Genomic DNA, 114337 nt, shown 5'->3' on the forward strand with positions numbered 1-114337 from the left:
AGGTCCTTGGCCCTGCTCTCGCCCACCGCGCGGGTCAGCCGGGCGGCGGCGGACGGATCGGGTGACCGGCCGCCCAGGATCTCCGTCGACCCGAACTTCGCGTTGTCCCCGCTGACCCGCCAGTCCGCGGCGAGCGCCAATGTCAGGCCACTGCCCAGCGCATAGCCGGTGATCGCGGCGACCGTCGGCTTCGGCAGCGCGGCCAGCGCGTCGATGGCCTCCCGGGCGGTGCGGGCGGCCGCGGCGGCCTCGTCCGGGTCGAGGGTGCGCAGTTCGGGGATGTCGTCCCCGGCGCAGAAGATCTCGTGGCCGCCGAAGACGATGACCGCGAGCACGTCGTCGCGGGCGCCTGCGTCGGCCGCCGCGGCAGCGATCTCCCGGTACATCTGCCGGGTCAGTGCGTTGGTCGGTGGCCGGGACAGCCACAGCGTCGCGACGCCCGGCCGGTCGTCAGCCGGGCCGTTCTCCGGGCCACTGAGGACGACGTCGACGAACTCCCCCATGTTCAGTCGCCGCTGTAGCCCTGCGGGGCACGGTGGTCCCGGGCGGCGTTGTAGCGGTCGCTGTCGAAGAACTCGATCTCCCAGTTGCCGTCGCGGGCGGCCAGGTGCGGCTCGACGGCCTCGATCCTGCGCTCCACCGCCAGCACCTCGGCGACGGTGTGGCCGGCCAGCGAGTCGAGCTGCGTCCACGTCGGCGGCAGCAGGAACGTGCGCCCTGCGGCGAAGTCGTCCAGCGCCTCGGCGGGGGTGATCCAGCCGGCCTGGTCGGTCTCGGTGTTGTCGCCGTCGGCGCGCTGACCCTGCGGGATCGCGCCCACGAAGAAGTAGGTGTCGTAGCGGCGGGTGCGCTCCTCCTTCGGCGTCACCCAGTTCGCCCACGGGCGCAGCAGGTCGGCCCGCAGCACGAGCTTCTCGGACTTCAGGAATTCGGCGAAGGACAGCGATCTGTCGACCAGCGCCTGCCGCTGCGCCCGGTACACCGAGGCGTCGTCGACCAGCACATCGGGATCGTCGGCGGCGCCCGCGAACAGCACGCCGGACTCCTCGAACGTCTCGCGGGCCGCGGCGCACACCAGCGCTCCGGCCAGGTCGGTGTCCACGCCGAGCCGGCCGGCCCACCAGGCCGGCTCGGGGCCGGCCCAGGCGATGTCGGCATTGCGGTCACGCTCGTCGACGCCACCGCCGGGGAACACCATCACCCCGGCCACGAAGTCCATCGCCGAGTGCCTGCGCATCAGGAACACCTCGATGGGTTCGCCCTGGCGCCCGTCACGGATCAGCATCACTGTCGCCGCGGGGCGCGGCACCAGCGGATCGGGGGACCCCTCGGTCATGCACGCCTCCTGTGTGCCGCACGACTGCGGGTCCGCCGCGCGAAGTAGCGGCCGTCGACGTTCTCCAGAGCGATCGACTGGCCGAACGCCGTCGACAGATTCTCGGCGGTGAGCACGTCGGTCAACAGGCCCGAGGCGACCACGCGGCCCTCCGACAGGATCAGGCCATGGCTGAACCCGCGGGGCACCTCCTCGACATGGTGGGTGACCAGCACCATGGCTGGGGCGTCGGAGTCGGCGGCGAGATCCTCCAGCCGCGCCACCAGTTCCTCGCGCCCGCCGAGGTCCAACCCGGCCGCCGGCTCGTCGAGCAGCAGCAGTTCGGGGTCGGTCATCATCGATCGCGCGATGAGCACCCGCTTGCGCTCCCCTTCGGACAGCGTTCCGTAGAGGCGTTCGGCGAGATGCTCGGCGCCGACGCTCTCCAGCATGTCGACCGCTTGGGCATAGTCGACGTCCTCGTAGCGCTCTCGCCAGCGCCCCAGCACCGCGTAACCGGCCGACACCACCAGGTCGCGAACCACCTCGTCATCCGGAACCCGTTGCGACAGTGCTGAACTGCTCAATCCGACCCGTGAGCGCAGCTCGGCCATGTCGGCCCGGCCGAGCCGTTCGCCCAGCACGAAGGCGGTGCCGCTCGAGGGATACTCCATGGCGGCCGCGATCCGCAGCAGCGACGTCTTGCCTGCACCGTTCGGCCCGATGACGACCCAGCGTTCATCGAGTTCCACCGCCCAGGTGACGGGTCCGACGAGCGTCCGGCCGCCGCGCCGCAGCGTCACCCGGGCGAAATCGATCAGCAGGTCGGGGTCGGCCGTGTCAGCTGCGGTGTCTTCTTCCGGCACTCGCCCATCGTAGTGTTGCGCCGCCGCTGCAACGCCGGCCGCCTCGCGGCGATTCGCCCGTCGGAATCATCGGCGACGACCACCGGAGCCCAGCCGCTGACGGCGAGGAGCCGTTTCGGCGTCAGCCACACGAACATCTGCACCAGCGGCCCGATGCCGAACGCATAGACGACGGTGCCGACACCGACGGTGCCGCCGAGCAGCCAGCCGACCGTCAGCACCGTGATCTCGATCGCGGTGCGGACCAGGCGTACGGACCGGCCGGTGCGCGCGACCAGCCCGGTCATCAGCCCGTCCCGGGGTCCCGCTCCGAGACCTGCACCGACGTAGAGGACCGTGCTGAACGCGTTGAACACGACGGCGGTCACCATCCAGCCGATCCGGACCGGCATCGACACCGGCGCAGGCAGGACGGCGAGGGCCGCGTCGACGGTGACCGCGATGACGATCACGTTGGCCACGGTGCCCACGCCCGGGCGGTTGCGCAGCGGGATCCAGGCCAGCAGCACGGCCACGCCGACCACCGCGGTGGCGAGGCCGAACGACATCCCGGTGTGGCCGGCCAGGCCCTGGTGGAACACGTCCCACGGATCGAGGCCGAGGCCGGCCCGCACCATCAGGGCCATCGAGAACCCGTAACCCAGCAGCCCGGCGAGGAGTGCGGCGCCGCGCAGCGACGCCGTGCGGACTCGCGTCATGCGTGGTCGGGAAAGCGGATGCGGATGGCGTCCAGTTCGCTGCGCATGCGTCGAAGATCTGAGTCCAGTTCGGCCGAGGTGGACCCCACTGGCCGGTATGAGAACAGATCTGAGAGGCGATACGCCAGTTTTGATATCCAGTTCGAAGCCATACGTCGATAGTGGCCTCGAGTGGCTTGCTATCCAATAGCCAGTTGGGCCATACTGGCTGCAAATGAGCATCGATACGGTGTCCCGCGCGCTCGACGAGGAGCTACTGGCCCGCGAGTTGGGCAACTGGCGTACGTCGAGCCGCAGCGGACCGGCGTACCAGGGTCTGGCCGACGGGATCCGGATGCTCATCGTCGACGGCAGGCTGCCCGTCGGCGCCCGGCTGCCGAGCGAGCGGGCGCTGGCCGACGCGCTGCGGGTCTCGCGCACCACCGTCACCGCCGCCTACGCCCAACTCCGCGACGATGACTACCTCGTCGCCCGCCGCGGCGCGCGCAGCACCACGGCGCTCCCGGTCTCCGCCACCCCCGTGCCCACCGCGGTGGAGGCGTTCACGACGCCAGGGGGCTCGGTGAACCTCGCCAACGCCGCCCTTGCCGCTCCCGCGACGGCGGTGCTCGACGCGTTCACCGCCGCTACCCGGCAGATCACGCCCTATCTGGATGACATCGGCATCGAACTGACCGGTGTGCTGTCCCTGCGCGAGGCGATCGCCGAACGCTACTGCGCCCGGGGGCTGCCCACCGAGCCCGACGAGATCATGGTCACGACGGGAACGCTGCACGCGTTCGGGCTGATACTGGCGACCTACACCCAACCGGGCGACCGCGTGCTGGTGGACCAGCCGACCTATCACGGCGCGATCGCGGCGATCACCACCGCGGGCGGCCGCCCCGTGCCGGTGTCCCTCACCGAGGACGGCTGGGATCTCGGAGCGATGCACGCGGCGATCCGGCAGCTGGCGCCGAGCCTGGCCTACCTGGTGCCCGACAACCACAACCCGACCGGGCTCACCATGCCGGCCGCCCATCGCCGTGAGCTCGCCGACCTGATCGCCGACGCCCGGACCCGCACCGTCATCGACGAGACGATGACGGAGGTGTGGATCGACGAGCCCGTCCCCGCTCCTGTCGCGAGCCATCTGAACCGGCGGCGCGATCTGGTGTTGACCCTCGGTTCGATGTCGAAGTCGTTCTGGGGCGGCCTGCGCATCGGCTGGATCCGCGCCGAGCGCAGCACCCTGGCCACCGTCGCGGCGCTGCGGCCGTCGATCGACATGGGCACGCCGATCTTCGAACAACTGGCCGCGGCGGAGCTGCTCCGGGTGGCCGACGACGTGCTGCCGGAACGGCGCGAGCTGCTGCGCACCCGGCGGGCGCTGATGTTGTCGCTGCTCGAGGAGCACCTACCGGATTGGCGGCCGTGCCAGGGCGGTGGCGGCCTGGCGCTGTGGGTGCGGCTGCCCGCCCCCATGAGTTCGGCCCTGTCGGCGGCCGCATCTCGGATGGGGCTCGACGTGCCGCCCGGACCGCGGTTCGGTGTCGACGGCACCCTGGAGCGGTTCGTCCGGATCCCCTACACACTGCCGCCGGATCAGATGGCCGACGCGGTGCGCCTGCTCGCCAGGGCCTGGCGCAGCGTCACCGGCTCCACCGGACCCGAACCCCAGGCCCTGGTGGTCTAGTCGTCGAGGATCTCCACGCGGCGGACCATGCCGTCGACCGCGTCGGCGGCCTCGATCTCGCCGCGGGTGACGCCCAGGATGAAGAGCACGGTGTCCAGGTAGGGATGGCTCAGCGACGCGTCGGCGACCTCGCGGAGCGCGGGTTTGGCGTTGAACGCCACGCCAAGGCCCGCAGCGGCGAGCATGTCGATGTCGTTGGCGCCGTCGCCCACGGCCACCGTCTGCTCCATCGGAACACCGACCTGCTGCGCGAAATCTCTTAGGGCTCTTGCCTTTCCGGGCCGGTCGACGACCTGGCCGACGACCCGGCCGGTCAGCTTGCCGTCGACGATCTCCAGTTCGTTGGCCGCGACGTAGTCGAGCATCAATTCGTGCGCCAGCGGTTCGATCACCTGGCGGAAACCGCCCGACACCACACCGCAGTGGTAGCCGAGCCGGCGCAGCGTGCGGATCGTAGTGCGGGCGCCCGGGGTGAGCTCCAGCTGTTCGGCGACCTCGTCGAGCACCTCGGCGGGCAGACCGGCCAGCGTCGCCACCCGGCGGTGCAGCGACTCCGCGAAGTCCAGTTCGCCCCGCATCGCCGCCTCGGTGACCTCGGCGACGGCGGCCAGCGCGCCGGCCCGGTCGGCGAGCATCTCGATGACCTCACCCTGGATGAGCGTCGAGTCGACGTCGAACACGATCAGCCGCTTGGCGCGCCGGGAGATGCTGTAGTCCTCCAGCGCGAGGTCGACCTGCTCGTCGGCGGACACCCGCGCCAGCGCCGACTGCACGTGCTTGGCGAGCACCGCCGAAGGTACCGACACCCCCAGCTCGAGCCCGGTGACCGGGTAGTCCGAGATGCCGCGGATGAAGTCGATGTTCACCCCGAGGAACGCCAGCTCGCGGGCCAGCGCGTTGAACGCACCGGCGGTGAACGGCCGTCCCAGGGCGACGATGGTGTGCGTCGACAGGTGCCGCATCACCGGCGACTTCCCACTGGGTTCGACGGTCACCTCGAGACCCAGCCGGTGGATCACCTCGGTCACCTCGGCGCGCAGCGCGTCGCCGCCGCCGACGGCCGGGGGCGCCGACAGGAGCACACCGAGGGTGAGCCTGCCGCTGATGACCACCTGTTCGACGTTGAGCAATTCGACGTTGTGCCGCGAGAGCACCTCGAACAACGCCGACGTGACGCCCGGCTGATCCACTCCGGTGACGGTGATCAGCACCGACACCTTGTCTGCTGCGTTCATCCCCTGATGTCGCAGCAGTCCATCAACTGGACGCGTCGATCGGTGTGGGCTCGTCTGCGTGGTGGTCGCGGCCGACGTGCGCCTCGGCACGCATCCGCTCGACCATGTGCGGGTAGTGCAGCTCGAACGCCGGGCGCTCGGACCGGATCCGGGGCAGCTCGGTGAAGTTGTGCCGCGGCGGCGGGCAGCTCGTCGCCCACTCCAGCGAGTTGCCGTAACCCCAGGGGTCGTCGACGGTCACCGGTTCGCCGTAGCGCCAGCTCTTGAAGACGTTCCAGACGAACGGCAGCGTCGAGATGCCGAGGATGAACGCCCCGATGGTCGACACGATGTTGAGCGTGGTGAAGCCGTCCGACGGCAGGTAGTCGGCGTAGCGGCGCGGCATGCCCTCGTCGCCCACCCAGTGCTGCACCAGGAAGGTGGCGTGGAAGCCGATGAAGGTCAGCCAGAAGTGCAGCTTGCCCAGCCGTTCGTCGAGCAGCCGGCCCGTCATCTTCGGGAACCAGAAGTAGATGCCGGCATACGTGGCGAACACGATGGTGCCGAACAGCACGTAGTGGAAGTGCGCGATGACGAAGTAGCTGTCGGTGACGTGGAAGTCGATGGGCGGGCTGGCCAGCAGCACGCCGGACAGGCCACCCAGCAGGAACGTCACCAGGAAGCCGACCGAGAACAACATCGGTGTCTCGAACGTCAACTGGCCTTTCCACATCGTGCCTATCCAGTTGAAGAACTTGATACCGGTGGGCACGGCTATGAGGAAGGTCATGAAGGAGAAGAACGGCAGCAGCACCGCGCCGGTGGCGTACATGTGGTGCGCCCACACCGCGACCGAGAGCGCGGCGATGGCCAGCGTCGCGTAGATCAGCGTGGTGTAGCCGAAGATCGGCTTACGGGAGAACACCGGGAAGATCTCGGTCACGATCCCGAAGAACGGCAGCGCGATGATGTACACCTCGGGGTGACCGAAGAACCAGAAGAGGTGTTGCCACAGCAGCACGCCACCGTTGGCCGGGTCGTAGACGTGGGCGCCGAGGTGACGGTCGGCGGCCAGGCCGAACAGCGCCGCGGTGAGCAGCGGGAAGGCCAGCAGCACCAGGATCGACGTCACCAGGATGTTCCAGGTGAAGATCGGCATCCGGAACATGGTCATGCCGGGGGCGCGCATGCAGACCACCGTGGTGATCATGTTGACGCCGCCGAGGATGGTGCCCAGACCGCCGACGGCCAGGCCCATGATCCAGAGGTCGCCGCCCGCGCCCGGTGAGTGGATGGCGTCGGTCAGCGGCGAGTACGCGGTCCAGCCGAAGTCGGCCGCGCCGCCGGGGGTGATGAAGCCGGCGATCGCGATCAGCGCGCCGAACAGGAACAGCCAGAACGAGAAGGCGTTGAGCCGCGGGAACGCCACGTCGGGCGCGCCGATCTGCAGCGGCAGCACCAGGTTGGCGAAGCCGAACACGATGGGCGTGGCGTAGAACAGCAGCATCACCGTGCCGTGCATGGTGAACAGCTGGTTGTACTGCTCGTTGGACAGGAACTGCAGGCCCGGGACCGCGAGTTCGGTGCGCATGAACAGCGCCATCAACCCGCCGATGAAGAAGAACACGAAGCAGGCGACGCAGTACATGATGCCGATCAGCTTGTGATCGGTGGTGGTGATCAGCTTGTAGATCAGGTTGCCCTTGGGGCCCAGCCGCTCCGGGAAGGGGCGCCGAGCCTCGAGTTCTCCGATTGGGGGCGCTTCGGCTACCAAGAGATCCTCCAAAGGTCCTGCGCGGGGCGGGCCCCGCGTGTTTCGTTCTGAATCTTATCGCTCCGCGGGGGCCGGGTCAGCCTGGGTCCTACAAACTGTCGTAATTCGGCCTGGATCGGTGGTCCGACCGCTGGACGGGCGGTTCTCCGGCTGGATGTTACCGTCGGCCACGTGCTGATCAGCGGACCGCGGATGCGCTTGTGCGCCGCGGCATCGGCCGTGGTCACGGCGGTCGCGGTGACCTCGTGCGGGGCTTCGGGCGATCCGGGCGGCGCCCCGCAGGCGGCGTCGTCGGTGGTGACCAGCACGACGAGCATCGCCGGCGCCGGTGTCCTGGGAAACGAACGCAGGCCCGACGAGTCCTGTGCCGCCGAACCGGCGCGGCTCGACCCGGGGCCGCGCGAGCGCCCCGTCCGTCACGCCGTCGGCGAGACGCAGGTGCCCGCGGACCCGCAACGCATCGTGGTGCTCTCCGGTGACCAGCTCGACGCGCTGTGCGCGCTCGGGCTGCAGGGCCGCATCGTCGCCGCCGCATTGCCGGACGGTTCGTCAGACCAGCCGTCCTACCTGGGCCGCGTGGTGCACGAGGTGCCGAAGGCCGGCAGCCGCAGCGATCCCGACCTGGCGGCGATCGAAGCAGCCCGCCCCGACCTCATCCTCGGTTCGCAGGCCCTCACCCCGCAGGCCTACCCCGCGCTGGCAGCCATCGCACCCACCGTGTTCACCGGTCCGCCCGGTGTGGACTGGAAGGCCAACCTGCGCACGGTCGGCGCGGCCACCGGCCGCTTCGACGCCTCGGGGGGCCTGATCGACGGCTTCGACGAGGCCGCCCGCAGGACCGGAGCCGAGAACGACGCCGCACACTTCCAGGCCTCGGTCGCGCAGCTGACCGACACCACGCTGCGTGTCTACGGCGTGGACGACTTCGCGGGCAGCGTGCTCGCCGAGGTGGGGCTCGATCGCCCTGCCGCACAGCGCTTCACCGACAGGCCCTATGTCGAGGTGGGCACCGACGACTCCCCCGACTACGCCGCCGCCGACGGTGACATCGTCTACCTGTCCTTCGCGTCGGCCGGCGCGCGTGAGCGTGCCGCCGAGGTGCTCGACAGTGACGCCTGGCGCGCGCTGTCGGCCACCAGGGACCATCGCGTGTTCACGGTCAACAACGAGATCTGGCACACCGGGCAGGGCATCGTCGCGGCGCGCGGCATCCTGGCCGACCTGCGCCAGGTGAACGCTCCGATCAACTGACCCCGCGCGCGATCAGGCTGTCGAGTTCGCTTGCGGCGGAATCGTTCTCGGCGTCGACGCGGTCCCGGTTGCGTCGGATGTCGGCTTCCAGGGTGGCGGCCCGGTCCTGTAGCGCCACCAGCTGATCGACGGTGCGGGCGCGCACCTCGCCCTCCGGGCCCGCGTCGCGCAGCACTTCGAGTTGCTCGGCGATGCGGGCCTGGCCGGCGAAGGCCTCGTCGCGCTCTTCGACCATCCGCTCACGCTCGCCCTCCAGCCGGCGGGCCGTCTCCCAGTGCCCCAGCACCCCGCTGAGCTCCCGGAACGTCGACTCGTCGAGCAGCCTGCGCGACAGCCATTCGCCGAGCTGGTCGGGCGAGAGCCGGTCGTAGCCGGCGCTGACCTCTGTCCGGTAGGACTCGAGCACCGTCAGTTCCGCATGCCCGTGCGCGGGCACGTCGATCCTGAACCGGTGGTGGGTGGCGGTCTGCTCGACCGGCGTGACCGCGCCGTCCAGTTGGTATCCGGTGCGTCGGCGCAGCTCGACCCACAGCTCGACCGCGGTGTCGCCGTCGTTGTCGGCGCGCCACACGTGCTGCTCGTCACGACGCTGCTCCTCGATCAGCCCCTCCCGGCCGAGCCGCACCTTCGTCGTCACCGTCCGGTAGCTGGTGGACTTCGCGCAACGCACCGCGAGGTCCTTGGCGAACGTCAGCCGCAGCTGGGCGCCGCGGGCGGTGTAGGGCAGCATCGCCTCCCCGGCGTAACTGCCGTCGTCGTACACCACGGCGGCGCCCTCCTCGAGCACCACTCCGGTGGTGTTGGTGAACACCAGCACGATGTCGGGCGCCGAGCCCGACCCGTCGCGCCAGACCCGCTCCCGGCGGGCGTCCTCGAGCCGGGTGGTCACCATCGGGACCATCGCCGACCCGCCGCGCGCCAACGTGACCGGCGCGGTCAGCCGGTACTCGAAATGCTCACCGCGGTCGCCGGTTTCGGAGTAGTCGGCGTCCTCGGCCCCGTCGGCATAGGCCATCTCCCGCGCCATCATGGCCCTCACGGGCATCGGAGCGCCGCTCGGCGCGGGCGCTGAGGCGAGGCGATCCTCCTCCTCGACCACCGTCCGCCGCACCCACTTGCCGTGGTAGAGGTCGATGTCGAAGGACACCGGCTGGCCGGTGGTGAGGGTCAGTGCCACGTCGGTCAGTTCCTCGTCGACGGGGTTGTGCACGATCGCCAGCCCGAGCAGCGTGACCGCCGCACCGTCGCACATCAATCGGTAGGACACCCGCCACACCGGTGCCGGCACCACGTAGGAGACCCGCACGTCGTCGGCGGCGCCGTCGAGGCGGACCGCCACGGTGCGCTGCTCTCCGGCCGTCGCGGCGCGCGACCGCTCCACCAGGTAGCCCAGGTCGTCTCGGGAGGGTTCCTCGACCAGGTCGATGCCGCGGACCCCGGTGAGGTCGACCAGGCGCAACGCGCCCTCACCGGTCCGCAGCACCAGCAGTCGCTGCGGCGGGGCGGTGCCGCCGTCGGTCTCGTCCACGCCGATCACCTCGCCCCGGTGCGCGCCGCCCTCCGCGGTCACCTCGACGGTGCGGCCGCGCACGGCCTCGAGCAGGCCGGACAACGCCGCACCGGGCGTGAGCAGCAGGTTGCGGTCGGCCAGCAACGCGTCGGCATCGCTGGGCGTCTCGAATCCGACACCCCCGAAGGCGGCCGTCCCGCCGGCGACGCCGACCGCCAACGACTTCAGCACGTCGTTCATGTCGCCCCGGCGGAACGACAGCTCGAACGATCCGGCGGCCGGGCCGCTGCGCTCCAGGTAGGCCACGCCGTGCTTGTACATCACCAGGCGGGTGACCCGCGGTCGCTGATTCACCAGCCGATTCTACCGAAATACGTTGGCTGACATGGCTTTATCGCGAAGTGAAGAGATCGAGTAGTGTCGTCGGCGTGTTTCACGTCCTCACGTCGACCTACCTGCAGCCTCTCGACGTCATCGACAAGACCAGACCCGCGCACCTCGCATGGCTCGAAGCGGAGGTCGGGGCCGGCCGCCTGGTGCTGGCGGGCCGGCAGGAATCGCAGGCGGGCGGGGTGCTCATCACCGGCGACATCAGCCACCAGGAGGCCGAGGCCGTGATGGCCGACGACCCCTATCTGCAGGCCGGCGTGGTGTCGTACACGCGGCTGTCGTTCAACGGCGCCTACCGCGCACCCGGCCTGTAGGGGATATCTCACATCCAGGCCGGGAGTAATCGATCCGCAGGCCTTCGTTGTTCCCGATTGCATTCAAAAATCGACGAGCACTGAAGAGGACTGCATGACCACCGTCTCTGCCTACGCCGCGACCTCGGCCACCGAGCCGCTGACCAGGACCACCGTCACCCGCCGGCCGGTCGGACCGCACGACGTCGCGTTCGACATCCACTTCGCCGGCATCTGTCACTCCGACATCCACACCGTGCGCGCCGAATGGGGCAGCGTGAAGTATCCGATCGTGCCCGGCCACGAGATCGCCGGTGTGGTCACCGAGGTGGGGTCCGAGGTGACGAAGTACCAGGTCGGCGACCGCGTTGGTGTCGGCTGCTTCGTCGACTCCTGCCGCGAATGCCCCGAGTGCCGCGCCGGCGACGAGCAGTACTGCACGGGCGGCGGCATGGTCGGCACCTACAACGGTGTGGGCCGCGACGGCGAGCCGACGCAGGGCGGGTACAGCGGTGCGATCGTCGTCGACGAGAACTACGTGCTGCGCATCCCCGAGAACATCGCTCTGGACGAGGCGGCGCCGCTGCTGTGCGCCGGGATCACCACCTACTCCCCGCTGCGGCACTGGGGCGCCGGGCCGGGCAAGTCCGTCGCGGTCATCGGCCTCGGCGGCCTGGGGCACCTGGCGGTGAAGCTGGCCGTCGCGATGGGCGCCGAGGTGACGGTGCTGAGCCAGTCGCTGAAGAAGATGGAGGACGGGCTGCGCCTCGGCGCGCGCGACTACCGGGCGACCAGCGACCGCAACACGTTCAAGGAGCTGGCGGGATCGTTCGACCTGATCATCAACACCGTATCGGCGAACCTGAACCTGGCCGACTACCTCAAACTGCTCAAGCTCGACGGCACCCTGGTCGAGCTCGGGATGCCGGAGAACCCGATGGCGGTTCCGGCGGGTGCGCTGATCTTCGGGCGGCGCAGCATCTCCGGTTCGCTGATCGGCGGGATCCGCGAGACCCAGGAGATGCTCGACTTCTGCGCCGAGCACGACGTGCGCCCCGAGATCGAGGTGGTCGCGCCGGAGTACGTCAACGAGGCCTACGAGCGGGTGCTGGCCAGCGACGTGCGGTACCGGTTCGTCATCGACACCTCGTCACTGCGTTAGACGACCGACGACAACGGCCGGAGCGGATGTCCGCTCCGGCCGTTGCCGTGTCTTCGAGGGGTCAGACGCCCAGCGTGCGCTGGATGTCGCCCTTCATCGCATTGAGCTGCGAACCCCAGTAGCCCCAGCCGTGCGTGCCGTTGGCCGGGAAGTTGAAGGTCGCGTTGCTGCCACCGTCAGCCGTATAGGCCTCCTGGAACGCCCGGTTGCTGTCCTGGGTGATGCTCTCCAGCAGCTGACCGGGGATGTCACCGCCGCCACCGAGGTCACCCGGCCTGCCGTTGCCGGTGTACACCCAGATCCGGGTGCCGTTGGCCGCCAGCCGGCCCGCCTGCAGCGTCGGGTCGTTGCGCTGCCAGGCCGGCCCGCCGCCCGGTCCCCACATCGCCGTGGCGTCGAAGCCGCCGGCGTCACGCATCGAGAAACCGACCAGCGTCGGCCAGATGCCCTGGGACAGGTTGAGGAATCCCGAGAGCGAACCCGCGTACGAGAACTGACCCGGGTGGTAGGCGGCCAGGATCAGCGCCGAGCTACCCGACATCGACAGCCCGACCACGGCATTGCCGCTGGGCGAGATGCCCTTGTTGGCCGAGAGGTAAGCGGGCAGTTCGGACGTCAGGAACGTCTCCCACTGGTAGCTCTGTGTCCTGCCGTTGCCGACGGCCGGGCTCTGCCAGTTGGTGTAGAAGCTCGACATGCCGCCGACCGGCATGACCACCGACAGGCCGGACTGGTAGTAGTTCTCGAACGCGGCGGTCTCGATGTCCCAGCCGCTGTTGTCGTCGCGGGCACGCAGCCCGTCGAGCAGATAGACCGCCTTGGACCCGCCGCCCTGGAACTTCACCGGGATGTCGCGGCCCATGGCCGCAGACGGCACCATCAGCGTCTCGACCGGCAGACCCGGCCTCGAGTAGGCCGCCGCAGTGGCCGCTCCGCCGGCGACGGCGACCAGTCCCGGCAGCATGAGCGCCGCCAGTACGCCCGCCGCGAGGCGGCGGACCGATCGGGGTAGTGATGTCATCTCTCATCGCTCCATCTGAATTTGTGCCGCGGTGCGCGGCATGTCACAGGAACCCGCGGACCCGGACCGCAGAAGGCGTACCCGGGTCGAGATGCCGCTGCTTGGCATCCCCCGCGTTCTGAAAGTCCAGCAACCGAGGTTTCGGCGCTGACATGGACTTTGTCGCCCTGCGGTACCCCGCTGTTACGGCGCCAACCCTGATCGGGGGCCCGACGTCACCGATACGTCACCGGCGGGCACCGCCGTGATGGAGCTACTTCTTGCGCTGACTCTCGGCGTACTCCTCGGGCCGGTTCTTCTTCATCCACGCCCGCATCGGCCAGAACAGCAGCCACAGCACCGGATAGACCGTGACGTAGAAGAGGCCGTAGCACGCGAGCCCGAACAGCACGCCGACCACCCAGGCCGGGTAGACGATCACCAAACAGAACTGGATGAACTGCTTGAGCACCACCGGGTACCCGTCGGCCGAGCTCCACACCGCTTTCGGACTCATGGCGTGCACCATCTCCCGCCAGGTCGACTTCTTGTCCTCGGCGGCCGCGGCCTGCACCGGCTGACCGGGTTCCTGGGGTGTGGCCAACGGGTCGATGCTCATGGTCACCGTCTTCCTGTGAGGTACCTGCGAACGCAGCTGTACGGCAGAGCCGTTGCATTCGCGGTGCGCAAACTAGTCTTCACATGTTGGAGTTCGATTGGACGACTTCCGGGGAGCTCGCGTCGGACTCCCCCGGCCGCGAACGGACGGTGTCGCTTGGACTTCCTGCTGCTGGGGCCGCTGACCGTGCTGCGCGACGGCGAACCCCGGCCTCTGGGCGGCCTGCGGCAGCGAGCGGTTCTGGCCGCGTTGCTCCTCAATGCCGGCCGCGAGGTCGAGATCGACCGGCTGATCGACCATGTCTGGCATGACGCCGCGCCACGGAAACCGGTGCTGTCGCTCCGTGCCTACATCGCCAACCTGCGCCGGATCCTCGGCGCGGACCTCGGCCTGAGCACCGGCACCAGCGCCTACTGCCTCCACGTCGGAGATCACCGGATCGATGCCAGGGACTTCGAGAGCCTGATCGAGCGGGGGCGGCGCCAACTCGACAGCGGAGACGCCGCGGGCTCGGCGCGGACGCTGGAGCAGGCACTCGGGCTCTGGCGGGGCACGCCCCTGTCGGATCTGCGCAACGAGGTCTTCGTGCAGCAGGAGGTGCACCGCCTCGAGACGCTGCGGGCCGACGCCGTGGAGGCCCGGTTCGAGGCGGAGCTCCGACTCGGTCACGCCGAGGCATCGATCGCGGGCCTGGCACTCGAAGTCGCCGCGAATCCCATGCGGGAGTCCCTCTCGGGTCTGCTGATGGTGGCGCTGTACCGCGTCGGCAGGCGTTCGGAAGCACTTCGCGCCTACGCGCAGTTGACCGACGTACTCCGCGAGGAGCTCGGCGTCCGGCCGGGCCTGCCGCTGCAGCGCCTCGCCCAGCAGATCCGCGACGAGTCCCCCGAGCTCGACTGGCGGCCCGCCGGTGCCGCCCGGGTGCCTGCGCCGGCGAGCGACGCCGGCGAGGGCGCGCTGCACGGACGCTCCGCGGAACTCGGTCGTCTTCGCGCCGCGCTGACCGCCGCGGCCGCGGGCCGGGGCAGCATCGCCGTGCTCACCGGCGACAGCGGTGTCGGCAAGACGGCCTTGGCGACCGAACTCGCCAGTGCCGCAGACGAACTCGGAATGTCGGTGACATGGGCCGGACATGCGGGCGATGTGGTGCGGCCGCCGATGTGGGCATGGAACGAGGTGATCGGGCAGTCGAGTGCGGCTCCGGACGACTCCGGCGCACACGTCGAATACGACCTCGCGCAGGCCACCGCGAAGGCCGTTGCCGTGCAGTCGAAGACATCGCCCGCCATCGTCGTGCTCGACGACCTGCACAGGGCCGACGGGCTCACCTGCGACGTGCTCGAGCTGCTGTCCGATGGCGTGCACCGGCTGCCCCTGCTGATCGTCGCCACCTGGCAGGCCGGTGGCGACGAGCGCCCGCTGCGCGCAGACGCCTTCGACCGGCTGTTGAGCCGGGCCCACATCACCACGCTCACCTTGCGCGGCATCGACGTCGAGGCGACCGGCGCGCTGATCAACGAGCTGTCGGGAATCCAGCCGACCCCCGAGTTCACCGCGGCGGTGTGCAGCCGCACCGGCGGAAATCCGTTCTACATCGGTGAGCTGATCCGGCTGCTTGACGACAGCGGGCGCCTACACGCCTCCACCCGGGCGATCGACGGTGACGACGTCCCCGGCGCCGTCTCCGGCATCGTCCGCAGGCGGATGGCCGACCTGCCCGCCGCCACCCGCACGGTGCTCACCGCGGCGGCCGTCACGGGGATGGAGTTCCCGGTCGCCCGGTTGGCGTCGGCCCTGCACGTGGACGCGCATGCTGCGGCGGCCGACCTCGAGCCGGCACTGGCCGCCGGTCTGCTGCAGGATTCCGCCGACCAGTTCGGTTCCTACCGCTTCAGCCACGGGCTGGTGCGCGACGCGATCGCGTCGCAGATCGCCGGGGTGGCCCGCGCCCGACTCCACGCCGACCTGGCACGGGCCTACTCGGCGACGTCGGCCGGCCTCACGCCGCAGGAAACGGCGGACGGCGCGCTGCACGCCTGGCGTGCGGGTGACGCGCTCGACCCGCACATCGCGCTCACGCTGATCGACGCGGCGCGGCGCGATGCGTGGACGAGGTCGACGTATGCCGAAGTGGCCGAACTGGACCGGCGGGCCCTGGCGGTGTGCGGCCGGCTGCCCGCCGATCCGCGACGCACCGCCCGCGAGACCGATCTGCGGATGCAGCTGGCCTCTGTCGAGGCCGTGGTGAACGGTCAGAGTTCGATGGGGGTGCTCGAGGAGTTGCGACGCTCGTCGGAGACGGACGCCGACGCCGAGCAGTTCACCGTGGCGGTGGCGATGGGCTGCCTGGAGGCGTGCGGGTCCGGGCGCTATCACGAGGCGCGGGTGCTCTCCGACGGGCTGATCGCCTATCACGGCTCGACCGGTGACGGGCTGGCCGCATCGGCCGGGTATTACACCCGGGCACTCGCCCAGTTCATGCGCGGGCAGCTCGACTCCTGCGTGGACACCTTGGAACGGCTGCGCGAGCAGTCGACCGACTGGGAACGGTACGGGGCGCTGGCCTCGTTCGACGTCATCGCCTACGGCGTCGGGTGCCACGCCTACGCGCTGCGCGGCGACCTGGATGCGGCCGAGTCGGCGATCGCGCACGGGGTGGCATTGGGCAGCGCGCGCAACGACGGCTTCGGCACGGTGGTCGTCCGCACCGCGGCGGTCCAGCTGTCCGCGATGCTCGGCGATGCCGACGGGCTGGCGCAGCGCGCGGACCGGGTTCTCGGCGAACTCACCGATCTCGGTGTCGAGCAGTTCATTCCGGGCGCCCGACTCATCCGCGGGTGGGCACTCGCGACGGGCCCGGACGGCGTCGACACCACCGACGACATGCGCGACGCGATCGCCGCGCATGCACAGGGCGGCCGGCGGATCTTCTCGCCGCTGTACTACGCACTGCTCTCCGACGTCGAGGCCGTGTACCGGGATCGCGCGAGCGCGGTGGCCGCGCTGGATGCGGCGGAACGCATCTCGACGGCCACCGGTGAGCGGGTGTGGGACGCGATGCTGTCCGCGCGCCGCCTCACGCTGCGCGCCACCGTCTAGCGCCTCTCGGCTCGGTCGACTGCACGCCCCCTTGACTCGACGCCCGGTCGCTGCCAGAGTTCCTGATCGATCGATCAGTTTTTCGTCGCTCGCAGAACTGCGGCGGCGCCAACCGGAGGTGAAGACATGGGTGACCGCGTAGCAGGCAAGGTCGCATTCGTCACGGGAGCGGCCCGGGGCCAGGGCCGCAGCCACGCCCTGAGACTCGCCCAGGAAGGCGCCGACATCATCGCGGTCGACGTCTGCGGGCCGGTCAGCAGCAACAGCGTGATCCCGCCGTCCACACCGGACGACCTGGCCGAGACCGCCGATCTGATCAAGGGGCAGAACCGCCGCATCGTCACCGCCGAGGTCGACGTCCGCGACTACGACGCCCTGAAGGCCGCCGTGGACAGCGGTGTCGAACAACTCGGGCGCCTGGACATCATCGTCGCCAACGCAGGCATCGGCAACGGCGGCCAGACGCTGGACAAGACCAGCGAGCGGGACTGGCAGGACATGATCGACGTCAACCTGTCGGGGGTGTGGAAGACGGTCAAGGCCGGTGTCCCGCACATCCTCTCGGGTGGGCGCGGCGGCTCGATCGTGCTCACCAGCTCGGTCGGTGGCCTCAAGGCCTATCCGCACACCGGCCACTACATCGCCGCGAAACACGGTGTGGTCGGCCTGATGCGCACCTTCGCGGTCGAGTTGGGCGAGCATTCGATCCGGGTCAACTCCGTGCACCCGACCAACGTCAACACCCCGATGTTCATGAACGAGGGAACGATGCGGCTCTTCCGCCCCGACCTCGCAGATCCCGGCCCGGACGACATGGCTGTCGTCGCCAGGATGATGCACGTGCTGCCCGTCGGATGGGTCGAGCCCGAGGACATCAGCAACGCCGTGCTGTTCCTCGCCTCCGACGAGGCGCGTTACGTGACCGGGCTTCCCGTGACGGTGGACGCGGGCAGCATGCTGAAGTGACGTGTCACCGGGTCCTCTTGACCGACGGAGCGTCCGCGTCGTACCGGACGAGAAAGCGCTCGAGGAACGCGCGCATCTGATCGTGCCCGTCGGTGACACCGATGGCGGTCTCGTTGCACAGGCTGCGCGCCATCTGCGCCACCAACATCGAGACGACGACCGGCGGATAGTCGTCGAGGTCCACGCCGTGCGTGCGCAATGCGACGGTCACCGCCGCGGTCTCGATGTCGCGCACGCGCTCGGCATAGGCCTTCAGTTCGGCGCCGATCACCTTGCGGTGGTTGGCCATCGCCATGAACTCGGTGTTGAGCCCGGTGCGGCGGGGATCGGAGTTGATCGCCCACAGCGCTCGCAGGGGGTTGTCTTCGGTGAGCGCCTTGCGCATCTCCGCCAGGGACATCTCGGCTCCGGCCCGCAACACCGCCAGGAACAGATCGTCCATCGTGTCGAAGTAGTAGTAGACCAGCGCCGGCTTCACACCGGCCACGGCGGCGACCCGCCGCGAGGTCGCCGCGGCATAGCCCTCGTCGCGCATGATTTGAGCGGCGGCGTCGATCAGGCGCAGCCGCGCGCCGGCGTCCTTCGCCTTCGGCTTCCTCGGGGCAGCCATCTCAGCAGTCTCCACGATCCGTTGTCGCCTCGGGCGATTCGCCGTCGGCGGCCCGTGTCTTGACCACCGTAATCGACGCGTGGTATCCATGACCAGTCACTGAATTTGATCGATCGATCAGTTTTTGGAGGGCATCGCCGATGTCTGCGTCACTCCGACGTGTCCGCGTCGACCCACGGCTGTGCGAGGGGCACGCGCTCTGCATCGACCTCGCACCCGAGGTGTTCGACCTCGGCGACGACGAGGTCGCCCGCTGCGACGACCGGCCGGCGGACTCGTCGTGGGCCACGGTGCAGGCCGCGGTGGATGCCTGTCCGCGTGGCGCGATCAGCGTTGTGTACGAGCAGCATTCATCGAGCGACCCGACCGGAAGGACGGCGACGGCATGACCGATCTGGCTTCAGTGGACTACTTCACCGATCCGGCGACCGCCCAGGATCCCTACGGCTATCTGGAGTGGCTGCGCAGCCATGGTCCGGTGTACCGGGAACCGCACCACGGTGTGGTCGCCGTGACGGGGTACGCGGAGGTGATGGCGGCGTTCAAGGACTTCGATTCCTTCTCCGCGGTCAATGCGATCGGCGGCCCGTTTCCGCCGCTGCCGTTCGAGCCCGAGGGTGACGACATCACCGAACAGATCGAGGCGCACCGCCACGAGTTCCCGATCTTCGAACACATGGTGGTGATGGACCCGCCCGCACACGAACGGGCCCGGTCGCTGCTGAGCAGGCTGCTGACACCGCGGCGACTCCAAGAGAACGAGGAGTTCATGTGGCGGTTGGTCGACGACCAGCTCGACGAGTTCATCGCCAACGGCCGATGCGAGTTCCTCTCCGAATACGCCCGCCCCTTCGCGACTCTCGCGATCACGGACCTGCTCGGCGTGCCGGCCGAGGACCGCGCCGAGTTCCGCCGCGCGCTGGGCGCCGAGAAGCCGGCTGGTAACCGGGTGGGTGCGCTCGACGGTGAGCCGGTGGGCCTGAATCCGCTGGAGTACCTCGACGACAAGTTCTGCGGATACATCTCCGAGCGGCGGCGCGAACCCCGCGGAGACGTGCTCAGCGGCATGGCGTGTGCGACCTACCCCGACGGATCGGTTCCGGAAGTGCTCGAGGTCGCGAAACCGGCCACCTTCCTGTTCGCGGCAGGCCAGGAGACCGTCACGAAGTTGTTGAGCGCGGCCGTGCAGACCCTCGGAGATCGCCCGGAGTTCCAGCAGATCCTGCGCGAGCACCGTGAGTTGATACCGGCGTTCGTCGAGGAGTCCCTTCGCCTGGAGAGTCCGACCAAGGTGGACTTCCGGCTGGCCCGTAAGACGACGACGTTGGCGGGGGTGCACATCCCGGCCGGCACCGTGCTGATGCTCTGCCTCGGCGCGGCGAACCGGGATCCACGGAAGTTCGACGAGCCGCACGAATTCCGGCTGGACCGCAGGAACGTTCGCGAACACATCGCGTTCGGACGGGGGATCCACACCTGCGCAGGCGCTCCCCTGGCCCGCGTCGAGGGACGCATCACCGTGCACCGGCTCCTCGACCGGATGCGGGACATCACCATCAGCGAGTCCGACCACGGTCCCGCCGACGGCCGTCGCTACGGCTACGAGCCGACGTTCCTGCTGCGCGGGCTCACCGAACTGCACATCGAGTTCAGCCAGGCGACCTGATCAGTGCCGGTCGCCGATCGCGAACGCGCGTCGCAACACCTCGAGCTGGCTGAGGTGGAAGCGTTGCGCCACTGACGTCTTCGGTGCCACCGCATCGAATCCGTGGAACGCGCCGGGCACCACTTCCAATTCGCACCGCACGCCGGCACGCCGCAACCGGCTCGCGTACCGCACGGCTTCGTCGTGCAGGATGTCCAACGTCCCCACGCCGATCCACGCCGGCGGCAGGCCGGTGAGGTCGTCGCGGCGGGCCGGTACGGCGGTGACCGGGTCGGCGTCGCCCAGATAAGACTGCCAGCCGAACAGGTTGCTCTGGCGGCTCCACATCCGCCGGTGTCTGCGGTGCGGATCCGGCCGCCGAGCGCTGCGGTCGTCCAGCATGGGATAGCGCAGGATCTGAGCCGCCAGCGCGATCTCCGCACGATCATGGGCCAGCTGCGCGAGCGCCGCGGCCAGGCCGCCTCCGGCACTCGCACCGGCGACGGCGATGCGCGTGCGGTCGACCGCGTGGTGCCCGGCCAGCCAGGCCAGCGCCGCGTAACAGTCGGTCAGCGGGACGGGGTACGGGTGTTCCGGTGCGAGCCGGTAACCGACGGCCGCGACCGTGGCACCGAGTTCGCGGGACAGCCGCCGGCACAGTCCGTCGTCCATTCCCGGGTGACCGAGCACGAATCCGCCGCCGTGGATCCAGAGCAGTCCGGGAGTGCCACGTCCCGGCGGGTCACCCGGGGGCCGGTGAACGCGGACGCTGATGCCGGACGGCAACCGCACGGTCTGCACCCCGTCAGCACCGGACGACCGGCGGCTTCCCGGCATCCGGCGGAACACCCTGGCCGTCAACGGGGTCACCAGCGTGCGCGGCAGAAGCCGTGCGACGCGGCGTAACTCGGGATGAAACGGGTCGGCTCCGGCCACCCTCAACCCATGCCGATACGGATGTTCTTCACCTGCATGAACTCGTGGAGGCCGTCGACGCCACCGGTGCGGCCGAACCCGCTCTTCTTGTAGCCGCCATAGGGCCCCTGCGGGGAGATGATGCTCAGCTGATTGATCCACACCGATCCCGCCTCCAGCCGCCGTGCGACGCGATGGGCGCGGGCGAGGTCACGGGTGTGGACGAACGCATTCAGCCCGTACGGGGTGTCGTTGGCGAGGTGCAGCGCCTCGGCTTCGTCGTGGAATCGGATGACCGACACCACCGGACCGAACGTCTCGGTCTGTGCGAGTGCCGAGGAGTTGTCGACGGCGCCGAAGACGGTCGGTTCGATGTAGTAACCCGGCGCGAGGCCGCCACCGAGCCGGCTGCCGCCGAGCAGCAGCTCCCCCGACTTCTGCGCCACCGCATCGCCGATGACGCCGAGGATGCGGTCGGCTGAGCCGGCGCTGATCACCGGGCCGAAGAACACCGTCGGGTCCATCGGGTCGCCGATCTTGGCCGCGGCGACCGTGGCGAGAAACCTCTCGAGGAACGCGTCGTACACCGCGTCGTGGACCAGCACGCGGCTCGCGCACGCACAGCTCTGGCCGGACTGCATCAGCGGTCCCTGATGGGCCGCCATCGCCGCGGCCTGATCGAGGTCGGCGTCATCGAACACCAAGTTCGCCGACTTCCCTCCCAGTTCGGCCACCACCGGTGTCAGGTTCGCCGCGGCGGCGACCAGCACCCGGCGTGCCGTGGCGTCGCCTCCGGTGAAATGCACCTTGCGAATGCCGGGATGGCGGACGAGTGCCTCCCCACCCTCGGCACCGGCCGGGACGACGTTGACCAGACCCGGCGGCAGGCCCGCCTCGATGCACAGTTCGCCGAACCGCAACGCGGCCATCGGTGCGAGCTCGGAAGGCTTGAGCACCACGGCGTTTCCTGCGGCCAGTGCGGGCGCCACACACGACGCGGCGACCGCCAGCGCACCGTTCCACGGGGTGATCACCGCGACGACGCCGTAGGGCTCCCGCTCGATGAGATTGACATCGAACGACCCGTTGACCGGCGAACTGGTGCCGTGCGGCTTGTCGGCGTAGCCGGCGAAGTGACGGATGAACCACTCGAGCATCACCGCGGTGCCGGCGAAGGAGACCGGCACCGCATAGTCGTGCACGTTGAGCAGTGCGAGTTCCTCGAGGTGGTCGCGCACGACGTCGGCCAGGTCGACCATGACGTCGCGGCGCCGGTCCACGGTCAACGACATCCAGGCTCGGTGCGCCTCCCAGGCGGAGGCGACGGCGCGGTCCATCTCGGCCGCGCCGGCAAGGGTGATGGTGGCATTGGGCGCACCGGTGGCGGGGTAGATGTGCTCGTGGCGGCCGCCGGAGGACGCCGTGACGGGTTCGCCGTCGATCAGCAGCCCGCTGGGCAGCGACAGTGCGGTGCTCACTGCTGCACGCTCCCTTCAGTCCGCCACTCCTCGAGCACCCGCTCCTTCTGTCGTCCGATCTCGTCGTTGAGTTGGGAGGCCTTCGCCCAGCCGTAGTACGCGGCGAAATGGAGTGCCAATTCATCCATTTCGGTGAACGAGATGTCTCGGCTCTTCAAAGCGGCGTAGACGTGGCTGAGGATCGGATACGGCGCGTCCTGGAACGCCACACAGGCGACGGTGACGAAGCGACGTTCCCTCATGCCCAGTCCCGGGCGCTGCCACATCTCGCCGAACACGAAGTTGAGGATGCCCGCGCCGGAGTACGGGTTGTCACGCGTGGGCACATAAGGCACACAGTTGACGTCGCGGAAGGCCTGTTCACCGCTCGCGAGGCGGTCCTCCGGGTCGCTCGGTGTCACCAGCGGCAGCAGCGGGTCCGATTCCGGCGTCTGCAGTCCGCGCTCGCGGTGGATGCGTTCCCACTGCTCGTCGACGATCATGTTGAACCGCGAGGCCTTCGGCCAGCCGCTGTAGACGGCGAAATGCAGCACGGTCTCCCGCATCTCGGTGATCGTCAGATCACCGCTGTTGAGCGCGGCGTAGACGTGGTCGCGTAACGGGCCCTCGGCGTCGGCGGCGGCGACGCAGGGCAGCGTGACGAACCGCCGGTTGCGGCGGCTGAGTCCCGGCCGGTCCCAGACTTCGCCGAAGACGAAGTCGACCAGGCCGATGGATGCGGGCGTCATGTCCTCGGGGGCGCTGAAGGTCATCACGTCGGAGAACGCATGCCGCCCGCGGGTCGAGCGCTCGGTGCCCGTCGTCGTCATCAGATGTCTCCACTCATCGCAGGGTGACGCCCGCGTCGACCTTGAACTCGAGGCCGGTCACGTAGCGGGATTCGTCGGAAGCCAGGAACAGCACCGCGTTGCTGATGTCGATCGCCTCGGCCATCACGATCGGCATGGCGTTGAGGAAGATCGGCACGAGATCGGGCCGCGCCTCGGCGAGCAGGCCGTGCAGCGACGCAGGCTGCATGCCCGTCTCCACTCCGGTCGGGTGCACGGTGTTCACCCGGATGTTCTGTGCGGCAAGCTCGTTGGCGAGCGCTCGGCTCAATCCCACCACGCCGTGCTTGGACGCCGTGTACGGCGTGTGCAGCGGCGTGCCCTTCAGCCCAGCCGCCGAGCTGATGTTGATCAGGCTGCCGCCACGGTCGATCAGATGCGGCAGCGCGGCAGCACACGTGTTCCACGTTCCGATCAGATTCACGTCGACGACGGTGCGCCACTGCTCGGGCGTGGTGGTGTCCCAGGTGCCCACGGTCAGCACGCCCGCGTTGGCCACCGATGCGTCCAGTCCGCCGAGTTCGGTGACGCCGTCCGCCACAGCGGCAGCCAGGGCAGCGGCGTCGCGCACGTCGACGACGTGGGTCACCGCACGCCTACCGTGCTTTCCGACCAGTCGCGCGGTCTCCTCGAGGTCGTCGCGGGTCGCCAGCGGATATTCGACGTCGGGCAGCGACGCGCAGATGTCGACGAGGATGAGGTCGGCGCCTTCCTCGGCCAGTCGCACCGCGTGGCTGCGGCCCATGCCGCGGGCCGCGCCGGTGACCAGGACCCGCTTGCCCGCGACCCGTCCGGGTGATGACGTCATCCCGGCCTACAGCTTGTTGCAGAAGCCGGCGTCCACGGGGAACGTGACCCCGGTGACGTACTTGGCCGCATCCGACACCAGATAGGCGATCGCCGCGCTGATGTCCTCGGGTTCGAGCAGTCCGACCGGCATCGGGTTCTGCAGGTGCGGGCCCCCTCCCGGATAGTTCTCCAGGAACGACGTCATCGCCGGGTTCACGGCCATCATCGTGTTCACCGCAGTCGGATGCACTGTGTTGACCCGGATGCTCTCGGCGGCAAGCGCATTGGACAGCGTTCGCATCAGTCCCACGATCCCGTGCTTCGATGCGGCGTACGCCAGGCCGCCGCCCTGCAGACCGCCGAAGCCGCGAAGGCCCGCGGTGGAACTGGTGAACACGATCGCCCCGCCCCGGCCGCCGGCGATCAGATGCGGAATCGCCGCTTTCGCGGTGTGGAAGGCGCCCACCAGGTTGACGTCGAGCACATCGGTCCACTGCTCGAGTTCTTCCTCGATGGTCAGTTCCCGGAACGCCATCGTGGCGATACCCGCGTTGGCGCAGACGATGTCGAGGCGACCGAAATGCTGCACGCCGGCGGAGAGCGCGGCGTCGACGGCGGCGTAGTCCCGGACGTCGGCGACCGACCCGAGCATCTTGCCCCCGGCACGCTCGACGAGCGCGATGGTCTCGTCGAGTTCTTCGCGGCTGGCCATGGGGTAGCCGTTCGACGCGATGTCGGCGCAGATGTCGACACCGATGATGTCGGCGCCGTCGGCCGCGAGGCGCACAGCGTGACTGCGCCCTTGACCACGGGCGACTCCGGTGATGAATGCGACCTTGCCGTCCAGAGAACCCATGTATCCGCTCCATTGCGCCGGTCACATGCCGACGGCGATGTGACGTGAGTAACCGTGTTACACCGGGTACAGTAACGCGGTTACTCGCGGACGGCAAGGGAGGTGTTCATCAGATGGCCAGCGCGGAACGAACCGACGGCGGACGCGCCGGGAGCAGGGACGCCATTCTCGACACCGTCGCCGAACTGCTCGAGACCGAAGGCTATGACGCGGTTCAGTTGCGTGAGGTGGCCCGCCGCAGCCGGACGTCTCTGGCCACCATCTACAAGCGCTACCCGAACCGGGACGAACTGATCATCGCGGCGCTGCACTCATGGATGGACGAGCACCGGTACTCGGGCCTGGTGCATCAGACCCACGCCTCCGACGAGTCGGTCTACGACGGGATGATGCGGGTGCTGCGCACCATCTTCGAGCCGTGGGAACACCATCCGGCGATGCTCACCGCGTTCTTCCGCGCCCGTGCCGCGCCGCGCGGGCAGCAGATCTTCCGTCGCGGTCTCGACATCACCGTTCCGTCGTTCATGCAGGTGCTCGAGGGCGTCGACGACGCGTTCGTCCGCGATCTCGAAACCATTCTGTCCACCGTGATCTACGGGCTCCTCGGCCGGTTCGCGGCGGGCGAGATCGCGATCACCGACATCCTGCCCAGTCTCGACCGCACCGTGTACTGGCTGACGGCCGGCTATCAGGCGACCGGGCGGGCGGCGGTCAGATCTGACGCATCTCCGTCTCGTTGATCGTGAACCCGTGCTTGTAAAAGTCGTTGACGATGAAGGTCTTGAACGGGTCGTTGCGAATCGTCCAGCCGTTGGCGCGGTAGGTCTCGCCGGGGCCCAGCACGACGTCGCCGTCCGCGGGGGGAAGCGTCCCGCTGAACCAGAACATCTCGCCGGTCCCGCGCACCACGGCGAGGCTCGGCTGCGGTGAGTAGGGGGCGACCGACGGGGACGTGCCGAACGGCTTGCCGTTCGACATCCCGCACACCGCCATCGGCCCGCCACCGCGTGGGACGTCATCGGTGCTGATGAGGCACCGCACGTTCCCGTCCTGGACACGAACCACCTGGTCGCCCTCGGCGGCGACCGCCTGCGCGGCGAACGGAGACGCGGTCACGGCGATCACTGCCGCCGACGCCAGAACGAGTGCTCCAAGCATGGCCATCCCGATTCGAGTCGACATCCTTGTCGAGTCGTGATGCTTCCACTTTCCGAGGCTCCGGATGGCCGATTTCGGGCGAATGGTTCGTTTGCCAGCGCGACGCCGCCCGGCGCGCTATAGAGCGTGGCCTAGAAGTCCCAGTCCTCGTCGGTGGTGACGACGGCCTTGCCGATGACGTAGCTGGACCCGGAGCCGGAGAAGAAGTCGTGGTTCTCGTCGGCGTTGGGTGACAGCGCCGACAGGATCGCCGGGTTCACGTCGGTCTCGTCGCGCGGGAACAGCGCTTCGTAGCCGAGGTTCATCAAAGCCTTGTTGGCGTTGTAGCGCAGGAACTTCTTGACGTCCTCGGTCAGCCCCACCTCGTCGTAGAGGTCCTGGGTGTATTCGACCTCGTTGTCGTAGAGCTCGAACAGCAGCTCGTAGGTGTAGTCCTTGAGTTCGGCCTTGGTCGCCTCGTCGTGCAGGGCCAGGCCGCGCTGGAACTTGTAGCCGATGTAGTAACCGTGCACGGCCTCGTCGCGGATGATCAGCCGGATCATGTCGGCGGTGTTGGTCAGCTTGGCCCGGCTCGACCAGTACATCGGGAGATAGAAGCCGGAGTAGAAGAGGAAGCTCTCGAGCAGCGTGGAGGCCACCTTGCGCTTGAGCGGCTCGTCGCCCTTGTAGTACTGCATGACGATCTCGGCTTTGCGCTGCAGGTTCGGGTTCTCCTCCGACCACCGGAACGCGTCGTCGATGTCGGCCGTCGAGCACAGCGTCGAGAAGATGTTGCTGTAGCTGCGCGCGTGCACCGACTCCATGAACGCGATGTTGGTGTACACCGCCTCTTCGTGCGGGGTGAGCGCGTCGGGGATCAGGCTGACCGCGCCGACGGTGCCCTGGATGGTGTCGAGCAGGGTCAGGCCGGTGAAGACCCGCATCGTCAACTGCTTCTCGTGGGCGTTGAGCGTGTTCCAGGACGGGATGTCGTTGGACACCGGAACCTTCTCCGGCAGCCAGAAATTACCGGTCAACCGGTCCCAGACCTCGGCGTCCTTCTCGTCCTGCACCCGGTTCCAGTTGATCGCCGAGACGCGGTCGATCAACTTCATGCCATCGCTCACCAGAACCCCACTTCACCAGGCTTTTCATGTCTTGTCTGCAGCCGCCCCGCAGCAATCACGACACTACTCGTAGTAGCCGACACGTCCGGTCAACCCAAGATATTGGGTTTGCGGCGTGTCGAAGTCAGGCGGCATGCGCCGCCGTCATCGTCGGGCTACGGGCCGGGACCGCCGGTGTAGCACCCACACCGTGGCAACGATGGAGACGAGGGCGGACAGGGCGAGCATGGCCAGACTGCCACCGGTGCCGCCGTCGAACGTCTCACGATAGGCAGACATGGCGGGCAGCGTCGTGGTGTACCCGTCCAGGCCCAGGTCGTGCCCCATCGCCTCGAAGGCATGGCGATTGGACAGCCCGACGCTGAGCACTCGGCCCGGGGTCGCCATGTCGGCGACGGGAACGATGGCGCCCCCGAAGAGGACCTGGGGGAAACAGAGCATAGGCAGGGCGAGGGCGGCCTGAGCGGCGTTGGTCACCGCGGCCGACGCCAGCAGGCCCAGCGCGAGCGCCGCCGTCGCCTCGATCATGATCGTCAGGAACACCAGCGCGTACACGTGCCATTCCAGCGCGGGCAGCCGACCCAGCGCCCTCAGTGCCACCAGCAGGACCGCGCTGACCATGGCGAGCATCGGAAGCAGTGCGGCGACCTTCGATGCCACATATGCGGTGACGCTGAGCCCCGCGAGACGCTCCCGCCGGAACACAGCCATCTCCCCGACGATCTGTAGCAGCCCATACGTGAGCCCGAAGAAGAAGCCGTCGAACGCGATCCAGAACACGATCTGCGCGGGGCCGCCGTCCGCAGGACCTCCGACATCGAACGCGCCGCGTGGGAACAGCGTCGCCATCATCACCGTCACCAACACCGGCGAACCCAGCAGGATGGCGACGGTCAGCCGGTTACGGAACAACACGTCGAGATTGCGACGGGTGAGCAGCCACCACTGCCGAATCACCGCCGTGGGTGGGACATGCGACGGCGTGGCGGCGGTGGGCGACGAAGCCGACGGCGGCGATGAAGTCGGGGCGTGGCGGCGATCGGCGAACCGCTGCGCCCAGACCACGGGGGTGTCTTCGCCGGCCAGCCGCTCGTAGACCCGCGTCAGATCCGGCACACCGAAGTGACCCCGCGCCTCGGCCGGGGTGCCCGCGAACGCCAGGTGGCCCTCACGGGCGAGGAACACCACCCGGTCACAGACCTCGATCCCGGCCGGCTCGTGCGTGGTGAGGACAACGGTGACTCCCCGCTCGGTGAGTCGGCGCAGGAGTCGCATCACGTGGGCCGCTGTCGCAGGATCGAGGCCGGAGGTGGGCTCATCGAGGAAGAAGAGGCGCGGTCGGGTGAGGAGCTCCACGGCGATACTGGCACGCTTGCGCTGGCCGCCGGACAGTGCACGGATCGGCACGTCAGCTCGATCCGCCAGATCGAGATCCTGCATGGTTTCCTCGACGGCCCGGTCCGCCTCGGCAGCCGAGGTGCCCGCAGGCAGCCGTAGCCGCGCGGCGTAACGCAGCGTACGGCGCAGCGGCATCTCCAGGTGGATGATGTCGTCCTGCGGCACGAAACCGATGCGGGCACCGACATCGCCGATCGCGCCGTCGTGTCGGATTTCGCCGGTGGACGGCGGTCGCAGTCCCGCGAGGATCTCCAGCAGTGTGGTCTTTCCCGCCCCGCTCCCCCCGGCGATGGCGACCAGTTCGCCGGGTCCGATCGACAGCGACAACGGCGCCAGGATCTGCCGCGAGGCCACCCGAAGGCCGATGTCGATCGCATCGACCCGCCCTCCGGCTCGGATGTGCACGGGCTCGAATATGGTTGCAGAGGCAGTTGTTTCGGACATGGCCACTTCCCTCGGTCAAAGGTGAATTCCTGCTGTCCAGGATCAGACCGCCACGGCGGTGGCACATGGGGCAAGCGCCTCAAATCCGGCGTGACGATTCGGCGCGGGCCTCGGGGACAGGCTCGTCAGGACCGCGCGGCCACATCGACCGGGAAACCCAGCAGGCCGCGATCGATGGCCGCGAGACTGGCCTGCGTGCGGTTGTTGACGCCCAACTTCGCATACACCCGCTCGACATGATTGCGCGCCGTCTTCTCGGCGATGAACAGTTCCGCGGCGACCTGACGGTTCGACCGGCCCTGGGCGACGAGACGCAACACCTCGAGCTCACGGGCGGTCAAGCCCGACGCCCAGGACGCCGTGCGAGTCACCCGATGGCCGGCGGTGCCCAGCACCGCCTCCACCGCGGTCGCGTCGAATCGGCCCGCGCGAACCAGATGTCGCAACTCACCGGCGGCGGCAGCGGGAGCGAGTGCCGGCCGGTCTGGGCGCCGCTCGAGCAGTTGGCAGTACGCGACGGCTGCGGCCAGAAGCCGGTCCTGCCCGGACAATTCGGCCCCCGCGAGGCCACGCGGAAAGCCCGACCCGTCGATCCGCTCCTCGTGCTTGGTCGCTACGGACACGACGGACTCCAAGCCGCCGACCCGGCTGAGGATCCGCCCGGTGAGATACGGGTACATGCGCAGCCGCTCCCATTCGGCGGTGCTGAGCGGGGCCTTCTTCTCCCAGATCTGGTTGGAGACTCCCAACCTGCCGAGGCCGTGGACCAGGCCTGCGCGATAGAGGTGGGAGATGTCCGCGGCCGGCATCCGCTGGTCACGAGCGGCGGCGGCCACCAGGTCCGCGACCCCGCGCGAGTACCCCGGCGAACTCGGGCACTTGAGGTCGACGAAATCCGCGACCGCTCGGAGCAACTCGTCGACCTCGTCGCCCTCCAGGATGACGTCGCGGTCAGGCGCGTGCGCCAATGCCGCCGTCCACACGTCCACCTCCAGCAGCCCGTCGGCGATCGCGGCGGCGTCATGGACGAACACCTCCGCCACCGCCGGACTGAATTGAGTGCCACTGCGGGACCGGATGGTTTCGACGGCGGACTCCAGACCGCGCGTACGCAGATGCACCTCCGCCACGTCGGCGACGTGGACGATGTGGATCTCGACCGGGATCTGTTCCCCGCTCAGACCGTTGGGCATTCCCCGTCCATCCCAGCGCTCGAAGGCGTGAGCCAGCACCTCGCCGACCCGTCCTTCCACGCCGATCCGGTCGGAGAGCACGCCCGCCGAGGTGCAGTGCGAGCTGATCAGCTCAGCGACTCGGTTTCGCGCGGTGAACAGAAAGGCGGCCGACCGGAGCACGCGTTCCCGGCCCGGCAGGCCCCGCCCGACATGACTGAGCATCAGCCGAAGGAACGGCAACCCCGCCATGTCCACGCCGTAGGTGTCTGCGCGGAAGGCGATGTCGTCGTCGAAGAGTTCCGCGAGCTCATGAGAGTCCGCGTGACATCCGATCCAGCCGACCAGGTTGGCGTAATACACGGTCGCCTTCTGCTGGGGGTCGAGGCCCATCCGTTCCGCCATTCGGGCGGAGAGCAGCGCCGACCGGAGCATGTGCTCCATCGGCTGACCCAGTCCGAGATCGATCGCCAGCGATATGGCCGCCAGGAGTTCGGCTCGGCGCAGGCCGCGTCTCGAGCCGTCCGGCCGCCCGGTGGCCTCCATGATTCCCAGTCTGCACGCAACCATGGCGCAGTCGGCGCGAACGGCCGCAGAACCGCGCGTTCGCACGTCACCGCGATGTTGAGGCGAATGCCCCATGTGCGCGATGGCGATGCACGTCGATGATCTCATTCATGGCCATCGTCGACACCAATGCTCAGAGGACCGCCGGTGATCCCTGGCACAGAGTGCTCACCGAGGGGCACGCGTCCCTGGTGCGGGCGCGCCGCGTGTTCCGCTATCTGCCGTCGGAGCCGCGGTGCAAGGTCTGCAGCAACCCGTTCGGTGGCCCGGCCGGGCGGGTCCTCGCCGCGGCCGGCTTCACGCCGTCACGCAAGAACCCCAATCTGTGCAGCCGGTGCTGTGACGCGCTTCCCCCAGGCGGGGCGGAGGTGGACGTGGCCGTGCTTTTCGCCGACGTCCGCGGTTCGACGGCGCTGGGTCAGCGCGGCCCCGCGACGGATTTCGCGGCGCTGCTCAATCGGTTCTACTCCTCGGCGACGCAGACTCTGCTGCGGCATGACGCGGTGATCGACAAGCTCATCGGAGACGAGGTCATGGCGTTCTTCATTCGCGGCGTCAGCGGCCCGCAGTACCGCCGCAACGCCGTTCTCGCCGGGCTGGATCTGCTCAAGGCGGTCGGTTACGGCACCGATGAGGGCCCGTGGATCGAGGTGGGCGCGGCGGTCAACGCCGGCGTCGCCTACGTCGGCAACGTCGGTGGCTCGGTCGTCGACTTCACCGCCCTCGGCGACCCGGTCAACGTCGCGGCTCGCATGCAGGCGCATGCCCGCGGCGGCGAATTACTCGTCGCCGCCGGAGTGGCCGACGAACTCGCCGAGCGCTCACCGCGGCGCGAGATCAACCTGCGGGGACATGACCGGCCCGTCCAGGCCGGGGTGCTCGGCGTCTGATGTCGAGTTACTGTCCGGGTCCCCCGGCGTCAGGCGACGTTTTCGCGGCGCCGGACACCCTCGTGCAGTGGCAGGTCAGGGTCGAGCTTGATGCCGAGCAGGTCGCAGGTGCCGCCGATCGCACCGACCATGATCGTGGTCAGATGCGCGACGAAGTCGTCGGTCGACATCCGGCGCGGGGTCTCGACGCCCAAACCGAGCCACCAGTCGGTGGCCGAGGCGATCGAGCCGAAGGCGGCGTACGCGGCCAGTTCCAGCCCGTCGGCGTCGAGTTCGATCTCGCGCAGTTCCTTGTCGAACATGCTGGCCATCGCCAGGGTGATCTCGCGGCTCTCGTTGAGCGCGCGCATAGTCGATTCGCTCTGCTCGGCGAAGCGGCCCTGGATCAGGAAGCGGATGACGTTGGGGTGCTCGTCGACCAATCGCACGTACTGCTCGACGCTGCGCCGGATGATCTCGCGGCCCGGGTCGGTGGTCAGGTCGATCGACGGGAAGATGGCCGCCCACAACATGTCCCGCAGCCGCTGGCCGATCGCCTGGAACAGGTCGGACTTGTCGGCGAAGTGGCGGTAGATCTTGGGCTTGGCGGTGCCGGCTTCCTCGGCGATCTCGCGAAGGCTCAGATCGGGACCCAACCGGTCGATCGCCCGGAAGGCGGCGTCGACGATCTCCGACCGCACTTTCTTGCGGTGTTCGCGCCAGCGTTCGCTGCGGGCGTCCACCTTGGCGCCCGTTTCGTCACCGGTGCGTGACCTCGACCCTCGTCGCACGGGCTCACTGTACCCGGCCCGTAGCCGCTGACCTGCTCATAGCCGACGTGTGACGCATTCCTTACCGCCGCTGGCCTGCGGTTCGCCCACGCAGAGGGGATCCGCCGACTTGGGTACTATCTCTGCGACAGCTCAATCGACGAGACGAGAAGTATGACGCAGCGATACGACCTGGTGATCGCGGGCGGTGGACCGTCCGGTTCGGCCGCCGCATGGCAGGCCGCCCAGACCGGCGCGAAGGTCGTGGTTCTGGACAAGGCCGAGTTCCCGCGCGACAAGCCGTGCGGCGACGGTCTGACCGCCCGCGCGGTGAGCTACCTGCAGAAGATGGGCCTGGCCGACGAGGTGGCCACCTACCACCGGGTCAACCGGGTCACGGTGTTCAGCCCCAGCCAGTGGGAACTGTCGTTCCCGACCCGGCCCGGCATGCCCGACCACGGCCACACGGTCAGCCGCACCCACCTCGACACGGTGTTGCTCAAGCACGCCGAGTCGGCCGGCGCCGAGGTCCGTCAGGGCGCCGAGGTCACCGGACCCGAGGTCGATGCCAACGGCCGGGTGATCGGCGTGGTGCTCAAGGGTGGCGAGAAGGTCTACGGCGACGCGGTGATCGCCGCCGACGGCGCCTACTCCCCCATCAAGCGGGCGTTGAAGATCGACTCGCAGTACAACGGCTATCAGGCCATCGCGATCCGGTCGGAGATGCATGCCAACCGGCCGGACTCCGATTCGCTCGACATCTACCTCAAGCTGGCGTTCCAGGGCGACCAGTTGCCGGGGTACGGCTGGGTGTTCCCGATGGGCGACGGCATCTTCAACATCGGGTTGGGCTACGTCAACAGCTACAAGAACTGGCAGTCGATCAACGCCACCCAGTTCCTCGGCGAGTTCCTCCGCACGCTGCCGCGCGAGTGGGAGCTGCCGCCGATCGAGGAGCTCAAGAAGAACAAGAGCGTCCGGGCATGGCGACTGCCGATGGGCTTCACCGCGTGGCCGCCGTGGCGCCCGGGCGTGCTGTTCACCGGCGACTCGCTGGGTGCGGGCAAGCCGGCGTCTGGCGCAGGCATCTCCAAGGCGCTGGAGTCAGGGCTGGCCGCGGGCGAATGCGCGATCGCCGCGCTGACCAACGGCGGCCCCGACGACTTCACCAACTACGCCAACCGGATGGAAGCGGCGTGGGGCCGGGAGTACAAGCGCGGCCGGTACTTCCACAAGTTGGCCGGCATCCCCGCCGTCGCGAACAACGGCATCAAGCTGATCGACAACGCGCTGTTCCGGGACCGGATGCTGAAGTCGCTGTACAAGAAGGCACAGGGTCCGCAGCACAAGTACTGACCCCGAAGTTCCGCCCCGCCGATTCATCGGCGCCGCCGAGTGTGGACCCAGGCACGGTCTCGTGCGTCAGGTCCACACTCGGCGTTCTTCGTGTCGGACCTCTTCGGTAGACCTTCTTCCGTGACCGCAGCACATCTGACCGCCTTCATCTGCTACCGCGACCCGGACGCGATGGTCGACTGGATCACCCGGATTCTCGGCTTCGACGTCGTGCGCAGCTTCCGCGACGGCGACCACCTCGCCCACGCCGAGGTGAGGCGTGGCGAAGCGGTGGTGTGCATCCAGCGTGACGACCGCGGATACGACGTCCCCGCCGTGAAGGGCGACTGCGTCGGCGCAGGGCTCTACGTCGTGGTCGACGCCGCCGACGTGGACGCGATCCACGACCGCGCGGCGGCCGCTGGGACGACGGTGCTGATCGCGCCGGAGACCACGCCATGGGGCAACCACCGCGTCGAACTGCTCGATTCGGAGGGCAGGCAGTGGTCGATCGGCTCCTACCTACCGGGGCAGCCGGACGACGGCTGGTGAGCGGCTAACGTGCCGGGCATGCGACTCACCAACGACTGTTACCTCGTCACGCTGCGTTTCGGTTCCGGTGTGGAGCACTACTTCCGCGACGGCGAGCGGTGGACCAAGGTGACGGCCCGTGGCCGCCGGATGCCTGCGACCGCCGAACAGGTGATGAACCACCTGCTGCCCGCGCTCGCGGGCGTCAAGCCGGGCATCACGGTCGAGGTGCGGCACCGCGATGTCGACGACGATGCGGGAGCGCTCCTGGACAGCCTGCGGAAAGGTGACGCCGCAGCCGCGTCGACTGCGTAGGAAGTCGTCGAGTCCGTGGCGTCGAGTCGACGACACCCCGCACGGTCGCAGCGGATCTCAGTGCGGTGTGAGCCCGTAGACGTAGTAGCACGGCCAGTTCTGCTCGCCCGGAGCGCTGACCAGTGCTGGCGACCACATGGTCGGCACACCGCGGACCACCCAGCAGTTCTTGTCGGCGAGGTCGACGCCGTTGGGGTTGTCCGGCGCTGCCTGCGGCGCCTGCTGCGGGTTGTTCTGAGGCAGGTCGGGAAGCTGGGGCATCCCCTGCTGCTGCTTTGCCTGCCGCTCGTCGCAAATCTGTTGATGCGAGGGAGTCCGTGGCGACTCGTCGGGCTCCAGCGGGCCGCAGTCGATCGCGGGCTCGAAGGGCTGCGCACTCGCCATCGGCGCGCCGACCATGATGGCGCCCGCAGCAGCGGCCGCCGCCACGAGACCCCGTACAGCAAATCCCCGGCACGATGGCATGGGCTCCCCTCCCTGTGGAAAGAACAGTAGACACCGAATTGAGCCAAGATCGATACCGGTGAGTGCAGTCCACGCGCAAGACATTTCCGTATGCAAGTATTTCCCCGGTCGCGAGGGGCGCAAGTGCCGAAGGGGTGGCTGCACACTGGCGTCCCGCAGTCCTCACGGACGCCTCTAGTGTTTCTGCACATGGCCATCGCATTCGAAGACGAGCGTGCGCGTCACAACGGTGGGGCGCTGTACGCGCTGCTGTTGATGATCGAGGGTGCGCTGAGTTGACCGCAGCGGCTCGCCTGGCCGCCGCGGGCGTGGCGGCCGTCGAACAGGGCCTGACAGACGCCGAACTCACGGACGTCGAGCAGGAGTTGGGCTTCACCTTCGCCGACGACCACCGGGCCTTCCTCGCCGCAGGGCTGCCGGTGGGCCCGTCGTGGCCGGACTGGCGCAGCGAGGGACGCCGCAGTCTCAGCAAGCGGCTGCGACTGCCGCTCGACGGGATCCTGTTCGCGGTGGAGTGGAGTGCGTTCTGGCCGCCGGCGTGGGGGCCGCGGCCCGCAAGCATGAAACATGCTCTGCGAACGGCGAATTACGAGCTGGCGCGCGCGCCTCGGTTGCTGCCGCTGCATGCGAACCACTACCTGCCCGCAGGTGCCGGCTCGTCCGGCGCGCCGGTCCTGTCGGTGGTCCAGACCGACGTCGCCGTCGCGGGACGCGACATCTCGCAGTACATCGAAATACTCGTTGGCGCCGATGCCGGACAGCCGGTGGTCGCCGCACGCCATGTCGAGTTCTGGTCGGACCTGCTCGTCTGACGCGGTCCCGAGTCGGGGACCTCAGCGTCGACCGCGCGCGGCCCGGCCCGGCTTGCGGGCGACCTTCCCGGCAGCGGCGCGGGCTGCCTGTTTTGCGAGGGTCTTCTCCCGTGCGGTGCGTTTCGGCGCCGGCTGCGCTTGTGTCCGCGACGAACCGGGCTTGCGGCCTCGCACGATCCCGATGAAGTCCTCGACCAGCACGTGCTGCGGCCCTTCCGGTACGGCGAGCGCCACCGGACAGGTGGGTGCGTCGGTGATCGGGCGGTAGGTGAGGTCCTTGCGGTGGTGAAGCCGAGCAAGCGACTGGGGAACCAGCAGTGTGCCGACTCCCGCGGAGACGAGTTCCACTGCCTCCTCGGTGGTCTCGGGCCGGTGGTCGACGGGCACGCCGGGAGCGCCCGCCCAGTGCAGGACGTCATCGCGTGGGAGCACCCTCGGCTCACCGTCGAGATCCACGGCGGTGATCTCGTCAGCGGCCGTGAGCACGTGATCAGTCGGTACTACGGCGACCGTGATCTCTTCGTAGAGCGGGATGACGGCCAGCCCGGACGTCTCGGCCGGCAGCCGGAGCACCGCCACGTCGATGGCGCCGTCCCTGACTTCGGCGGCCGCGTCCGCCGCGGCGACGATGCGCAACTGCAGCGGGACGTCGGGGTGGCGCTCGGCCCAGATCCGCGCCCACTTCGCGGGCGTCCCACCGGGGACGTAACCGACGGTCAGCGAGGCCGGGTGCACCGCATCAGGCTACCGCTGGCCCCATCGATAGGCTTGAGCCATGAGCAGGGCGAACGCGCAGTCCATGAAACCCGCCACGGCGGCGAGGAAGCTGGACGTGTACCTCCCCGCGACGCCCGCGGAGTTTCAGGCGAACCCAATCACTCGCGCCGAAATCGCCGCGCTGCAGGCGGACCCGCCGCAGTGGCTCAAGGACCTCCGCAAGAACGGGCCGCACCCGAAGAATCTCGTGGCAGCCAAGCTCGGCGTCTCGATCGCCGGCCTCGCCCGCGGCGGCATCACCGAAGCGCTGACCACCGAGCAGATCACTGCGCTGCTCGAGGAGAAGCCCGAGTGGTTGGTGGCCGAACGCGAGAGCTATCAGAACGTGCTGCGCGAGGAGCGACGCATCAAGGCGCTGCACGAGGACCAGGCGCGCGAAAGCTGAGCGACGCCGCGGTCATCCACTAGCGGAAAAACATGTCGCTGAGCCGGTCGAAGAAACGATCGACGCCGCGCTCCAGCCGACTGCCCCCGGCACACTTCTCCCAGGCGTAGATCCCGGCGAACAACGCGACGACGATCCCGAGGACCAGGACGGTGACCAGAACGGCCTCGACTGTCGTCGACATCGACACATCCTCGCGCACCACGCCCTGCTGTCAGCGACCAGCCGTACACCGAACATGCCAGGCCGGTAGCCGAGGGTACTGATGTCATCACGGGGCGGTGCGGCTCGCCAGGCCGGGGTCATGGCGACGGTGTCGGGATACCGGTTTACGATCCCGCGCATGGGCATCGTGAAAACCTCGTCTACCCGCATCTTGGCCCCGTATGAGAGCGCGTACCCCGCGGTGCTCGCCGCGTTCCACGCCGCCGGGGTCGACGTGCCCGTCGGCGGCAACCCGATCGTCGGCGAGGTGAAAAGGTCTTTGCGGAAGAACCGCTGGGCCGCCACGGTGACGGCAGCTCTTCGTCCGGAGACCTCCACTACGACCATGGTGGAGTGGTCCGTGGACATGCTGGGCGACAAGCATGGAGAGCTGCGAAAGGAAATCCTCGACGCCCTTCAAGCCCCGGTCGACGCCATCGGAGTGCCGGTCGACGACCACGGCGTGGCGGACGCGCTCAGCCGGCTGGGGAAGATGGGTCGGTTCTTCGGAGCCCTCGAGGCGAGCGCCCTGTCCGACTTCCTGCACCCAGACGAGCGAGTCGTGGAACTCGCCCAGGGCCTCTACGGCAAGAACCAGGGGATGCTGGTGCTGACCACGCAGCGGCTGTTCTTCTTCGACGTGGGCCTCATGAGCGCGAAGGTCGAAAAGTTCGACTTCAAGGCAATCGGCTCCCTGGGGTTTTCGACCAAGCTCTCTGGCGAGACGATCGACATCTCGATCTCGGGGCGCTCCGCGGAGATCAAGCAGATCGCACACGGCCGCGGCGCGGCATTGGTCGCGGCGTTTCGGCGGGTGCGGTCCGAGGCCGCGGCGCCAGCGCAGCCTACGGCACCTGCACAGGACTTGGCGGATCAGATCCGCAAGTTGGGCGAGCTGCTGGATGCAGGCATCCTCACCGACGAGGAGTTCAACGCGAAGAAGACGGATTTGTTGTCACGTATGTGACCACGAGCCAGCGAAATGCCCGGGCCGGGGTCAGCGGACACGGGCACGGTCGCTGTTGTACTCGTTCATCTGTCGCACCACGTCGGCACCCGCAGGATCGCCTTCACGTCGTCAGGCTGAAGCGATGTTGAGCTGACCCGCGATCGCCGCGTTTCACTGTGGTGCACAACGGATTCACTTGCCGGCGGCCACATGGCTTCGTGCGCCTAGACCAGCGCGTCGAGCGCATCAGCAGGTTAGCCGGCCCCCGAACAGAGAAGCAGGCCAGGGGACGTATCCCCTGGCCTGCAACCTAGCTACGTGAGCGTCATAACATGCAGCTGACGCAATTTTCCACCTCAGTGCCCGCCAGCGCCATCTGGCGCAGCCGGATGTAGTACAGCGTCTTGATGCCCTTGCGCCAGGCGTAGATCTGCGCCTTGTTCACGTCGCGGGTGGTGGCCGTGTCCTTGAAGAACAGCGTCAGGCTCAGCCCCTGATCCACGTGCTGGGTCGCAGCGGCGTAGGTGTCGATGATCTTCTCGTAACCGATCTCGTACGCATCCTGGTAGTACTCCAGGTTGTCGTTGGTCAGGTACGGCGCCGGGTAGTAGGCGCGACCGATCTTGCCTTCCTTGCGGATCTCGATCTTCGACGCGACCGGGTGGATCGAGGACGTCGAGTGGTTGATGTAGGAGATCGACCCCGTCGGCGGGACGGCCTGCAGGTTCTGGTTGTAGATGCCGTGCTTCTGCACCGACTCCTTCAACCGCTTCCAGTCGTCCTGGTTGGGGATGCGGATGTCGGCGTCGGCGAACAACTGACGCACCCGCTCCGTGGCCGGCTCCCACACCTGGTCGGTGTACTTGTCGAAGAACTCCCCCGACGCGTACTTCGACTTCTCGAACCCGCCGAACGTCGTACCGCGTTCGATCGCAATGCGATTCGACGCCCGCAGCGCGTGATAGAGCACCGTGTAGAAATACATGTTGGTGAAGTCGACGCCCTCTTCGGAGCCGTAGTGGATCCGCTCCCGGGCCAGGTAGCCGTGCAGGTTCATCTGCCCGAGACCGATCGCGTGGGACTCGTTGTTGCCCTGCTCGATCGACGGCACCGACGTGATCGACGTCTGGTCGGATACGGCGGTGAGCCCGCGGATCGCCACCTCGATGGTCTGCGCGAAGTCCGGTGAGTCCATCGCCTTGGCGATGTTCAGGGACCCGAGATTGCACGAGATGTCCTTGCCGACCTTCTTGTAGGACAGGTCGTCGTTGAACTCCGACGGCGTGGACACCTGCAGGATCTCCGAGCACAGGTTGCTGTGGGTGATCTTGCCCTCGATCGGGTTGGCCCGGTTCACAGTGTCCTCGTACATGATGTACGGGTAGCCGGACTCGAACTGCAGCTCCGCCAGGGTCTGGAAGAACTCGCGGGCCTTGATCTTGGTCTTACGGATCCGCGCGTCGTCGACCATCTCGTAGTACTTCTCGGTGATCGAGATGTCGGCGAACGGCACGCCGTAGACACGTTCCACGTCGTACGGCGAGAACAGATACATGTCCTCGTTCTTCTTGGCCAGCTCGAACGTGATGTCCGGGATCACCACACCGAGTGACAGCGTCTTGATCCGGATCTTCTCGTCGGCGTTCTCGCGTTTGGTGTCCAGGAAGCGGTAGATGTCGGGGTGGTGGGCCTGCAGGTACACCGCGCCCGCACCCTGCCGCGCACCGAGCTGGTTGGCATAGGAGAACGAGTCCTCGAGCAGCTTCATGATCGGGATGACGCCCGAGCTCTGGTTCTCGATGTTCTTGATCGGGGCACCGTGCTCGCGGATGTTGCTCAGCAGCAGTGCGACTCCGCCACCGCGCTTGGACAGCTGCAGCGCCGAGTTGATGGAGCGCCCGATGGACTCCATGTTGTCCTCGATGCGCAGCAGGAAGCAGGACACCGGCTCGCCGCGCTGCTTCTTGCCCGAGTTGAGGAACGTCGGGGTGGCCGGCTGGAAACGGCCGTCGATGATCTCGTCGACGAGCTTCTCCGCCAGCGCGGTGTCACCGGCGGCCAGCGTCAGCGACACCATCACCACCCGGTCCTCGAACCGCTCCAGGTAGCGCTTCCCGTCGAAGGTCTTCAGCGTGTAGGAGGTGTAGTACTTGAACGCGCCGAGGAACGTCGGGAAGCGGAACTTCTTCGCGTAGGCGCGATCCAGCAGCGTCTTGACGAAGTTGCGCGAGTACTGGTCGAGCACCTCGCGCTCGTAGTAGTCCTTCTGAACCAGATAGTCGAGCTTCTCGTCCTGATTGTGGAAGAAGACCGTGTTCTGGTTGACGTGCTGCAGGAAGTACTGGTTCGCGGCTTCCCGGTCCTTGTCGAACTGGATCTTGCCGTCCTTGTCGTACAGGTTCAGCATCGCGTTGAGCGCGTGATAGTCCGTCTCGCCCGGGAGCGTGTGCACGCCGGTGGTTACAGGTTCTGCAGTGACGGTTGGTGACACGTCTGGTCCTTCCAGAAGTCTTCCAGGCCCGCACGGACGGCGAAGACGTCGTCCGTGGTGCCCATCAGTTCGAAGCGGTAGAGGTACGGGACGCCGCACTTGCGGGAGACGACGACCCCCGCGTAGCCGAACTCGGCGCCGAAGTTGGTGTTGCCCGCGGCGATGACGCCGCGGATCAACGACCGGTTGTGTTCGTTGTTGAGGAAGGCGATCACCTGCTTGGGGACATAGCCCCCGTGATCGGGATCCGGACCGTTGGCGTGCCCGCCGCCGTAGGTCGGCAGCACCAGGACGTAGGGCTCGTCGACCTCGATGCGCTCACGCAGCGGGATGCGCGTGGCAGGCAGGCCGAGCTTCTCGACGAACCGGTGGGTGTTCTCCGAGACGCTGGAGAAGTACACGATGTTTCCGGTCATGATCGAGTTCGCCCTCCTTCCTGCCTCGCGGATACCCGGTCAGGCAGTCGCCGCGACCGCTCCGCCGAGGGCCTTGATGCGATCGGGGCGGAAGCCCGACCAGTGATCGTTGCCGACCACCACGACGGGCGCCTGCAGGTAGCCCAGGGCCATGACGTAGTCGCGGGCCTCACTGTCGAGGCTGATGTCGACCGTCTCGTAGGCGATGCCCTGCTTGTCCAGCGCCTTGTAGGTGGCGTTGCACTGCACGCAAGCCGGCTTGGTGTAAACGGTGACGGTCATTGACGGCTCCTCGGGCGTGTGACGGTGGTGGCGAGAACGGGACTGGCAACGGAACGGAGACTGCATATCGCTCTAGTTCAGCGACCCGCAGACTCACAAAATTCCTCGCCGCCCGGGGTGCTCGACCGGTGGTGCCGAAATGCTCTGACCACTGGATTCTGCGCTCCGGCCGACCTCTGAACCGTGGGGGTCTGTCGGTGTGCAAGACACTACACCTGGTGTCCGACAAAGCCAGGGGATACCAGATGTTCTGAATAACATTTCTGGAATTCCCAGGTCGTAAGCCCGTGCACAGCGGGACTCCCGGCGTGTCGCGCCCGATGACGCGCCGCGTGTCGCAAGATGGGAGTTGTCTACCACCGGGCACCGACATCGGCCCGGCACCGGGGCAACGCCCGAGGCGCTCCAGCAAACGCCGGCGTGGCGGCCCGCATTGGTGATCGGCCACGTCCGCCGAACCGCTTAGGTTGGACCCGTGAGTTGGGACGTGTTCGTCATGCGGTTCCCGGAGAACGTCACGACGGTCGAGGAGATACCGGCGGACTGGCATCCGGAGCACATCGGGACGGCCGGGGAGGTCCGCGCCGCGATCGACGCCCTGGTCACCGACATGGCCTGGGGTTCGGACGGCTGGGGGCAGGGCACCGGCGACGGCTTCTCCGTCGAGACCTCGCTACGGGAGGCCGACGACGCACCCGTCAACGGCTTCACTCTGATGTTCCGCGGCGGCGGCGACGCGGCGAACCTCGCGATGGCCCTGGCGGCGCGCTTCGACGCCCGCGCCCTGGGTGGGGGCGTGTTCCTCGAACCCGACTCAGCAGGCGAGGCGTTCGAGAGCTGGCAGCGCTACCGCGACCATGTGCTGCGCCCTGAGGCCTGGGATTAGCCCGGCGTAGTAGGCACTAGACCATGGTCGCGGCGACGTCGGTGTGCCCTTCGAAACCGGACGCTACGGCCACCTCCCGGTAGCGGGCCGTCAACCGCCGGCACCCGGATTCGTCGCCTTCGGCTCTCGCGGCGAGAGCACGCAAGCGCAGCAGCGGTACCTCATACAGAATGAAACCCGCGTCGGTGGCCACCGACGCGAGGCGATCCATCGCCGCACGTGCCGCGCGCACCTCGCGACGTTCGAGCAGTGCTTCCACCAGCACGGTGGTGGCCGGACCGCGCCAGAGCATGGCGCCGGAGTCGAAGAGTTCCTCGATCACACCGGCGGACAGTCCGATGGCGCCGTCGATGTCCCCCAGTTCGGCGAGACGCATCGCGAGGTGGATATCTGCGATCTGCATCAGCGACGCGTTGGCGTGCCCGTCGACGGCCGCCTGACGGGCCCGGCGAAGATGCTCCCAACCGAATTCCCGCTCATCGCCTGCTCCGGCGGCGACCAGGGTGATGCCGCGCGCCAGGAGCGCGTGGGACACGAGGAAATCCTCGCCGGAGCGTTCGGCCAGGGACAGCGATTCAGCAGTGGCCCGCAGCGCCGAGGCGTCGGCCCGCACCGCTCCGAGACCGATCTGGGCGTACTTGTGGAGGCTGACCACGACACGGGTCAGGGGGTCGAGCGTCTGTGCCGCCGCGATGGCGTCATCGAGATCGTCCTTCCACCCGGCACGCCCAAGGCACATATGGGCAACCCCACGCAGGGCAGTGCTCAGCACCAGCGGTGAGCCGAAGAACAGATTGCCCCTCGTCGGATCGCGCCCTGCGGCGTCGATCACGGTCTGCGCCAGCCTCGCCAACTCGAGTACCTCGCCCGTCTCCCATTTGGCCGCCAGGGCGGAGAACAACAAGGCCGTCGTCAGCTCGCTGTCACCGATGTCTTCGAGGAGCACGCTCAACTCGGTGCCCAGCACAGAGGCTTCGCGGGGACGATTGCAGAACGCCAACGCCATCACCATGCCCGACATTCCCACTGCCGCTGAGCGGTCGTCCCCGATTTGTGCGCAGAGTCGGCGCAATTCGTCGTAACCCGTTTCGGCCGCGTCGATCCCCGCCCGCCACGCGCTTCCACACAGCAGCGTGGCGGCCTCGACGCTCATTCGCACGCGTTCTGTGTCGTCGGCGGGCAGCCGTTCGGCCACCTGTCGCGCGCGTTCCCAACTCGCTCGCGCCGCTGTCATGTCGCGCGGTGACAACCAGGTTCCGGCTCTGATGTGCCATCCGAAAGCCGCCCGGAGATCGCCTGCCGCCTCCACATGCATCGCGATCAGCGCGGCGTTCTCGTCCAACAAGCCGGGTTCGCCTTGCTGCAGGGCCGATGCCAGGCGCCGGTGCAACTCCGCGCGGGCGACGTGCAGCTGAGATTCGTAGGCGACCGACCGGATGAGTGGGTGGCGGAAGCCGTACTCGGCCGGAGGCGCCGGCACCACCTCGTCGATGAGTTCTGCATCCAGCAATTCCGCGATGCGAATCTGGTCGACGACGCAGGCCAACTGAGCCTCGGTGAATCGTGCCCCGATCACGGCGGCGGCGTTCAAGGTGCGCTTGGCATCTCCGCCGAGCCGGTCGATGCGTGCGGCGATCGTCGCCTGCAGTGTGGCGGGCACATGAGTGTGCGCCCCACCGCCCCGCCACACGTAAGCGCCGGGACCGCCTTCGAGAACGCCGCGCTCGGCCAAGTCACGCACCATCTCCTCGACGAAGAAGGGATTGCCGCCCGCCCGGTGGGCGACCTCGGCGCAGATCGCGGTCATCGACGGGTGGTCGCCCAACAGTTCCGCGATCAGCGCGGTGGACTGCCGGTGATCGAGAGCCGCGGGCGCAATGGTGTGTACCGCCTGGCGGGCGAGTCTGCCTCGGTACTCGGGCCGGTAGGTGACCAGACCGAGTGCGGGCGTCCGGCACGCCTGAGACAAGAAGTCCGCGATGAGCGCCTCGCTGGCGTCGTCGATCCAGTGCGCGTCTTCGATGACGTACATGACCGGCGCGCACCGCGTCGACGACGCGGTGCCGAGCACGGCGGTCAACCGGCGTCGGCGGGCGTCCGAGCTGACCATCGGGAGGTCGATGTCGGGGGCGCCGATCGACAGGAGGTCGTCGACGAGGAGGAGATCTTCCGAGTCGGCACCGGGGAACTGTGCCCGCACCTTGTCGCGGGCCTGCTCGCCCTGTGATTCCGCCACACCGATCACTTCGCGGAACAGCCGGCCGGCCGCGAAGAAAGGAACCTCCCGTGCGTGCGCTTCGCAGAACGCGCAGAAGGCGGAGACACCGCGTTCGGCGCCGAGATCGACCACCTCGGCAACCAGGCGGCTCTTCCCGATGCCCGGCGCCCCGACCACGCCCACGACCTCGCCGTCACCGCGCAACGTGGCGTCCAGGTGGACACACAGCGACTCCACATCGTGGTCGCGGCCGACGAGCGTCGAGTGTCGTCGAATTCGGCGCTTGCTCGACCTCACCGACACCAGTCGCCGCGCGGGGACGGCATCTTCGACGTTCTTGATCCGCACCATCTCGAGATCGCCCATGCCGACCAGGCTTTCGACGAGGCGGGCGGTCGTGGCGCTCAGCATCACCCCGCCGGGTGCGGCGACCGATTCCATCCGCTGCGCCATTCCCACGTGCGCCCCTATGGCCGTGTAGCTCCCAGGCCCCATTTCCCCGGCGATCACCTCGCCGGAGTTGAGTCCGACCCGCAGCTGCAGCGGGACGCCATCGCGCCGGAGAACCTCCACGGCGAGTAACCGTGCCTGCTCCTGCAGTTCGAACGCCGCGAGACAGCCGCGGTGGGCATGATCCTCGAGCGCGATCGGCGCACCGAAGATGGCCATGATGCCGTCGCCGGTGAAGTCGACTGTCCCGCCGTAGCGCGTGACAACCGTCCGGCACCGCATCAGCAAGTCGGCCATCACCTCGCGTAAGCGTTCGGTACCGAGCATCGAAGCGATCTCCATCGAACGAACGACATCGGCGAACAACACCGTCACCTGTTTGAACTCCGGAGGCCGTACCGACTGCGAGATCGGCGTTCCGCACGCGTCACAGAATCTGGCCCCGTCGCGTGGTGCGGCGCCGCACTTCATGCAGACGACGGGCATCGTCAGACTCCCGCGGCGGGTCCGCACCCGAGCAGACGCCGCTCCAGCAGATCAGCGCCGCGGGCGACACCACCGGCAGCGGCGTAACCCGCCGCCACTCGGCTCGCCCCCTCGCCCATCCCCATCGCCTCCGCGATCTTCGACTCGAGTCGGCGACGGGTCAGCCTCCGGCTCGGCAACCGGGTGCCGCACCGCGCGACCTCCACTCGCCGGGCGACCTCGAACTGGTCACGTCCGAACGGGACCACACACACGGGCACTCCACGGTTGAGCGCTTTCTGGGTGACGCCCATCCCGCCGTGGGTGACGGCGCACACCGCACGGTCCAGAACGGCGCCGTGCGGGACATGGTCGCGGACGGTCGTGTTGCGGTGCACCGTCATTCCTTCGGGAGCGCCGCACGGAAAGGTGGCCACGATGTGAACCGAACGATCCCGCATCGCGGCCATCACGGCGGACGGCAGATGGTGGTCCGCCTGCCGCTCCGAGGACGTCGTCACCAGGATGATCGGGCGGTCGATGGCGTCGAGCCAATCGCTGCCGTCTGCGGCCGGGGGCTCGAACTCGCATGGTCCGATCAGCTGCACACGGTCGTCCCAGTCGGGATGCGGATACTCGAAGGGCTCGGCCGTCGCCACCAGGATGAGAGGTGCGCGCTTCACCAGGTCATCGCCGGACAGCGGAGGTCTCGCGCCGGCGGCGCTGCAGATGCGGGTGAGCGGCTCGTGAAGTGCGCGATCCACGGTACCGGTGACCATCGTGCGCATCACCTCGTCTCGGACTCGGCCGGCCAGGCCGGGCCACGGGCGAAGACCCGGCCCGAACGGTGGCGCACTACGGGATCTCAGCACCAGTGGATACGGCCAGAAGGACAGCCAGGGCGATGCTGCGGCGTCGACCACCGCGGGTGCGCCCCAGCAGTTGGCGTCGATGATCGTCACGTCCGGCCGCACCTGTTCGATCGATGCGCGCAGGTCGTCGACCTCGTATGCCGCCCTCTCTGCGAAGGCGCCGAATGCCGAGCGCAGGGCGGCCCGCGGGTTGGGTGCCAGCCAGTCGGTCATCGGGACCGCCTCGATCCGCGGATCGATCGCCGTGGTCTCGATCTGCACCGCCGCGCCGACGCACACATCACTTGCCTTGGTGCGGAGTGTTATTCGATGACCACGGGCTCGCAGTTCCACGAGCAACGCGAGCATCGGGTACAGGTTGCCGGTCGCCGGAGAGGTGTACGCCAAGATCGCGGCCATCGGTTCACCAACCTCAGTACCGGCCGGATCGGCTCGAAGCGGCCTCAGAGCTGGGAGTTTATCGACGCCGCTGCTCGCTCAGGGCGCATTCGACAGCGTGGCCGGTTCTCAAATCTGAGAGGCCGCCCTGAGGGCTAGAGGAAGGCCTCAGCCGACTTCGGCGACCAGCTTGCCGACGATGTCGCGCAGGTTCGCCGCGACCTCGGCGTTCTCCCGCGGGTGCCTGCCGTCGAGGGACTTCGCCGGGATCGACAGCTTGAGGTCCTCCACCACCCGAGGCCCGGCGATGCCGAAGCTCTTGCGGGTCTCGTCATGCGCCCACACGCCGCCGTACTGCCCGAGCGCGGAGCCGACGACGGCGAGCGGCTTGCCCTTGAGCGCGCTGTTGCCGAACGGCCGCGACAGCCAGTCGATCGCGTTCTTCAGCACCCCCGGGATGCTCCCGTTGTATTCGGGGGTGACGACGAGCGCCGCGTCGGCCTCGGCCGCCGCCCGCCGCAGCGCCACCACCGCTTCGGCGACGTCGTCGTTGTCGATGTCCTCGTTGTAGAACGGCAGCTCGCCCAGCCGGTCGAACAGCTCGAGCGTGACCCCTTCCGGCGCCGCCTCCACGGCGAGCTCGGCCAGCTGGCGGTTGATCGACGCCGCGCGCAGACTTCCCAGCAGAACGATCACCTTGACATCGGACATGTGCACCCCTTCGGTCATCCGGACAGATCTTCACACAGTTGAACCGGACTACGGTCCGATTTCATCCCGCTGATTTAAAGTGAGGACATGCCCGCTACGCAACCCCCGTTACCGTTGCCGCAGCAGGCGCCACAGGAGCGCGGCGATGCCGCCCGCAATCGTGCCCTGCTGCTCGACGCCGCGCGCGACCTCATCGCCGAACGCGGCGCGGACGCCGTGAGCATGGACGACGTGGCGGCGGCCGCGGGCGTGGGCAAGGGCACGCTGTTCCGTCGGTTCGGCAGTCGGGCCGGCCTGATGATCGTGCTGCTGGACGAGGACGAGAAGATCGAACAGCAGGCCTTCCTGTTCGGCCCGCCGCCGCTGGGTCCCGGGGCGCCGCCACTCGAGCGGTTGCTGGCCTACGGCCGCAGCAGGCTGCGCTTCGTGCACACCCACCACGCGCTGCTGTCCGACGCGGCCCGGGACCCGCAGACCCGGTTCAACGCGCCGGCCACCCTGCACCGGACCCACGTGCGCATGCTGCTCGAGGCGGCAGGCACCACCGGCGACCTCAACGCCCAGACCGATGCCCTGCTCGGCCTCCTCGACGCCGACTACGTCGAACATCAGCTCGCCGACCTCGGCCACACCCTCGACACGCTCGGCGACGCGTGGGAGGCCGTGGCGCGCAAGCTGTGCGGCACCTGATGCACTGGGTGCTGCACGTCGACCTCGACCAGTTCCAGGCCGCCGTCGAGATCCGCCGCAATCCCGCCCTGACCGGCCTGCCGCTGATCGTCGGCGGCAACGGCGACCCGACCGAGGCGCGCAAGGTCGTCACATGCGCGTCGTATCCCGCGCGCGCGTTCGGGATCCGTGCCGGTATGCCGCTGCGCGCAGCGGCCCGCAAGTGCCCGGAGGCGGTGTTCGTACCACTCGACACCGACGCCTACGACGCGGCGTCCGACGAGGTGATGAACCTGCTGCGCGACTTCGGCCACCCGGTCGAGGTGTGGGGTTGGGACGAGGCCTATGTCGGCGTCGACGACCCCGACGGCACACTCGACCCCGAAGAGCTGGCACAACGGATCCGCACCGGCATCGCCGCACAGACCGGGCTGGCCTGTTCGGTGGGTATCAGCGACAACAAGCAGCGCGCGAAGGTGGCCACCGGCTTCGGCAAGCCCGGCGGAGTGTTCACCCTCACCGACGCCAACTGGATGGCGGTGATGGGCGACCGCGCTGTCGACGCGCTGTGGGGCGTCGGGCCGAAGACCGCCAAGAAGCTGCTCGGGATGGGCATCGAAACCGTCGCCGACCTGGCCGCCACCGACGCGACGGCGCTCACCGCCGCATTCGGGCCGACGACCGGACTGTGGATCCTTTTGCTGGCCAAGGGCGGCGGTGACACGACGGTGACCGCCGAACCGTGGGTGGCGCGCTCACGCAGCCACGTCGTCACATTCGCCGACGATCTCACCGACCGCGCCGAGATCGAGTCGGCCGTCGTCGATCTCGCCCGCCGCACCCTCGACGAGGTGACCGCACAGGGCCGGGTGGTGACGCGGGTGGCGGTCACGGTGCGCACCAGCACGTTCTACACCCGCACCAAGATCCGCAAGCTCGCCGCGGCGGGCAACGATCCGGCCCCCATCACACAGACGGCTCTTGAGCTGCTCGGACAGTTCGAGCTGGACCGGCCCGTGCGGTTGCTCGGGGTTCGGCTGGAGCTGGCGATGCCCTCCGCGGTGACGGCGGGTGTCGGAGTCAGCCCATAGCGTGCACACCATGCTGACGACGGTCGCGGTGCGCGGATACCGGTCGCTGCGCGACGTCGTCCTGCCGCTGTCCGCCCTGACCGTCATCACCGGCGCCAACGGCAGCGGCAAGTCGTCGCTCTACCGGGCGCTGCGCCTGCTCGCCGACTGCGGTCGCGGCGAGGTGATCGGGTCACTGGCCCGCGAGGGCGGCCTGCAGTCGGCGCTCTGGGCCGGGCCCGAGCAACTCGGTGGGGCCCGCCGCACCGGCCGCACGGAAGGAACCCTGCGAACCGGGCCGGTTTCCCTCGAACTCGGCTACGCGGCAGACGATTTCGGCTATCTGGTGGATCTCGGGCTGCCGCAGGACCCCGGCCACAGGTCGCAGTTCGGGCGCGACCCCGAGATCAAACGCGAGGCGATCTTCGCCGGCCCCGTCGCACGCGACGCGTCGATCCTGGTCCGACGCACCAGGGACTACGCCGAGGCCGCCTCGGAGTCGGGCCGCGGCTTCGACGAACTGTCCCGGTCGCTGCCGCCATACCGCAGCCTGCTGGCCGAGTACGCTCACCCCGGCGCGCACCCGGAACTCGCCGCCGTCCGGGACCGGTTGCGCGGCTGGCGGTTCTACGACGGATTCCGGGTCGACGCCGGCTCCGCGGCCCGTCGCCCCCAGGTCGGCACCCGCACCCCGGTGCTCTCCGACGACGGCAGCGACGTCGCCGCCGCGGTGCAGACCATCATCGAGGCGGGACTCGACGATCTGCAGCGTGCGGTCGGCGACGCCTTCGACGGTTCGACGGTCTCGGTGGCGGTCACCGACGGCCTGTTCGACCTCCAACTCCACCAGCGCGGCATGCTGCGGCCGCTACGTTCGGCCGAGTTGTCGGACGGCACACTGCGTTTCCTGTTGTGGGCAGCCGCGCTGCTCAGCCCGCAGCCGCCGTCGCTGATGGTGCTCAACGAACCGGAGACCTCGCTGCACCCGGACCTGGTGCGCCCGCTGGCCCGGCTCGTCCGCACGGCCGCCGACAAGACCCAGGTCGTGGTGGTCACCCATTCGCGCGCCGTGCTCGACGTGCTGGACGCGGTGCCCGTCGCCGACGCCGGTTCCGGCACCCCCGCGACGGAGATCCGCCTGCACAAGGACTTCGGGGAGACCCGGGTCGAAGGCCTCGGCATGCTGGACACACCGCCGTGGCACTGGGGCGGTCGCTAGTCCCGCGGCAGCAGGCCGGGCCGCAACGCCCGGCTGAAGAGCACGTTCACCTGGCGCATCGCCACGCTGTACGGCCACCACATGGTGCGCTTGAACAGGTAGAGCGCCCGGATGTCGGGCGAGGTGTAGATGAGATACCGGTTGCGCCGCACGCCGCGCAGGATCCGGTCGGCGACGTGTTCCGGCGAGACCGCATGTCCGGCGAACCGGCCGGTCCAGCGGGCCACGTTCGGGTGGTCGCGGTCGACACCGGCGATCTGCACCGTCTGCACCAGCGGCGTCTTCACCGCACCGGGCACCACCACCGACACCCCGATGCGGTGCCGGGCGAGGTCGAAGCGCAGCACCTCCGACAGGCCGCGCAGGCCGTACTTGCTGGCGCTGTAGGCGGCATGCCACGGCAACGCGACCAGTCCGGCGGCCGAGGAGACGTTGACCAGGTGCCCGCCGCGGCGTGCGGCCACCATCGGCGGCACGAAGGTCTCGATGACGTGGATCGGGCCCATCAGGTTGATGTCGATCATCGATTTCCAGTGCTGGTGGGTCAGCCGGTCGACGGTGCCCCAGGCCGACACCCCGGCGATGTTCATCACCACGTCCATCGCCGGATGATCGGCGTGGATGTCGCGCGCGAACGCGGCGACGGCGTCGTGGTCGGAGATGTCGAGCGCCCGGTGCGCGGGCACGCGGGCGCCCAGCGCCCTGGCGTCGGCAACCGTCGTCTCCAGGCCCGCCTCGTCGCGGTCGGTGAGGAAGAGCTCGGCGCCGTCGGCCGCCAGCCGCAGAGCGGTGGCCCGGCCGATGCCGCTGGCGGCCCCGGTGATCAGACAACGCCTGCCGTCGAAACCGCTGCTTCGCGCCATGGCGGTGACCCTACCGTCAGCCCAGATCGGCGGTTCCGCCCCAGAGCGCGTTGAGCCACAACCGGATCACGACGTCGACCGCGCGCACGGGGTCGGTGCCGCGACCGACGAACCCGCTGTCGTGCGACAGCGTCAGCGCCGTGGTGGCGGTCAGGGTGCGGACCAGGGCGGGCAGGTCGCCGGTGATCGGGCGGGCGCCGCTGTCGGACTGGACGAGGCCGACGATCTTGTCGATCACGCCGTCCTCGAAGTCGTTCATGATCTCGCGGATCTGCGCGTCGGTGTTCCGCGCCAGCGTGCAGGCCCGCATGATCGGATCGTTGCTGGAGAACACCGCGGCCGCGTAACCGACCATGCGCTTGGCGAATTCCGTGGGTGACTCCTGGGCCTCCCGTGGCGCGAAGTCGTGGGTGAGCTTGTCGAGTTCGGCCATCGCGTCGGCGACGATCACGGCCAGCACCGCGTACTTCGAGTCGAAGTAGAAGTAGAAGCCCGACCGGGCGACACCCGCCCGCTCGCTGATGGTGCTGACGGACAGATCGGCGAAGGACCGCTCCTCGAGCAGTTCCCGGACGGCGACGACGATCGCGTCGCGCTGCCGGTCGCCACGGCTGCGCCGCGGCGCGGGTTCCGTTTCGGCGGTCATGTCTCTAGACCTTTGCACGCAGTAGGCCAGATCCAAACTTGACAGGCGTCAAGTGCGCCCAGCAGGATGATGATCAACAGTGACAGCGGCCACAGTTTCTGTGCGTGAGGAGCAATACATGACGGCGACGATCAACACGACGGATTACCTGGTCGATCAGGCGAAGCGTCGATTGACACCGTCGATCAACAACTTCCCCGGCCTCGGCGCGCTCGAGCGCAGGTTGCTGCAGACCGAGTTCCCGCAGAAGGCGATGTCGACCCCGCCCGCGGGCAGCGACCTCAAGCCCGTGATCGGGGACGCCGGCCTGCCGGTGCTGGGCCACATGGTCGAGATGTTCCGCGGCGGCCCCGACTACCTGTTGCACATCTACCGCAAGTACGGCCCGCTGTACTACGCCGACTCCCCCGCACTGCCCGCGGTCACCGCCTTGGGACCCGACGCCGCGCAGGCCGTCTACTCCAACCGCAACAAGGACTTCTCCCAGCAGGGCTGGGTGCCGGTGATCGGGCCGTTCTTCCACCGCGGCCTCATGCTGCTCGACTTCGAGGAGCACATGTTCCACCGCCGGATCATGCAGGAGGCGTTCGTGCGCACCCGCCTGGTCGGCTACACCGAGCAGGTCGACCGGGTCGTGTCTCAGGTGATCGCCAAGGATTGGGTGGCCAACGACGCACGCTTCCTGATGTATCCGGCCATGAAGGAACTCACCCTCGACATCGCCTCGATGGTGTTCATGGGCCACGAGCCGGGCACCGACCACGAACTGGTGACCAAGGTCAACAAGGCGTTTACCACCACCACGCGGGCCGGCAACGCCATCATCCGCAAGCCGGTCGCGCCGTTCACGTGGTGGCGCGGCATGCAGGCCCGCAAGCTGCTGGAGAACTACTTCGAGGAGCGGGTCCGCGAGCGGCGCGGCAAGGAGGGTTCCGACCTGCTGACCGTGCTGTGTCAGACCGAGGACGAGGACGGCAACAAGTTCTCCGACGCCGACATCGTCAACCACATGATCTTCCTGATGATGGCCGCGCACGACACGTCCACCTCGACGGCCACCACCATGATCTACCACCTGGCCAGGAACCCGGAGTGGCAGCAGCGCTGCCGCGACGAGTCCGACCGGCTCGGCGACGGCCCCGTGAGCATCGAGTCGCTGGACAAGCTCGAGTCGCTCGACCTGGTGATGAACGAGTCGATCCGCCTGGTCACGCCCGTCCAGTGGGCGATGCGCCAGACCGTGCGCGACACCGAGCTGCTCGGCTACTACCTGCCCAAGGGCACGAACGTCATCGCCTACCCCGGCATGAACCACCGGCTCGAGGAGCTCTATCCCGAACCGATGAAGTTCGACCCGCTGCGGTTCACCGAGCCGCGCAACGAGCACAAGAAGCACCGCTACGCGTTCAGCCCGTTCGGCGGCGGCGCGCACAAGTGCATCGGCATGACGTTCGGTCAGCTCGAGGTCAAGACGATCCTGCACCGGTTGCTGCGCAAGTACCGGCTGGAACTGCCGCACCCCGAGTACACGACGGAATGGGACTACGGCGGTATGCCGGTGCCCAAGGACGGCATGCGCATCGTCCTGCGGCCGCTGCACTAGGGCCCCTTTGGCGCGTGGGCGTTGAACCGCCCCTAGGCCCTCAGGCCGCCAGCAGCCGGTTTGCACACGCGATCACCGCGCGCAACGCCGACTGGGTGGGGTCGTCGGAGAGTCCCATCGCCCACTCCGTGCGTGTGCCGTCGGAGCCGCGCAGGAACGTCGCGATGCCGTCGTCGGCCGGCATCTGGTGGAAGGCCACCAGTTCCACCGGGTAACCGCGGTCGTGCAGCATCGCGGTCAGCGCGGCCACCGGACCGGATGCGGCGGCGGACGACGTGTCGATCCGGTCTCCGACGGCCAGGGTGGCCTGGTAGTTGCGGGCCTGCGGACCCAGCCTGGTGGCGGGCCGCTCGGCATCGGTGCAGGCCCAGTGGCCCAGCCGCAACGGGCCGGAATGCGGGGCGTACTCGGCGAGGAATTCGTTCCAGGACATCGCGTCGGCCTCCTTACGCAGGCCACGGGGAACCGGGGCGTGGACGCCGGCCGCGAACGGCGCAGCGGGGGCACCCGCCCGTTTATGCGGCGCGGCGCTGATTGCGGTGGGTATCGCGGATGAAATTGCCGAAGTGGTGATCATGTGTGCCGGTCATCTCTGATTCGAGGAAGTGACCGACGATGTAGCAACGACCCACAGCGAGGGGTCGGTCCGGATCAGACCCCGCTGCGGGTTGCTACTACGAGTCGCCTTGGCACGACCGCGACTGTAGACGTCCCCGCGCCGACACGCAAACACTTTCGGCACAGCCACCGACGGTCCCCGTCGGGGTGCCGAAGACCACACCGGCGATGGCGGTTCGTGGCCCACCGCGGACCCTAATGTGGTGCCGGTGACCTGGCACGAGGGCGTCTTCCTGGTCGTGGCGGGTGTCGCAGGCGGGCTGACGGGCAGCATCGCCGGTCTGGCGTCGGTGGCGACCTACCCGGCGCTGCTCCTGGTAGGTCTGCCGCCGGTGACCGCCAACGTCACCAACACGGTCGCCGTGGTCTTCAACGGGGTCGGTTCGATCTGGGGCTCGCGCCCGGAGCTGAAGGGCCGCGGCAAGGCCATCAAGCGCATCGTGCCGGGCGCTGTCCTCGGCGGTGCGGTCGGTGCGGTGCTCCTGCTGTCCACACCGGCGGAGGGCTTCGAGAAGATCGTTCCGGCGTTGATCGGCTTCGCCGCCGTGGCGATCCTCATCCCGCGCCGCCGGGGCCGGATCACCGGCGAGGACGAGCCACGCAGCCGCGCGGCGACGATCGCCCAGGCCGTGGCGATCTTCCTGATCTGTATCTACGGCGGATACTTCGGTGCGGCCGCCGGCGTGCTGTTGCTGGCGTTGATGTTGGCCGCCGGCGAGACGATGCCGCACGCCAGCGCGGACAAGAACGTCATCCTCGGCGCGTCCAACGCCACCGCGGCGGTGCTGTTCGTCTTCCTCGCGCCGGTGCACTGGCCCGCGGTGGTGACGCTGGGCTTCGGTTGCCTGGTGGGTTCGCGTCTTGGCCCGATCGTCGTCCGCCACGCGCCCGCCGGTCCGCTGCGGGTGGCCGTGGGGCTCGGCGGCATCGCCCTGGCCGTGAAGCTCGGCCTCGACGCCTACCGCTGAGACAGGTCGAACGGGTTGTCGCCGCGCGCGACCCGGCTGCCGAGGTCGACGAGATTCTGCGCCGACGCGTGCAGCCGCTCCCCCGCCTCCGAACTGGCCTGCCCCGCAAGGTAACGCGACCAGGTGCCCTCGATGACGATGCCGAGCTTGAAACACGCCATCGCCAGATACCAGTCCAGCCGCGAGGTCTGGCGACCACCGGCGTCCAGATACGCCTCGAGCAGTTCGCGCCGGCTCGCGATCCCGCCGAGCGCGGCGAGCTGCGAACCGGCGTCGATCGGATTGGGATCCAGCGGCCAGCAGATGAGCATCCACCCGAGGTCGAGCAGCGGGTCGCCGACGGTGCACATCTCCCAGTCGATGAACGCGGCGAGTTCGGGACGGTCGCGCCGCAGCAGCACGTTGTTCAGATGGGCGTCGCCGTGCATGATCCCGGGCTCGCCGTCCGGCGGCCGGTTGTCGGTGAGCCACTGCGCCAGCGACGTGACGGCCGGGAACGACTCGGGTGCGTAGTCGTCGTGCCGATAGCTCTCGAGCAGTCGCAGGAACTGCGGAACCTGCCGCTCCAGAAAGGATCCCGGGCGTTTGATGGCCGCCAGCGGACTGCCCTCCCACCCGACGTTGCCCAACCGGGCCAGGCTCGCCGCGTAGGAAAGCCCCACCTGGTGGCGCATGCCCGCGTCGCGGACGTAGGCGTCGGTCATCTCGTTACCCGGGTTGAACCCGTCGACCTCTTCCATCAGGTAGAACACCACGCCGAGGACGTCGAGATCCTCACAGCCGGCGATGAATCCGGGATGCGGCACCGTCGTTCCGGCGAGAGTGCGCAACACCGCGATCTCACGCAGCATCGTCTTGTCGCTCGTCGGTCGTGGATGCTGTGGTGGGCGGCGCAGCACCATGGCCCGTCCGTCGACCCGCAGGCGCACCACGATGTTCTGCGAACCACCGGTCAGCGGCTCGACGTCGGTGACGGTCGAGCCGAGACCCTCGCGGGCCAGCCACCGCGCCAGGGCGGCCTGCGCCTCGTCGCTCAGCGTGGGCATGGGCAGCGCGTCGTCGGGCATGGGAGACATCGTCTCAGCCGCACGTGACGGCTGCGCCGGCTCCCCCGACGATCAGGCCTTGTACTCCAGGCACGGCGCGACGCCGTTGATCACGCCTTCGCGGAACGCCCGTACGCGTGCGAAGCCCGCTCCCTGACGCTCGACGTCGGCGTCGCCGCGGAACACCAGCAGGGCCTTGATCGCCTCGTCGAGGTCGCCGGGTGAGATGCGGTAGGTGCTGGTGTCGGCGCGGTTGTAGAGGATGACACTCGCGGTGTACGCCCCGGCCAGGCAGTCGGCGCGCAGGGTGGAGGTCTTCTCGTCGGACTGGTCGCCCAACCGGGTCAGCGCCGCAAGGCCGTACTGGGTGGCCAGCAGCGAGGCCACCGCATAGTCGCCGCCCTGCTGGTAGATCCGGGGCATGAAGGCCTCGTTGTCCCAGCCCACGTAATCGTCTGGCACACAATAGAACAGCGCGAAGCCCTCAGCCGACTGGTCGCCGCACATCGGCGGGCTGTCCGGGCTGAAGGGTTGCAGGCCCGCCAGCGGCGCCCACGCCTCGCCGGTCACCTCGGGATACGCCCGGCTCCAGAAGTCCTCCAGGTCGTACGGCACCCCGTTGACGATCGAGTCGTACGGGGCGTCCCCGCCGGTGGCCTCGTCGAGGACGTCGTTGAACGGCAACTCCAGCACCAGGGGATCGTCGTCGCGGTACACCTTGCACCGGGACAGCCCGTTGTCGAAGCCGTCCTGGAACGCACCCACCCGGTCGAATCCGCTGCCGTGGGCGTTCGGGTCGATCTTCGACGTGCCAGGGGTGTCACGCAGTTCGAGGATGCCGGCGAGCGCGGTGTCGAGGTCGGCGCTCGACACGTCGAACACACCGTCGTCCTTGGCGTGCCGGGCCCATGCGCCTGCCATGCAGTCGGCCTGCAGTTCCCGAGTCACCGTGCGCGCGGTGAAGTTCGACCGCGCCTGGATCGCATGCCCCCATTCGTGCGCCATCACCACCGGGATGGCGAAGTCGCCGAACTTCTCCCGCAGTTCCGGCAGCAGTCCCTCGGCGTCCCACGCCACCACATCCTCACTGGGGCAGTAGAACGCGTTGCCCGCCACCTCCTCGGGGCTGGTGGTGCACGGCGGCGCGTCGCCACTGGAGGGGTTGACCGCATAGAGCCCGCCCGCCACCGGTTCGTACGCCGCGCCGTACAGGTCGGGATACTGCTTGTCCCAGTAGTCCTGCAGATCCGCGATCGCCTGCACGGCGATCTTGTTGGCCGGGTCGGACGGATCGCCGACGATCTCGACGTCACTGACGTCGGGCGCCGCTGCCTTCGACGACCCGGGAACCTTCGGATCGGGACCGGCACAGCCCGCGAGAAGCACCACCACGGCCGCCGCCGTCGACCACACTCTGATGCGCATGGGCAAACGGTAGCGGCGCCGATTGGAATTCAGTTGGAAAGCGCTAATCCGGTGGTCCTCAGTCGAGGATGCGCCTCGCGACGTTCGTGGAGATCAGATCGAGCAACTCGTCGCCGCGCCCGGCGAGGATGGTGCGGATCGCGTACAGGGAGAACCCCTTGGCCTGTTCGACCGTGATGGCAGGCGGGATCGACAGCTCCTGGCGGGCGGTGACGACGTCGATCACCGCCGGGCCGTCGTAGGCGAAGGCATCCGTCATGGCCTGCTCGAGATCGCGCGCCGCCTCCACCCGCCTGCCGAAGACGCCCATCGCCGTCGCGACCGCGGCGAAGTCGGGATTGACCAGATCGGTGCCGAAGTTGACGATGCCCGCGGCCTTCATCTCCAGTTCGACGAAGTTCAGCGACGAGTTGTTGAAGACGATCACCTTGACGGGCAACCGGTTCTGGATCAGGGTGACCAGTTCGCCGAACAGCATGGTCAGCCCGCCGTCGCCGGCCAGCGCCACCACCTGCCGGTCGCGAAACGTGGTCTGCGCGCCGATCGCGTGCGGCAGCGCACAGGCCATCGTGCCGTGGTTGAAGGAGCCGATGAGCCGCCGCCGCCCGTTCATCGTCAGGTAGCGCGCCGCCCACACCACCGGCGAGCCGACGTCGACGGTGAACACCGCGTCGTCGTCGGCCAGTCGATTCGCCAGTCCGGCAACGTATTCCGGCCTGATCGGGCTGCGGTCGCGGTCGTTGACGGCCAATTCGTCGAGGTTCTTGCGGGTACGGCGGTAATGGCGCAGTGAGCGGTCGAGGTGCTCGCGGTCCGGCCGGCGCTGCAGGTGCGGCGTCAGCGCCTCGAGGGTGTCGCGCACGGTGCCCACCAGACCCAGTTCCACCGGGGTCCGCCTGCCGAGATGCCTGCCGCGGATGTCGACCTGGATCACCGTCGCGTGGTCGGGATAGAACTGCTGGTAGGGGAAGTCGGTGCCCAGCATCAGCAGCACGTCGGCTTCCTTGATCGCCTTGTAGCCCGACGCGAAGCCCAGCAGACCGGTCATGCCGACGTCGAAGGGGTTGTCGTACTCGATGAACTCCTTGCCGCGCAACGCATGCACGATCGGCGCGTTGAGCGTGGCCGCCAGCTCCACGACGGCGTCGTGGGCGTCCTGCACGCCGGCGCCGGCCAGGATCGTCACCCGCGGTGAGCCGTTGAGGATGGCGGCGGCGCGCAGCAGCGACTCGTCGTCGGGCCGCACCACCGATCGGGACGCCACCACCGGGCGGGCCGTCCAGGCCGATGCGTCGGCGCGCTGACCGAAGATCTCGCCGGGGACGACGACGACCGCCACGCCCTTCTCCTCCACCGCGGCGCGCATCGCCATCTCGAAGATGCGTGGCGCCATCTCCGGTGTGCTCACCAGCTCGCAGTAGACGCTGCACTCACGAAAGAGGTCCTGCGGGTGGGTCTCCTGGAAGTAGTCCGAGCCGATCTCGGTGCGCGGGATGTGAGCGGCGATCGCCAGCACAGGCATCCGGCTGCGGTGCGCGTCGAACAGGCCGTTGATCAGGTGCAGGTTTCCGGGCCCGCAGCTGCCTGCGCACACCGCGAGGCCACCGGTGAGCGCCGCGTCGGCGGCCGCGGCGAACGCGGCGGTCTCCTCGTGCCGGACGTGCTCCCACGAGACGGCGCCGGAGCGCCGGATCGCGTCGGTGAAGCCGTTGAGGCTGTCGCCGGGCAGGCCGTAGACGCGGCGCACACCGCTGAGCGAGAGGGCGGAGATGACGTGATCAGCAATGGTCGCCACTCGCGCAGCCTAGTGCGATTTCGGTGTCGCCGGTGCGGCGAGCGCAACGGACGACACCGAATCACGAGGTCACTTGGGGGCGAAGCGCTGACCGGCGTCCAGTCGCAGGCACTGACCGTTGAGCATCGCGTTCTCCACGATCGCCGCGGCGAGCTTGGCGTACTCGTCGGGCCGGCCGAGGCGCTTGGGGAAGGCGGCGTCCTTGGTCAGCTGGCTGGCGAACTCGTCGGGAATCCCCTCGGTCAGCCCGGTGGCGAACAGGCTCGGGGCGATGGCGAGCACCCGGATGCCGAGGCTGCCCAGGTCGCGGGCCATGGTCAGGCACATGCCGGCGATCGCGGCCTTGGACGCGGTGTAGGCGACCTGGCCGATCTGCCCCTCGAAGGCGGCGATCGAGGCGGTGTTGATGATGACGCCGCGCTCTTCCTTCTCGTCGTCGACGGGCTCGTTCTTGCTCATGTGCCACGCGGAGAGCCGGCTGATGTTGAAGGTGCCGATGAGGTTGAGGTCGACGCTGGCGCGGAAGGAGTCCAGGCTGTGCGGGCCGTCCTTCTTGATGGTGCGCTCGCCGATGCCGCCGCCCGCGGTGGTGACCGCGACGTGCAGTCCGCCGAGATCGGCGACCACCTGCTCGATCACCTTCTCGGTGCCGTCGAAATCGGTGACGTCCACCTCGTGGAACGAACCGCCGATCGAGTCGGCGACTTCCTTGCCCTTGGACTGCGGACGGTCCAGCACGGCAACGCTCGCGCCGCGCTTGGCCAACAGCTCGGCGGTCGCCCGGCCGAAGCCGGAGGCCCCACCGACCACGATGGCCTTCTTGCCCTCGATCTCCATCTAGCTTCCTTTCCACATCGGGGTTGGACTGTAAAGCAACCTAGCCGACGTCACGCTTCGGTAAGCGTTTCGGGTCGGACCTGGGGTTCCCCGGCAGTACCTTGGCGGACATGGCCGTACCGCCGCGAGGCCCATGGGCGCTGTGCGGGATCGCCGCCGCCGCCGTCGCGCTCGGAGTCGCCGAGCTCGTCGCCGTGCCGTTCGGTCCGGCCGCCGACGCACGCAACGCGGTCGGGTCGGCCGTCATCGACCGGACGCCGGGCCCCGTCAAGGAATGGGCCATCACCACGTTCGGCACCGCGGACAAGCTCGTGCTCACCGTGCTCGTGGTGGCGGTCATCCTCGTGATCGCCGCGATCAGCGCGCGATTCGAGTCGCGCCGCAGGCCGATCGGCAGCCTCGCGATCGCCGCGGCCGGTGTGCTCGGCGCCGCGGCGGTGCTCTCGCGGCCGGGGGCGTCGGCGCTCGACGTGCTGCCGACGCTGATCGGCGCGGTGTGCGGAATCGCGGTGCTGCGGCTGCTGACGTCGGGGCGCATCAAGGACGCACCCGACGAGCGTGCCGAACTCGAGGGCACCGAACTCGAGGGCACCGACAGCGACCACACCGACCGGGGCCGCAGGCTCACCCTCGTCGGCGTCGGCTTCCTGGCGGTGGGCGCGGCCAGCGGGGTGGCGGGCGCGGTGCTGTCCCGGCTGACCTCATCGGTGTCCGGCGACCGGCTGAACTTCGCGCTGCCCCGGGTCGGGCGGACCGCACCCGAGGTGCCTGCGGCGGTGCAGCCGGCGAACGTCGACCTGCCGACGTTCGTCACCTCGAACGCCGACTTCTACCGCATCGACACCGCCCTGTCGGTGCCGCAGCTGAGCCGGGCCGACTGGAAGTTGCGGATCCACGGCATGGTCGACCGCGAGATCACCTACACCTTCCAGGATCTGGACCGGTTCGAGGCCGTCGAGGACATCGTCACGCTGGCATGTGTGTCCAATCCGGTTGGCGGGGACCTGATCTCGACCGCCAAGTGGACCGGGTACCGGGTGCGCGACCTGCTGGCCGAGGCGGGCGTGCAGTCCGACGCCGACATGGTGCTGTCCACCTCGGTCGACGGGTTCACCGCGGGCACTCCCGTCGAGGCGCTCACCGATGACCGCGACGCCCTGCTGGCTGTCGGGATGAACGGCGAGCCGCTGCCCACCGAACACGGCTACCCGGCGCGCCTCGTGGTGCCCGGGCTGTACGGCTATGTGTCCGCGACGAAATGGGTGGTCGACCTCGAGCTGACCCGCTTCGATCGCGCCGAGGCCTACTGGACGAAGCTGGGCTGGTCGGCGCGCGGGCCGATCAAGACGCAGTCGCGCATCGACGTGCCGCGCAGCGGCCAGGACGTCGCGATGGGGCCGGTGACCTTCGGCGGTGTCGCGTGGGCGCAGAACCGCGGGGTCCGCGGCGTCGAGGTGCGCATCGACCCGCCCGGCGGCCAAGGTGACTGGCGCCCCGCGACGCTGGGTGCGAGCTACTCCAACGAGACGTGGCGGCTCTGGAGCATCGACTGGCGGGCCGAGCAGACCGGCCTGCACACGATCGCCGTGCGCGCCACCGACAACACCGGCGCGGTGCAGACCGAGCAGCGCGCCGATCCGGTTCCCGACGGCGCATCGGGCTGGCAGTCGATCATCTTCGCGGTCAGGTAACCGTCCCCGCCGAGTGTCGGACCCTCGTGCCACGCTGGACACGTGCATCTGGTCGACGTCGCCACCGCCTCCGCCGATGTGGGCGCGACGTCGGCCCGCCTGGCCAAGACCGCCCGGATCGCCGACCTGCTCGCCCGCGCCGCCGAGGAGCGCGACGCCCGACTCGTCGCGGTGGTGGTGTCGTGGCTGTCCGGTGAGCTGCCGCAACGCCAGATCGGGGTGGGCTGGGCGGCGTTGCGCTCGCTGCCCGCGCCTGCAGGGGAACCGTCGCTGACGGTCGGTGGCGTCGACGCGACGCTCTCGGAGATCGGCGCGGTGGCCGGCAAGGGATCGCAGCAGCGCCGGGCCGGGCTGCTCGCCGCCCTGTTCGCCGCCGCCACCGACGTGGAGCAGACCTTCCTGCGCCGGCTGCTGTCGGGCGAGCTGCGCCAGGGCGCCCTGGCCGGCGTGATGGCCGACGCCGTCGCCAAGGCGGCGGGCACGCCTGCGCCCGCGGTCCGGCGGGCCGCCATGCTGGCCGGCGACCTGCCCGCGGTGGCGGCCGCGGCGCTGACCGGCGACGAGGCGGCACTCGACCGGTTCACGCTCACGGTGGGCCGGCCGGTGGGGCCGATGCTGGCGCAGACCGCGACTGGCGTCGTCGATGCCCTCGACCGGCTCGGCGGTGAGGCGGTGCTGGAAGCCAAGCTCGACGGCGCCCGGGTGCAGATCCACCGCGACGGCGACGACGTGTCGATCTTCACCCGCAGCCTCGACGACGTCACCGACCGGCTGCCCGAGGTGGTGGCGGCCGCCCGCGCACTGCCGGTCCGCACCCTGATCGCCGACGGCGAGGCGATCGCGCTGCGTCCCGACGGACGGCCGGACCGCTTCCAGGTGACAGCGTCGCGGTTCGGCCGCCGGGGCGGTCGCGACGCCGAGGGCCAGCCGCTGTCGGTGTTCTTCTTCGACCTGCTGCACGTCGACGGTGAGGATCTGCTCGACCTGCCCACCGCGGAGCGACTCGCCCGGCTCGACGTGCTCGTGCCCGCCGCACAGCGGGTCGACCGCCTGCACACCACCGACCCCGCGGCGGCACAGCGATTCCTCGACACGACGCTGGCCGCGGGGCACGAGGGCGTGATGGCGAAAGCGCCGACGGCGCCGTACGAGGCCGGCAGGCGCGGTGCGGGCTGGCTCAAGGTCAAGCCGGTGCACACCCTCGATCTGGTGGTGCTCGCCGTGGAATGGGGATCGGGACGGCGCACCGGCAAGCTGTCCAACATCCACCTCGGCGCCCGTGACCCGGTCACCGGTGGATTCGTGATGCTGGGCAAGACATTCAAGGGCATGACCGACGCCATGCTCGACTGGCAGACCGCGCGCTTCCTCGACCTCGCCGACGGACCGACCGACGGCTATGTGGTCAAGGTGCGGCCCGAACAGGTGGTCGAGATCGCGTTCGACGGGGTGCAGGGGTCGAGCCGCTACCCCGGCGGGATGGCGCTGCGCTTCGCCCGCGTCCTGCGCTACCGCGACGACAAGGCTCCCGCCGAGGCCGACACCGTCGACACGGTGCGTACCTTCTACGAGCGCTGACGAGCGCTGACAACTCGACCGGACGAATCCACCCAATCGGCCGCGCACCGGTGAAAGGATCGGCCCATGGCTTCAACCCCCGCGCCCGCGGCTCCTTCGTCGGAGCAGACGACCGACGGCCACATCACCTACGTCCGGACGGACAAGGACCTACCGCCGGTGGCCGTGATCGACCGCTCCCCCATCACCGCCAAGCACCGCATCATCTTCGGCGTCATCGCCGTGATCGGCGCCGTCGCCTGGGCGGTGATCGCGTTCCTGCGCGGTGAGACGGTCAACGCGGTCTGGTTCGTCATCGCCGCGATCTGCACCTACGTCATCGGTTTCCGGTTCTACGCCCGGCTGATCGAGATGAAGATCGTCAAGCCCAAGGACGAGATCGCCACACCCGCCGAGGTTTTCGAGAACGGCACCGACTACATGCCGACGGACCGGCGGGTGCTGTTCGGGCACCACTTCGCCGCGATCGCCGGCGCAGGCCCGCTGGTGGGGCCGGTGCTGGCGATGCAGATGGGCTATCTGCCGGGCACCATCTGGATCATCATCGGCGCCGTCTTCGCCGGCTGTGTGCAGGACTACCTGGTGCTGTCGATCTCGGTGCGCCGCCGCGGCCGCTCGCTGGGCCAGATGGCCCGTGATGAACTCGGCACCGTGGGCGGCGTCGCCGCGATCGTCGGCGTGCTGGTCATCATGGTCATCCTGCTGGCGGTGCTGGCGCTGGTGGTGGTCGGCGCACTGGCGGAGAGCCCGTGGGGCGTGTTCTCCATCGCGATGACCATCCCGATCGCACTGTTCATGGGTGTCTATCTGCAGTACCTGCGGCCCGGCCGGGTGTCGGAGGTGTCGCTGATCGGCGTCGCACTGCTGCTGCTCGCCGTGGTGGCGGGCGGCTGGGTTGCCGAGACGTCCTGGGGCACAGACTGGTTCACGCTGTCCAAGGTGACGCTGTCGTGGTGCATCATCATCTACGGGCTGGCCGCCTCGGTGCTGCCCGTCTGGTTGCTGCTGGCGCCGCGCGACTATCTCTCGACGTTCATGAAGGTCGGCACCATCGTCCTGCTGGCGATCGGCATCCTGCTGGCGCGCCCGATCATGGAGGCCCCGGCGATCTCGTCGTTCGCCGCCAGCGGAACCGGGCCGGTGTTCGCCGGGTCGCTGTTCCCGTTCCTGTTCATCACGATCGCCTGCGGCGCGCTGTCGGGCTTCCACTCGCTGATCTCCTCCGGCACCACACCGAAGCTGCTGGAGAAGGAAAGCCAGATGCGGCTGATCGGCTACGGCGGCATGCTGACCGAGTCGTTCGTCGCGATCATGGCGCTGATCACCGCGGCGATCCTGAACCAGCATCTGTACTTCGCGATGAACGCGCCTGCGGCGTCCACCGGTGGCACCGCCCAGACTGCGGCGGACTACGTCAACGGCCTCGGATTGTCCGGCGCTCCGATCACCGGCGCCGAACTCGACGCCGCCGCCCAGGGCGTCGGCGAGGAGTCGATCGTGTCGCGCACCGGTGGCGCGCCCACACTGGCGTTCGGCATGTCCGAAGTGCTGCACCAGGTCTTCGGCGGCGAGAGCCTCAAGGCGTTCTGGTACCACTTCGCGATCATGTTCGAGGCGCTGTTCATCCTCACCACGGTCGACGCGGGCACCCGGGTGGCGCGGTTCATGCTGTCCGACGCGCTGGGCAACCTCGGTGGGCCGCTGAAGAAGCTGCAGAATCCGAGTTGGCGCGTCGGGGCCTGGATGTGCAGCATCATCGTCGTCGCCGCATGGGGCAGCATCCTGCTGATGGGCGTCACCGATCCGCTCGGCGGCATCAACACGCTGTTCCCGCTGTTCGGTATCGCGAACCAGTTGCTCGCGGCCATCGCGCTGACTGTCGTCACCGTGGTGATCATCAAACGCGGACTGCTGAAATGGGCGTGGATACCCGGGATCCCGCTGCTGTGGGACCTGGTGGTGACCATGACGGCGTCCTGGCAGAAGATCTTCTCCGGTGATCCGAAGGTGGGCTACTGGACACAGCACTTCCAGTACCGCGAGGCCAAGGAGGCGGGAAAGACGGCGTTCAATGCGGCCAAGGACGCCGGCCAGCTCGACGCCGTCATCCGCAACACGTTCATCCAGGGCACGCTGTCGATCGTGTTCGCGGTGCTGGTGGTCATCGTGTTCGCCGCTGGCGTGGTGGTGGCACTGCGCGCCGTCAGGGGCACCGGCAGCCCACTGTCGGAGGACGACCCGGTGCCGTCGCGGCTGTTCGCCCCGTCGGGGATGGTCGCGACCAAGGCCGAGAAGGAGGTGGCCAAGCAATGGGACGAGCTGCCCGCCGATCTGCAGAACTCGCGCGTCAGATCCGTTGGTACTGCGCCACACTGATGGGTGACAATCACTACCGGCGGTACGTCGAACACCGCAGGCGGCTGCACCCGGGCGAGCCGGTGCCCTCGGAACGGGAGTACTGGCGCCTGCGCCACGCCGCGGCGGATGCGAATCCGGGCGCCCGCTGCTGCTGACACTCTGCACGCAGCGGCACGCCGCGACTCCGGCTAGTAGGCCGCGCGCTCAGCGCAGTGTGTACCGGATCGGCAGGTGCTTGAGGCCGCCGACGAACACGGTCGCGACGTGCTGGGGCGGCCCGGCCGGTTCGATCGACTCCAGCCGCGGGATCAGCTCGGAGAAGAAGCTGTTGACCTCCATCCGGGCCAGCGCGGCGCCCAGGCAGAAGTGCACGCCGTAGCCGAAGGCCACGTGCTTGTTCGGATCCCGCCCGACGTCGAAGCGGAAGGGATCGGCGAAGGCATCCTCGTCGCGATTGGCCGACGGGTAGGACAGCAGCAGCGACTCCCCCGCAGCGATCGGCACGCCGCGCACCTCGGTGTCCTGCTGCGCGGTCCGCATGAACGCCTTCACCGGTGTGACCCACCGGATCATCTCCTCGGTGGCCGTCGGCATCAAGGCCGGATCGGCCCGCAACCGGTCGCGCTGGTCGGGATGCTGGAGCAGCGCCAGCATGCCGCCCGAGATGGTGGCGCTGGTGGTGTCGTGGCCGGCGGCGGCGATGATCGCGTAATAGGACACGGTGTCGATGTCGGACAGTGGTTCACCGTCGATGTGCGCGTTGGCGATCGCCGAGGCCAGGTCGTCGGTCGGGTGCTCGCGGCGGGCGGCGGTGAGTGCGGTGAAGTACTGGAACATCTCCAGCAATGCCGACATCTGCTCCTGCTGGTCGGCGCCGCGCTTGAACTCGTCGTCGTCGCTGCCGAACAGTTCCTGGGTGAGCTTGAGCATCAGCGGGAAATCGGACTCCGGCACCCCGAGCAGCGACATGATCACGTAGAGCGGGTAATTCACCGCCACCTGCTGCACGAAGTCGCACTCCGGGCCGATGGCGGCCATCTTGTCGACGTAAGTCTTCGCCAGTTCGTCGACGCGGATCTTCAACGCCCGCATCGCTTTCGGCCGGAACCAGTCGGCGCCGATCGCCCGCACCACCCGGTGCCGCGGATCGTCCATGTGGATCAACGTGCTGACCCCGACGCCGGCTTGCAGCTCGTCGGACTCAGCGGTCATCAGCACCGGCCGCGGCGCGTTGGTGAACACGGTGTTGGCGCGCTCGACGGCCATCACGTCGGCGTGCTTCGTGATCGCCCAGAACGGCCGGTATCCCGGCACGTCGACCCAGGACACCGGGGCGTTCGCCCGCAGATGCGCAAGCGCGGCATGCAGTGTCGACTCGTCGGTGTAGGACTTCGGGTCGGCGAAGGCCCTGGCGGCGTCGTCCATGATCGGTGTGCTCATCGGGCTCCTTCGTGACGCAGTTCCTCGAGGACGGCGGCGACGGTGTCGTCCGGCACGGTCGACGGGAAGCCCGGCAGCACGCGGTCGATCGCCCCCGAACACCGGACCCGGAGCGCCGCGGCCACCTCGCCGAGCGGCGCCACCACGGCGAACGCGCCGAGTACGTCGTCGTCGATCAGCCCGGCCATCGCATCCCATTGCCCCTGTTTGGACAGCCCGTGCAGGTCGGTCTGCAGCTCACCCCAGCCATGCAGGTCGAGCACGTTGCGATACGACGGCGTGGAGGCGTAGAACGCGATCTGCTTGCGGGTGGCGACGGCCGCGGCGGCGAAGTCCTCCTCGGTCTCGCCGGTCACGACGAACACCGGGCACGAGACGGCGACGTCGGCCCGGGTGCGCCCAGCCGCGGCGAGCCCGCGCTCGAGGGCGGGCAGCGTGACGTCGTCGAGATAGCGCTTCGTGGTGAACGCGTGTGCAAGCAGGCCGTCTGCCACCTCGCCGCACATCGCGGTCATCGCCTCGCCGACCGCGGCGACGAACACCGGTGGCGTGCCGTGTGGATGGGCCTGCGGGGTGAACATCGGCGTCATCAGCCGGTGGGTGTAGAACTCGCCGTCGAACGCCAGCCGGGTGCCGTCGTGCCAGCAGGCCCAGATCGCCCGCAGCGCCTGCACGAATTCCCGCATGCGGGCCACCGGCCTGCTCCACGGCATGCTGAACCGCTTCTCGATGTGCGGCTTGATCTGCGTGCCGAGGCCGAGGATGAACCGGCCCTGCGAGTACGCCTGCAGATCCCACGCCACGTTGGCGACGGTCATCGGGCTGCGTGCGAAGGCCACCGCGATGCTGGTGCCGATCTGCAGCCGAGTGGTGTGTTCGGCGGCGAGCAGCAGCGGCAGGAACGGGTCGTGGGAGATCTCGCCGGTCCAGCACCCGTCGAAGCCCTGCCGCTCCAACCCCTCGGCGACTCCCCGGACCCGCGTCAGGTCGCTGGGGATGCCCCGGTCGATCGCGAGACGGCCGATCGGGGGGCCGGCAGCACCGCCTCCACCCATACCCGCAGAAGCTACAGTAAGCAATTCAGTATGGTCAACGTGACCACGCCGGTGCGACGATGCCCTTTCGACGTCAGGAGCTTCTCGAATGGACCACGCGCAGGACTGGAAGGAAACGCTCGCCGACCTCGACCGTCGCCGCGAGCACGCGTTCGGCATGGGCGGGCCCGAACGGGTGGCCAGGCATCGCGCAAAGGGCAAGCTCGACGCCAGGGCCCGGCTCGAACACCTCCTCGATGACGGCTCGTTCCAAGAGTTCGGCACGCTGGTCGGCGGTGACGTCGCCGCGGACGGGCTGATCGCGGGCGCGGGCCGGATCGACGGCGTCCCGGTGATGGTCGGCGCCGAGGACTTCACCACGCTGGCGGGCAGCATCGGACCGGGCGGCAACTCCAAGCGCTACCGCCTCGCGGAACTGGCGCTGCGCAACAAGATCCCACTGGTCATGCTGCTCGAGGGCGCCGGCTTCCGGCCCAGCGGTGAGCACTACGGCCGCACCCCCACCGACCTCATCGCCCAGGCGAAGTGCTCGGGCAAGGTGCCGACCGTGTCGGCGGTGCTGGGCCCCTCGGCCGGGCACGGCGCACTGGTTGCCCCGGTGTGTGACTTCACCATCATGAGCAGCCACGGCGCCATCTTCACCGCCGGTCCGCCGGTGGTGAAAGAGTCGACGGGCGAGGACATCTCGAAGGAGGACCTCGGCGGGCCGGGCGTCGCACTCGCGAGCGGGGTGATCCACAACCACGCCGAGGACGACCAGACGGTGCTCGACGACATCCGCCGCTACCTGTCCTACTTCCCCTCCAGCGCATGGTCGTATCCGCCGACCCGGCTCGCCGACGACACCGCGGACCCGCGGCCGACGCCGGAGATCTGCGACATCGTGTCCCGGGACAACCGGCACATCTACGACATGCGGGCGGTGCTCGACGTGGTCTTCGACCGGCCGGACTGGTTCGAGGTGCAACCGACGTTCGGCCGTGCCGTCATCTGCGCGCTGGCGCATCTCGGCGGGTATCCGGTCGCTGTCGTCGCGAATCAGCCGGAGGTGCTGGCCGGCTCGATCGACGCCGACGCCGCGGACAAGGCGGCGCACTTCATCGCGGTCGCCGACGCGTTCCACCTGCCGATCGTTTTCCTCGCCGACAATCCGGGGATGCTGCCGGGCAGCCGGTCCGAGCGCAGCGGCGTACTGCGCAGCGGCGCCCGGATGTTCGCCGCGCAGACCTCCGCCACCACGCTGAAACTCCATGTCACGCTGCGCAAGGCGTTCGGCTTCGGCTCGATGGTGATGTCGCTGCTCGGCTTCGACGACCAGGTGGCGACGTTCGCCTACCCGGGCGCCACGATGGGCGCGATGGGCGCCGCCGCGCTGAGCAAGGCGACGAACGCCGGCGAGGACTACACCGAGGTGCTCAAGCAGATGGAGCTCGAGGCGTCCTACCGGTCGGCGGGCCACCTGGGCTTCGACGAGCTCATCTCGCCGGAGGAGACCCGCAACGCACTGCTGACGACATTGCAGCACGGCATCTTCAGCAGGCAGGCCGTCGCGGAGCCGGTCAGCCGCACGGTCATCACCCCCTAGCCCTCTCGCGATTTCGGCGCGCTTTCGTTCGGTCAGCGAACGTCACCGCGCCGAAATCACCCGATGGAGGCGCGGTACTCGGTGACGATGGGTTCGAGTTCGTCGGGCGTGGCGCCGTGCAGGATCACCGCGTCGGCGCCGTAGTCGAACTCCTTGCGCACCCGGGCGACGCACTGTTGCGCCGACCCGGTGGCCGACGGTTCGAGCCACTCGTCGGGGATCAGGCCGGCGATGTGCTCGATCTGCTCGGCGCTGGCCTTGTGGTCGATGCCGCCGGGGATCGACTGCACCACCGCGTCGCCACGGAAGCGTTGCAGCACAGCGGGATCCCAGTTGTTCGTCTTCACCAGCAGGTCGCCGTACCCCTGCAGGTAGGTGGCCAGCCGGGCGACCGTCTTCTTCAGCCGCAGTTCCTCGGGCAGGTGATCGCCGACGGTGGCGAAGCACGACCAGACCCGCACACTGTTCGGGTCGCGGCCCGCCTGCTCGGCCGCGTCCTTGACCGTCCTGACGGCCCGTTGCAGCGTCTCAGGGGTGAAGTAGGTGTGCAGGATGACGTCGTCGAACTCGCGGCCGCCGAGTGCGAGGGTCTGCGGGCCGAACGCGACGATCGCCAGCCGGATGTCCTCGCGGAAGTCGGGGTCGAGGAACAGCACCTGGTACTTGCCGATCGGCCCGTCGTGGTTGAACACCACCTCGCCGTGCCACAGCTTGCGCATCACCTGCGCGAAGTCCTCCATCTGCGCTGTGGTCACCGCGGGCACCCCGAACGCGTTGTACATCGCCGCGATGCCCCGGCCGAGGCCGAGTGTGAACCGCCCGCCGGAGAGCCGGTGCATGGTCGTCGCCCATGATCCGGTGATCAGCGGGTGGCGGGTGTTGTGATTGGTGGCCGCGGTGGCGATCTGCATCCGGCTGGTGACCGCGAGCGCCGCGCCGGTCAGCGACGACGCCTCCTTGACGTTCCACCGCTCGGAGATGAAGCCTGTGCCGAAGCCCAATTCTTCGCCGCGTCGGGCCTCGTCCATCAGGGTGGCCGGTCCCTCACCTCCCGCACCGGCCAGCAGGTAGTAACCCAGTTCATCCAACACCCGGTCAGTCACGCCCAAACCCCTTGCTTGTAGCCGCAATTCCACACCTCGGTGATCCGGCCGTCGATCACCCGGAAGATCTCCATGCTGCCGACGGTGGTCTCGGTGCCGTCCTTCAACCTCATCGGCGACTGGTACACGATCGCCACGTGCTCGCCGTCGTCGCCGGCGACCACCAGCTCGAGCTCGAATCGGATGGTCTCGAACATCGCCCAGTGGTCGACGATGCGCGCGACGGCCTGGTCGTGGGTGAGCACCGTCGCCTCACCCACCTCGTGCCGCGTCACCGTCTCACCCATCAGTTCCTCGGCGAGGGCGAAGTCGCGCTCGTTCCACACCACCAGGTTGTAGAGCTCGACGACCTCGCGTGCGGTGCGCGTCACGCGAACACGTCCAGGGCGTCGATGGCGCCGATCGCCGCGACCGCCCGGTCGGTGAGCGTGAGGCACAGTCGGCGGGACCGCTCGGGCAACGCATCCCAGCCGTTGAGCGTGATGACCGGCAGCAGCATCAGGTAGACGGCGGCCATCCGGTAGTCCCGCCACGCATCGTCGAATCCGTAGCCGTCGAGACCCTGGAGGTACTCACGCAGCAGCGCCTCGTCGTGGCCCTCCCGCACACCGGCGGGCAGACCCTGGGTGACGAGGTAGGCGATGTCGGCCGCGCCGCAGCCCCGCGACGCGAACTGGAAGTCGACCACCTTCATCCGGTCGCCGTCGAAGAACAGGTTGTCGGCCCGGATGTCGCCGTGCAGCAGCGTGTCGCGTTCGGTCAGCGCAGGCAGCGCGGCGACCGCCCGCTCGGCGAACCGCTCGGCGAACGCCGCCACCGCCGCGGGCACCGTCGCCTCCGTGTGCTCACGGTAGATCTGCCAGCCCGGCGCGAAGGCAGGCAGCAGCAGATCGCGCGCGATCGGGGTGTCCAGGCTCGGGAACGGCTGCAGGACGGCGGCGTTGGCGGGTTCGGCCGACCAGGCATGCAGGCCGGCGAGCTGGGAGATGCACAGTCGCGCCCGGTCCATCGACAGCCCGGCCAGGTGGTCGGCGTTGTCCCAGTCGGCGAGATCCTCGAGCAGCAGCACGAAGTCGACGCCGTTGTCGGCGATCCGGGCGGCGTACACGTGGGGCGTCGCCATCGGCGCGCGGCCGGCCACCGAGCGGTAGAACGCCAGCTCGCGCCGGTATCCGCCGAGCAGCTCCATCGCGCCGCGGGCCTCGGACTGTGCGGGCAGCTTGGCGATCACCGTGGCAGGCACCGCCTCGCCCGACAGGTGCAGCCGGTAGAGCAGTGAGGAGAAGCCGCTGTCCAGAGCTATCTGTTCGATGCGGACACTGTCGACCGGCGTGCCGAGCGCCTCACTCAGCCAGCCGGGGTGCACGCCGTCGATGCCCGACGGGATGGCCGGGGCCGCTGATGTCACGCGGGCCTCCCCGGCGAGGTAGTTGACGATGAACAACTAAGTTAGTTGTCGAGCGTCTAATATGCAAGGGTGCCCACCCCCGCCCGCGGGTTGACCCAGCCCCAGCGCGTCGAGCTGTCGAACCGTCGCCTGGTCACGGCGGCGGTCGAACTGATCACCGAAAAAGGCTGGGAGGCAACGTCGGCGGCTGAAATCGGCCGACGCGCCGGTTACAGCAGGGCGATGGTGCATGCCCGCTACGGCAGTAAGGACGCCATCCTCGAGGCGATCCTGGCCCATGCGCAGGCACAGAACATCATGCCCGCCGCAGAACCGGACTCCACCGGACTGCAGAACGCCGTCGCCCACTTCGGCCGGATCCGGCGGCTGTACGACGAGGACCGGGACTTCCTTCGGGCGACGTTCGTGATGACGTTCGAGGCGGTCAAGGGCACCTCGCCGGTGCGCGGCCGACTCGACGACTGGTTTCGGCGCGGCGTCGACGAGGTGGCGGCCGGCCTGCGCAACGGAGTCCGCGACGGGTCCGTGCGGCCCGACATCGACACGGACCGGGCCGTCAACGCCATCAGCGCCGCCGCGTTCGGCGCGGCGTTCCAGTGGATCGTCCTCGGCGACGACTACGACCTGCCCCGCGAGCTCGACTATCTGGAGTCGCGGATCGTCGCCGAATACGGCGCGGGCGGCTGATCCGCCGAATCCCGCACTGTGCGCAGGAAGTCCTCCGTCACCCGCTGTACGCGACCGGAGAACAGGTGCCCGACGTGGCCGCCGTCATGCCAGTGCACCTGGCCGCCCCACCGCTCGTGCAGCGCCAGCGCGGGACCCCGCATCGCCATCCGGTCCTGCCAGGCCGCCACTATCAGCCGGCGGTTCGGCGGCGCGGCGGGCAGCACGGACAGCGGGTCGATCACCTTGGTCAGTTCGGCGACGACGTCGGATCCCAGTGCGGCCGCCAACTCGTCACCGCTGCGGCCCCACCGCGAGATGTGCTGCCCGATCATCGCATTGAGGCCGAGGATCGGAGTGTAGAGCGCGACCGCCGCCACCGCGTCCTCCAGATGCGACACCAGGGCGGCCACTGCGCTGCCCAGTGACAGACCGGACAGCGCGATCACGGTCGACCGCGGCTCCAGCCACCGCACCACCGCACGCACCTCGGAGACCGCGCGCATCATGCCGGCCACATTGGTCAGCGGATCCATGTCGGGATACGGCGGCCACACGTCGCGGCGGACACCGTGGCCCGGCTGCACCGGCATCGCGAGATTGAACCCGAGCCGCTGGTGGAGCCGCCGTGCCCGCGCGAAGAGGAAGTCCGACGCCCCGCCCTGCCCGGCGCCGTGCACCCACACCAGCCACGGCCGCGGTCCGTCGCGGTGCCGGCACACGTGCGCCACCGCCGTCGCCGGGCCGCCGAGACCGTCGGCCGTCAGGGCGGACGGCAGCATCGGATCGTGGTCGTAGGTGATCCGTTCGTAGGCCAGGCCCGCCACCCACTGCCGCTGTATGCGCTTGATCTGCAACGGGTTCGGCGAGGCGTGCAACTGTGCGGGTGTGCGCCCTGCGAATTCCTCGGCCGCCGCGGCGCAGCTGCTGACGGGCCGTCGCAGCCCTGGCCCAGGCCCGCTCAGCGTCATCGCCGTCAACACCAGTTCGTCGAGGGCGACCTCGCCGAACTGACGCAGACCGGCGGCTGACAGGGCGTCCCACGTGGCCGAGCCCGCCAGCGCATCCGCGCTGCGCGGCAACACACCGGCGAGTTGGCGGACGACCTGTCCGGTGTGTCTCATCGGGTCAGGCTACGAGAGCTTGAATCCGGTGTAGCCACCGGCGGCGATCTCCTCGCACCGGCGGCGGTATTCCGGGAGCCCCGCGGTGTAGCCCATGTACATCCGCTTCTTCCCCGGCACGTTGCCGCCGTTGTACCAGGAGTTGCACGTCGGGTGGACCAGCACCGTCGGCGCCACCAGCGACGTGGTGTGCTCGATCCACTCGTCCTGTGCCGACGGCAGCGCCTCGATGCTCCGATACCCCTGTGCGCGCAGCGAACTCACACAATCCCCGATCCACTCGACGTGATGCTCGAGGGCGGCGATGAAGTTGGTCGCCGCCGCCGGACTGCCCGGTCCCTGCACGGTGAACAGGTTGGGGAAGCCGGCCACCTGCAGACCCAGGTAGGACACCGGCCCCTCCTCGGCCCAGACGTCGCGCAGTGCCACCCCGTCGCGGCCGCGGATGTCCATGCGGCTCAGAGCGCCGGTCATCGCGTCGAAACCGGTGGCGTAGACGATCACGTCGACGTCGAATGCGCCCTGGTCGGTGTCGATACCCGTCGGCGTCACCGCCCTGATGCCGCCCCGGCGCAGGTCCACCAGGGTGACGTTGTCGCGGTTGAACGTCTCGTAGTAGCCCTGGTCGATGATCGGCCGCTTGCACGCGAACGGGTGACTGGGCACCAGCGCCGCGGCGGTGTCCGGGTCGTCGACGATGCGGGCGATCGCCTGGCCGTACAGATCGGTCGCCATCCGGTTGGCCTCGATGTCGAAGAAGACGTCGCCCCAGTTCAGTGCGCCGAGCACGCCGTGCTCTTCGACGGCCCGACTGCGCTCCTGCGGGGTGGCCGACTTGAGCGGCGGCCGCGCGAGCATCTCGAGCAGCACCGAGAAGGCGCTCAGCCGCGCCGCGCCGACCGGGTGGGCGCGCTGGGCGGCCCGGATCTCGGCGTATCCGGCCTTGAGGCCGTCGAGCTCACCGGGTTCGAACGGCCGCACCCGCCACGGCAGGGTGAAGGCCGGTGACCGCTGGAACACCACGAGTTCGGCCGCGTCCCGCGCCACCACCGGGATGAGTTGCACGCCGGTGGATCCCGTACCGATCACCGCGACCCGCCGCCCGCGCAGGTCGACACCGTCGCGGGGCCATCGGCCGGTGAACAGCGACGTGCCGCCGAAGGTGTCCATCCCCGCGATGTCAGGTTCCAGCGGCACCGAGAGGATGCCCGACGCGGCGACGACGAACGGCGCGACGAACGTCTGCCCACTGCGGGTCCGCACCCGCCACTGCGTGGCCGGCTCGTCGAACGTCATCGCCACCACCTCGGTGTGCAGGGCGATGTCGCGGCGCAGGTCGAGGCGGTCGGCGACGAAGTTCGCGTACGCCTCGATCTCGGGCTGTGCCGGCATCGTCTCGGTCCACACCCACTCCTGCTGGATCTCCTCGGAGAAGCTGTAGGAGTACTCGATGCTCTCGATGTCACACCGGGCACCGGGATACCGGTTGACCGCCCAGGTGCCGCCCACTTCCCCGGCCTTCTCCAGCACCAGGGTGCGCAATCCGAGACCGCGCAACCGGTGCAGCGCATAGAGGCCGGAGAACCCGGCGCCGATCACGAGCACGTCGTAGTGCACCGGGCCGTCGGCGGTCACAGCTTCACCACGTCCTCGTCGCGGTCGCGGCGCTCGACATAGAAGCGCGCCGCCCGGCGGATGGCGTCCTCGGTCGGTCCCGGTCGCCAGTCCAGCTCGCGGGTGGCCTTGGCGTGGCTGGCAGGCGATGTCTGGACCATCAACCGGACACTCGGCAGGTTGAGCGGATAGTCGCGGCCGAGCCACCGGTTGGCGGCGCCCGCCAGCACCCCGGCGACGTACACCGGCGCCCGCGGGACACCGAACCGGGGCGGCCGCACGCCGACCGCGTCGGCGGCGATGCGCAGCATCTCGCGCTGCGTCATGAACCGTTCGGAGATGATGTAGCGCTCGCCGCTGCGGCCCCGGTCGGCGGCGAGCAGCAGTGCCGCGGCGGCGTCGTCGATGTCGACCACCTCCGCACCGACGCCGCGCACGTAACAGGGCATCTTGCCGAAGGCCGCGAGTGCGACCAGTGATCCCTGCCGGGGCTGCCAGTCGGGCGGCCCGTACGGATTGGACACGCACATCGCGACGGCGGGCAGGCCGCGCTCGCGCGCGTACCGCAGCACCAGTTCCTCTGCACGGCAGCGGGACTCGATGTAGGGACCACCGCGGCCGGCCATGTTGAACGGAGTGTCCTCGTCGACCGTGGACCCGTCACTGCCGACGGCGACCGTACCGATCGTGCTCAGGAACACGAAGCGCTGCAGACCGGCGTGCACGGCGACGTCGAGGACGCCACGCAGGCCCTCGACGTTCGTCCGGAACAACGGCGCAGGGTCGGCGAGGTGGGCACGGGTGTCGACGACGCAGTAGTACACGACGTCCCGGTCGGCCATCGCCGCGGTGACCGCCGCGATGTCGAAGATGTCGCCGTAGTGCCGTTCGACGCTGAGGCCGTCGATCCCTCTCGTCGAACTGCTCCGGCGCAGCAGCACCCGCACGTCGTTGCCGCGAGCCACGAGGTGGCGGGTGACCGCCGCGCCGACGTTCCCGCTCGCGCCCATGACCAGCGCCCTGCGCGGCGCCGGAGGTGATTCGTGCATCGATGTCCCATCAGCCGGGGCAGCTCGGCCCGCCGGTCGGTATCCTAGAAGATACTGTAACCATTACAGTATTTCGGCGGAATCGATGGCGGATCGGCCCGCGCTGGGGAGACCGGGGAAGAGACTGACATGCCGTCCGACCTGCCGAAGAGCGGTGAGGGAGCCGCCGACGCGGCGCCGCAGGCCCGCACCACGTGGTCCGAGAAGCGCTTCCAAACCGTGCTGGACCTCCTGCAGGAGGGCGTCGTCATCATGGACAGCGACGGGCACTTCGAGTTCACCAACGCCGCGGCCCGGCGCATCCTCGGCGCCGACGCGCGCGATCTGGTCGGCGTGCACCACAGCGACCAGGGTGTCGACCTCCCCCTGTACGACGCGCACGGTCAGGAGATGACCTCCGAGCAGCACCCCATCCACTGGATCCAGCGCACCGGGATGACGCTCAGCGGCGAGGTGGTGGGCGTCGACCGCATCGACGGCACCCGGATCTGGGTGACCGGCCACGGCTGCCTGCTCGAGCCGGACGACCCGCAGCACTCATCGGTGCTGTTCTCCTTCACCGACATCACCGAGCACTACGACACCCGGGAACGGTTGCGCCACGATGCCACCCACGACTGGCTGACCGGCCTGCCGAACCGGGGATTCATCCTGGAGCGCGCCGAAACCGCGCTGTCGGCGCCGGACGACGGCCGCCTGGTCGCCGCGCTGTTCATCGACCTCGACAAGCTCAAGTCGGTCAACGACCGGCACGGCCATTCCACCGGTGACGAGGTGCTGCGCATCGCGGCCCAGCGGATGCGGTCGGTCGCCCGGCCGCAGGATCTGCTGGCCAGGCTGGGCGGCGACGAATTCGTCGCGCTGCTGCTCGATCCCGTCGGCCCCGGCGAGGTCGACGAGGTGGCCGGGCGACTGCACCGGGTGCTGCTCGACGAGATCGCCGTCGGGTCCGTGCGGGTGCGCATCGGCGCCAGCATCGGCATCGCCACCGTGGCGCCCGGCGACGCCCGCACCCCCGCCGAGCTGCTGCGCGACGCCGACGTGGCGATGTATCAGGCCAAGGCGAAGGGCCCGGGCAACACGAGCCACTTCGGGGCCGCGGCTCGGTGAACCGGCGCGCTACCTCGCCCGGCGGGCCAGTCGCTCGGTGTCGGTGATCCACACCGTCTTGCCCCGCATGCGCAGCCAACCGCGCTCGGTGAAGTCGGTCAACGCCTTGTTCACCGACTCCCGTGAGGATCCCACCAGCCGCGCGATCTCCTCCTGCGTCAGGTCGTGGGTGACCCGCAGCTCGCCGTTGTCCGACACCCCGAATCGCTGCGCCAGCATCAGCAGTTGCTTGGCCACCCGGCCGGGGACGTCGGTGAAGATGAGGTCGGACAGGTTGTCGTTCGTCCGCCGCAGCCGCCGGGCCAGCACGCGCAACAGCTGTTCGGCGACCTCCGGCCGCTCGGTGAGCCAGGCGCGCAGCAGGTCGCGATCCATGCAGACGGTGCGCACCTCGGTCAGCGTCGTGACGCTCGACGTGCGCGGACCCGGGTCGAAGATGGCCAGCTCGCCGAACATGTCCGCCGGACCGAGCACGGCAAGCAGGTTCTCCCGGCCGTCCGCGGCGCGGCTGCCGATCTTGACCTTGCCCGCCACGATCACGTACAGCCGGTCACCCAGTTCGCCCTGGACGAACACGGTGTGCCCGCGGGGAAAGTCGATGGTCGGCAACCGCTCGCCGAGCGCCGCGACAGCGTCGGGCTCGACTCCCTGGAAGATTCCAGCCTTGGCCAAAATCTCGTACACCGTGTTTTCCAGTCCTCTCGGCCGCCGCTCACGCCCACTCTGGCAATGAACCTACCTGCTCGCGGGTTCGCGACCACCTGCCGAAAACAATACTGTAATCTGCACCATAGTCAGTGGACGGACCCGCATCAGGAGGTCGCTTCGGCGTGAAAGTCCCATTCACCTGGAAAGTCACCGGCTGGTTCATGATCGGCTGGTCGCCGGAGTTCCCCGTTGGCGAGGTCCGTCCGATCGAGTATTTCGGCGAGGAACTGGTCGCCTACCGCGACGATTCCGGCGACCTGCACGTGCTCGAGGGCCATTGCAAACACCTCGGCGCCCACATCGGACACGGCGGGAAGGTGGTGGGCGACTGTGTCGAGTGCCCCTTCCACGGCTGGCGCTGGGGGCCCGACGGCACCAACCGCCACATCCCCTACCAGCCGGACCGGCCGAACCGCGGACTGACGCTGCGGACGTACCCGGTGCGCGAACAGTACGACTGCGTCTTCATGTGGCACCATCCCGACGGCAAGGAGCCGCAGTGGCCACTTCCCGACATCTTCCACAAGTTCCCCCAGTTCGAGACCGACGCCGGCGCGTACTACCGGCCCTATCCCGAGTTCTCCCGGCGAGCCGACGGAGAACCGGTGCATCCGCAGATCGTCGCCGAGAACGGTCCTGACAGTTCACATTTCCACTATGTGCACGGCGCCACCGTGACGCCGGTGTGCCTGGAGTGGGAAGCCGTCGCCGAGGAATGGCGGTTCCTCACCGGCTGGCCGGACGCCCGCAGCGACGACCCGAGCTCGATGGCGCTGCGGATCCACAGTCACTTCTCCGGACTCGGCTTCGCGATGAGCGCCTTCGAGGGCTCGTCGAACCACCGCCTGATCTTCGCCTGCACGCCGGTCGACGACGAGGTGTCGAACCTCTTCTACTCGATCTGGTGGCCGAAGCTGCCCGGTGAGACGTCGGACGTGCCGCCCGAACAGGTGCGCAGCCACGTGGAGAAGCGGTTCCTCCGCACGGTGTGGGAGGACCTCGACATCTGGCGCTACCAGCGCTACGTCGAGCACCCGCCGCTGGCCAGGATCGACGCCGAACCGTACATGGCGATGCGCAAGTGGGCCAGGCAGTTCTACGACGTCGCCGCCGCCCTGGCATGAGGACGCCGCTGCCCGAGCTCGTCGCCCCTGCGCACACCGCCGTCGTCACCCAGGAACTGCAGGGCGCGGTCGTCGGGCCGCACGCCGGGTTGGCGGTGCTCGCCCAGGAGGCCGCCCGGGTGGCGCTGCCCAACATCGCCCGGCTGCTGCCCGCGGCCCGCACCGCGGGCACCCAGGTGGTGCACTGCCTGGTGCACCGCCGGGCGGACGGCCGCGGGTCGAACCACAACGCGCGGCTGTTCACGGCCGGCGCCCGCCAGGTCGACATCACCCCGGGTGGCGACGGTGCCACGCTGCTGCCCGAATTCGGTCCCGAGGACGCCGATCTGACACTGACCCGGTGGCACGGCGTCGGTCCGATGGGCGGCACCGACCTCGACGCGGTGCTGCGCAATCTCGGGGTGACGACGATCGTGGCGGTCGGTGTCTCGCTGAACATCGCGATCCCGAATCTGGTGATGGATGCGGTGAACGCGGGCTACCGGGTGGTGCTGCCGCGCGACGCGGTGGCCGGGGTGCCTGCCGAGTACGGGGCCGCCGTCATCGACAACAGCCTCTCGCTGCTGGCGACGATCACCAGCACCGACGACCTCATCGCCGCCTGGGCGCCGTGACCGACAACGAGACGACCGGCCCCGAAACCCGCGGCTTCCCGGAGATCACGCCGGTCGACGCGCCGCCTGAACTGGAGCGGTTCGCCGCGGCCGTGCGGCGGTTACAGGATCTGGCGGTGTCGACCAGTCCGCCCGGCGCGACGTGGACGGCCGCCTCCGAGCAGATCGAGCGCGTGTGCGCCGACCTGGAACCGCACGCAGTGCCCGACGGGCAGGCACCGGCCGGGCGCGCGACGACGCTGCCCGGTCTGGGCCATCCGCTGATGCCGCCGTGGACGTTCACCGCCGCCGACCGCGACGGCAACGTCACGATGGCGGGCCACTTCAGCAGGTTTCACGTCGGCGGCAACATGGCCGTGCACGGCGGTGTCATCCCGCTGTTCTACGACTGGCATTTCGGCATGATCGTGTCGGCCGCGGGCCGGCCCATCAGCCGCACCGCCTACCTGCACGTCGACTACCGTGCCGTCACGCCGATCGATGCACCGCTGATCAGCCGGGGCCGCATCGAGCGACTCGACGGCCGGAAGGCCTTCCTGACGGCCACCATGACCGACGCCGACGGCACGGTGCTGTCCGAGGCCAACGGCCTGATGATCAAGCTTCTCCCGCACCAGCCCTGACGAGGAGTCAGCCCCATGGAGTTCACCGTGCCCGCCGTGCTCGACGCGATCGCCGCCGCGCTGCCCGACCGGGTCCTGCTGTGCCAGGGCGGGCGCAGGCACACCTACACCGACGTCGCCGAGCGGTCCAACCGGCTGGCGTCCTATCTGCACGCACGCGGGCTGGGTTGTCACACAGCGCGATCCGCGCTGGCGGGCCACGAGGTCGGCCAGGACCTGCTCGGCATCTACGCCTACAACGGCCACAAATACGTCGAGGCGCTGCTCGGCTCGTTCCGGGCCCGCGTGGCGCCGTTCAACGTCAACTACCGCTACGTCGCCGACGAACTGCAGTATCTGCTCGCCGACGCCGGCGCCTCGGCCCTGGTGTACCACGCCGCGTTCGCGCCCCGGGTGGCCGAGATCCTGCCCGGCCTAACGGGTTTGAAGGTGCTCATCCAGATCGCCGACGATTCGGGTAACGAACTGCTCGACGGCGCCGTCGACTACGAGGCCGCGCTGGCCGCAGGCAGCCCCGAGCCCCCGGACGTTCACCCCTCACCCGACGACCTCTATGTGCTCTACACCGGTGGCACCACCGGAATGCCGAAGGGCGTCCTGTGGCGCCAGCACGACATCTTCGTCACGTCGTTCGGCGGTCGCGACCTGTTCGCCGGCACGGTGTTCGACTCCTACGCGGCCCTCGCGGAGCGCGCCGCGGCGAATCCGGGCATGAAACTGATGGTGCTCCCGCCGCTGATGCACGGCGCCGCGCAGTGGGCGGTGATGACCGCGCTGACCACGGGTCAGACCGTGGTGTTCTCGACGGTGGTCGACCGGTTCGACGCCGACGAGATCGTCGCCACGGTCGAGCGTGAGCAGGTGATGGTGGCGACGGTGGTGGGCGACGCGATGGCGCGCCCGCTGGCCGCGGCCATCGAGAAGGCGGGCGACACAACGCTGGCGGTGGTGGCCAACGGCGGTGCGCTGCTGACGCCGACCACCAAACAGCGGCTGATCGACGCCAAACCCGGCCTGGTGGTCGTCGACGGCGTCGGCTCCTCCGAGACGGGCGCCCAACTCACCCACATGTCCGCGCCGGGCGCCGTGTCGACGGGCCGGTTCAAGCCCGGACCCGACACTGTCGTGGTGTCCGAGGAGCTCACCGAGGTCCTGGCGCCCGGCCACGACGGCATCGGCTGGCTCGCCCAGCGCGGCTACGTGCCGTTGGGCTACAAGGGCGACGCCGCCAAGACCGCGGCCACCTTCCCGGTCGTGGCGGGGGTGCGCTACGCCGTGCCCGGTGACCGCGCCCGCCACCTGGACGCCGACGTCGTCGAGCTGCTCGGCCGTGATTCGGTGACCATCAACTCTGGCGGCGAGAAGATCTTCGCCGAAGAGGTGGAGACGGCCATCGCTTCACATCCCGCGGTCGCCGACGTGGTGGTCGCGGCCCGGCCCAGCGAGCGGTGGGGCCAGGAGGTGGTGGCCGTGGTGGCCCTCGCCGACGGCGCCGCCGCCGACGCCGACGAGTTGATCACCCACGCCGCAACGTCGTTGGCGCGTTACAAGCTGCCGAAGGCCGTGGTGTTCCGGCCCGTACTCGTGCGCTCCCCCGCGGGTAAGGCCGACTACCGGTGGGCGCGCGAGCAGGCGGTCAGCGGTTCGTCCTGAGCCGACGGCGGGTCCTGCTGCGGGCCCGGTACAGCGCGAGGTCCGAGATGAGCCTCATCGAGCCGGTGAACGGCAGCGCCGCTCGCCCGGTGATGCTGAACGGGAGGTCGCTGCCGACCACGGTCCGGTGATGGCTGAACGTGTCGAAGCCGGCCTTCCCGTGATAAGCCCCACTGCCGCTGCGGCCCACCCCGCCGAATGGCGCGGCCGACGGGATCATCTGGGCGGCGAAGTCGTTGCGCGCCACCCCACCGCTGCGGGTGTGGCGCACGAAGTGCCGGAAGTCGTCGTCGTCGGGCCCGAACCAGTACGTCACCAGTGGCGCGGGCCGCCGGTTGAGGTAGTCGACGGTCTCGGCCAGGTCGCCGTAACCACGCACCTCGAGCACCGGCCCGAAGACCTCCTCCTCGGCGATGAGCATGGTGTCGTCGACGTCGCGGACGATCGTCGGGGCGATCTTGCGCGACACGGCGTCGGGCAGCGTCTCCCCGGGCGGGACGACGGAGTCGATCCGCGCGCCGCGTTCCCGGGCATCCTCGATCAACCGCACCACCCGGTCGAAGTTGGCCTGGTTGACCGACGAGCAGTAGTCGGCGTTCGCGATGACGGCCGGGTAGGTGTCACGCAGTGTCCGGCAGACGGTGTCGACGAACCGCTGCACCCGGTCCTCGGGGACGAAGACGTAGTCCGGGCAGACGCACACCTGACCGCCGTTGACCATGCGGGCGTGTGCGATGCGCGTCGCCGCCCGGTCGATGTCGGCGTCGCGCGCCACCACGACGGGGTTCTTGCCGCCCAGTTCGAGGGTGACCGGCACGAGGTGGCGGGCGGCCGCCTGCTGCACCAGCGCGCCGACGGTGGGCGAGCCGGTGAAGAACAGGTGGTCGAACGGCAGTCCGGCGAACACCGCCGCGACATCGGCTCCGCCGGTGACGATCTCGAGTTCGCATGCGTCGAAGTAGCGCGGCGCGAGAGTGCGCATGAGCTCGGCCGTGTGCGGCGTGATCTCGGACATCTTGATCATCACGCGGTTGCCCGCGGCGAAGGCCGCGGACGCGGGCAGCACGGTGAGGTTGACCGGGAAGTTCCACGGCCCGATGACGCCGACGACTCCCAACGGCGACGGCTGCACCTCGGCGCGAAGGCCGAACGCCCCTGCCGCGCGCATCAACCGGTTCGGGCGCATCCAGGCGCCGAGATGGGCCCTGGTGTGTTCGATGACCGAGATCATCCCGAGGATCTCGGCGAACAGCGCGGCCGAACGGGACCGCGACCCGTAGTCGGTGGCGGTCGCGTCGACGAAGTCCTCGGTGTTGTCCAGCACCATCGCCAGCAGCCGGTCGATGCGGTTGCGCCGCAGCGCGGCGTCGGCCGGCCCGTCGGCGAGGAACGCCTGCCGCTGCGCGTCCAACGCCGACGTCAGGTCACTCGTCGCCACCGCGGGACTCCCTTCCCACCGACCGTGCCATCGGCACTGCGGTAAGCATCACGGTAACACCGGGGCAGACCGGCCCACCCGCATTGCCTCCCTCTACTGTAAGAATTACCGTAAGGTCGCGTAGTGAAGGCGCCGCCCCCAACCCCTGCTGGAGTCAGCCGTGAGTCACGTCCCCGACACCGACCACCCGGTCGACCTGTTGCGCGACCCGTACCCGCTGTTCGCCCGGCACCGCCGGGAGGCCGGGGTGTTCGAGGGTTCGGTGATGGACTGGTCGAAGACGCCCGAGGGACTGCGGCCGGACAAGCTCTACGCGGCAGTGTCATTCGACGCCGTCAACACGGTGTTCCGCGACGGCAGGCTGTTCAACTCGTCGATCTACGACCACACCATCGGGCTGTTCATCGGTCCCACGATCCTGGCGATGGAGGGCAAGCCGCACCGCGAGCATCGCAATCTCGTATCGGCGGCCTTCAAGTCGAGGTCGCTGGCGCGGTGGGAACCCGAGATCGTCCGGCCCATCTGCGACGCACTGATCGACGAGTTCGCCGAGCACGGCACCGCCGACCTGGTGCGCGACTTCACCTTCGAGTTCCCCACCAGGGTGATCTCGACGCTGCTCGGGCTGCCCGAGGAGGACCTGCCGTGGTTCCGCGCCCGCGCCGTCGAACTGATCAGCTACACGATCAAGTACAAGCGCGCCTTCGAGGCCTCCGCCGCGCTGAAGGACTACTTCCTCACCCAGATCGACCGACGCCGCTCCCAGCCGACCGAGGACATCATCGGCGACCTGGTCACCGCTGAGATCGACGGCGAGAAGCTCAGCGACGAGGCCATCTACTCGTTCCTGCGGCTGCTGCTGCCCGCCGGCCTTGAGACCACCTACCGGTCCTCGGGAAATCTGCTGTACCTGCTGCTGAGCCATCCCGACCAGTTCGCGGCGGTACGCGCCGACAGTGACCTGATCGCGGCCGCCATCGAGGAGGGGCTGCGGTACGAGACGCCGTTGACCACCGTGCAGCGATTCTCCACCGAGGATACCGAACTCGCAGGCGTGCCGATCCCCGCCGGATCGGTGATCGACGTCTGCATCGGCTCGGCCAACCGGGACGAATCCCGCTGGGAGCGGCCGGAGGAGTTCGACATCTTCCGCAAGCGGGTCCCGCACATCACCTTCGCGGCCGGCGAACACACCTGCTTGGGGCTGCATCTCGCGCGGATGGAGACCCGGGTGGCGCTGGAGTGCCTGCTGACGCGCCTCGACGACATCACGCTGGTCACCGACGACGACCCGCACATCTGGGGTCAGCCGTTCCGGTCGCCCAGGCAGCTGCCGGTGACGTTCACCTCGAAGGGCTGAGCCCTACGCCCGCCGGGGAGTCCGGTGGGCGATGGTCTTGGTCTCCAGGTACTGCTCGAAACCCTCGAGCCCGCACTGGCGGCCGACACCGGAGTTCTTGTATCCGCCGAACGGGGCGTCGGCGCCGTAGTACATCCCGCCGTTGACGCCGAGGGCTCCGCTGCGGATCCGCCGCGCGATGGCCAGGCCACGGTCCGTGGATCCGGACATCACCGCCCCGGCCAGACCGAACGGGCTGTCGTTGGCGATCCGCACGGCGTGGTCATCGTCGTCGAACGGCAGCACAACCAGCACCGGGCCGAAGATCTCGTCGCGGGCGATGGCCGCCGAATTGTCGACCCCCACCACGACGGTCGGCGCCACGAAGTGACCGCCGCGCAGGTCGTCGGACAGGTCGTCGAACGATGTTCCGCCGGTGGTGATCTCGGCACCTTCGCGACGCGCCTGCTCGCACGCTTCGAGCACCCGTCGCTTCTGCCTGGCGCTGATCAACGGACCGACCAGCGTCTGCGGCAATGCCGGATCTCCCACCGGCAGCATGGCGAACGCCGCGGTGACACCGGCGACGACGTCGTCGTAGCGCGACCGGTGCACCAGCAGCCGTGTCGTGGAGGCGCAGGCCTGGCCTGCGTGCACGCACACACCCGCTGCGGCGGGGATCACCCTCGCCGGGTCGACGTCCTCGGTGACGACGAGCGCCGACTTGCCGCCCAGCTCCAGGAACGTCCGCTTCATCGACTCCGCGCCGAGCCGGGTCAGTAGCTTGCCGACGGCGGTCGACCCGGTGAAGGAGATCATGTCCACCCGCGGGTCGGTCGCCAGCAGTTCGGCCACCTCGTTCGACGGTGTCGGTACGACGTTGAGGACACCGGCGGGGATGTCGGTGCGCTCGGCGACGAGCCTGCCGAGCCGGGTGGCGTTCCACGGGGTGTGCGGGTCGGGCTTGAGCACCACCGTGTTGCCGGCCGCCAGCGCCGGACCGAGCTTGTTGAGGATCACCTCGACCGGGAAGTTCGACGGTGTAATTGCCGCGACGACGCCCACCGGCTCCTTGACCACCGTGCGCACGTTGCGGTCGCCGAACAGGCCACCGCCGTCGAGCACCCGCTGCCACCCGAAGTCGTCGATCAGCACGGCGGGATAGCGCAGCGCCTCAGCGAGCGGCCAGTCGAGTTGCGCTGTGGCCACGGTCATCTCGGGGCAGCCCACCTCGGCGATCAATTCCTCGCGCAACTCGTCGCGCTCGGCCGCCAGCGCCTCCTGCAGCTGGGCCAGGCAGCGCTTGCGCAGCACGCGGTTGGTCGACCAGTCGGAGTCGTCGAACGCCCGGCGGGCCGCGGCGACGGCGCGCAGCATGTCCGGCGCGTCGGCGGCGGCGACGGTGCCCAACACGGACCCCGTCGAAGGACTCTCGTTCCCGAACTCTTCGCCGCCACGGGCGCCGACCAGTTCGCCGTCGATGAGCATGCGTGACTCGGCACGCTGCGCGGCACGCCTGCCGATGTCGACACTGGGGGCGGACTCCCGCGCTGCAACCTCGCTCATGCCCGTCTCCGTCTCCATTTCGACTAAGATACTGTAAGAGTTACAGTTGCGATACGCTCGGCTTCTGATCACGGAGGTGCGCATGAACGACGTCGCCATCATCGGGGTCGGCCTGCACCCCTTCGGCCGCTTCGAGGGCAAGTCCGCGATGCAGATGGGTGTCGAGGCGATCTTCGCGGCCGTCGCCGACGCGGGCGTCGAATGGCGCGACATCGGCGCCGCATCCGGTGGCAGCTGGACGGTCGCCAACCCCGACGCGATCGTCGGCATGGTCGGACTGTCCGGCATCCCGTTCACCAACGTGTTCAACGCCTGCGCCACGGCGGCGAGCGCCGCGAAGGTGTGCGCCGACGGCATCCGGCTCGGCGACTACGACATCGGTATCGCCGTCGGCCTGGACAAGCATCCCCGCGGCGCGTTCACCGAGGATCCCGCCCTGGTGGGGATGCCGGCCTGGTACGCCGAGAACGGGCAGTACCTCACGACGCAGTTCTTCGGCATGAAGGCCAATCGCTACCTGCACGACCACGACATCTCCCAGCAGACGCTGGCGAAGGTGGCGGCCAAGAACTTCCGCAACGGCGCGCTGAACCCGAACGCGTTCCGGCGTAAGCCGATGTCGGAGGAGCAGATCCTGGGCTCCGCCATGCTCAACTACCCGCTGACGCAGTACATGTTCTGCGCGCCCGACGAGGGCGCCGCCGCGGTGGTGATGTGCCGCGCCGACATCGCGCACCGCTACACCTCGAAGCCGGTGTACCTGCGCGCGGTCGAGGTGCGCACCCGCAGCTACGGCGCCTACGAGGTGAACACCACGTTCGCGCCGGTCGAGGAGGGCCTCTCCCCCACCGTCTACGCGGCACGGGCGGCGTTCGAAAAGGCCGGGGTGGCGCCCGCGGACGTCGACGTCGTCCAATTGCAGGACACCGATGCCGGCGCGGAGATCATCCACATGGCCGAATGCGGGTTCTGCGCCGACGGCGAGCAGGAGAAGCTGCTGGCCGACGGGGCCACCGAGATCACCGGCACGCTCCCGGTCAACACCGACGGCGGGCTGATCGCCAACGGCGAGCCGATCGGCGCCTCGGGGCTGCGCCAGATCCACGAGTTGGTGCGCCAACTCCGCGGCGAGGCCGGCGACCGGCAGGTGCCGGGCGAGCCGAAGGTCGGCTTCGCCCAGCTCTACGGCGCCCCCGGCACGGCCGGCGCCACCGTCCTGACCACCTGACGTTCCGCGGGCCGACGCGAGCGTGCGTGTCTGCTGCCCGACACGCGGTCGCGGGGCAGCAATCGTGCACCTTCGCGGCGTGGAGAGCGCGCGCCGTGTCCTATGACAGCATCGGGAACCATGCGCCGACTCGACGACACCGAAGTGGCGGACCTGCTCGACAGCGATGCCGTCGCGCGGCTGGCGACCATCGACGCGGACGGCTATCCGCACGTGACGCCGATCTGGTTCCTGTGGGCCGACGGGCTGATCCGCCTCACCAGTTACGCGGACCGGCCGCACCTCGACCGCGTCCGGGTCGATCCGCGCGTCGGCCTGGTGATCGACACCGAGGCCGCCCAGCGCTCCGACGGCGAACGGCCGAACCGTCAGGTGCGGATCATCGGTGACGCGACCGTCGCCGTCGATATCGGCGGCGAATGGACGCGACGTATCCGGCGCAAGTACCTCGGCTCAGCGGCCGAAGCGCCGCCGTCGACCGGTGAACGAGCGGTGATCACGCTCCGGCCGAGACACTTTCACGCCGTCGCCAGCGTGTGAGCGTGCGCGTTTGTTGCCTCGACACGGCGTGTCCGGCAGCAGACGCGCACTCTCGCGGAGCCCAGCTACAACGAGACCAGGCCGCGGGGCAGCGGGAGGATGTCGGCGTAGGTGACGATGCCGGGCGCCGCCGCGACGACCTTCGGGATGGCGTTGATGGCCGGCATCGCCGTCAGGATCATCGGCAGCCGCATGAAGTCGCTCATGGTGGTGCCCGCGAAGTCCGGCGGCGGTGAGATGTCCACGCGCAGATCGATGTTCGGTCAGCCCTCGACCTTGATGCGGTGCCCGGTGTCGATCGGCCAGTCGGGTTCGAGCGTCTGACCCTTGCGCCACACGAACTTCAGCTCGACGATGCTCCGGCCCGCCACCTTGCCGTGCCAGCTGAACGCGATTCCCGCGACGCACCCGGCGGCGATGGTCCACGAGCCGAGGTCGACGTCGGCGGTGGTCTCGGCGTACTCGGCCTCGCAGACCACCTCGTCGAACTCCACGCCAAGGACGTCACCGAGCAGGTGCACGGCGTCGATGAACACGTCGGTGGCCTTGGCCGTCATCGCCTGCAGGCCCGGGTGGTCGATGGGATGCGAGAACCCGACCGGGATCTCCGTGGCCGGGGAGTCGTAGCCGCTGATGTCGGCCTCCTCGATGACGGTGACCTTGTCGATCCGTTCACTGCCACCCGCGGCCACCACCGCCAGCAGATCGACGAATCCGGGGTTGATGCCCGACCCGAAGATCGATGACCCGCCGTGGGCGCAGGCCTCGACGATGCGGTCGCGGCGGTCGCCCAGTGAGTGGCCGGTGATGAACGCCGCGGTGGTGACGACGTTGCAGCCGGACTCCAGGATCCGCGCCAGCTCGTCGACGTCGATCCACATCGGGTTGTAGACGACGCAGTCCGGCTTCAGCGACAGCAGCGCGTCGACGTCGTCGGTGGCGGTGACACCGACGTCGGCCAGCCCGCAGAGCTCACCGGCGTCACGGCCGACCTTGTCCTTCGACCAGGCGAAGCAGCCGACGAGGTCGAGGTCGGGGTGTGCGGCGATCGCCGCGACGGACTGCCTGCCGACGTTGCCGGTGGTCCACTGGACGACGCGGTGCTTCACGACGCCTTCTTCACCGGCGCCGAGTAGTTCGGCTTGCCCAGCCCGAGCACGTACTGGCCGATCATGTTGCGGAACACCTCGAGTGTCCCGCCGTAGATCCCGACCAGCGGTGCGAACCGGTAGACGTATTCGGCCGCACCGTCATCCGGCGCGCCGTCGGTGCCTGCGGGCAGCGCCGACGCGGTGCCCAGGATGTCCATCAGGTCGGGTGACACGTCGCGCATGCTCTGCGCCAGGGCGACCCGGCCGAAGATGTTCGGCGTGCTGATCGCGACCTCCATCCGGGCGATGCTGCGGCCGAGCCGGTAGGCGACCGAGTCGTCGTCGATGGCCCGGCGCCCGTCGGGTCCCGGCGTGCCGACCACTGCGGCGGCCCGGTCGCAGGCGGTGACCATGAAACCGCCCTGATGCATCATGATCGAAACGTCCTGTAGGCCATCGGCACTGGCCTCCACCGCGCCGTGCTCGGCGTTGAGCGGCTCGCGCAACACCGTCCAGCCGCCGTTCACCTCGCCCAGCCGGTACCTGTCGTCCACCCGGACGTCGCTGTAGTACACGATGTTCGTGCGGTCGCCGTCGACGGTGCGGATGCCCTGGATCTCGATCCCCGGCGTGTCGAGCGGCACCAGGAACATGGTGAGGCTCTGGTGTTTCGGGGCGGCGGGGTCGGTGTTGGTGATCAGGAAGACGTACTGGCAGTTGTGTGCGCCGGTGGTGAACATCTTGGAGCCGTTGACGACCCACTGGTCGCCGTCGCGCACCGCGCGGGTCTTGCAGGTGGCGATGTCGGAGCCGCCTTCGGGCTCGGTGTAACCCAGGCACAGCCGCACGTGCCCGCTGAACACCCGCGGCAGGACCTCGGCCACGAGTTCGGCGGACCCGAATCTGGCCACCGAGCGCGCGACCATCGACGTCGTCCCCCACGTCACCCATGGAACATGCGACCTGCGCTTCTCGAGTTCCCAGATTCTGCGACGCACCCGGCTGAAGCCGCCCTCGTGTGCGGGCTTCCATTCGCCCTCCAGGTAGCCGGCGGCACCCAGCGCCAGATGCACGCCCTCGTCGAAGTTGTCTCCGGTCTCCCGGTCGCGACGCAGCACCTCCTCGGTGACGTGCTCGGCGAGGAAGGCGCGGGCCTCGTCGCGGAAAAGCCGGTCGTCGTCGGACAGTTCGACGCGTGAGAAGTCCATCTCCGTTGCTCCTACCCTCGCCGTCCGGATGCGGTCTCCCGGGCGGCGACGATGCGGGCGATGCGCTTGGCACTCGCGCCCGGATCGCCGCCTGCCAGCGCCCAGCCGCGCGCCCGCACCAGATACGCCGTGGCGGCCGCCTCCGCCGACACCCCGAGTCCGCCCTGCACGTGCACCGCCATGGTGGCGGCGCGCGGCGCTTCCTCGGCCATGAACACGAACGCCGACGGCGCCAGCTCGGGTCGTTCGCCGGGTTCGTTGTCGCCGAACCAGGCCGCCCGCCGTGCCAGACCGCGGCCGCCCTGCACGGTGATGGCCATGTTGGCCAACGGATGCGAGATCCCCTGCAGTGTCGAGATCGGGACGCCGAGGGTGTAGCGGGTCTTGGCGAACTCCGCGGCGATCGTCATGGTCTCCTCGACCAGACCCACCAGTGCGGCGGCCGTCAGCACCCGCCACTCGTCGAGCGCACGCTGATACGCCGCGAGTGCCTCCGGACCCTCGGCGAGCACCGTGCGGCTGTCGGCGGCCGCGGGATCGACCCACGCCATCGGCAGCTTGCCGATGTTGTCGACCCGGGCGGGCCGGGTGTCGAAGGTGAGCCGCACGACCGCGTCGCCGTCGCGCAGCACGATGTGGTCGGCGATCGATCCCGACGGAACCAGCCGGACACCCGGTCCGTCCTCTTCCCGCGCGTCGAGTCCGACGATGCGGGTGCCGCTGACGATCTCGGCGGAGTCGGAGCCGAGCGCGCCCAGCCGGGCGAGCAGCCGGGTGGCGCAGACGTGGTCGATCCACGGCACCGGCGCGAGCGACCGTCCGATCTCCTCGGCGACCAGCGCCAGATCGACCAGCGTCGCGCCGTCACCGCCGGCGTCCTCGGGCACGGCCATGGTGGTGGCGCCCATCGCGCACAGCCGCTCCCACAGGCTCTTGTCGAAACCCGACGCCTCGGCCGCCCGAACGGTGTCGATCGAGCAGTGCGTCGTGAAGAAGTGTCGATACGCCTCCTGGACCGCCTCGTGGTCCTCGGACAGGCTGTAGTCCTGTCTGCGCAGTTCGTACCGGTCCATCGGTCAGATCTCCTCGCGTCGGCTGCCGAAGAAGAACTCCGCGGCGTTGTGGTGGAGGTAGTTGTCGAGCACGTCGGGCGGCAGGTCCAGCGCCAGCGCCTCGGGTACGACGCGGCTCTGCCGCAGCACCGGCCAGTCGGACGCGAAGATCACCTTGTCGCGCCCGCGGGTGCGCATGTAGTGCAACAGGCTGTCCGGCAACCGCTTCGGTGACCACGCCGACGTCATCAACCGGAGGTTCCGGTACTTGATGAGCAGCCGGATGGCGACGTCCCACCACGGGTCGGCGCCGTGGATCATGCAGAGCTTCAGTTCAGGGAACCGCACGCACACCCGGTCGAGGTGGATCGGGTGCTGCGCCTCTCCGGGGATGGGCGGGCCGGGTATGCCGGTGTTGACACAGAGCGGCAGTTCCAGCTCCGCGCACTTGGCGTAGAGCGGGTAGTACACGGCGTCGCTGGGCGGGTACATTCCGTCGCCCCAGAAGCTGGGTCCGACAACGGCGTACGCCACGGGTAGATCGCGCTGCACGGCGGACAACTCCCGCAGAGCGGGCACCGGGCGCAGCAGGTCGATTCCCCCGATCGCGAGGGCGAACCTGTCCGGCCGCTCGGCGACGAACTTGCGGGCCGTCACCGACGGCGTGCGCAGGTTGTCCATCAGGATCGCCTTGACGACGCCGTGGGCGTCCATCTCGTCGAGCAGCTGCGGCAGTTCGACCGGGTCGTAGAGCGAATCAGGCCCTTTGAAGTAGTCGTCGCGGACCTTGAGCATGAAGTCGGGCTGCTTGGCCGTCTCGCCGAAGTGGACGTTGACCAGGCAGTCGATGACCTGGGGTGTGGCGGCTGAGGTCATGACGGGCTCGCCACGCCGGCGCGCTGCGCCACTTCGGTTCTAGCCCAGCGGTAGTCGGCCTTGCCGTTGCCGAGCCGGCGCACCCGCTCGACGGCGAGGAACTCCTTGGGGGCCTTGAACCGGGCCAGCTGCTCGACGCAGGCGGCATGCAACGCCGACGCGTCGATGGTGTCACCGGGCTGGGACTGGACGAGGGCGACGATCTCCTGACCCCAGCGCTCGCTGTCCCGGCCGACGACGACCGCGTCGGCGACACCGGGCTGGATCCGCAGCACCGCCTCCACCTCCTCGACGAACACCTTCTCCCCTCCGGTGTTCACGACGAGCGAGTCGCGACCGAACAGCCGCATGGTGCCGTCGGCTTCGAGCGCCGCGCGATCCCCCGACACCACCACCCGCTGGCCCTCGACCACCGGGAACGTCCGTCGGGTCGCGTCGCGATCGTCGAAGTAGCCCAAGGGGATCCGCCCCGTGCGTACCACCCAGCCGACGGTGTCCTCGCCGGGTGACACGAACCGGGTGAGGTCGTCGGAGGCGATCGTGCCGCCGACGCGCAAGTCGAACGTGTCCCGGCTGCTGCCCTGGCTGCTGTGGCCGAAAGCCACGTTGCCCGTCTCCGAGGAGCCGTACCCGTTGATCAGCGTGAGCTGCGGCAACAGGTCCAGCAGCGCGGCGCGGTGCTTGGGGTTGGTCGCGGCGCCACCGGTACCGATCGCGTACAGCGCCGACAGGTCGTAATGACGCCGCTTCAGCTCCTCGATCAGCGGTGCGGCGTATGCGTCGCCGACCATCGTCATCAGGCCGACCTTCTCCCGCTCGGCGGTCTCCCACACCGCCTTCGGGTCGAACCGGGTCCGGTCGTCGTAGACGACGACGGTCTGGCCGGCCAGCGCCCCGGAGAAGACGGTCCACAGCCCGGCGGCGTGCATCAGCGGCGACACGGCGAACCAGGGTGCCCCAGGGGTGCTGCTCACCCGCTCGTGGATCTCGGCGACCGATTCGTGGTCGGCACCCACCATCGACGACACGTAGGAATCGCTCTGCCGCCACAGCACGCCTTTCGGCCTGCCCGTGGTCCCACCCGTGCAGTACATGATCAGGTCGTCCGGTGATCCGGTGATGCGGCGTTCCGGATCACCCTGTCCCAGAGCCTCTTCGAGCGGTACCGCGCCTGCGAGGTCGGCCACGTCACTGCCGTCGTCCACGGCGACGAGCAGGTCCGCGCCGACCGGGGGCAGCACGTCGGCGAACTTCGCGCCCAGTGAACGGTGGTAGACGACGGCCCTGGGCTTGACGTACTCGAGGAGTTCCGCCACTTCGCGCGGCGTGTAGTTGTGGTTGACGTTCACGGGCACTGTCCGGGACTTCAGACAGCCCACCACCATCTCGGGGTAGCGGTCGTTGTACATGATCAGCGCGACACGATCCTGGCCGCACTCCCAGTTGTCCAGTGCATCCCGCTCGCAGTGGGCGCCGAATCCCCTGTCGGCGAGGAAGTTCGCGAACCGCCTGCTGTTGTCCGCCATCTGCCGGTAGGTGGTGCGGCGGTCACCGCAGACCGTCATCGTGCGCTCACCGACGGCGTCGGCGACGGCGTCGACGACGTCGCCTATCGTCCACTCAGCCATGACCGGGGTCAGGCGTTCGCTGTGACGTCGACGCCGAGCAGGGTGAGCGCGTTGTCCCGCATCACCTTCCGGGTGTCCTCGGCGCTGAATTCGGGGAACTGCGGGATGTCGGCGGTGAAGGTCATCGGATCAGCCAGGCCCTCACCGTGCGGCCAGTCCGATCCGAACAGGATCTTGTCCACGCCGATGGTCTCGGCGAGCAGCTTCACGTCGTCCTCGTAGTACGGGGCGATCCAGACGTTGTTGCGCAGCTGCTCCACCGGATCCTCCTTGAAGTGGTGGGGCGCCGTGTTCGCGGCCTTCTTCAGCCGCTTGATCAGCCGGTGGACGAAGTACGAGCCGTTCTCGATGCTGGCGACCCGCAGGGTGGGATGCCGGGTGAAGACCTGGTGGACGATCATCGCGGCCATCGAGTCGTGGATGGCGCGGTCGTCGAGCAGCACCTGGTCGAGCGGGTCCTTCTTGCCGAACCCCTCGAACGTCGCCTTGCCACCCCAGAGCGCCGCGATCGCCAGGTAGCCGCTGTCGGACAGGTGGAACACCACCGGCACGCCGGCTTCCGCCAGCCGAGCCCACACCGGATCGTGCGCCGGGTCGCCGAGCGAGCGCGGCTTGACCACACCGGGCACCGGGGCGGGCCGCACGCAGACGATCTTCGCGCCGCGGTGCAGGACGAACTCCACCTCCTCGACGGCCTTCTGCGGGTCGGCCAGCGAGATGATCGGCGCCGACAGGAAGCGGTGATCCGGACGGTCGAAGCCCCAGTCCTCGTCGAGCCACAGGTTGAACGCGTGCACCGAGGCCATGGTGGCGTCGATGTCGTGCTTGAGCGCCTCTTCGACGCCGCACGCGAACGTCGGCAGCATGAACACCGTCTCGAGGTTCTGCCGGTCCAGCACCGCGAGCCGCGCGTCGCGATTCTGGTACTCGGGATGGTCGGCCAGGCGGTCCACCTTCATCAGCGAGGCCGGGTCGACACCTTCGGGGATCTCGCCGCGGAAGAGCAGATCTAGACACCCCGGCTCGATGATCGGGTCGAAGGTCGGGTTCGGGATGAAGTGGTTGACGACGCCACCCATGACGGCGAAGGTTCGCTTGCCTTCGGTGAGCATCTGGACGCCACGGCGCTTGAACTCCTTGGGCAGGTGCCGGGTGAAGGAGTCGATCGGCTCGTAGTAGTGGTTGTCCACGTCGATGGCGCGGTAGTCCAACGTCATTCGGCTGAATCCTTTCCGGTGGCTGTCGCCTCGCCCATCGGCGGGAAGTTCGGTGGCCGCTTCTCGAAGAACGCCGTGATGCCCTCGATGAAATCGGGCCGCAGCATCGACTCGTGCATGAGCCGCTCGGCCCTCGCGCTGGTCTCCACCACTGTGCTCATGGCGTCCCCGTAGAGCTGCTGCTTGATCACCGCCAGCGCGCTCGGCGCACAGTTCGCCGCGATGTCCTCCGCGTAGGCCATCGCGGTCGGCATCAGCTCGTCGGCGGGCACGACGGCCTTGACCAGTCCCAGTTCGGCGGCCTCTTCGGCGTAGAACACCCGGCCGCTCAGCAGCAGGTCCATGGCCGCACCCCAGCCCACCACCCGCGGCAGGATCCACGAGATCCCGTACTCCGCAATGAGTCCGCGGCGGGCGAACGACGTGGTGAACTTCGCGCCCGCGGCGGCGAACCGCACGTCGCACATCAGCGCCTGGGTGAGCCCGATGCCGGCGCAGGCACCGTTGACCGCGGCGATGATCGGCTTCTGCAGCGATGTGACGAAGTGCGGGTGCCGCTCGCCGACCATCTTGGTGACGTCGGTGCCGCCGCCGGTGGAGGCGCCCTCGATCGACGACAGGTCGCCCATGTCGGCGCCCGCACAGAAAGCCCGCCCGCTGCCGGTCAGCACCACCACCCGGACCGCGGGGTCGGCTTCGGCGGCGTCGAGCGCCGAGTAGAAGCCGGCCGCGAGGCCGCCACCCCAGGCGTTCATCCGCTCGGGCCGGTTGAACGTCACCACCGCCACGCCCGTGTCGTGGACGTCGTAGCGGACGGCGTCGTTGCCGCCGCGCGCACGATCGGCCACGGCTTCCGCGATGCCCTCGGGCGCACCGGCCAAGTCGACCTCCTCGGACGTGTCACCAGCTGGACGAATGGACATACTGTACACCTATCGGTAGTGCCTTCCGCAACAGCCTGGCGAGGCGCTGAGTGGGCCCATTCGACCCCGTCCGGGCAACGTCGCCTGCGGTCGTCACCTCGACCTCCCTCGTCGATGGAATCCTCTACGTGAAGTCGCTGCCGCCGTCGACGTTGATGTTCGCGCCGGTCATGTAGGAGTTGCGCCGCGATGCCAGAAACGCTGCCACCGGCCCGACTTCGTCCGGCAGCCCCGCACGTGGCAGGTGGGCGGGGTGGCCGAAGTGCTGGTCGATCGCGGTCATCAGGGCGTACGGGTCGGCACCGTCGACACCGACCGTCGAAGCCCAGCCGCGCAGCGCCTCGGTCGCGATGCTGCCCGGCGAGACCACGTTGACCATGATCTCGTCCTTGGCCAGCAGCAGGGACAGATTCTTCGAAATGCTCGTCACCATCGCCTTGGCTGCGGTGTAGGCGGGCAGGATGACGGTCTGCCGCTGCGTGGAGTGCGCGGAGAAGTTCACGATCCTGGCCCATTCGGCGCGCCGCAGCAACGGCAGCGCCGACCGGACGCAGTGCACCATGCCCATCGCGCCCTGGTCGACCGCCTCCCGCCACTGCGCGTCGGTCAGCTCCTCGAACGTGCCCCGCACGGTCGGCCCGACCGCGTTGATCAGCACGTTGAGGCCGCCGCCCCAGCGCTGCGCCACCGCCTCGAAGATGCGGCCGACGGCGTCGGTGTCACAGACGTCGCCGGCGAGGGCGACCGCATCGGGGCTGCCCAGCTCGGTCAGCTGCGAAACCGCGCGGTCCAGCGCGGCGGCCGTGCGGCCCACCACCGCGACTCTCGCGCCGTCGGCGGCCATGCACCGGGCGGTCGCCAGGCCCATGCCGCTGCCGCCACCGACCACCACCGCCGTCGCACCGGCGAAGCCGAGATCCACCGCCGTTCACCGCCTCCGGTCGCGCGCCGCCGGCAACGCAGGTCGCGGCGGCGGGTCCCGGCGCACGCGCCGGGCACTGTGTCAAAAACCTTACTAGAGCACTTACGGTAGCGAGATTGGAACACGTTCACCCGGGTCGTGCACGAGCCGTCCGCGGGCGGCGCCGCGGCGGGCCGGCGCGCGACGGGAAGGCGACCGGTAAGGTCGACGGTTACGCTCGGACGGCGACACGCAGGCGTACTCGCAGCTCAGGCGGTGGGGACGGGTAGATTCACGTCGACCGACCCGGTGCCGAGGGCTGCATGCGCAGCGTCGATGTGTGATGGAGGTGCCCCTCGTGGCAAAGCAGGCGACGGCGGAGAAGCGTCAGCGACGTGAACGGGGTTCGATCAATCCCGAGGACATCATCAGCGGTGCTTTCGAACTCGCCGAACAGGTGTCGATCGACAACCTCAGCATGCCGCTGCTCGGTAAGCATCTGGGCGTGGGTGTCACGAGCATCTACTGGTACTTCCGCAAGAAGGACGACCTGCTCAACGCGATGACCGACCGCGCGCTGCGCCAGATCGTGTTCGAGGCGCCCTATGTCGAGGCGACCAACTGGCGTGAGTCGCTGCACAGTCACGCCCACAACATGCGCACGACGTTCCTGGCCAGTCCCATCCTCTGCGACCTGGTGCTGATCCGCGGCGCGCTGAGTCCCAAGGTGCGCAGGCTCGGCGTCCAGCAGATGGAGAAGGCCATCGCCGAACTCGTCGAGGTCGGGCTGTCCGCGCAGGACGCGTTCGACACCTACTCGGCGGTGTCGGTGCACGTCCGGGGATCGGTGGTGCTCGAACGTCTGTCGCAGAAGACCCGCGAGCTGCACGAGGGCAGCGGCGGCTTCGACGAACCGTCGGCCATCGACCCGGACGCCACTCCGCTGATCGCCGAGCTGACGGCCAAGGGCCACCGGATCGGGGTGGCCGACGAGACGAACTTCGAGTACGGCCTGAACTGCATCCTCGACAACGCCGGCCGGCTGATCGACCAGGGCCGCCGGCCCGCGCGCAAGGCGGCCAAGTCGACCGCCAAGGCCGCGGCCCCGCGCCGCAAGGCCCCGGCGCGGCGCGCCTGACGGACGGCCCGGCGCGGCCTCAGACCGCGAGGTCAGACCTCGATGACGACCGCGCCACCCTGACCGCCGCCCGCGCACATCGCCGCCACTCCGATCCCGCCGCCGCGCCGCTGCAGCTCGTAGACGAGGGTGGTGACCATGCGCGCCCCCGACGCGGCGATGGGATGGCCGAGGCTGCAACCACTTCCGGAGAAGTTCACCCTCTCCTCGTCCAGCCCGTACTCGCGGCACGCCGCGATCGGCACCGACGCGAACGCCTCGTTGATCTCCCACAGCGTCACGTCGCCCGGTGACAATCCGGCCCGCTGCAACACCTTTCCGATCACCTTCACGGCGCCGAGGCCGGTGTCGCGCGGCGCGACGCCCGCAGCGGCCCACGCCCGCACCGTCGCCAGCACGGCGAGGTTCTCCGAGGCCGCGTAGTCCGCGTCGACCAGGGCCACCGCGGCGGCCGCGTCGTTGGTGCCGCTGCTGTTGCCCGCGGTGATCGAGAAGCCCTCGATCTCCGGGTGCAACACCTTGAGGCCGGCGAGCTTCTCGACGGTGGTGTCACGACGCGGGTGTTCGTCAACGCTGAAGTCGACGAACGAGCCGTCGGCCTGCGTGACCTTCAGCGAGACGATCTCGTCGAGGAACTTCCCGGCGTCCATCGCGGCGATGGCGCGCTGGTGCGACCGCGCGGCCCAGGCGTCCATCTCCTCGCGGGTGATGCCGACCGCCTGTGCGGTGTTCCAGCCGACAGTGATCGACATGTCCTTGGCCGGCGCGTCGGGGGTCTCGACGTGCGTCGGCGGCATCCACCGCTCCTCGAACTTCAGCTCGGGACCGGGAATGCGCCAGTTGGTCAGCGGTGTCATCGACAGCGACTGCACGCCGCCGGCGACCAGCGCCCGCTCCATCCCGGAGCCGATCTGGGCCGATGCATTGCCGATCGCGGTGAGGCTGCCCGCACAGTGCCGGTTCACCGACTGCCCCGGCACCTGCTCCATCCCGGTGGCGGTGGCGGCGTACCGGGCGAGATCGCCTCCGCCGTAGTGCGACTCGGCGAAGATGATGTCGTCGAACGCCGCCGGATCGACGCCGGACCGCCGCACCACCTCGGGCAGCACGGTGGTGATGAGGGTCTCGGGCGGCGTGTTGACCAGCGTGCCCTTGAACGATCGGCCGATGGCCGTACGGGTCGCGCCGACGATGACGGGTGTGCCCATGGTGTCGAACCTCGGTGTGTCGGGCCGCCGCAGCGGCGATACTTGACACAAAAGGTATCAGGTGTAACGGGGACCGTTCTAGTCCGTGTCCGGTTCCGGGACGTGGAAGTGCTCGTCACGCAGCCGGAACGCCTCCTTCGTGCCGTGCTCGGCGCGAGTCTTCACGAAGTTGAACTCGCCGGGCGCGAACTGCAGGTTCGTGCCGTAGGCGTGGAAGAGGTAGCTCGCCACCTCCTCGCCCTGGTAGGCCTGGCTCTGATCGACCAGCCGGAACGCCTCCTTGGCGATGACCACGCCGTCGGCGGGCATCTTGGCCGCCTTCTCCGCCCAGTACCGTGCCCGCGCGGTGACGGCGGTCGCCGCGCACGTCTCGGTGAAAACGCCCAGGTGCTCGACCGCGCCCGCCTCGATGATGTCGCCGGTGAGCAACATCCGGCGGGCCAGCACCGGCCCGAGGCGGTGGAAGAACATGTGCAGGCTGCCCAGCGCCGGTCCGAGGAAGCGGGTGGCGGGCATCCCGATCCTGGTGTCGCGGGCGATCACCGAGATGTCGGTCATCAACGCCATCTCGAACCCGCCGCCGAGCGCGTACCCGCTGATCTCACCGACGGTGACCTTCGGGAAGCCCATCAGGTTGTGGTAAAAGCCGAACGATTTGCGGTCGACGGTCAGCCGCCGGCGCTGACTCGGCCTGCGTGTGGCGCGCTCGTCCGCCGGTGAGCTCGCGCCGTACCACCCGTAGGCGTTGTTCATGTCCGCGCCGGTGGAGAAGACTCCCTCCGCTCCGCGCAGCAGCACCACCGTGAGGTCGTCGTCCTCGGCCACCCGGTCCAGGCAGCGGGCGAGCGCGTCGCGCATCGTCGCGTCGTAGGAATTCCGCTGCGCGGGATTGTTCAGCGTGATGGTGGCGATCCGCTTCTCCTGGTCGGCCTCGAACAGCACCCGGTCGTCTCCTGCATCCGACGTCGTCATCGACCGGACTCCTCTCGTGTGCGTGTGGCCGGTCGATGGCGACCCTCGCCGCCGGCGTAGAGCCCGAAGTGCTCGTCGGCGATCAACCTCGCCTCGATGGTCCTGTCCCTGCCGTACGCCAGCGTGTTCCGCCGGGCGGCGGCCAGGTGATTCCCGGCGAGGCGCTCGGCCCGCGCGGCATCGCCGTCGACGATGGCGTCGAGCAGCCGCTGGTGATCGCGCAGCGCCGCGCGCATGGTCCGCCGCGCCACCGATCCTTGGCCGTCGTCGCTCCACACCGCCGACTCGTGCGCCGACCAGATGAGTTCGAGCGATCCGATAAGCAGGATCATCGGCTCGTTGCCGCACCGCGCGACGAGGGCTTCGTGAAACCGCCGCGCGTTGGGCACGTAGCGCGACACGTCTTCGAATTGCGCGCTCTGCCTGTCGATCTCGGCTTGCAGGTAGGGCACCACCTCGGTCAGCCGGTCGTCACGGGTGGCGCACATCCCGGCACAGATCGGCTCGAGATGCGTGAGCGCGCCGCTGACGTCGGCGGGCGTCGCGGCTCGTGACTGCAGCACCATGCTGATCATGTGCGCGGTCCGCTCGGCGGACGGCAGATGCACCACCGCGCCACCGACGTTGCCCCGGCGCACCGATATCAGACCGTCGGCCTCCAGCATGTGGATCGCCTCGCGCAGCGCGGGCGGGCTCACCCCGAACTCACCGAAGAGCTGCTCCTGACTCGGCAGCACGTCGCCCTCCCGCAGCCGTCCGGACAGGATGTCGTGGCGCAGCCGGGACGCCACGATCTCGGCGACCCGCGGCTGGCGTATGCGTGACACGACCACCTGCCCACATCCCGTCCGTCGTCGGTTCCGTCGAGGCGCTTTCCTTGCTAACTTGTACAAGATAGTAATTGTATTGGCTACTGTAGGGCTAACCGTAAGTTTTCGGAGAGGCGGGGCGCGGTGAGTCCAGACGGTGGCACCCCGGCCGAGGGCGCGGTCCGGGTGGAACACTCCGGCGCCGTCCTGCGCATCACCATCGAGCGGCCGTCCCGGCGGAATTCGCTCAGCCACTCGATGGTGGACACCCTGGTCGACACCCTGACCCGTGCGGCGACCGACGACGCCCTGCGCGCCATCCACCTCACCGGCGCAGGCGCGGACTTCTGCACGGGCGCGGACTGGGTCGCGACGAACGAGTCCTCGACGCGACCGCGGACCGGCGACCTGGTCCGGCGTATCCCGCACACCGCGAACCGGGTGATCGAACTCCTGCACGGCATTCATCTGCCGGTCGTGTGCAGCGTGCGGGGATGGGCCGTCGGCCTCGGTTGCAATCTCTCCCTGGCGGCCGACTTCACCGTCGCCGCCGAGGACGCCACGTTCTGGGAACCCTTCGTCACCCGCGGCTTCTCGCCCGACTCCGGTGCCACCTGGCTGCTCCCCCGCCTGGTCGGCCTGGCCAGGGCCAGGCGCATGCTGCTGCTCGGCGAGAAGGTCGGCGGCACCGACGCGGCGCAATGGGGCATGATCCACCAGGCGGTTCCGCCCGCGGACCTGGACGACGCCGTCGAGGATCTCCTGGCCAGGCTCACCGCCGGGCCGACGGTGGCGATCGGGCTGGCCAAGCAGGCACTGGGCGCCGCCGGGTCCACCGGGCTCGGCGAGGCCATGACCCGCGAGCTCCATCACCTCGAACTCGCCTGCCGCACAGCTGACTTCAAGGAGGGGCTGGCGGCGTTCCGGGAACGACGTGACCCGGAGTTCCGCGGCCGATGACCACCACCCAGGAAGGGACACCCATGTCCGGCAGGTCCTACGACGACATCGGATACGAGGTCGACGGACACACGGCGACGATCACCCTCGACCGCCCCAAGGCACTCAACGCGTTGAGCCCGCACATGATCGCCGAACTCCGCTCGGCATACCAGGAGGCGGAGAACGACGACGAGGTGTGGCTGCTCATCGTGACGGGCACCGGACGGGGGTTCTGCACCGGCGCCGACGTCACCGAGATCCCGGAGGACGGCCGGGTGATCTACGAGCGGCCCTATTTGTCCACCTACGACCAGTGGGAGGCGCCGCAGGAGGGCACGCCGCCGTTCCGCACCATGGCCAAACCGGTGATCGCCGCCATCAACGGATTGTGTTGCGGCGCAGGACTCGACTGGGTCACCACCGGCGACATCGTGATCGCCTCCGACCAGGCCACCTTCTTCGACCCGCACGTCAGCATCGGCCTGGTCGCCGGGCGCGAGATGGTGCGGCTGGCCCGGGTGCTGCCGCGGAACATCGCGCTGCGCGTCGCGCTGATGGGCAAGCACGAGCGGATGAGCGCCCAGCGCGCCTACGAACTCGGCATGATCAGCGAGGTCGTCGAGCACGACCGGCTCCTCGAACGCGCGCACGAGATCGCCGACATCGTGAACTCCAACGCGCCGCTGGCGGTGCGCGGCACCCGGTTGGCGATCCACAAGACGCTCGACCTGCCGCTGCACGAGGCGGAGATCCTCGCCGAGACCTTCCGTGAACGCGTGGTGCGCACCGAGGACGCCGTCGAGGGGCCGAAGGCGTTCACCGAGAAGCGGAAACCGAATTGGCAGTGCCGATGACGGCGTCGTCGGACTTCGAGACGATCCTGCTCGACGTCGATGCGGGCGACCACGTCGCCACCATCACGCTGAACCGGCCCGAGCGGCTCAACGCCTTCGACCGGACGATGTGCGAGGAGATGGCGCGTGCCTGGCGCACGGTCAAGCTCGACGATTCCGTGCACGCGGTCGTGCTGCGCGCCGCGGGCGAACGCGCGTTCTCCGCGGGGCTGGACATCAAGAGCTCCTACGGACAACCCGACAACGTCTGGAACCACGAGGATCCCGGCGAACTGCTCAGCCCCAAGTGGCAGAAGATGTGGAAGCCGGTGGTCTGCGCGGTGCAGGGAATGTGCACCGCAGGCGCGTTCTACTTCGTCAACGAGGCCGACGTGGTGATCTGCTCGACCGATGCCACCTTCTTCGACTCCCACGTCACCGCGGGCCTGGTGTGCGCACTCGAGCCGATCGGCCTGATGCGCAAGGTGGGCCTCGGCGAGACGCTGCGCATCGCGCTGATGGGCAACGACGAACGGGTGGCCGCGCATACCGCCCTGCGGATCGGACTCGTGACCGAAGTGGTCGACGCCGCCGACCTCTGGTCGCGCGCCCACGACATCGCCGCCACCATCGCCACCAAGCCGCCGTCGGCGACCCAGGGCACCGTCAAGGCCATCTGGGAATCGCTCGACCGGCCCTACCGGGCGGCGATGGAACAGGGCCTGATCTACACCCGCCTCGGCAATCCGCTCGGCACCGCCGAATTGGCCGCCCGCGGGTCCGTACCCACCCGCGCGCCCCGAGTGCGCTAGATGCCCCACCCGCTCAGCAGACGGATCGACGACGTGCTCGCCCTGCAGGCCGAGTCCGGCGCCGTGGAGTTCGACCGTCAGTGGGTCAGCCGGGGGCACCTGCGCGACGCCGCCCGCGGCATCGGCACCCTCGTCACCGAGCACACCGCGGAGCGCCCCGCACAGGTCGGAGTGCTGTTGCGCAATCGCCCCGTGCATGTCGCCGCGCTGCTCGGCGTCCTGATGTGCGAGGCGACGGTCGTGGTGATCAACCCGTCCCGCGGCGACGAACGCACCCACTCCGACATCGCCGCGCTCGCCCTGCCCGTCGTGATCGGCGAGACCGCTGACCTGTCGGCGCTGGTGGCCCCCGCGCCGCACACCACGCTCGTCGAGCTGACCGGCGTGGACACCGCGCCGAGGGTCGCCGCGGCGGAGATGGCCGGCGCCACCTGCGGAACGCGGCCGGGCGTCGCGGTGCGGATGCTCACCAGCGGCACCACCGGCCCACCGAAGCGCGTCGACCTCGGCTACGACATGCTGGCGCACAGCGTGATCGGCGCGGACTTCGAGACGGCGGATGCACCCACCGCACCGCGCAGCGGCGTCGCGATCGTCAACTCCCCCCTGGTGCACATCGGCGGCGTCTTCCGGGTGTTGTCGTGTATCGCCGAGGCCCGGCCGTTCGTGCTGCTCGAGCGCTTCGACCTGGAGCGCTGGGCCGACGCCGTGCGGCGCCACCGGCCGAGGGCCGCCTCGCTGGTGCCCGCCGCGCTGCGCATGGTGCTGCACTCCGATCTGCAGCGCGACGACCTCAGCAGCCTGCAGGTGGTCACCTCGGGCACCGCGCCGCTGTCGGCCGACGACGCCGACGCCTTCACCGAGCGATTCGGTGTCCCGGTGCTGACGTCCTACGCCGCCACCGAGTTCGGTGGCGGCGTGGCCGGCTGGACGCTGGCCGACCACCGGCGATTCTGGGCGGCCAAGCGCGGCAGCGTCGGCCGCGCGAATACTGGCGCGCAGCTGCGAGTCGTCGGTGACGACGGCACCGCCCTTGCCCCCGGCGAGCCCGGGGTCCTCGAGGTCAGACCGGCGCAGCTCGGTCCCCGTGCCGAGTGGGTGCGCACCACGGACCTCGCCCGTATCGACGCCGACGGGTTCCTGTGGATACTCGGGCGGGCCGACCAGGCGATCATCCGTGGCGGCTTCAAGGTGATGCCCGAGGATGTGCGCACTGCACTGGAGAGCCATCCCGACGTCGCAGGCGCTGCCGTCGTCGGCAGGCCCGACGACCGGCTCGGCGAGATCCCGGTCGCGATGGTCGAGCTGCGTCACCGGCGAGGCACCCAGGCCGCCACGCTCACGCAGTACCTGTCGGACAGGTTGGCGCGCTACGAGATCCCCTCTGAGATCGCGGTGGTGGACTCGATCCCGCGCACGCCGTCGGGCAAGGCCGACCTCGGCGCCGTCCGCCGCTTCTTCGACCCGCCCGCAGGCAGCACCGGGGTCGACGATGGCGGTTGACCCGAAGACGCTGCCCGCGCTGCTGCGGCGCCAGAGCCGGGTGCGCGGGACACACCCGGTGGTGGTCTGCGACGACGACCGGCTGACCTACGCCGACGCCGCTCACCGGTCGGCCCGGCTGAGCCGCGGACTCATCGCGCTCGGGGCAGGCAAGGGCACCCACGTCGGCGTCCTGTACCCGAACGGGCCCTCCTTCGTCGTCGCCACGCTGGCCGCCGCTCGCATCGGTGCGACCGTGGTGCCGTTCTCCACCTTCGTCACCGCCCGCGAACTCGGCGATCAACTGCGTCACAGCGACGTCGAGATCCTGCTGTCCGCGACGGCGTACCGGTCGCACGACTACCGGGAACGGCTCAGCGCGGTGTTGACCGCCGAACCAGCCGGCTCGACTACGGAGGTGTTCGACCCCGCGGTCCCCAACCTCCGGCACGCGGTCTTCGGCCTGCACTCGCTGGACGCCTCCGCCGAGGAGGTGGACGACGCGCTGCTGACGGCGATGGAGGACGACGTCGACGGAAGCGATCCGCTGGCGATCGTGTACACCTCGGGATCGACCGGTGCCCCCAAAGGTGCCGTGCACACCCACGACGCGCTGCTCGGCCACCAGCGCAACCTCAACGCGATCCGCCGCTACACCGCCGACGACACGCTGTTCTGCAACTCGCCGTTCTTCTGGATCGGCGGCTTCGCCTTCGCCCTGCTGGCCACCATGGCGACCGGCGCCACCCTGCTGTGCTCCAACGCCGAGGACTCCGGCGCCGTCCTCGATCTGCTCGAGCGCGAATCGCCCACGCTGACCAACGGTTTCGCCGCCGGAGTAGCCCACCTGACCCGGCATCCGAGCTTCGCAGACCGCGACCTCTCGGCGATGATCCGGGGCAACCTCTACCCGATCATGGCCCACGAAGCCCGGCCCGCCGACCCCGAACTGCGCCACAACATGCTCGGCATGACCGAGGCCGGCGGCGTCGTGCTGCTCAGCGGCGATGACACCGACCAACCCGAACACCGCCGCGGTTCCTTCGGCAGGCCGGCGCCCGGATTCGACATCCGGGTGGTCGATCCCGACACGGCCGCGGCCGTCGGCACCGGCCAATCCGGCGAGCTGTGGATCCGCGGGCCCTACCTGATGCAGCACTACCACCGCCGTAGCCGGGAGGACAGCTTCGAGCCCGACGGCTGGTTCCGCACCGGCGACCTGGTGCGCACAGACACCGAGGGATTCGTCTACTACCTCGGCCGTCTCGGGGCGATGATCAAGACCGCGGGTGCGAACGTCGCACCGGCAGAGGTCGAACGGGCGATCGCCAGGGTCACCGGCGTGCCCGCGCACGTGATCGGCATCCCCGATGCCGACCGCGGCCAACTCGTCGCCGCCGTGCTCACCCCCGACCCGGGTGTCGAGGTCGACGAGACCGGCCTCGCGCGCCGGCTGACCGCCGAATTGTCCAGCTACAAGATCCCGCGTCGAATCGTGGTGCTGCCCCGCGGCGAGCTGCCGATGCTGCCGAGCGGCAAGGTCGACATCAGCGGTCTTGCGGAACTCTTCCAGTGACACAGACGATCGACCGCGTGCTGCGCGGCCACGCAGGCGAGCACCCCGACAGGCCCGCGGTGATCGACCCGACCACCCGCATCACCTACGCCGAACTCGACCATGACGCAGCCGAACTCGCACGAGTATTCGTCCTGGCCGGTGTCACCAAGGGCACCCGCGTCGGGCTGATCATGCCCAACAGCGCGCGCTGGGTCACCCTTGCCGCGGCACTGACCCGGGTCGGAGCGGTCCTCGTACCGTTGAGCACGCTGCTGAAAGCGCCCGAACTGGTCGCCCAGCTGCGCACCGCGGCCGTACAGCTCCTCGTCGCGGTCGAGGAGTTCCGCGGCCACCGCTACCTGGACGGGCTCCGGTCGGAAGTCGGCCTGCCGGTGGACCTGGACGGCCCGCTGCGGTCAACGGAACTGCCTGCGCTGCGCAGCATCTGGACCATCGACCGACTCGACGAGGCCGACGACGCCACGGGGCGCGCGACGAGCATGGTGGCGGCCATGGCCGGTGCCGTCGAGCCGAGCGACCCGCTGGTGATCCTGTTCACCTCGGGCAGCAGCGGCGCCCCCAAGGCGGTCATCCACTCGCACGGCAACGCCATCGCCGCCGCGAGTTCCGGGCTGGCAGCCAGGTGCATCGGCGCCGACACCCGGCTCTACCTGCCGATGCCGTTCTTCTGGGTGGGCGGATTCGGCAGCGGCGTCGTCTCGGCGCTGATCGCCGGCGCCACGCTGGTGACCGAGCAGATCCCCTCCCCCGAAACGACGCTGACGCTGCTGGAGTGCGAGCGCGTCACGCTCTTCCGCGGTTGGCCCGAGCAGGCGGAAGCACTGGCGCGGGCCGCGGCGGCGGGACAGGCGGACCTCTCGGCGCTGCAGCCAGGAAGCCTCGAGGCTCTGCTGCCGCCGGAGCAGCGCGCCGAGCCGGGTGCCCGTGCCCGGCTGTTCGGCATGACCGAATCCTTCGGCCCCTACAGCGGATATCCGGCCGACATCGACATGCCGCGGCCGCAATGGGGCAGCTGCGGGCGCCCGTTCGACGGGATGACCGTGCGCATCGCCGACCCGTCGACCGGTGCGGCCGTCCCGGACGGGGTGACGGGCGTGATCCAGATCCGCGGCCCGCACACCATGCGGGGCATGTGCGGGCGCAGCCGCGAGGAGCTCTTCACCCCCGACGGCTACTACCCCACCGGCGATCTCGGCCACCTCGACGACGCCGGCTTCCTCTTCTACCACGGCCGCGCCGACGACATGTTCAAGGTCAGCGGCGCCACCATCTACCCGTCGGAGGTCGAACGGGTCCTGCGCGCCGTCGACGGCGTGCGGGATGCGGTGGTCACCAACGTGCTCGACGACCGCGTCGGGGCCGCCGTGGTGTGCGACCCTTCCACGACCACCGTCGCGCTACTCACCGCAGCGGTCCGAAAGTCGTTGAGCGCATTCAAAGTACCGACCGTGTGGGTGTTACTGGACTCCGACGACGCGATACCCCGCCTGGCGTCGGGCAAGGTCGACGTGCGGGGACTACGAACGCTCCTGGAGAGTGAGGCGGCCACATGAGGACAAAGGGCGCACTGCTGTGGGATTTCCACCAGCCGTGGTCGGTCGAGCAGATCGACATCGGCGACCCCCGTGTGGGGGAGGTGAAGGTCCGGTTGGAGACCGCCGGCTTGTGCCACTCCGACCACCACCTCGTCACCGGCGACATCCCGGCGGCGGGCTTTCCGATCCTCGGCGGACACGAGGGCGCCGGCGTGGTCATCGAAACCGGCCCCGGGGTGTCCGATCTCGCGGTCGGCGACCACGTGGTGATGTCGTTCATCCCGTCGTGCGGCACGTGCCCGCCGTGCCGGAGCGGACTGCGCAACCTGTGCGATCTCGGCGCCGGCCTGCTGTCGGGGGCATCGGTGTCCGACGGCACCTTCCGCATCCAGGCGGGCGGCACGGACGTGACCGCGATGTCGCTGCTCGGCACGTTCGCGCCCTACGTCGTGGTGCACCGCAGCTCGGTGGTGCCGATCGACCCCGCGATCCCGTTCGAGGTGGCCTGCCTGGTCGGCTGCGGTGTGACGACGGGATACGGCTCGGCCGTCCACACCGCCGAGGTGCGGCCGGGTGAGGACGTGGCGATCGTCGGCGTCGGCGGTGTGGGAACGGCGGCGCTGCAGGCCACGGTGCTGTCGGGTGCGCGCAGGATCTTCGCGGTGGACCCGGTGGAGTGGAAGCGGGATCAGGCGCGGCGCTTCGGCGCCACACACACCTATCCGGATCTGGTGTCCGCGGCGGCAGGCATCGCGGAGGCGACCGAGGGGGTGATGTGCCGCAAGGTGATCGTCACGGTCGGACGTGCCGACGGCGCGGACGTCGACTCGTGGCTCGCGCTCACGGCCAAGGCAGGCACGTGCGTGGTCACCGCGATGGGCAATGTGCTGGCGAACGACGTCACGATGAACGTCGCAGGCCTGACCCTGCTGCAGAAGAGTCTGCGGGGCAGCATCTTCGGCGGGGCCAACCCGCAGCACGACATCCCTGAGGTGCTCGCCCTCTACCGCGCGGGCCGCCTGGACCTCGACGCGATGGTCACGCGCGAGTACCCGCTCGAACAGATCAACGAGGGCTACCGCGACATGCTCGAGGGCCGCAACATCCGCGGCGTCATCCGGTTCACCGACGCGGACTGGTGACGCCCTCGCGCGGTCTCATGCCAGGGCGGGTCCGATGGTGGTGTTCCAGGACTCCTGCATCTCGGACTCGAACAGACCCCAGGTGTGGGAGCCGTCGGGCCGGACGATGTAGGTGATCGGCACACCGGCGGCGGCAGCCGCGTCGGCGAAGATCCGGGTGCTGTCGAACACGACGCGCTCGATGAATCCGCCGGTGATGTTCGGTCCGAATCCCGGTGGGAGCCGGTCGACGGCGCCCACGCCGCCGCTGGCCGAGGCGGCGACGTAGATCGCGGTGCCCTTGAGCTTGGCGACATTGCGGGTCGGGTCGTGGGCGATCCACTCCGGTCCGCCCGGGGGACCCCACATGGCCTCGGCGCTCTGCCCGCCGCTGCCCAGCGTCAGCGACACCTGCTGGACGTTGTCAGCGGGGTTGAGCAGACCGCTGTAGGACCCGACCGCCTGGAACACCCCCGGGGCCTGCACGGCGTAGTCCAGCGCGGTGCCACCGGTGCTCGACAGGCCACCGACGGCGTTGCGGCCGTTGGTGGCGTACTCGGCGTCGATGAGCGGGGGCAGTTCCCGGGTCATGTAGGTCTGGTACTGCTTGCCCGGATCGCTGACCCAGTTGGTCCACCAGCTGAACTGCCCGCCCAGCGGGGAGACGACGTTGACGTTGCGGTCGGCGAAGAAGCCCTGGATGTCGGTCATGCCGAACCAGCTCTTGGCGCCGGGGGCGATGCCGCCACCGGCGATGTCGTCGCCGCCGTCGATGCCGGGCAGCAGATAGAACGCCGGCGCACCGGCTTTCGGCGCCTTGAACACGTCGTTGACGATCACCTTGTTCATCGACGGCGAGAAGACCGAGACCTTGTCCCACCGCTCGTTGACATGCTCGACACCGGTGATGTGCGCACCACCAGGCGCGGGCTGGCCGTCGGCGGTCGGGGCGAGAAGCAGTGGCAGCACGGAGGTCAGGATCACCGCCATCGCGCGCCGGAACGGTGTGGTGCAGACGCCCCGGGTGGTGTCCCCTGCGTGTCGGCGATCGGATCTCGTGTGCACTGCGCCCCTCTGGTGTCGACGTCCGGTCGTGGTCGCCGTCGACTGTGCACGATGAATCCGCGCCGCCGCATGAGGTGTTCACCGCATATTGACCGTCGGCGCCGCAGTGCTGCGACCGGGCGTCCGGCGCAGTGCCTTCCCAGGCTTCTCGCGCGCACGCGGGACGGCTGAACTAGGCTTCCGACCGCATCCTCACCCCGATGACGGTTTGCTGATGCCCGTGGTCAGCCGGCCCGCGCACTGTCGATCAGTGTGCACGGACGACCGGCCGCGGCGCATGGGGCTTCCACCCCATGTTCGCCTGTGACAGCACGGCCTCGGTTCCCGTGGCCCCGCGACGGGAGTGACCGTGGCCGCGAAGCATCGACTACTCGAGCGTGACGCGGTGCTGGCCGAACTCGATCGGCTGCAACGAGCCACCGCGCGCGGGAGTGGGCGACTGCTGTTGCTGCGCGGGGAGGCCGGTATCGGCAAGACCACCACGATCGGACGGTTCGTGGCCGGACTGGGTGGCCCGGTGCGCGTCACGCACGGCTGGTGCGATCCCGTGACGGCGCCACGACCGCTGGGCCCGCTGATCGACATGCTCGCCGACATCTCCGGTCAGCGGGCGGCCGCTCTGCGATCGGCGGTCGAAGCCGGTGACATCGAGGCGGTCTATGCGAGACTGCTCAGCCTGTTCGGTGACGAGACCTCGTGGGTGTGCGTCATCGAGGACGTGCACTGGGCCGACGGCGCCACGCTGGATCTGCTGCGCTTCCTGGCCCGCCGGGTCGAGTCGCTGCCACTGCTGCTCGTCATCACCTACCGCGACGATGAAATCGGCGACCAGCATCCGCTGGCGATACTGCTCGGCGATGTGGCGACGTCGCCCGCGGTGACCCGCATCGGATTGCAGCCGCTGAGCGTGTCGGCAGTGGGTGAGTTGTCCGCCGGGAGTGGGATCAACGCCGAGGAGTTGCACCGGCTCACCGCAGGCAATCCCTTCTACGTCACCGAGGTACTCGCAGCGGGCTCCGACGCGCTGACGCCTGAGGCGTTGCCGCGCAGCGTCTCCGAGGCGGTGTGGGGCCGGTTGGCCCGGTTGACGACAACCGGCCGCGAGACCGCGCATGCGACAGCGGTGTGCGGCCCCCGCGCCGATCCCGCTCTGGTGCAGCGGGTGTGCCCCGGGGCGGAGACCGGCCTGCCGGAATGCCTCGACGCCGGCGTTCTGGTCGCCGACGTGCACACGGTCGGCTTCCGCCACGAACTCGCCCGAAGGGCCGCTCTCGAGCAGATTCCCGCCTATCGCCGCCGGGAGTTGCACAGCCGGGCGATGACGGTCCTGGCTGAGCCGCCGACGGACCCGGATACGCTCGCCGCGCTCACCTTTCATGCCGACCAGGCCGAAGAGTACGAGGCGGTCCTCACCCACGGGCCGGCCGCAGCCGAGCGGGCGGCGTCTCTGGGGGCGAACCGTGAGGCCGCCAATCTGTACGCCTTGACGCTCCGCCACGCCGACGCTGTTCCCGACGAGCGGCGGGTGGTCTGGCTGGAGAGGCATGCGCTCAGCAGTCACCTGAGCGGACTCCCGGCCGCCGCGGTGGCCTCGTTCCGCGACGCGGCGTCGGTGCGCCACGCGCTGGGTGATCGGCTGCGCGAGGCGGACGATCTGCGCTCGCTGTCCTACATCCTGTGGTTGATGGGACGCACCTCGGAGGCCTTCGAGGCAGGCCAGGCGTCGCTGCACCTGCTCGACGATGTGCAGCCGTGTTCGGAGCTCGCCTGGTCGCTGGGGAACATGGCCGACCTCGCCGCGGGAACCTATGACTCGCGGTGCCTGGAGTATGCGACACGCGCCATCGCGGTCGGCACCGAAATCGGGGACACCGCCGTGGTGGTGCGGGCTCAGTGGGTCATCGCCGCGACCCGCGTCCAGAGGGACGGCACCGGCTGGGATGAGTTGGAGAGCGCCTGGCAACGAGTGATGACTCTCGACGATGCGTCGTTGCACGCCGGTCCGGTGGCGGCGGCGATCTGCTGGTTTGCCGCACTCCACCACCAGCTCGACCGCGCCCAGACCTACATCAGCGAGACCATCGCCTTCTGCGAGGCTCACGATCTCGGAGCCTTTCACCTGTTCGCCACGGGCGCGGCCGCTCTGGTGGCCCTGCACCGCGGCGAGTGGGCGCGTGCCCTCGCCTGCGCGGACGACGTGCTCACCCGGCCGACGCTGGCGGTGATGCACCGGACCCTGCCGCTGGTCAGCGCGGCGCTCGTGCGGGCCCGCCGCGACGAGCAGTACGCCGCCGGTCTGCTCGACGAGGCGCTGGCCGCAGGTGACCCCGAGAACCTGTTCCACGCCGGTCCGGTATGGGCGGCCCGCGCCGAAGCCGCGTGGCTCGCCGGCGACGACGAGACCGCTCGCGCGACAGCTCTCGCCGGATTGTCCGCGGCCACAGAACACACCGACCCATGGCTGGTCGGCAGCCTGCGGCGCTGGGCGCACCTGTCCGGCGGCGCGTTCGACGACGCCCCGACGCCCGACACGGTGAGTCCCTTTCGGCGGGAACTGGCCGGGGACTGGTCGACAGCCGTCGAGGAGTGGACCCGCCTCGGCTGCCCCTACGACGCGGCGGTGGCCGGACTCGGAGGTGACGTCGCCGCCGTGGAGGCGGCACTGGACACCTTCCGCCGTCTCGGCGCGCGCGCCGCCGCCCGTCGTGCGCAACAGCGGCTGGCCCAGCTGCGCGGCCGCGAGTCCGACACCCGCCGGAAGGCCACCATCGCGGATCCTCACGGGCTGACCCCGCGCGAACGCGACGTGCTCGAACTCGTCGCCGCAGGCCACAGTGACGCCGGCATCGCCGCGGAACTGTTCATCAGCCCCAAGACCGCCAACCGGCACGTCGGCGCCATCCTCGCCAAGCTCGGCGTCCGGAATCGCACGCAGGCAGCGGCCTACGCTCGCCGGAGCTCGCCGTCGTCGCCGTGACCCGTGCGGTCTAGGGAGCGGCGTGCGGCACCGGCCCCAGCACACCCGGGGGGCACGGCGAGGGAAGGAACAGGCCGTAGCACCAGCCCGGCGGAATGGGCGGCGGCGGTTTGAACCCCTGGCCCGGCGGCGGTCCTGGCGGGTTCGGCCCGTCCCAGATGTTCTGCGCGACGTTGCCCTGCCCGTGGTAGACGAACCAGTACTCGTGGCAGATGCT

At 69.2% G+C, this 114337-nt stretch carries 104 protein-coding genes and 1 pseudogene (2 of these 105 only partly in view); 45 read left to right on the forward strand and 60 right to left on the reverse strand.

The features are described from left to right. The 4 genes in view from AB0K11_RS00590 to AB0K11_RS00605 are tightly spaced (at most 2 nt apart) and all read right to left on the reverse strand, a layout consistent with a single transcriptional unit that may run on beyond the window. A protein-coding gene (locus AB0K11_RS00590) for an enoyl-CoA hydratase (protein ID WP_364971424.1) crosses the window boundary here: on the reverse strand, positions 1 to 503 show its 5' portion. 175 nt of this gene lie to the left of the window's left edge; 503 of the gene's 678 nt are visible here — the first part of the coding sequence; its start codon is at positions 501 to 503; its stop codon lies beyond the left edge, outside the window. A gap of 2 nt (positions 504 to 505) precedes the next feature. Next, complete coding sequence (locus tag AB0K11_RS00595) at positions 506 to 1336, reverse strand: NUDIX hydrolase (protein WP_364971425.1); 831 nt, start codon at positions 1334 to 1336, stop codon at positions 506 to 508. Continuing rightward, entirely contained in the window at positions 1333 to 2181 is an 849-nt protein-coding gene (locus AB0K11_RS00600) for an ABC transporter ATP-binding protein (protein WP_364971426.1), read from the reverse strand. Before AB0K11_RS00600 ends, AB0K11_RS00595 begins: the two co-directional genes overlap by 4 nt. After that, complete coding sequence (locus AB0K11_RS00605) at positions 2133 to 2879, reverse strand: hypothetical protein (protein WP_364971427.1); 747 nt, start codon at positions 2877 to 2879, stop codon at positions 2133 to 2135. The genes AB0K11_RS00600 and AB0K11_RS00605 overlap by 49 nt, the downstream gene beginning before the upstream one ends. A 214-nt stretch (positions 2880 to 3093) precedes the next feature. On the opposite strand from AB0K11_RS00605, the gene AB0K11_RS00610 reads away from it, so the two are divergent. Continuing rightward, positions 3094 to 4554: a PLP-dependent aminotransferase family protein gene (locus AB0K11_RS00610; RefSeq protein WP_364971428.1), complete on the forward strand. Its 1461-nt coding sequence runs from the start codon at positions 3094 to 3096 to the stop codon at positions 4552 to 4554. Here the strand turns inward: AB0K11_RS00610 and serB are convergent. After that, on the reverse strand, positions 4551 to 5789 hold the full coding sequence (gene serB, locus AB0K11_RS00615) for a phosphoserine phosphatase SerB (protein WP_364971429.1): 1239 nt from the start codon (positions 5787 to 5789) through the stop codon (positions 4551 to 4553). The genes AB0K11_RS00610 and serB overlap by 4 nt on opposite strands. Before the next feature lie 22 nt (positions 5790 to 5811). Continuing rightward, a complete protein-coding gene (gene ctaD, locus AB0K11_RS00620) occupies positions 5812 to 7542 on the reverse strand; it encodes a cytochrome c oxidase subunit I (protein WP_364973598.1) in 1731 nt (576 codons plus the stop codon). A gap of 171 nt (positions 7543 to 7713) precedes the next feature. Between ctaD and AB0K11_RS00625 the strand changes: the two genes are divergently transcribed. Beyond that, on the forward strand, positions 7714 to 8793 hold the full coding sequence (locus tag AB0K11_RS00625; protein WP_364971430.1) for an iron-siderophore ABC transporter substrate-binding protein: 1080 nt from the start codon (positions 7714 to 7716) through the stop codon (positions 8791 to 8793). Here AB0K11_RS00625 and AB0K11_RS00630 read toward each other — a convergent pair. Continuing rightward, on the reverse strand, positions 8786 to 10657 hold the full coding sequence (locus AB0K11_RS00630; protein WP_364971431.1) for a hypothetical protein: 1872 nt from the start codon (positions 10655 to 10657) through the stop codon (positions 8786 to 8788). The two genes, AB0K11_RS00625 and AB0K11_RS00630, sit on opposite strands and share 8 nt — an antisense overlap. A 74-nt stretch (positions 10658 to 10731) precedes the next feature. Here AB0K11_RS00630 and AB0K11_RS00635 point away from each other — a divergent pair, with 74 nt between their 5' ends. Then, positions 10732 to 11007: a YciI family protein gene (locus AB0K11_RS00635; RefSeq protein WP_364971432.1), complete on the forward strand. Its 276-nt coding sequence runs from the start codon at positions 10732 to 10734 to the stop codon at positions 11005 to 11007. A gap of 94 nt (positions 11008 to 11101) precedes the next feature. Continuing rightward, positions 11102 to 12148, forward strand: coding sequence for an NAD(P)-dependent alcohol dehydrogenase (locus AB0K11_RS00640; RefSeq protein WP_364971433.1), 1047 nt, complete (start codon positions 11102 to 11104; stop codon positions 12146 to 12148). A gap of 61 nt (positions 12149 to 12209) precedes the next feature. On the opposite strand, the gene AB0K11_RS00645 is transcribed toward AB0K11_RS00640, so the two are convergent. Both AB0K11_RS00645 and AB0K11_RS00650 read right to left on the reverse strand, forming a co-directional pair. Continuing rightward, positions 12210 to 13169 (reverse strand): alpha/beta hydrolase family protein, encoded by a 960-nt coding sequence (locus AB0K11_RS00645; protein ID WP_364971434.1) that lies wholly within the window; start codon positions 13167 to 13169, stop codon positions 12210 to 12212. A 253-nt stretch (positions 13170 to 13422) separates the two neighbouring features. Next, on the reverse strand, positions 13423 to 13767 hold the full coding sequence (locus AB0K11_RS00650) for a hypothetical protein (RefSeq protein ID WP_364971435.1): 345 nt from the start codon (positions 13765 to 13767) through the stop codon (positions 13423 to 13425). 156 nt (positions 13768 to 13923) lie between these two features. On the opposite strand from AB0K11_RS00650, the gene AB0K11_RS00655 reads away from it, so the two are divergent. Both AB0K11_RS00655 and AB0K11_RS00660 read left to right on the forward strand, forming a co-directional pair. Then, on the forward strand, positions 13924 to 16866 hold the full coding sequence (locus AB0K11_RS00655; RefSeq protein ID WP_364971436.1) for a BTAD domain-containing putative transcriptional regulator: 2943 nt from the start codon (positions 13924 to 13926) through the stop codon (positions 16864 to 16866). 126 nt (positions 16867 to 16992) lie between these two features. Beyond that, on the forward strand, positions 16993 to 17832 hold the full coding sequence (locus AB0K11_RS00660; RefSeq protein WP_364971437.1) for a mycofactocin-coupled SDR family oxidoreductase: 840 nt from the start codon (positions 16993 to 16995) through the stop codon (positions 17830 to 17832). Between the two features lie 4 nt (positions 17833 to 17836). On the opposite strand, the gene AB0K11_RS00665 is transcribed toward AB0K11_RS00660, so the two are convergent. Continuing rightward, the gene (locus AB0K11_RS00665) at positions 17837 to 18442 is read right to left on the reverse strand and encodes a helix-turn-helix domain-containing protein (protein ID WP_364971438.1); all 606 of its coding nucleotides are present in this window, start codon (positions 18440 to 18442) and stop codon (positions 17837 to 17839) included. A 140-nt stretch (positions 18443 to 18582) separates the two neighbouring features. On the opposite strand from AB0K11_RS00665, the gene AB0K11_RS00670 reads away from it, so the two are divergent. Next, positions 18583 to 18831: a ferredoxin gene (locus AB0K11_RS00670; RefSeq protein WP_364971439.1), complete on the forward strand. Its 249-nt coding sequence runs from the start codon at positions 18583 to 18585 to the stop codon at positions 18829 to 18831. Continuing rightward, positions 18828 to 20108, forward strand: coding sequence for a cytochrome P450 (locus AB0K11_RS00675; RefSeq protein WP_364971440.1), 1281 nt, complete (start codon positions 18828 to 18830; stop codon positions 20106 to 20108). The genes AB0K11_RS00670 and AB0K11_RS00675 overlap by 4 nt, the downstream gene beginning before the upstream one ends. Here the strand turns inward: AB0K11_RS00675 and AB0K11_RS00680 are convergent, their stop codons facing one another. From AB0K11_RS00680 to AB0K11_RS00700, 5 genes are read right to left on the reverse strand one after another with little or no spacing between them, the layout of a single operon-like run. Beyond that, positions 20109 to 21023 (reverse strand): alpha/beta hydrolase, encoded by a 915-nt coding sequence (locus AB0K11_RS00680; RefSeq protein WP_364971441.1) that lies wholly within the window; start codon positions 21021 to 21023, stop codon positions 20109 to 20111. A 2-nt stretch (positions 21024 to 21025) separates the two neighbouring features. Then, complete coding sequence (locus AB0K11_RS00685) at positions 21026 to 22480, reverse strand: aldehyde dehydrogenase family protein (RefSeq protein ID WP_364971442.1); 1455 nt, start codon at positions 22478 to 22480, stop codon at positions 21026 to 21028. Then, a complete protein-coding gene (locus AB0K11_RS00690; RefSeq protein WP_364971443.1) occupies positions 22477 to 23289 on the reverse strand; it encodes a carboxymuconolactone decarboxylase family protein in 813 nt (270 codons plus the stop codon). The genes AB0K11_RS00685 and AB0K11_RS00690 overlap by 4 nt, the downstream gene beginning before the upstream one ends. 13 nt (positions 23290 to 23302) lie before the next feature. Continuing rightward, a complete protein-coding gene (locus AB0K11_RS00695) occupies positions 23303 to 24115 on the reverse strand; it encodes a mycofactocin-coupled SDR family oxidoreductase (protein ID WP_364971444.1) in 813 nt (270 codons plus the stop codon). Positions 24116 to 24121: 6 nt separating this feature from the next. Further along, positions 24122 to 24952 carry a mycofactocin-coupled SDR family oxidoreductase gene (locus tag AB0K11_RS00700; RefSeq protein ID WP_364971445.1) on the reverse strand — a complete coding sequence of 277 codons (831 nt, stop codon included), beginning with the start codon at positions 24950 to 24952 and terminating at the stop codon, positions 24122 to 24124. A 113-nt stretch (positions 24953 to 25065) separates the two neighbouring features. On the opposite strand from AB0K11_RS00700, the gene AB0K11_RS00705 reads away from it, so the two are divergent. Further along, a complete protein-coding gene (locus AB0K11_RS00705; protein WP_364971446.1) occupies positions 25066 to 25692 on the forward strand; it encodes a TetR family transcriptional regulator in 627 nt (208 codons plus the stop codon). Here the strand turns inward: AB0K11_RS00705 and AB0K11_RS00710 are convergent. From AB0K11_RS00710 to AB0K11_RS00725, 4 genes are all read right to left on the reverse strand, one after another. Further along, positions 25664 to 26068, reverse strand: a complete 405-nt coding sequence (locus AB0K11_RS00710; RefSeq protein WP_364971447.1) for a hypothetical protein — start codon at positions 26066 to 26068, stop codon at positions 25664 to 25666. The two genes, AB0K11_RS00705 and AB0K11_RS00710, sit on opposite strands and share 29 nt — an antisense overlap. 173 nt (positions 26069 to 26241) lie before the next feature. Further along, positions 26242 to 27216 carry a class 1b ribonucleoside-diphosphate reductase subunit beta gene (nrdF, locus tag AB0K11_RS00715; RefSeq protein ID WP_364971448.1) on the reverse strand — a complete coding sequence of 325 codons (975 nt, stop codon included), beginning with the start codon at positions 27214 to 27216 and terminating at the stop codon, positions 26242 to 26244. Between the two features lie 144 nt (positions 27217 to 27360). Then, positions 27361 to 29019 carry an ATP-binding cassette domain-containing protein gene (locus tag AB0K11_RS00720; protein WP_364971449.1) on the reverse strand — a complete coding sequence of 553 codons (1659 nt, stop codon included), beginning with the start codon at positions 29017 to 29019 and terminating at the stop codon, positions 27361 to 27363. 164 nt (positions 29020 to 29183) lie between these two features. Then, complete coding sequence (locus AB0K11_RS00725) at positions 29184 to 30776, reverse strand: HD domain-containing phosphohydrolase (protein WP_364971450.1); 1593 nt, start codon at positions 30774 to 30776, stop codon at positions 29184 to 29186. Between the two features lie 131 nt (positions 30777 to 30907). On the opposite strand from AB0K11_RS00725, the gene AB0K11_RS00730 reads away from it, so the two are divergent. After that, a complete protein-coding gene (locus AB0K11_RS00730; RefSeq protein ID WP_364971451.1) occupies positions 30908 to 31687 on the forward strand; it encodes an adenylate/guanylate cyclase domain-containing protein in 780 nt (259 codons plus the stop codon). A gap of 29 nt (positions 31688 to 31716) precedes the next feature. Here AB0K11_RS00730 and AB0K11_RS00735 read toward each other — a convergent pair whose 3' ends face one another. After that, positions 31717 to 32457, reverse strand: coding sequence for a TetR/AcrR family transcriptional regulator (locus AB0K11_RS00735; RefSeq protein WP_364971452.1), 741 nt, complete (start codon positions 32455 to 32457; stop codon positions 31717 to 31719). Positions 32458 to 32610: 153 nt separating this feature from the next. On the opposite strand from AB0K11_RS00735, the gene AB0K11_RS00740 reads away from it, so the two are divergent. The 3 genes from AB0K11_RS00740 to AB0K11_RS00750 all read left to right on the forward strand — a co-directional run bounded on the left by AB0K11_RS00740 (position 32611) and on the right by AB0K11_RS00750 (position 34617). After that, a complete protein-coding gene (locus AB0K11_RS00740; protein ID WP_364971453.1) occupies positions 32611 to 33792 on the forward strand; it encodes an NAD(P)/FAD-dependent oxidoreductase in 1182 nt (393 codons plus the stop codon). Positions 33793 to 33912: 120 nt separating this feature from the next. Beyond that, a complete protein-coding gene (locus AB0K11_RS00745) occupies positions 33913 to 34323 on the forward strand; it encodes a VOC family protein (protein WP_364971454.1) in 411 nt (136 codons plus the stop codon). A gap of 18 nt (positions 34324 to 34341) precedes the next feature. Beyond that, the gene (locus AB0K11_RS00750; RefSeq protein ID WP_364971455.1) at positions 34342 to 34617 is read left to right on the forward strand and encodes a hypothetical protein; all 276 of its coding nucleotides are present in this window, start codon (positions 34342 to 34344) and stop codon (positions 34615 to 34617) included. A 57-nt stretch (positions 34618 to 34674) separates the two neighbouring features. Here AB0K11_RS00750 and AB0K11_RS00755 read toward each other — a convergent pair whose 3' ends face one another. Then, positions 34675 to 35046 (reverse strand): hypothetical protein, encoded by a 372-nt coding sequence (locus tag AB0K11_RS00755; protein WP_364971456.1) that lies wholly within the window; start codon positions 35044 to 35046, stop codon positions 34675 to 34677. 311 nt (positions 35047 to 35357) lie between these two features. On the opposite strand from AB0K11_RS00755, the gene AB0K11_RS00760 reads away from it, so the two are divergent. Next, entirely contained in the window at positions 35358 to 35894 is a 537-nt protein-coding gene (locus tag AB0K11_RS00760) for a hypothetical protein (protein WP_364971457.1), read from the forward strand. A gap of 21 nt (positions 35895 to 35915) precedes the next feature. On the opposite strand, the gene AB0K11_RS00765 is transcribed toward AB0K11_RS00760, so the two are convergent. Continuing rightward, positions 35916 to 36629 (reverse strand): LysR family substrate-binding domain-containing protein, encoded by a 714-nt coding sequence (locus AB0K11_RS00765; protein WP_364971458.1) that lies wholly within the window; start codon positions 36627 to 36629, stop codon positions 35916 to 35918. A gap of 40 nt (positions 36630 to 36669) precedes the next feature. On the opposite strand from AB0K11_RS00765, the gene AB0K11_RS00770 reads away from it, so the two are divergent. Continuing rightward, positions 36670 to 37056, forward strand: coding sequence for a DUF5997 family protein (locus AB0K11_RS00770; RefSeq protein ID WP_364971459.1), 387 nt, complete (start codon positions 36670 to 36672; stop codon positions 37054 to 37056). A gap of 19 nt (positions 37057 to 37075) precedes the next feature. Here the strand turns inward: AB0K11_RS00770 and AB0K11_RS00775 are convergent, their stop codons facing one another. Further along, positions 37076 to 37240: a hypothetical protein gene (locus tag AB0K11_RS00775; protein WP_364971460.1), complete on the reverse strand. Its 165-nt coding sequence runs from the start codon at positions 37238 to 37240 to the stop codon at positions 37076 to 37078. A gap of 159 nt (positions 37241 to 37399) precedes the next feature. Between AB0K11_RS00775 and AB0K11_RS00780 the strand changes: the two genes are divergently transcribed. Next, positions 37400 to 38227, forward strand: coding sequence for an SHOCT domain-containing protein (locus tag AB0K11_RS00780; RefSeq protein WP_364971461.1), 828 nt, complete (start codon positions 37400 to 37402; stop codon positions 38225 to 38227). 307 nt (positions 38228 to 38534) lie between these two features. On the opposite strand, the gene nrdE is transcribed toward AB0K11_RS00780, so the two are convergent. Genes nrdE through AB0K11_RS00795 form a run of 3 tightly spaced genes read right to left on the reverse strand, consistent with a single transcriptional unit; the run spans position 38535 to position 41398 of the window. After that, entirely contained in the window at positions 38535 to 40700 is a 2166-nt protein-coding gene (gene nrdE / locus AB0K11_RS00785) for a class 1b ribonucleoside-diphosphate reductase subunit alpha (RefSeq protein ID WP_364971462.1), read from the reverse strand. After that, the gene (gene nrdI / locus AB0K11_RS00790; RefSeq protein ID WP_364971463.1) at positions 40670 to 41116 is read right to left on the reverse strand and encodes a class Ib ribonucleoside-diphosphate reductase assembly flavoprotein NrdI; all 447 of its coding nucleotides are present in this window, start codon (positions 41114 to 41116) and stop codon (positions 40670 to 40672) included. The genes nrdE and nrdI overlap by 31 nt, the downstream gene beginning before the upstream one ends. Before the next feature lie 39 nt (positions 41117 to 41155). After that, complete coding sequence (locus tag AB0K11_RS00795; RefSeq protein ID WP_264012022.1) at positions 41156 to 41398, reverse strand: redoxin NrdH; 243 nt, start codon at positions 41396 to 41398, stop codon at positions 41156 to 41158. A 475-nt stretch (positions 41399 to 41873) separates the two neighbouring features. Between AB0K11_RS00795 and AB0K11_RS00800 the strand changes: the two genes are divergently transcribed. After that, entirely contained in the window at positions 41874 to 42284 is a 411-nt protein-coding gene (locus AB0K11_RS00800; protein ID WP_364971464.1) for a hypothetical protein, read from the forward strand. Positions 42285 to 42300: 16 nt separating this feature from the next. Here the strand turns inward: AB0K11_RS00800 and AB0K11_RS00805 are convergent, their stop codons facing one another. The 3 genes from AB0K11_RS00805 to AB0K11_RS00815 form a co-directional block, all read right to left on the reverse strand. Continuing rightward, positions 42301 to 45438 carry an adenylate/guanylate cyclase domain-containing protein gene (locus AB0K11_RS00805; RefSeq protein ID WP_364971465.1) on the reverse strand — a complete coding sequence of 1046 codons (3138 nt, stop codon included), beginning with the start codon at positions 45436 to 45438 and terminating at the stop codon, positions 42301 to 42303. A gap of 2 nt (positions 45439 to 45440) precedes the next feature. Next, the gene (locus AB0K11_RS00810) at positions 45441 to 46688 is read right to left on the reverse strand and encodes a glycosyltransferase (protein WP_364971466.1); all 1248 of its coding nucleotides are present in this window, start codon (positions 46686 to 46688) and stop codon (positions 45441 to 45443) included. A gap of 147 nt (positions 46689 to 46835) precedes the next feature. After that, on the reverse strand, positions 46836 to 47378 hold the full coding sequence (locus AB0K11_RS00815) for an NADPH-dependent FMN reductase (protein ID WP_364971467.1): 543 nt from the start codon (positions 47376 to 47378) through the stop codon (positions 46836 to 46838). 87 nt (positions 47379 to 47465) lie between these two features. On the opposite strand from AB0K11_RS00815, the gene AB0K11_RS00820 reads away from it, so the two are divergent. From AB0K11_RS00820 to AB0K11_RS00830, 3 genes are read left to right on the forward strand one after another with little or no spacing between them, the layout of a single operon-like run. Then, positions 47466 to 48068, forward strand: a complete 603-nt coding sequence (locus tag AB0K11_RS00820) for a helix-turn-helix domain-containing protein (RefSeq protein WP_364971468.1) — start codon at positions 47466 to 47468, stop codon at positions 48066 to 48068. Then, positions 48068 to 49138, forward strand: coding sequence for a DNA polymerase IV (locus AB0K11_RS00825; protein WP_364971469.1), 1071 nt, complete (start codon positions 48068 to 48070; stop codon positions 49136 to 49138). The genes AB0K11_RS00820 and AB0K11_RS00825 overlap by 1 nt, the downstream gene beginning before the upstream one ends. Before the next feature lie 10 nt (positions 49139 to 49148). Beyond that, positions 49149 to 50336 (forward strand): AAA family ATPase, encoded by a 1188-nt coding sequence (locus AB0K11_RS00830; protein WP_364971470.1) that lies wholly within the window; start codon positions 49149 to 49151, stop codon positions 50334 to 50336. On the opposite strand, the gene AB0K11_RS00835 is transcribed toward AB0K11_RS00830, so the two are convergent. Continuing rightward, entirely contained in the window at positions 50333 to 51199 is an 867-nt protein-coding gene (locus tag AB0K11_RS00835) for an SDR family oxidoreductase (protein ID WP_364971471.1), read from the reverse strand. The genes AB0K11_RS00830 and AB0K11_RS00835 overlap by 4 nt on opposite strands. Before the next feature lie 16 nt (positions 51200 to 51215). Then, a complete protein-coding gene (locus tag AB0K11_RS00840; RefSeq protein WP_364971472.1) occupies positions 51216 to 51845 on the reverse strand; it encodes a TetR/AcrR family transcriptional regulator in 630 nt (209 codons plus the stop codon). A gap of 118 nt (positions 51846 to 51963) precedes the next feature. Between AB0K11_RS00840 and AB0K11_RS00845 the strand changes: the two genes are divergently transcribed. Further along, the gene (locus tag AB0K11_RS00845) at positions 51964 to 53448 is read left to right on the forward strand and encodes a cytochrome P450 (RefSeq protein WP_364971473.1); all 1485 of its coding nucleotides are present in this window, start codon (positions 51964 to 51966) and stop codon (positions 53446 to 53448) included. Positions 53449 to 53488: 40 nt separating this feature from the next. On the opposite strand, the gene AB0K11_RS00850 is transcribed toward AB0K11_RS00845, so the two are convergent. Continuing rightward, on the reverse strand, positions 53489 to 53881 hold the full coding sequence (locus AB0K11_RS00850; RefSeq protein WP_364971474.1) for a homocitrate synthase: 393 nt from the start codon (positions 53879 to 53881) through the stop codon (positions 53489 to 53491). A gap of 394 nt (positions 53882 to 54275) precedes the next feature. On the opposite strand from AB0K11_RS00850, the gene AB0K11_RS00855 reads away from it, so the two are divergent. Then, a complete protein-coding gene (locus AB0K11_RS00855) occupies positions 54276 to 55034 on the forward strand; it encodes a sulfite exporter TauE/SafE family protein (protein WP_364971475.1) in 759 nt (252 codons plus the stop codon). Here the strand turns inward: AB0K11_RS00855 and AB0K11_RS00860 are convergent. The 4 genes from AB0K11_RS00860 to AB0K11_RS00875 all read right to left on the reverse strand — a co-directional run bounded on the left by AB0K11_RS00860 (position 55025) and on the right by AB0K11_RS00875 (position 60137). Beyond that, positions 55025 to 56101, reverse strand: coding sequence for a phosphotransferase family protein (locus tag AB0K11_RS00860; protein ID WP_364971476.1), 1077 nt, complete (start codon positions 56099 to 56101; stop codon positions 55025 to 55027). The two genes, AB0K11_RS00855 and AB0K11_RS00860, sit on opposite strands and share 10 nt — an antisense overlap. 51 nt (positions 56102 to 56152) lie before the next feature. Then, a complete protein-coding gene (locus AB0K11_RS00865) occupies positions 56153 to 57505 on the reverse strand; it encodes a neutral zinc metallopeptidase (RefSeq protein ID WP_364971477.1) in 1353 nt (450 codons plus the stop codon). Positions 57506 to 57563: 58 nt separating this feature from the next. Next, entirely contained in the window at positions 57564 to 59300 is a 1737-nt protein-coding gene (poxB, locus tag AB0K11_RS00870) for a ubiquinone-dependent pyruvate dehydrogenase (protein ID WP_364971478.1), read from the reverse strand. Between the two features lie 69 nt (positions 59301 to 59369). Further along, positions 59370 to 60137, reverse strand: a complete 768-nt coding sequence (locus tag AB0K11_RS00875) for an SDR family NAD(P)-dependent oxidoreductase (protein WP_364971479.1) — start codon at positions 60135 to 60137, stop codon at positions 59370 to 59372. 110 nt (positions 60138 to 60247) lie between these two features. Between AB0K11_RS00875 and AB0K11_RS00880 the strand changes: the two genes are divergently transcribed. The 4 genes from AB0K11_RS00880 to AB0K11_RS00895 all read left to right on the forward strand — a co-directional run bounded on the left by AB0K11_RS00880 (position 60248) and on the right by AB0K11_RS00895 (position 65919). After that, positions 60248 to 61828 (forward strand): molybdopterin-dependent oxidoreductase, encoded by a 1581-nt coding sequence (locus AB0K11_RS00880; protein WP_364971480.1) that lies wholly within the window; start codon positions 60248 to 60250, stop codon positions 61826 to 61828. Between the two features lie 42 nt (positions 61829 to 61870). After that, a complete protein-coding gene (locus tag AB0K11_RS00885) occupies positions 61871 to 63406 on the forward strand; it encodes an ATP-dependent DNA ligase (protein WP_364971481.1) in 1536 nt (511 codons plus the stop codon). Between the two features lie 66 nt (positions 63407 to 63472). Beyond that, positions 63473 to 65782, forward strand: a complete 2310-nt coding sequence (locus AB0K11_RS00890) for a carbon starvation CstA family protein (RefSeq protein ID WP_364971482.1) — start codon at positions 63473 to 63475, stop codon at positions 65780 to 65782. Then, positions 65716 to 65919, forward strand: a complete 204-nt coding sequence (locus AB0K11_RS00895; RefSeq protein WP_269895132.1) for a YbdD/YjiX family protein — start codon at positions 65716 to 65718, stop codon at positions 65917 to 65919. Before AB0K11_RS00890 ends, AB0K11_RS00895 begins: the two co-directional genes overlap by 67 nt. A 49-nt stretch (positions 65920 to 65968) precedes the next feature. Here AB0K11_RS00895 and AB0K11_RS00900 read toward each other — a convergent pair whose 3' ends face one another. Then, positions 65969 to 67204, reverse strand: coding sequence for a cytochrome P450 (locus AB0K11_RS00900; protein ID WP_364971483.1), 1236 nt, complete (start codon positions 67202 to 67204; stop codon positions 65969 to 65971). Beyond that, entirely contained in the window at positions 67201 to 68259 is a 1059-nt protein-coding gene (locus tag AB0K11_RS00905; protein WP_364971484.1) for an LLM class F420-dependent oxidoreductase, read from the reverse strand. The genes AB0K11_RS00900 and AB0K11_RS00905 overlap by 4 nt, the downstream gene beginning before the upstream one ends. A gap of 88 nt (positions 68260 to 68347) precedes the next feature. Here AB0K11_RS00905 and AB0K11_RS00910 point away from each other — a divergent pair, with 88 nt between their 5' ends. Next, positions 68348 to 69844 carry a carboxyl transferase domain-containing protein gene (locus AB0K11_RS00910; RefSeq protein ID WP_364971485.1) on the forward strand — a complete coding sequence of 499 codons (1497 nt, stop codon included), beginning with the start codon at positions 68348 to 68350 and terminating at the stop codon, positions 69842 to 69844. A 56-nt stretch (positions 69845 to 69900) separates the two neighbouring features. On the opposite strand, the gene AB0K11_RS00915 is transcribed toward AB0K11_RS00910, so the two are convergent. The 3 genes from AB0K11_RS00915 to AB0K11_RS00925 are packed head-to-tail and all read right to left on the reverse strand — an operon-like array spanning position 69901 to position 72355. Further along, positions 69901 to 70947, reverse strand: a complete 1047-nt coding sequence (locus AB0K11_RS00915; RefSeq protein ID WP_364971486.1) for a TIGR03857 family LLM class F420-dependent oxidoreductase — start codon at positions 70945 to 70947, stop codon at positions 69901 to 69903. Next, positions 70944 to 71318 (reverse strand): nuclear transport factor 2 family protein, encoded by a 375-nt coding sequence (locus tag AB0K11_RS00920; RefSeq protein WP_364971487.1) that lies wholly within the window; start codon positions 71316 to 71318, stop codon positions 70944 to 70946. The genes AB0K11_RS00915 and AB0K11_RS00920 overlap by 4 nt, the downstream gene beginning before the upstream one ends. Then, complete coding sequence (locus AB0K11_RS00925) at positions 71315 to 72355, reverse strand: phosphotransferase (RefSeq protein WP_364971488.1); 1041 nt, start codon at positions 72353 to 72355, stop codon at positions 71315 to 71317. The genes AB0K11_RS00920 and AB0K11_RS00925 overlap by 4 nt, the downstream gene beginning before the upstream one ends. A gap of 69 nt (positions 72356 to 72424) precedes the next feature. On the opposite strand from AB0K11_RS00925, the gene AB0K11_RS00930 reads away from it, so the two are divergent. Continuing rightward, complete coding sequence (locus AB0K11_RS00930) at positions 72425 to 73042, forward strand: helix-turn-helix domain-containing protein (protein WP_364971489.1); 618 nt, start codon at positions 72425 to 72427, stop codon at positions 73040 to 73042. Here AB0K11_RS00930 and AB0K11_RS00935 read toward each other — a convergent pair. The 3 genes from AB0K11_RS00935 to AB0K11_RS00945 are packed head-to-tail and all read right to left on the reverse strand — an operon-like array spanning position 72997 to position 76808. Then, positions 72997 to 74145: an alpha/beta hydrolase gene (locus AB0K11_RS00935; protein WP_364971490.1), complete on the reverse strand. Its 1149-nt coding sequence runs from the start codon at positions 74143 to 74145 to the stop codon at positions 72997 to 72999. The two genes, AB0K11_RS00930 and AB0K11_RS00935, sit on opposite strands and share 46 nt — an antisense overlap. Positions 74146 to 74154: 9 nt before the next feature. Continuing rightward, positions 74155 to 75780: an NAD(P)/FAD-dependent oxidoreductase gene (locus tag AB0K11_RS00940; protein WP_364971491.1), complete on the reverse strand. Its 1626-nt coding sequence runs from the start codon at positions 75778 to 75780 to the stop codon at positions 74155 to 74157. Then, on the reverse strand, positions 75777 to 76808 hold the full coding sequence (locus AB0K11_RS00945; protein WP_364971492.1) for an NAD-dependent epimerase/dehydratase family protein: 1032 nt from the start codon (positions 76806 to 76808) through the stop codon (positions 75777 to 75779). The genes AB0K11_RS00940 and AB0K11_RS00945 overlap by 4 nt, the downstream gene beginning before the upstream one ends. A gap of 129 nt (positions 76809 to 76937) precedes the next feature. Between AB0K11_RS00945 and AB0K11_RS00950 the strand changes: the two genes are divergently transcribed. Beyond that, positions 76938 to 77918: a sensor domain-containing diguanylate cyclase gene (locus AB0K11_RS00950; RefSeq protein ID WP_364971493.1), complete on the forward strand. Its 981-nt coding sequence runs from the start codon at positions 76938 to 76940 to the stop codon at positions 77916 to 77918. Between the two features lie 9 nt (positions 77919 to 77927). On the opposite strand, the gene AB0K11_RS00955 is transcribed toward AB0K11_RS00950, so the two are convergent. Further along, on the reverse strand, positions 77928 to 78602 hold the full coding sequence (locus AB0K11_RS00955) for a Crp/Fnr family transcriptional regulator (RefSeq protein ID WP_364971494.1): 675 nt from the start codon (positions 78600 to 78602) through the stop codon (positions 77928 to 77930). Between the two features lie 146 nt (positions 78603 to 78748). On the opposite strand from AB0K11_RS00955, the gene AB0K11_RS00960 reads away from it, so the two are divergent. Genes AB0K11_RS00960 through AB0K11_RS00975 form a run of 4 tightly spaced genes read left to right on the forward strand, consistent with a single transcriptional unit; the run spans position 78749 to position 82640 of the window. Continuing rightward, positions 78749 to 79750 (forward strand): Rieske 2Fe-2S domain-containing protein, encoded by a 1002-nt coding sequence (locus AB0K11_RS00960; RefSeq protein ID WP_364971495.1) that lies wholly within the window; start codon positions 78749 to 78751, stop codon positions 79748 to 79750. Next, the gene (locus AB0K11_RS00965) at positions 79747 to 80364 is read left to right on the forward strand and encodes a cysteine hydrolase (RefSeq protein ID WP_364971496.1); all 618 of its coding nucleotides are present in this window, start codon (positions 79747 to 79749) and stop codon (positions 80362 to 80364) included. Before AB0K11_RS00960 ends, AB0K11_RS00965 begins: the two co-directional genes overlap by 4 nt. Next, the gene (locus tag AB0K11_RS00970; RefSeq protein WP_364971497.1) at positions 80361 to 80987 is read left to right on the forward strand and encodes a PaaI family thioesterase; all 627 of its coding nucleotides are present in this window, start codon (positions 80361 to 80363) and stop codon (positions 80985 to 80987) included. The genes AB0K11_RS00965 and AB0K11_RS00970 overlap by 4 nt, the downstream gene beginning before the upstream one ends. 15 nt (positions 80988 to 81002) lie before the next feature. Further along, positions 81003 to 82640, forward strand: coding sequence for an acyl-CoA synthetase (locus AB0K11_RS00975; protein ID WP_364971498.1), 1638 nt, complete (start codon positions 81003 to 81005; stop codon positions 82638 to 82640). Here AB0K11_RS00975 and AB0K11_RS00980 read toward each other — a convergent pair. Continuing rightward, the gene (locus AB0K11_RS00980; protein ID WP_364971499.1) at positions 82624 to 84078 is read right to left on the reverse strand and encodes an aldehyde dehydrogenase family protein; all 1455 of its coding nucleotides are present in this window, start codon (positions 84076 to 84078) and stop codon (positions 82624 to 82626) included. The two genes, AB0K11_RS00975 and AB0K11_RS00980, sit on opposite strands and share 17 nt — an antisense overlap. A gap of 160 nt (positions 84079 to 84238) precedes the next feature. Here AB0K11_RS00980 and AB0K11_RS00985 point away from each other — a divergent pair, with 160 nt between their 5' ends. Further along, positions 84239 to 85438, forward strand: a complete 1200-nt coding sequence (locus AB0K11_RS00985) for a cytochrome P450 (RefSeq protein WP_364971500.1) — start codon at positions 84239 to 84241, stop codon at positions 85436 to 85438. Positions 85439 to 85441: 3 nt separating this feature from the next. Here the strand turns inward: AB0K11_RS00985 and AB0K11_RS00990 are convergent, their stop codons facing one another. Next, complete coding sequence (locus AB0K11_RS00990; RefSeq protein WP_364971501.1) at positions 85442 to 86983, reverse strand: aldehyde dehydrogenase family protein; 1542 nt, start codon at positions 86981 to 86983, stop codon at positions 85442 to 85444. Positions 86984 to 87065: 82 nt separating this feature from the next. On the opposite strand from AB0K11_RS00990, the gene AB0K11_RS00995 reads away from it, so the two are divergent. Together AB0K11_RS00995 and AB0K11_RS01000 are read left to right on the forward strand one after the other, a co-directional pair. Continuing rightward, positions 87066 to 88211: a thiolase family protein gene (locus tag AB0K11_RS00995; RefSeq protein WP_364971502.1), complete on the forward strand. Its 1146-nt coding sequence runs from the start codon at positions 87066 to 87068 to the stop codon at positions 88209 to 88211. A gap of 120 nt (positions 88212 to 88331) precedes the next feature. Then, entirely contained in the window at positions 88332 to 88751 is a 420-nt protein-coding gene (locus AB0K11_RS01000) for a pyridoxamine 5'-phosphate oxidase family protein (protein WP_364971503.1), read from the forward strand. Positions 88752 to 88816: 65 nt separating this feature from the next. Here AB0K11_RS01000 and AB0K11_RS01005 read toward each other — a convergent pair. The 8 genes and pseudogenes from AB0K11_RS01005 to AB0K11_RS01040 form a co-directional block, all read right to left on the reverse strand. Next, a pseudogene (locus AB0K11_RS01005) lies at positions 88817 to 89860 on the reverse strand (dihydrodipicolinate reductase). After that, on the reverse strand, positions 89857 to 91050 hold the full coding sequence (locus AB0K11_RS01010; RefSeq protein WP_364971504.1) for an acyl-CoA dehydrogenase family protein: 1194 nt from the start codon (positions 91048 to 91050) through the stop codon (positions 89857 to 89859). The pseudogene AB0K11_RS01005 and the gene AB0K11_RS01010 overlap by 4 nt, the downstream one beginning before the upstream one ends. Positions 91051 to 91061: 11 nt before the next feature. Further along, the gene (locus AB0K11_RS01015) at positions 91062 to 92123 is read right to left on the reverse strand and encodes an acyl-CoA dehydrogenase family protein (RefSeq protein WP_364971505.1); all 1062 of its coding nucleotides are present in this window, start codon (positions 92121 to 92123) and stop codon (positions 91062 to 91064) included. 3 nt (positions 92124 to 92126) lie between these two features. Continuing rightward, positions 92127 to 92978: an amidohydrolase family protein gene (locus tag AB0K11_RS01020; protein ID WP_364971506.1), complete on the reverse strand. Its 852-nt coding sequence runs from the start codon at positions 92976 to 92978 to the stop codon at positions 92127 to 92129. Further along, positions 92975 to 94606, reverse strand: coding sequence for an AMP-binding protein (locus AB0K11_RS01025; RefSeq protein WP_364971507.1), 1632 nt, complete (start codon positions 94604 to 94606; stop codon positions 92975 to 92977). The genes AB0K11_RS01020 and AB0K11_RS01025 overlap by 4 nt, the downstream gene beginning before the upstream one ends. A gap of 8 nt (positions 94607 to 94614) precedes the next feature. Then, positions 94615 to 95823: an amidohydrolase family protein gene (locus AB0K11_RS01030; RefSeq protein WP_364971508.1), complete on the reverse strand. Its 1209-nt coding sequence runs from the start codon at positions 95821 to 95823 to the stop codon at positions 94615 to 94617. Further along, the gene (locus AB0K11_RS01035) at positions 95820 to 96746 is read right to left on the reverse strand and encodes an enoyl-CoA hydratase (protein ID WP_364971509.1); all 927 of its coding nucleotides are present in this window, start codon (positions 96744 to 96746) and stop codon (positions 95820 to 95822) included. The genes AB0K11_RS01030 and AB0K11_RS01035 overlap by 4 nt, the downstream gene beginning before the upstream one ends. 124 nt (positions 96747 to 96870) lie before the next feature. Beyond that, complete coding sequence (locus tag AB0K11_RS01040) at positions 96871 to 97668, reverse strand: SDR family oxidoreductase (protein ID WP_364971510.1); 798 nt, start codon at positions 97666 to 97668, stop codon at positions 96871 to 96873. A 322-nt stretch (positions 97669 to 97990) separates the two neighbouring features. On the opposite strand from AB0K11_RS01040, the gene AB0K11_RS01045 reads away from it, so the two are divergent. Next, positions 97991 to 98785 carry a TetR/AcrR family transcriptional regulator gene (locus AB0K11_RS01045; protein ID WP_364971511.1) on the forward strand — a complete coding sequence of 265 codons (795 nt, stop codon included), beginning with the start codon at positions 97991 to 97993 and terminating at the stop codon, positions 98783 to 98785. Between the two features lie 32 nt (positions 98786 to 98817). Here the strand turns inward: AB0K11_RS01045 and AB0K11_RS01050 are convergent, their stop codons facing one another. From AB0K11_RS01050 to AB0K11_RS01060, 3 genes are all read right to left on the reverse strand, one after another. Next, positions 98818 to 99993, reverse strand: a complete 1176-nt coding sequence (locus tag AB0K11_RS01050) for a thiolase family protein (RefSeq protein WP_364971512.1) — start codon at positions 99991 to 99993, stop codon at positions 98818 to 98820. A gap of 78 nt (positions 99994 to 100071) precedes the next feature. Further along, complete coding sequence (locus AB0K11_RS01055) at positions 100072 to 100965, reverse strand: enoyl-CoA hydratase/isomerase family protein (protein ID WP_364971513.1); 894 nt, start codon at positions 100963 to 100965, stop codon at positions 100072 to 100074. Then, positions 100962 to 101798, reverse strand: a complete 837-nt coding sequence (locus AB0K11_RS01060) for a GntR family transcriptional regulator (RefSeq protein WP_364971514.1) — start codon at positions 101796 to 101798, stop codon at positions 100962 to 100964. Before AB0K11_RS01060 ends, AB0K11_RS01055 begins: the two co-directional genes overlap by 4 nt. A 120-nt stretch (positions 101799 to 101918) precedes the next feature. Between AB0K11_RS01060 and AB0K11_RS01065 the strand changes: the two genes are divergently transcribed. From AB0K11_RS01065 to AB0K11_RS01095, 7 genes are read left to right on the forward strand one after another with little or no spacing between them, the layout of a single operon-like run. Next, on the forward strand, positions 101919 to 102734 hold the full coding sequence (locus AB0K11_RS01065) for an enoyl-CoA hydratase-related protein (protein ID WP_364971515.1): 816 nt from the start codon (positions 101919 to 101921) through the stop codon (positions 102732 to 102734). A 23-nt stretch (positions 102735 to 102757) separates the two neighbouring features. Further along, on the forward strand, positions 102758 to 103570 hold the full coding sequence (locus tag AB0K11_RS01070; RefSeq protein ID WP_364971516.1) for an enoyl-CoA hydratase/isomerase family protein: 813 nt from the start codon (positions 102758 to 102760) through the stop codon (positions 103568 to 103570). After that, positions 103567 to 104361: an enoyl-CoA hydratase/isomerase family protein gene (locus tag AB0K11_RS01075; RefSeq protein ID WP_364971517.1), complete on the forward strand. Its 795-nt coding sequence runs from the start codon at positions 103567 to 103569 to the stop codon at positions 104359 to 104361. Before AB0K11_RS01070 ends, AB0K11_RS01075 begins: the two co-directional genes overlap by 4 nt. Beyond that, positions 104362 to 105864: an AMP-binding protein gene (locus tag AB0K11_RS01080; protein WP_364971518.1), complete on the forward strand. Its 1503-nt coding sequence runs from the start codon at positions 104362 to 104364 to the stop codon at positions 105862 to 105864. Next, positions 105854 to 107419, forward strand: a complete 1566-nt coding sequence (locus AB0K11_RS01085) for a class I adenylate-forming enzyme family protein (protein WP_364971519.1) — start codon at positions 105854 to 105856, stop codon at positions 107417 to 107419. Before AB0K11_RS01080 ends, AB0K11_RS01085 begins: the two co-directional genes overlap by 11 nt. Next, on the forward strand, positions 107416 to 108975 hold the full coding sequence (locus AB0K11_RS01090) for a class I adenylate-forming enzyme family protein (RefSeq protein WP_364971521.1): 1560 nt from the start codon (positions 107416 to 107418) through the stop codon (positions 108973 to 108975). The genes AB0K11_RS01085 and AB0K11_RS01090 overlap by 4 nt, the downstream gene beginning before the upstream one ends. Beyond that, the gene (locus tag AB0K11_RS01095; protein ID WP_364971522.1) at positions 108972 to 110099 is read left to right on the forward strand and encodes an NDMA-dependent alcohol dehydrogenase; all 1128 of its coding nucleotides are present in this window, start codon (positions 108972 to 108974) and stop codon (positions 110097 to 110099) included. Before AB0K11_RS01090 ends, AB0K11_RS01095 begins: the two co-directional genes overlap by 4 nt. A 15-nt stretch (positions 110100 to 110114) precedes the next feature. On the opposite strand, the gene AB0K11_RS01100 is transcribed toward AB0K11_RS01095, so the two are convergent. Next, complete coding sequence (locus tag AB0K11_RS01100) at positions 110115 to 111143, reverse strand: alpha/beta hydrolase family protein (protein WP_364971523.1); 1029 nt, start codon at positions 111141 to 111143, stop codon at positions 110115 to 110117. Between the two features lie 349 nt (positions 111144 to 111492). Between AB0K11_RS01100 and AB0K11_RS01105 the strand changes: the two genes are divergently transcribed. Next, positions 111493 to 114120 carry an AAA family ATPase gene (locus tag AB0K11_RS01105; protein ID WP_364971524.1) on the forward strand — a complete coding sequence of 876 codons (2628 nt, stop codon included), beginning with the start codon at positions 111493 to 111495 and terminating at the stop codon, positions 114118 to 114120. A 10-nt stretch (positions 114121 to 114130) separates the two neighbouring features. On the opposite strand, the gene AB0K11_RS01110 is transcribed toward AB0K11_RS01105, so the two are convergent. After that, positions 114131 to 114337, reverse strand: the 3' portion of a protein-coding gene (locus AB0K11_RS01110; protein ID WP_364971525.1) for a hypothetical protein. The gene runs 192 nt beyond the window's last position; the window shows 207 of its 399 coding nt (coding positions 193-399); the start codon falls outside the window, past its right edge; the stop codon is at positions 114131 to 114133.

Origin of the sequence: Mycobacterium sp. NPDC050551 (genome assembly GCF_040674075.1) — a bacterium.
In the GTDB taxonomy this organism is placed as follows: Bacteria; Actinomycetota; Actinomycetes; order Mycobacteriales; family Mycobacteriaceae; genus Mycobacterium.

Coding starts and splice junctions, on each gene's coding strand:
- AB0K11_RS00695 (WP_364971444.1), bottom strand. CDS start 24,115: ATGACGTCATCACCCGGACGGGTCGCGGGCAAGCGGGTCCTGGTCACC.
- AB0K11_RS00950 (WP_364971493.1), top strand. CDS start 76,938: ATGCCGTCCGACCTGCCGAAGAGCGGTGAGGGAGCCGCCGACGCGGCG.
- AB0K11_RS01000 (WP_364971503.1), top strand. CDS start 88,332: ATGCGCCGACTCGACGACACCGAAGTGGCGGACCTGCTCGACAGCGAT.
- AB0K11_RS00825 (WP_364971469.1), top strand. CDS start 48,068: ATGCACTGGGTGCTGCACGTCGACCTCGACCAGTTCCAGGCCGCCGTC.
- AB0K11_RS01035 (WP_364971509.1), bottom strand. CDS start 96,746: ATGTCCATTCGTCCAGCTGGTGACACGTCCGAGGAGGTCGACTTGGCC.
- AB0K11_RS00945 (WP_364971492.1), bottom strand. CDS start 76,808: ATGCACGAATCACCTCCGGCGCCGCGCAGGGCGCTGGTCATGGGCGCG.
- AB0K11_RS01075 (WP_364971517.1), top strand. CDS start 103,567: ATGACGGCGTCGTCGGACTTCGAGACGATCCTGCTCGACGTCGATGCG.
- AB0K11_RS00775 (WP_364971460.1), bottom strand. CDS start 37,240: ATGTCGACGACAGTCGAGGCCGTTCTGGTCACCGTCCTGGTCCTCGGG.
- AB0K11_RS00895 (WP_269895132.1), top strand. CDS start 65,716: ATGGGACGAGCTGCCCGCCGATCTGCAGAACTCGCGCGTCAGATCCGT.
- AB0K11_RS00690 (WP_364971443.1), bottom strand. CDS start 23,289: ATGACGACGACGGGCACCGAGCGCTCGACCCGCGGGCGGCATGCGTTC.
- AB0K11_RS00860 (WP_364971476.1), bottom strand. CDS start 56,101: ATGCCCGACGACGCGCTGCCCATGCCCACGCTGAGCGACGAGGCGCAG.
- AB0K11_RS00740 (WP_364971453.1), top strand. CDS start 32,611: ATGACGCAGCGATACGACCTGGTGATCGCGGGCGGTGGACCGTCCGGT.
- AB0K11_RS01030 (WP_364971508.1), bottom strand. CDS start 95,823: ATGACGTTGGACTACCGCGCCATCGACGTGGACAACCACTACTACGAG.
- AB0K11_RS00975 (WP_364971498.1), top strand. CDS start 81,003: ATGGAGTTCACCGTGCCCGCCGTGCTCGACGCGATCGCCGCCGCGCTG.
- AB0K11_RS00845 (WP_364971473.1), top strand. CDS start 51,964: ATGACGGCGACGATCAACACGACGGATTACCTGGTCGATCAGGCGAAG.
- AB0K11_RS00890 (WP_364971482.1), top strand. CDS start 63,473: ATGGCTTCAACCCCCGCGCCCGCGGCTCCTTCGTCGGAGCAGACGACC.
- AB0K11_RS00705 (WP_364971446.1), top strand. CDS start 25,066: ATGGCCAGCGCGGAACGAACCGACGGCGGACGCGCCGGGAGCAGGGAC.
- AB0K11_RS00805 (WP_364971465.1), bottom strand. CDS start 45,438: ATGCCCGTCGTCTGCATGAAGTGCGGCGCCGCACCACGCGACGGGGCC.
- AB0K11_RS00780 (WP_364971461.1), top strand. CDS start 37,400: ATGGGCATCGTGAAAACCTCGTCTACCCGCATCTTGGCCCCGTATGAG.
- AB0K11_RS00865 (WP_364971477.1), bottom strand. CDS start 57,505: ATGCGCATCAGAGTGTGGTCGACGGCGGCGGCCGTGGTGGTGCTTCTC.
- nrdI (WP_364971463.1), bottom strand. CDS start 41,116: ATGACCGGAAACATCGTGTACTTCTCCAGCGTCTCGGAGAACACCCAC.
- AB0K11_RS00995 (WP_364971502.1), top strand. CDS start 87,066: ATGAACGACGTCGCCATCATCGGGGTCGGCCTGCACCCCTTCGGCCGC.
- AB0K11_RS00965 (WP_364971496.1), top strand. CDS start 79,747: ATGAGGACGCCGCTGCCCGAGCTCGTCGCCCCTGCGCACACCGCCGTC.
- AB0K11_RS00645 (WP_364971434.1), bottom strand. CDS start 13,169: ATGACATCACTACCCCGATCGGTCCGCCGCCTCGCGGCGGGCGTACTG.
- AB0K11_RS01085 (WP_364971519.1), top strand. CDS start 105,854: ATGGCGGTTGACCCGAAGACGCTGCCCGCGCTGCTGCGGCGCCAGAGC.
- AB0K11_RS00840 (WP_364971472.1), bottom strand. CDS start 51,845: ATGACCGCCGAAACGGAACCCGCGCCGCGGCGCAGCCGTGGCGACCGG.
- AB0K11_RS00665 (WP_364971438.1), bottom strand. CDS start 18,442: ATGGCTGCCCCGAGGAAGCCGAAGGCGAAGGACGCCGGCGCGCGGCTG.
- AB0K11_RS00875 (WP_364971479.1), bottom strand. CDS start 60,137: ATGGAGATCGAGGGCAAGAAGGCCATCGTGGTCGGTGGGGCCTCCGGC.
- AB0K11_RS00850 (WP_364971474.1), bottom strand. CDS start 53,881: ATGTCCTGGAACGAATTCCTCGCCGAGTACGCCCCGCATTCCGGCCCG.
- serB (WP_364971429.1), bottom strand. CDS start 5,789: ATGAACGCAGCAGACAAGGTGTCGGTGCTGATCACCGTCACCGGAGTG.
- AB0K11_RS01080 (WP_364971518.1), top strand. CDS start 104,362: ATGCCCCACCCGCTCAGCAGACGGATCGACGACGTGCTCGCCCTGCAG.
- AB0K11_RS00750 (WP_364971455.1), top strand. CDS start 34,342: ATGCGACTCACCAACGACTGTTACCTCGTCACGCTGCGTTTCGGTTCC.
- AB0K11_RS01010 (WP_364971504.1), bottom strand. CDS start 91,050: ATGGACTTCTCACGCGTCGAACTGTCCGACGACGACCGGCTTTTCCGC.
- AB0K11_RS00650 (WP_364971435.1), bottom strand. CDS start 13,767: ATGAGCATCGACCCGTTGGCCACACCCCAGGAACCCGGTCAGCCGGTG.
- AB0K11_RS00910 (WP_364971485.1), top strand. CDS start 68,348: ATGGACCACGCGCAGGACTGGAAGGAAACGCTCGCCGACCTCGACCGT.
- AB0K11_RS01070 (WP_364971516.1), top strand. CDS start 102,758: ATGTCCGGCAGGTCCTACGACGACATCGGATACGAGGTCGACGGACAC.
- AB0K11_RS00595 (WP_364971425.1), bottom strand. CDS start 1,336: ATGACCGAGGGGTCCCCCGATCCGCTGGTGCCGCGCCCCGCGGCGACA.
- AB0K11_RS00640 (WP_364971433.1), top strand. CDS start 11,102: ATGACCACCGTCTCTGCCTACGCCGCGACCTCGGCCACCGAGCCGCTG.
- AB0K11_RS00820 (WP_364971468.1), top strand. CDS start 47,466: ATGCCCGCTACGCAACCCCCGTTACCGTTGCCGCAGCAGGCGCCACAG.
- AB0K11_RS00725 (WP_364971450.1), bottom strand. CDS start 30,776: ATGGAGGCCACCGGGCGGCCGGACGGCTCGAGACGCGGCCTGCGCCGA.
- AB0K11_RS01095 (WP_364971522.1), top strand. CDS start 108,972: ATGAGGACAAAGGGCGCACTGCTGTGGGATTTCCACCAGCCGTGGTCG.
- AB0K11_RS00770 (WP_364971459.1), top strand. CDS start 36,670: ATGAGCAGGGCGAACGCGCAGTCCATGAAACCCGCCACGGCGGCGAGG.
- AB0K11_RS01055 (WP_364971513.1), bottom strand. CDS start 100,965: ATGACGACGTCGGATGCAGGAGACGACCGGGTGCTGTTCGAGGCCGAC.
- AB0K11_RS00610 (WP_364971428.1), top strand. CDS start 3,094: ATGAGCATCGATACGGTGTCCCGCGCGCTCGACGAGGAGCTACTGGCC.
- AB0K11_RS00835 (WP_364971471.1), bottom strand. CDS start 51,199: ATGGCGCGAAGCAGCGGTTTCGACGGCAGGCGTTGTCTGATCACCGGG.
- AB0K11_RS00935 (WP_364971490.1), bottom strand. CDS start 74,145: ATGAGACACACCGGACAGGTCGTCCGCCAACTCGCCGGTGTGTTGCCG.
- AB0K11_RS00880 (WP_364971480.1), top strand. CDS start 60,248: ATGGCCGTACCGCCGCGAGGCCCATGGGCGCTGTGCGGGATCGCCGCC.
- AB0K11_RS00810 (WP_364971466.1), bottom strand. CDS start 46,688: ATGGCCGCGATCTTGGCGTACACCTCTCCGGCGACCGGCAACCTGTAC.
- AB0K11_RS01025 (WP_364971507.1), bottom strand. CDS start 94,606: ATGGCTGAGTGGACGATAGGCGACGTCGTCGACGCCGTCGCCGACGCC.
- AB0K11_RS01045 (WP_364971511.1), top strand. CDS start 97,991: ATGGAGGTGCCCCTCGTGGCAAAGCAGGCGACGGCGGAGAAGCGTCAG.
- AB0K11_RS00815 (WP_364971467.1), bottom strand. CDS start 47,378: ATGTCCGATGTCAAGGTGATCGTTCTGCTGGGAAGTCTGCGCGCGGCG.
- AB0K11_RS01020 (WP_364971506.1), bottom strand. CDS start 92,978: ATGACCTCAGCCGCCACACCCCAGGTCATCGACTGCCTGGTCAACGTC.
- AB0K11_RS00730 (WP_364971451.1), top strand. CDS start 30,908: ATGGCCATCGTCGACACCAATGCTCAGAGGACCGCCGGTGATCCCTGG.
- AB0K11_RS00670 (WP_364971439.1), top strand. CDS start 18,583: ATGTCTGCGTCACTCCGACGTGTCCGCGTCGACCCACGGCTGTGCGAG.
- AB0K11_RS01015 (WP_364971505.1), bottom strand. CDS start 92,123: ATGGACCGGTACGAACTGCGCAGACAGGACTACAGCCTGTCCGAGGAC.
- AB0K11_RS00700 (WP_364971445.1), bottom strand. CDS start 24,952: ATGGGTTCTCTGGACGGCAAGGTCGCATTCATCACCGGAGTCGCCCGT.
- AB0K11_RS00905 (WP_364971484.1), bottom strand. CDS start 68,259: ATGGGTGGAGGCGGTGCTGCCGGCCCCCCGATCGGCCGTCTCGCGATC.
- AB0K11_RS00900 (WP_364971483.1), bottom strand. CDS start 67,204: ATGAGCACACCGATCATGGACGACGCCGCCAGGGCCTTCGCCGACCCG.
- AB0K11_RS00675 (WP_364971440.1), top strand. CDS start 18,828: ATGACCGATCTGGCTTCAGTGGACTACTTCACCGATCCGGCGACCGCC.
- AB0K11_RS00660 (WP_364971437.1), top strand. CDS start 16,993: ATGGGTGACCGCGTAGCAGGCAAGGTCGCATTCGTCACGGGAGCGGCC.
- AB0K11_RS00605 (WP_364971427.1), bottom strand. CDS start 2,879: ATGACGCGAGTCCGCACGGCGTCGCTGCGCGGCGCCGCACTCCTCGCC.
- AB0K11_RS01050 (WP_364971512.1), bottom strand. CDS start 99,993: ATGGGCACACCCGTCATCGTCGGCGCGACCCGTACGGCCATCGGCCGA.
- AB0K11_RS00990 (WP_364971501.1), bottom strand. CDS start 86,983: ATGAGCGAGGTTGCAGCGCGGGAGTCCGCCCCCAGTGTCGACATCGGC.
- AB0K11_RS00830 (WP_364971470.1), top strand. CDS start 49,149: ATGCTGACGACGGTCGCGGTGCGCGGATACCGGTCGCTGCGCGACGTC.
- AB0K11_RS00795 (WP_264012022.1), bottom strand. CDS start 41,398: ATGACCGTCACCGTTTACACCAAGCCGGCTTGCGTGCAGTGCAACGCC.